Origin of the sequence: Ferrovibrio sp., from assembly GCF_041906005.1 — a bacterium.
Classification (GTDB): Bacteria; Pseudomonadota; Alphaproteobacteria; order Ferrovibrionales; family Ferrovibrionaceae; genus Ferrovibrio.
In genome coordinates, this window is record NZ_JAYRJY010000001.1 from 785,812 (window position 1) to 897,516 (window position 111,705).

107 protein-coding genes and 1 tRNA gene (2 of these 108 cut by a window edge) are annotated in these 111,705 nt (G+C 64.3%); 50 read left to right on the plus strand and 58 right to left on the minus strand.

Annotation, left to right across the window (positions count from 1 at the left end):
• From ACE3OO_RS03870 to ACE3OO_RS03885, 4 genes are all read right to left on the minus strand, one after another.
• A protein-coding gene (locus tag ACE3OO_RS03870) for a thiolase family protein (RefSeq protein WP_374299910.1) crosses the window boundary here: on the minus strand, nucleotides 1-779 show its 5' portion. Its footprint begins 484 nt before the window's first position; 779 of the gene's 1,263 nt are visible here — the first part of the coding sequence; its start codon is at nucleotides 777-779; the stop codon falls past the left edge of the window.
• On the minus strand, nucleotides 769-2,631 hold the full coding sequence (locus tag ACE3OO_RS03875; protein ID WP_374299913.1) for a feruloyl-CoA synthase: 1,863 nt from the start codon (nucleotides 2,629-2,631) through the stop codon (nucleotides 769-771). The genes ACE3OO_RS03870 and ACE3OO_RS03875 overlap by 11 nt, the downstream gene beginning before the upstream one ends.
• Nucleotides 2,632-2,746: 115 nt before the next feature.
• Nucleotides 2,747-3,589 carry a crotonase/enoyl-CoA hydratase family protein gene (locus tag ACE3OO_RS03880; RefSeq protein ID WP_374299915.1) on the minus strand — a complete coding sequence of 281 codons (843 nt, stop codon included), beginning with the start codon at nucleotides 3,587-3,589 and terminating at the stop codon, nucleotides 2,747-2,749.
• 135 nt (nucleotides 3,590-3,724) lie between these two features.
• Nucleotides 3,725-3,811, minus strand: a tRNA-Leu gene (locus tag ACE3OO_RS03885).
• A 262-nt stretch (nucleotides 3,812-4,073) separates the two neighbouring features.
• On the opposite strand from ACE3OO_RS03885, the gene ACE3OO_RS03890 reads away from it, so the two are divergent.
• The 4 genes from ACE3OO_RS03890 (at nucleotide 4,074) to ACE3OO_RS03905 (ending at nucleotide 6,850) form a co-directional block, all read left to right on the plus strand.
• Entirely contained in the window at nucleotides 4,074-5,069 is a 996-nt protein-coding gene (locus ACE3OO_RS03890) for a helix-turn-helix domain-containing protein (RefSeq protein ID WP_374299917.1), read from the plus strand.
• Nucleotides 5,070-5,189: 120 nt separating this feature from the next.
• Nucleotides 5,190-5,771, plus strand: coding sequence for a YqaA family protein (locus ACE3OO_RS03895; RefSeq protein WP_374299919.1), 582 nt, complete (start codon nucleotides 5,190-5,192; stop codon nucleotides 5,769-5,771).
• Nucleotides 5,772-5,786: 15 nt separating this feature from the next.
• Nucleotides 5,787-6,290, plus strand: coding sequence for a disulfide bond formation protein B (locus ACE3OO_RS03900; protein ID WP_374299921.1), 504 nt, complete (start codon nucleotides 5,787-5,789; stop codon nucleotides 6,288-6,290).
• Nucleotides 6,290-6,850: a demethoxyubiquinone hydroxylase family protein gene (locus ACE3OO_RS03905; protein ID WP_374299923.1), complete on the plus strand. Its 561-nt coding sequence runs from the start codon at nucleotides 6,290-6,292 to the stop codon at nucleotides 6,848-6,850. The genes ACE3OO_RS03900 and ACE3OO_RS03905 overlap by 1 nt, the downstream gene beginning before the upstream one ends.
• A 9-nt stretch (nucleotides 6,851-6,859) precedes the next feature.
• On the opposite strand, the gene ACE3OO_RS03910 is transcribed toward ACE3OO_RS03905, so the two are convergent.
• The 3 genes from ACE3OO_RS03910 to ACE3OO_RS03920 all read right to left on the minus strand — a co-directional run bounded on the left by ACE3OO_RS03910 (nucleotide 6,860) and on the right by ACE3OO_RS03920 (nucleotide 8,892).
• Nucleotides 6,860-7,405: an HNH endonuclease gene (locus ACE3OO_RS03910; protein ID WP_374299925.1), complete on the minus strand. Its 546-nt coding sequence runs from the start codon at nucleotides 7,403-7,405 to the stop codon at nucleotides 6,860-6,862.
• A 93-nt stretch (nucleotides 7,406-7,498) separates the two neighbouring features.
• Entirely contained in the window at nucleotides 7,499-8,200 is a 702-nt protein-coding gene (locus tag ACE3OO_RS03915; RefSeq protein ID WP_374299927.1) for an alpha/beta hydrolase, read from the minus strand.
• Entirely contained in the window at nucleotides 8,197-8,892 is a 696-nt protein-coding gene (locus ACE3OO_RS03920; protein ID WP_374299928.1) for a DNA-3-methyladenine glycosylase, read from the minus strand. Before ACE3OO_RS03920 ends, ACE3OO_RS03915 begins: the two co-directional genes overlap by 4 nt.
• Nucleotides 8,893-8,928: 36 nt before the next feature.
• Between ACE3OO_RS03920 and gluQRS the strand changes: the two genes are divergently transcribed.
• On the plus strand, nucleotides 8,929-9,810 hold the full coding sequence (gene gluQRS, locus ACE3OO_RS03925; protein WP_374299930.1) for a tRNA glutamyl-Q(34) synthetase GluQRS: 882 nt from the start codon (nucleotides 8,929-8,931) through the stop codon (nucleotides 9,808-9,810).
• On the opposite strand, the gene ACE3OO_RS03930 is transcribed toward gluQRS, so the two are convergent.
• Nucleotides 9,811-10,638 (minus strand): hypothetical protein, encoded by an 828-nt coding sequence (locus tag ACE3OO_RS03930; protein WP_374299933.1) that lies wholly within the window; start codon nucleotides 10,636-10,638, stop codon nucleotides 9,811-9,813.
• Between the two features lie 68 nt (nucleotides 10,639-10,706).
• Nucleotides 10,707-11,186 (minus strand): acyloxyacyl hydrolase, encoded by a 480-nt coding sequence (locus ACE3OO_RS03935; protein WP_374299935.1) that lies wholly within the window; start codon nucleotides 11,184-11,186, stop codon nucleotides 10,707-10,709.
• A 207-nt stretch (nucleotides 11,187-11,393) separates the two neighbouring features.
• On the opposite strand from ACE3OO_RS03935, the gene ACE3OO_RS03940 reads away from it, so the two are divergent.
• The 4 genes from ACE3OO_RS03940 to ACE3OO_RS03955 all read left to right on the plus strand — a co-directional run bounded on the left by ACE3OO_RS03940 (nucleotide 11,394) and on the right by ACE3OO_RS03955 (nucleotide 15,563).
• Nucleotides 11,394-12,098, plus strand: a complete 705-nt coding sequence (locus tag ACE3OO_RS03940) for a DUF2459 domain-containing protein (protein WP_374299937.1) — start codon at nucleotides 11,394-11,396, stop codon at nucleotides 12,096-12,098.
• A 143-nt stretch (nucleotides 12,099-12,241) separates the two neighbouring features.
• Complete coding sequence (gene gap / locus ACE3OO_RS03945; protein WP_374299939.1) at nucleotides 12,242-13,246, plus strand: type I glyceraldehyde-3-phosphate dehydrogenase; 1,005 nt, start codon at nucleotides 12,242-12,244, stop codon at nucleotides 13,244-13,246.
• A 23-nt stretch (nucleotides 13,247-13,269) separates the two neighbouring features.
• Nucleotides 13,270-14,466 carry a phosphoglycerate kinase gene (pgk, locus tag ACE3OO_RS03950; RefSeq protein ID WP_374299942.1) on the plus strand — a complete coding sequence of 399 codons (1,197 nt, stop codon included), beginning with the start codon at nucleotides 13,270-13,272 and terminating at the stop codon, nucleotides 14,464-14,466.
• Between the two features lie 59 nt (nucleotides 14,467-14,525).
• Complete coding sequence (locus ACE3OO_RS03955) at nucleotides 14,526-15,563, plus strand: class I fructose-bisphosphate aldolase (protein WP_374299944.1); 1,038 nt, start codon at nucleotides 14,526-14,528, stop codon at nucleotides 15,561-15,563.
• Nucleotides 15,564-15,641: 78 nt separating this feature from the next.
• Here the strand turns inward: ACE3OO_RS03955 and ACE3OO_RS03960 are convergent, their stop codons facing one another.
• The 4 genes from ACE3OO_RS03960 to ACE3OO_RS03975 all read right to left on the minus strand — a co-directional run bounded on the left by ACE3OO_RS03960 (nucleotide 15,642) and on the right by ACE3OO_RS03975 (nucleotide 18,484).
• Complete coding sequence (locus ACE3OO_RS03960; RefSeq protein WP_374299946.1) at nucleotides 15,642-16,115, minus strand: Hsp20 family protein; 474 nt, start codon at nucleotides 16,113-16,115, stop codon at nucleotides 15,642-15,644.
• Between the two features lie 153 nt (nucleotides 16,116-16,268).
• Entirely contained in the window at nucleotides 16,269-16,535 is a 267-nt protein-coding gene (locus tag ACE3OO_RS03965; RefSeq protein ID WP_374299949.1) for a hypothetical protein, read from the minus strand.
• A 179-nt stretch (nucleotides 16,536-16,714) separates the two neighbouring features.
• A complete protein-coding gene (gene rpmE, locus ACE3OO_RS03970) occupies nucleotides 16,715-16,942 on the minus strand; it encodes a 50S ribosomal protein L31 (RefSeq protein WP_374299951.1) in 228 nt (75 codons plus the stop codon).
• A gap of 147 nt (nucleotides 16,943-17,089) precedes the next feature.
• Entirely contained in the window at nucleotides 17,090-18,484 is a 1,395-nt protein-coding gene (locus ACE3OO_RS03975; RefSeq protein ID WP_374299953.1) for a S1C family serine protease, read from the minus strand.
• A 235-nt stretch (nucleotides 18,485-18,719) separates the two neighbouring features.
• On the opposite strand from ACE3OO_RS03975, the gene ACE3OO_RS03980 reads away from it, so the two are divergent.
• The gene (locus tag ACE3OO_RS03980; protein WP_374299954.1) at nucleotides 18,720-20,510 is read left to right on the plus strand and encodes an ABC transporter transmembrane domain-containing protein; all 1,791 of its coding nucleotides are present in this window, start codon (nucleotides 18,720-18,722) and stop codon (nucleotides 20,508-20,510) included.
• Nucleotides 20,497-21,615, plus strand: a complete 1,119-nt coding sequence (locus tag ACE3OO_RS03985) for a hypothetical protein (protein WP_374299956.1) — start codon at nucleotides 20,497-20,499, stop codon at nucleotides 21,613-21,615. The genes ACE3OO_RS03980 and ACE3OO_RS03985 overlap by 14 nt, the downstream gene beginning before the upstream one ends.
• A gap of 15 nt (nucleotides 21,616-21,630) precedes the next feature.
• Here ACE3OO_RS03985 and ACE3OO_RS03990 read toward each other — a convergent pair whose 3' ends face one another.
• From ACE3OO_RS03990 to ACE3OO_RS04025, 8 genes are all read right to left on the minus strand, one after another.
• Entirely contained in the window at nucleotides 21,631-22,098 is a 468-nt protein-coding gene (locus tag ACE3OO_RS03990; RefSeq protein ID WP_374299958.1) for a DUF3574 domain-containing protein, read from the minus strand.
• The gene (locus ACE3OO_RS03995) at nucleotides 22,099-23,169 is read right to left on the minus strand and encodes a peptidoglycan -binding protein (RefSeq protein WP_374299960.1); all 1,071 of its coding nucleotides are present in this window, start codon (nucleotides 23,167-23,169) and stop codon (nucleotides 22,099-22,101) included. It abuts the gene before it with no gap.
• A 6-nt stretch (nucleotides 23,170-23,175) separates the two neighbouring features.
• A complete protein-coding gene (locus ACE3OO_RS04000) occupies nucleotides 23,176-24,327 on the minus strand; it encodes a flagellar motor protein MotA (RefSeq protein WP_374299961.1) in 1,152 nt (383 codons plus the stop codon).
• Between the two features lie 148 nt (nucleotides 24,328-24,475).
• Nucleotides 24,476-25,486, minus strand: coding sequence for an OmpA family protein (locus ACE3OO_RS04005; RefSeq protein WP_374299964.1), 1,011 nt, complete (start codon nucleotides 25,484-25,486; stop codon nucleotides 24,476-24,478).
• Nucleotides 25,487-25,607: 121 nt separating this feature from the next.
• Nucleotides 25,608-26,396 carry an inositol monophosphatase gene (locus tag ACE3OO_RS04010; RefSeq protein ID WP_374299966.1) on the minus strand — a complete coding sequence of 263 codons (789 nt, stop codon included), beginning with the start codon at nucleotides 26,394-26,396 and terminating at the stop codon, nucleotides 25,608-25,610.
• 36 nt (nucleotides 26,397-26,432) lie between these two features.
• Complete coding sequence (gene thiE, locus ACE3OO_RS04015; RefSeq protein WP_374299968.1) at nucleotides 26,433-27,089, minus strand: thiamine phosphate synthase; 657 nt, start codon at nucleotides 27,087-27,089, stop codon at nucleotides 26,433-26,435.
• A gap of 3 nt (nucleotides 27,090-27,092) precedes the next feature.
• Nucleotides 27,093-27,887 (minus strand): alpha/beta fold hydrolase, encoded by a 795-nt coding sequence (locus tag ACE3OO_RS04020; protein WP_374299970.1) that lies wholly within the window; start codon nucleotides 27,885-27,887, stop codon nucleotides 27,093-27,095.
• A gap of 20 nt (nucleotides 27,888-27,907) precedes the next feature.
• The gene (locus ACE3OO_RS04025) at nucleotides 27,908-29,224 is read right to left on the minus strand and encodes an O-acetylhomoserine aminocarboxypropyltransferase (RefSeq protein ID WP_374299972.1); all 1,317 of its coding nucleotides are present in this window, start codon (nucleotides 29,222-29,224) and stop codon (nucleotides 27,908-27,910) included.
• 352 nt (nucleotides 29,225-29,576) lie between these two features.
• Between ACE3OO_RS04025 and ACE3OO_RS04030 the strand changes: the two genes are divergently transcribed.
• The gene (locus tag ACE3OO_RS04030) at nucleotides 29,577-30,191 is read left to right on the plus strand and encodes a TetR/AcrR family transcriptional regulator (protein ID WP_374299974.1); all 615 of its coding nucleotides are present in this window, start codon (nucleotides 29,577-29,579) and stop codon (nucleotides 30,189-30,191) included.
• 85 nt (nucleotides 30,192-30,276) lie between these two features.
• Nucleotides 30,277-30,705 carry a hypothetical protein gene (locus tag ACE3OO_RS04035; protein WP_374299976.1) on the plus strand — a complete coding sequence of 143 codons (429 nt, stop codon included), beginning with the start codon at nucleotides 30,277-30,279 and terminating at the stop codon, nucleotides 30,703-30,705.
• On the opposite strand, the gene ACE3OO_RS04040 is transcribed toward ACE3OO_RS04035, so the two are convergent.
• Nucleotides 30,702-31,394 (minus strand): FMN-dependent NADH-azoreductase, encoded by a 693-nt coding sequence (locus ACE3OO_RS04040; RefSeq protein ID WP_374299979.1) that lies wholly within the window; start codon nucleotides 31,392-31,394, stop codon nucleotides 30,702-30,704. The two genes, ACE3OO_RS04035 and ACE3OO_RS04040, sit on opposite strands and share 4 nt — an antisense overlap.
• A gap of 122 nt (nucleotides 31,395-31,516) precedes the next feature.
• Here ACE3OO_RS04040 and gcvA point away from each other — a divergent pair, with 122 nt between their 5' ends.
• Entirely contained in the window at nucleotides 31,517-32,398 is an 882-nt protein-coding gene (gcvA, locus tag ACE3OO_RS04045) for a transcriptional regulator GcvA (RefSeq protein WP_374299980.1), read from the plus strand.
• Between the two features lie 11 nt (nucleotides 32,399-32,409).
• On the opposite strand, the gene ACE3OO_RS04050 is transcribed toward gcvA, so the two are convergent.
• On the minus strand, nucleotides 32,410-32,586 hold the full coding sequence (locus tag ACE3OO_RS04050; protein ID WP_374299981.1) for a DUF1192 family protein: 177 nt from the start codon (nucleotides 32,584-32,586) through the stop codon (nucleotides 32,410-32,412).
• A 146-nt stretch (nucleotides 32,587-32,732) separates the two neighbouring features.
• Here ACE3OO_RS04050 and ACE3OO_RS04055 point away from each other — a divergent pair, with 146 nt between their 5' ends.
• The 6 genes from ACE3OO_RS04055 to ACE3OO_RS04080 all read left to right on the plus strand — a co-directional run bounded on the left by ACE3OO_RS04055 (nucleotide 32,733) and on the right by ACE3OO_RS04080 (nucleotide 38,765).
• Nucleotides 32,733-33,728, plus strand: a complete 996-nt coding sequence (locus ACE3OO_RS04055; RefSeq protein WP_374299983.1) for an NAD(P)H-quinone oxidoreductase — start codon at nucleotides 32,733-32,735, stop codon at nucleotides 33,726-33,728.
• Between the two features lie 132 nt (nucleotides 33,729-33,860).
• Nucleotides 33,861-34,514, plus strand: a complete 654-nt coding sequence (locus ACE3OO_RS04060) for a DUF1013 domain-containing protein (protein WP_374299985.1) — start codon at nucleotides 33,861-33,863, stop codon at nucleotides 34,512-34,514.
• Between the two features lie 355 nt (nucleotides 34,515-34,869).
• Nucleotides 34,870-35,844: an ABC transporter permease gene (locus ACE3OO_RS04065; RefSeq protein ID WP_374299988.1), complete on the plus strand. Its 975-nt coding sequence runs from the start codon at nucleotides 34,870-34,872 to the stop codon at nucleotides 35,842-35,844.
• Nucleotides 35,845-35,859: 15 nt separating this feature from the next.
• Nucleotides 35,860-36,771, plus strand: a complete 912-nt coding sequence (locus tag ACE3OO_RS04070) for an ABC transporter permease (RefSeq protein WP_374299989.1) — start codon at nucleotides 35,860-35,862, stop codon at nucleotides 36,769-36,771.
• 6 nt (nucleotides 36,772-36,777) lie between these two features.
• Nucleotides 36,778-37,773, plus strand: a complete 996-nt coding sequence (locus ACE3OO_RS04075) for an ABC transporter ATP-binding protein (protein ID WP_374299991.1) — start codon at nucleotides 36,778-36,780, stop codon at nucleotides 37,771-37,773.
• A complete protein-coding gene (locus ACE3OO_RS04080; RefSeq protein WP_374299993.1) occupies nucleotides 37,770-38,765 on the plus strand; it encodes an ABC transporter ATP-binding protein in 996 nt (331 codons plus the stop codon). The genes ACE3OO_RS04075 and ACE3OO_RS04080 overlap by 4 nt, the downstream gene beginning before the upstream one ends.
• Before the next feature lie 13 nt (nucleotides 38,766-38,778).
• Here the strand turns inward: ACE3OO_RS04080 and ACE3OO_RS04085 are convergent, their stop codons facing one another.
• From ACE3OO_RS04085 to ACE3OO_RS04100, 4 genes are all read right to left on the minus strand, one after another.
• Entirely contained in the window at nucleotides 38,779-41,862 is a 3,084-nt protein-coding gene (locus ACE3OO_RS04085; protein ID WP_374299996.1) for an efflux RND transporter permease subunit, read from the minus strand.
• On the minus strand, nucleotides 41,859-42,968 hold the full coding sequence (locus ACE3OO_RS04090) for an efflux RND transporter periplasmic adaptor subunit (RefSeq protein WP_374299998.1): 1,110 nt from the start codon (nucleotides 42,966-42,968) through the stop codon (nucleotides 41,859-41,861). The genes ACE3OO_RS04085 and ACE3OO_RS04090 overlap by 4 nt, the downstream gene beginning before the upstream one ends.
• A gap of 78 nt (nucleotides 42,969-43,046) precedes the next feature.
• A complete protein-coding gene (locus ACE3OO_RS04095) occupies nucleotides 43,047-43,319 on the minus strand; it encodes a ribbon-helix-helix domain-containing protein (protein WP_374300000.1) in 273 nt (90 codons plus the stop codon).
• A 107-nt stretch (nucleotides 43,320-43,426) separates the two neighbouring features.
• Nucleotides 43,427-44,629: a pyridoxal phosphate-dependent aminotransferase gene (locus tag ACE3OO_RS04100; RefSeq protein WP_374300002.1), complete on the minus strand. Its 1,203-nt coding sequence runs from the start codon at nucleotides 44,627-44,629 to the stop codon at nucleotides 43,427-43,429.
• 362 nt (nucleotides 44,630-44,991) lie between these two features.
• Between ACE3OO_RS04100 and ACE3OO_RS04105 the strand changes: the two genes are divergently transcribed.
• The 3 genes from ACE3OO_RS04105 to ACE3OO_RS04115 all read left to right on the plus strand — a co-directional run bounded on the left by ACE3OO_RS04105 (nucleotide 44,992) and on the right by ACE3OO_RS04115 (nucleotide 48,265).
• Nucleotides 44,992-46,020, plus strand: coding sequence for an ABC transporter substrate-binding protein (locus ACE3OO_RS04105; RefSeq protein ID WP_374300005.1), 1,029 nt, complete (start codon nucleotides 44,992-44,994; stop codon nucleotides 46,018-46,020).
• 107 nt (nucleotides 46,021-46,127) lie between these two features.
• Nucleotides 46,128-47,366: a CynX/NimT family MFS transporter gene (locus tag ACE3OO_RS04110; RefSeq protein ID WP_374300008.1), complete on the plus strand. Its 1,239-nt coding sequence runs from the start codon at nucleotides 46,128-46,130 to the stop codon at nucleotides 47,364-47,366.
• The gene (locus ACE3OO_RS04115; RefSeq protein ID WP_374300010.1) at nucleotides 47,363-48,265 is read left to right on the plus strand and encodes a DMT family transporter; all 903 of its coding nucleotides are present in this window, start codon (nucleotides 47,363-47,365) and stop codon (nucleotides 48,263-48,265) included. Before ACE3OO_RS04110 ends, ACE3OO_RS04115 begins: the two co-directional genes overlap by 4 nt.
• On the opposite strand, the gene ACE3OO_RS04120 is transcribed toward ACE3OO_RS04115, so the two are convergent.
• From ACE3OO_RS04120 to ACE3OO_RS04130, 3 genes are all read right to left on the minus strand, one after another.
• Entirely contained in the window at nucleotides 48,266-49,834 is a 1,569-nt protein-coding gene (locus ACE3OO_RS04120; protein ID WP_374300013.1) for a methyltransferase domain-containing protein, read from the minus strand. It abuts the gene before it with no gap.
• A gap of 10 nt (nucleotides 49,835-49,844) precedes the next feature.
• Entirely contained in the window at nucleotides 49,845-51,527 is a 1,683-nt protein-coding gene (gene ettA, locus ACE3OO_RS04125) for an energy-dependent translational throttle protein EttA (RefSeq protein ID WP_374300015.1), read from the minus strand.
• A 138-nt stretch (nucleotides 51,528-51,665) separates the two neighbouring features.
• A complete protein-coding gene (locus ACE3OO_RS04130) occupies nucleotides 51,666-52,595 on the minus strand; it encodes a histone deacetylase family protein (protein ID WP_374300018.1) in 930 nt (309 codons plus the stop codon).
• A gap of 273 nt (nucleotides 52,596-52,868) precedes the next feature.
• On the opposite strand from ACE3OO_RS04130, the gene ACE3OO_RS04135 reads away from it, so the two are divergent.
• From ACE3OO_RS04135 to ACE3OO_RS04145, 3 genes are all read left to right on the plus strand, one after another.
• Entirely contained in the window at nucleotides 52,869-53,978 is a 1,110-nt protein-coding gene (locus tag ACE3OO_RS04135; RefSeq protein WP_374300020.1) for an efflux RND transporter periplasmic adaptor subunit, read from the plus strand.
• 25 nt (nucleotides 53,979-54,003) lie between these two features.
• Nucleotides 54,004-57,141: an efflux RND transporter permease subunit gene (locus ACE3OO_RS04140; RefSeq protein WP_374300022.1), complete on the plus strand. Its 3,138-nt coding sequence runs from the start codon at nucleotides 54,004-54,006 to the stop codon at nucleotides 57,139-57,141.
• 100 nt (nucleotides 57,142-57,241) lie between these two features.
• On the plus strand, nucleotides 57,242-57,679 hold the full coding sequence (locus ACE3OO_RS04145; protein WP_374300024.1) for an Hpt domain-containing protein: 438 nt from the start codon (nucleotides 57,242-57,244) through the stop codon (nucleotides 57,677-57,679).
• Between the two features lie 3 nt (nucleotides 57,680-57,682).
• Here the strand turns inward: ACE3OO_RS04145 and ACE3OO_RS04150 are convergent, their stop codons facing one another.
• Nucleotides 57,683-58,225 carry a response regulator gene (locus ACE3OO_RS04150; protein WP_374300026.1) on the minus strand — a complete coding sequence of 181 codons (543 nt, stop codon included), beginning with the start codon at nucleotides 58,223-58,225 and terminating at the stop codon, nucleotides 57,683-57,685.
• Between the two features lie 75 nt (nucleotides 58,226-58,300).
• Between ACE3OO_RS04150 and ACE3OO_RS04155 the strand changes: the two genes are divergently transcribed.
• The 5 genes from ACE3OO_RS04155 to ACE3OO_RS04175 all read left to right on the plus strand — a co-directional run bounded on the left by ACE3OO_RS04155 (nucleotide 58,301) and on the right by ACE3OO_RS04175 (nucleotide 62,376).
• Complete coding sequence (locus tag ACE3OO_RS04155; protein ID WP_374300028.1) at nucleotides 58,301-58,936, plus strand: flavin reductase family protein; 636 nt, start codon at nucleotides 58,301-58,303, stop codon at nucleotides 58,934-58,936.
• A 200-nt stretch (nucleotides 58,937-59,136) separates the two neighbouring features.
• Nucleotides 59,137-60,351, plus strand: a complete 1,215-nt coding sequence (gene hemA, locus ACE3OO_RS04160; protein ID WP_374300030.1) for a 5-aminolevulinate synthase — start codon at nucleotides 59,137-59,139, stop codon at nucleotides 60,349-60,351.
• A gap of 195 nt (nucleotides 60,352-60,546) precedes the next feature.
• Complete coding sequence (locus tag ACE3OO_RS04165; protein ID WP_374300032.1) at nucleotides 60,547-61,038, plus strand: hypothetical protein; 492 nt, start codon at nucleotides 60,547-60,549, stop codon at nucleotides 61,036-61,038.
• 178 nt (nucleotides 61,039-61,216) lie between these two features.
• The gene (locus tag ACE3OO_RS04170) at nucleotides 61,217-61,876 is read left to right on the plus strand and encodes an OmpW family protein (protein ID WP_374300034.1); all 660 of its coding nucleotides are present in this window, start codon (nucleotides 61,217-61,219) and stop codon (nucleotides 61,874-61,876) included.
• Nucleotides 61,877-62,076: 200 nt separating this feature from the next.
• Nucleotides 62,077-62,376: a chorismate mutase gene (locus tag ACE3OO_RS04175; protein ID WP_374300037.1), complete on the plus strand. Its 300-nt coding sequence runs from the start codon at nucleotides 62,077-62,079 to the stop codon at nucleotides 62,374-62,376.
• Nucleotides 62,377-62,385: 9 nt separating this feature from the next.
• On the opposite strand, the gene ACE3OO_RS04180 is transcribed toward ACE3OO_RS04175, so the two are convergent.
• The 5 genes from ACE3OO_RS04180 to ACE3OO_RS04200 all read right to left on the minus strand — a co-directional run bounded on the left by ACE3OO_RS04180 (nucleotide 62,386) and on the right by ACE3OO_RS04200 (nucleotide 66,989).
• Complete coding sequence (locus ACE3OO_RS04180; protein ID WP_374300039.1) at nucleotides 62,386-62,544, minus strand: DUF3309 family protein; 159 nt, start codon at nucleotides 62,542-62,544, stop codon at nucleotides 62,386-62,388.
• An 88-nt stretch (nucleotides 62,545-62,632) separates the two neighbouring features.
• Nucleotides 62,633-62,950 (minus strand): BON domain-containing protein, encoded by a 318-nt coding sequence (locus ACE3OO_RS04185; RefSeq protein WP_374300041.1) that lies wholly within the window; start codon nucleotides 62,948-62,950, stop codon nucleotides 62,633-62,635.
• A 97-nt stretch (nucleotides 62,951-63,047) separates the two neighbouring features.
• On the minus strand, nucleotides 63,048-63,890 hold the full coding sequence (locus ACE3OO_RS04190) for an SDR family oxidoreductase (RefSeq protein WP_374300043.1): 843 nt from the start codon (nucleotides 63,888-63,890) through the stop codon (nucleotides 63,048-63,050).
• 22 nt (nucleotides 63,891-63,912) lie between these two features.
• A complete protein-coding gene (locus ACE3OO_RS04195) occupies nucleotides 63,913-65,037 on the minus strand; it encodes an MBL fold metallo-hydrolase (RefSeq protein ID WP_374300045.1) in 1,125 nt (374 codons plus the stop codon).
• 158 nt (nucleotides 65,038-65,195) lie between these two features.
• A complete protein-coding gene (locus ACE3OO_RS04200; RefSeq protein ID WP_374300048.1) occupies nucleotides 65,196-66,989 on the minus strand; it encodes an acyl-CoA dehydrogenase in 1,794 nt (597 codons plus the stop codon).
• A 99-nt stretch (nucleotides 66,990-67,088) separates the two neighbouring features.
• Between ACE3OO_RS04200 and ACE3OO_RS04205 the strand changes: the two genes are divergently transcribed.
• The 3 genes from ACE3OO_RS04205 to ACE3OO_RS04215 are packed head-to-tail and all read left to right on the plus strand — an operon-like array spanning nucleotide 67,089 to nucleotide 70,004.
• Nucleotides 67,089-68,024 carry an L-threonylcarbamoyladenylate synthase gene (locus tag ACE3OO_RS04205; protein WP_374300050.1) on the plus strand — a complete coding sequence of 312 codons (936 nt, stop codon included), beginning with the start codon at nucleotides 67,089-67,091 and terminating at the stop codon, nucleotides 68,022-68,024.
• 26 nt (nucleotides 68,025-68,050) lie between these two features.
• A complete protein-coding gene (locus ACE3OO_RS04210) occupies nucleotides 68,051-69,475 on the plus strand; it encodes an FAD-binding oxidoreductase (RefSeq protein ID WP_374300052.1) in 1,425 nt (474 codons plus the stop codon).
• Between the two features lies 1 nt (nucleotide 69,476).
• Complete coding sequence (locus tag ACE3OO_RS04215) at nucleotides 69,477-70,004, plus strand: dihydrofolate reductase family protein (protein ID WP_374300054.1); 528 nt, start codon at nucleotides 69,477-69,479, stop codon at nucleotides 70,002-70,004.
• Here ACE3OO_RS04215 and ACE3OO_RS04220 read toward each other — a convergent pair.
• From ACE3OO_RS04220 to ACE3OO_RS04230, 3 genes are all read right to left on the minus strand, one after another.
• Entirely contained in the window at nucleotides 69,999-71,855 is a 1,857-nt protein-coding gene (locus ACE3OO_RS04220) for a TRAP transporter permease (RefSeq protein ID WP_374300056.1), read from the minus strand. The genes ACE3OO_RS04215 and ACE3OO_RS04220 overlap by 6 nt on opposite strands.
• A gap of 100 nt (nucleotides 71,856-71,955) precedes the next feature.
• Nucleotides 71,956-72,921 (minus strand): TAXI family TRAP transporter solute-binding subunit, encoded by a 966-nt coding sequence (locus ACE3OO_RS04225; protein ID WP_374300058.1) that lies wholly within the window; start codon nucleotides 72,919-72,921, stop codon nucleotides 71,956-71,958.
• Between the two features lie 70 nt (nucleotides 72,922-72,991).
• Nucleotides 72,992-73,450 (minus strand): DUF488 family protein, encoded by a 459-nt coding sequence (locus ACE3OO_RS04230; protein WP_374300060.1) that lies wholly within the window; start codon nucleotides 73,448-73,450, stop codon nucleotides 72,992-72,994.
• A 180-nt stretch (nucleotides 73,451-73,630) separates the two neighbouring features.
• On the opposite strand from ACE3OO_RS04230, the gene ACE3OO_RS04235 reads away from it, so the two are divergent.
• The 3 genes from ACE3OO_RS04235 (at nucleotide 73,631) to ACE3OO_RS04245 (ending at nucleotide 79,159) form a co-directional block, all read left to right on the plus strand.
• Nucleotides 73,631-74,755: an efflux RND transporter periplasmic adaptor subunit gene (locus ACE3OO_RS04235; RefSeq protein WP_374300062.1), complete on the plus strand. Its 1,125-nt coding sequence runs from the start codon at nucleotides 73,631-73,633 to the stop codon at nucleotides 74,753-74,755.
• Nucleotides 74,756-74,785: 30 nt separating this feature from the next.
• The gene (locus tag ACE3OO_RS04240) at nucleotides 74,786-77,932 is read left to right on the plus strand and encodes an efflux RND transporter permease subunit (protein WP_374300064.1); all 3,147 of its coding nucleotides are present in this window, start codon (nucleotides 74,786-74,788) and stop codon (nucleotides 77,930-77,932) included.
• A gap of 108 nt (nucleotides 77,933-78,040) precedes the next feature.
• Entirely contained in the window at nucleotides 78,041-79,159 is a 1,119-nt protein-coding gene (locus tag ACE3OO_RS04245) for a DUF2855 family protein (protein WP_374300067.1), read from the plus strand.
• Between the two features lie 83 nt (nucleotides 79,160-79,242).
• Here the strand turns inward: ACE3OO_RS04245 and hemW are convergent, their stop codons facing one another.
• The 3 genes from hemW to rph are packed head-to-tail and all read right to left on the minus strand — an operon-like array spanning nucleotide 79,243 to nucleotide 81,768.
• Complete coding sequence (hemW, locus tag ACE3OO_RS04250; RefSeq protein WP_374300069.1) at nucleotides 79,243-80,430, minus strand: radical SAM family heme chaperone HemW; 1,188 nt, start codon at nucleotides 80,428-80,430, stop codon at nucleotides 79,243-79,245.
• The gene (gene rdgB, locus ACE3OO_RS04255) at nucleotides 80,411-81,034 is read right to left on the minus strand and encodes an RdgB/HAM1 family non-canonical purine NTP pyrophosphatase (RefSeq protein WP_374300071.1); all 624 of its coding nucleotides are present in this window, start codon (nucleotides 81,032-81,034) and stop codon (nucleotides 80,411-80,413) included. Before rdgB ends, hemW begins: the two co-directional genes overlap by 20 nt.
• 5 nt (nucleotides 81,035-81,039) lie before the next feature.
• On the minus strand, nucleotides 81,040-81,768 hold the full coding sequence (gene rph, locus ACE3OO_RS04260) for a ribonuclease PH (RefSeq protein ID WP_374300073.1): 729 nt from the start codon (nucleotides 81,766-81,768) through the stop codon (nucleotides 81,040-81,042).
• Between the two features lie 162 nt (nucleotides 81,769-81,930).
• Here rph and ACE3OO_RS04265 point away from each other — a divergent pair, with 162 nt between their 5' ends.
• Nucleotides 81,931-83,397, plus strand: a complete 1,467-nt coding sequence (locus ACE3OO_RS04265) for an alginate export family protein (RefSeq protein WP_374300075.1) — start codon at nucleotides 81,931-81,933, stop codon at nucleotides 83,395-83,397.
• Here the strand turns inward: ACE3OO_RS04265 and ybaL are convergent.
• The 6 genes from ybaL to ACE3OO_RS04295 form a co-directional block, all read right to left on the minus strand.
• The gene (gene ybaL, locus ACE3OO_RS04270; protein ID WP_374300077.1) at nucleotides 83,394-85,139 is read right to left on the minus strand and encodes a YbaL family putative K(+) efflux transporter; all 1,746 of its coding nucleotides are present in this window, start codon (nucleotides 85,137-85,139) and stop codon (nucleotides 83,394-83,396) included. The genes ACE3OO_RS04265 and ybaL overlap by 4 nt on opposite strands.
• 113 nt (nucleotides 85,140-85,252) lie before the next feature.
• Complete coding sequence (thrS, locus tag ACE3OO_RS04275) at nucleotides 85,253-86,452, minus strand: threonine--tRNA ligase (protein WP_374300080.1); 1,200 nt, start codon at nucleotides 86,450-86,452, stop codon at nucleotides 85,253-85,255.
• Nucleotides 86,453-86,686: 234 nt separating this feature from the next.
• Nucleotides 86,687-88,144, minus strand: coding sequence for an amidase (locus ACE3OO_RS04280; protein WP_374300082.1), 1,458 nt, complete (start codon nucleotides 88,142-88,144; stop codon nucleotides 86,687-86,689).
• Nucleotides 88,145-88,223: 79 nt separating this feature from the next.
• Nucleotides 88,224-88,655 carry a hypothetical protein gene (locus ACE3OO_RS04285; RefSeq protein ID WP_374300084.1) on the minus strand — a complete coding sequence of 144 codons (432 nt, stop codon included), beginning with the start codon at nucleotides 88,653-88,655 and terminating at the stop codon, nucleotides 88,224-88,226.
• A 130-nt stretch (nucleotides 88,656-88,785) separates the two neighbouring features.
• Entirely contained in the window at nucleotides 88,786-89,658 is an 873-nt protein-coding gene (locus tag ACE3OO_RS04290) for a GyrI-like domain-containing protein (RefSeq protein ID WP_374300086.1), read from the minus strand.
• A gap of 267 nt (nucleotides 89,659-89,925) precedes the next feature.
• On the minus strand, nucleotides 89,926-90,960 hold the full coding sequence (locus tag ACE3OO_RS04295) for a polysaccharide deacetylase family protein (RefSeq protein ID WP_374300088.1): 1,035 nt from the start codon (nucleotides 90,958-90,960) through the stop codon (nucleotides 89,926-89,928).
• A 71-nt stretch (nucleotides 90,961-91,031) separates the two neighbouring features.
• On the opposite strand from ACE3OO_RS04295, the gene pyrF reads away from it, so the two are divergent.
• The 6 genes from pyrF to ACE3OO_RS04325 are packed head-to-tail and all read left to right on the plus strand — an operon-like array spanning nucleotide 91,032 to nucleotide 96,728.
• Nucleotides 91,032-91,763, plus strand: coding sequence for an orotidine-5'-phosphate decarboxylase (gene pyrF, locus ACE3OO_RS04300; RefSeq protein WP_374300090.1), 732 nt, complete (start codon nucleotides 91,032-91,034; stop codon nucleotides 91,761-91,763).
• Nucleotides 91,764-91,765: 2 nt separating this feature from the next.
• Nucleotides 91,766-92,407 (plus strand): phosphoribosylanthranilate isomerase, encoded by a 642-nt coding sequence (locus ACE3OO_RS04305; protein WP_374300092.1) that lies wholly within the window; start codon nucleotides 91,766-91,768, stop codon nucleotides 92,405-92,407.
• A 21-nt stretch (nucleotides 92,408-92,428) separates the two neighbouring features.
• Nucleotides 92,429-93,640 (plus strand): tryptophan synthase subunit beta, encoded by a 1,212-nt coding sequence (trpB, locus tag ACE3OO_RS04310; protein WP_374300094.1) that lies wholly within the window; start codon nucleotides 92,429-92,431, stop codon nucleotides 93,638-93,640.
• Entirely contained in the window at nucleotides 93,637-94,458 is an 822-nt protein-coding gene (gene trpA, locus ACE3OO_RS04315) for a tryptophan synthase subunit alpha (RefSeq protein ID WP_374300096.1), read from the plus strand. Before trpB ends, trpA begins: the two co-directional genes overlap by 4 nt.
• A gap of 19 nt (nucleotides 94,459-94,477) precedes the next feature.
• A complete protein-coding gene (gene accD / locus ACE3OO_RS04320) occupies nucleotides 94,478-95,422 on the plus strand; it encodes an acetyl-CoA carboxylase, carboxyltransferase subunit beta (RefSeq protein WP_374300099.1) in 945 nt (314 codons plus the stop codon).
• Nucleotides 95,394-96,728 (plus strand): folylpolyglutamate synthase/dihydrofolate synthase family protein, encoded by a 1,335-nt coding sequence (locus ACE3OO_RS04325; protein WP_374300100.1) that lies wholly within the window; start codon nucleotides 95,394-95,396, stop codon nucleotides 96,726-96,728. The genes accD and ACE3OO_RS04325 overlap by 29 nt, the downstream gene beginning before the upstream one ends.
• Here the strand turns inward: ACE3OO_RS04325 and trxA are convergent.
• On the minus strand, nucleotides 96,725-97,048 hold the full coding sequence (gene trxA, locus ACE3OO_RS04330; RefSeq protein ID WP_300298905.1) for a thioredoxin TrxA: 324 nt from the start codon (nucleotides 97,046-97,048) through the stop codon (nucleotides 96,725-96,727). The genes ACE3OO_RS04325 and trxA overlap by 4 nt on opposite strands.
• 270 nt (nucleotides 97,049-97,318) lie before the next feature.
• Between trxA and ACE3OO_RS04335 the strand changes: the two genes are divergently transcribed.
• Entirely contained in the window at nucleotides 97,319-98,398 is a 1,080-nt protein-coding gene (locus tag ACE3OO_RS04335; RefSeq protein WP_374300103.1) for an alpha/beta hydrolase family protein, read from the plus strand.
• Between the two features lie 109 nt (nucleotides 98,399-98,507).
• On the opposite strand, the gene ACE3OO_RS04340 is transcribed toward ACE3OO_RS04335, so the two are convergent.
• The 8 genes from ACE3OO_RS04340 to ACE3OO_RS04375 form a co-directional block, all read right to left on the minus strand.
• Nucleotides 98,508-99,050: a DUF4167 domain-containing protein gene (locus ACE3OO_RS04340; RefSeq protein WP_374300105.1), complete on the minus strand. Its 543-nt coding sequence runs from the start codon at nucleotides 99,048-99,050 to the stop codon at nucleotides 98,508-98,510.
• A 211-nt stretch (nucleotides 99,051-99,261) separates the two neighbouring features.
• Nucleotides 99,262-100,113 carry a peptide chain release factor N(5)-glutamine methyltransferase gene (prmC, locus tag ACE3OO_RS04345; protein WP_374300107.1) on the minus strand — a complete coding sequence of 284 codons (852 nt, stop codon included), beginning with the start codon at nucleotides 100,111-100,113 and terminating at the stop codon, nucleotides 99,262-99,264.
• The gene (gene prfA, locus ACE3OO_RS04350; RefSeq protein ID WP_374300108.1) at nucleotides 100,106-101,194 is read right to left on the minus strand and encodes a peptide chain release factor 1; all 1,089 of its coding nucleotides are present in this window, start codon (nucleotides 101,192-101,194) and stop codon (nucleotides 100,106-100,108) included. Before prfA ends, prmC begins: the two co-directional genes overlap by 8 nt.
• Nucleotides 101,195-101,198: 4 nt before the next feature.
• On the minus strand, nucleotides 101,199-102,437 hold the full coding sequence (gene hisS / locus ACE3OO_RS04355) for a histidine--tRNA ligase (protein ID WP_374300110.1): 1,239 nt from the start codon (nucleotides 102,435-102,437) through the stop codon (nucleotides 101,199-101,201).
• Between the two features lie 29 nt (nucleotides 102,438-102,466).
• On the minus strand, nucleotides 102,467-103,609 hold the full coding sequence (gene ispG, locus ACE3OO_RS04360) for a flavodoxin-dependent (E)-4-hydroxy-3-methylbut-2-enyl-diphosphate synthase (RefSeq protein ID WP_374300112.1): 1,143 nt from the start codon (nucleotides 103,607-103,609) through the stop codon (nucleotides 102,467-102,469).
• A 116-nt stretch (nucleotides 103,610-103,725) separates the two neighbouring features.
• Complete coding sequence (locus tag ACE3OO_RS04365; protein WP_374300114.1) at nucleotides 103,726-104,814, minus strand: helix-turn-helix domain-containing protein; 1,089 nt, start codon at nucleotides 104,812-104,814, stop codon at nucleotides 103,726-103,728.
• A gap of 66 nt (nucleotides 104,815-104,880) precedes the next feature.
• Nucleotides 104,881-107,148, minus strand: a complete 2,268-nt coding sequence (gene ptsP, locus ACE3OO_RS04370; protein WP_374304657.1) for a phosphoenolpyruvate--protein phosphotransferase — start codon at nucleotides 107,146-107,148, stop codon at nucleotides 104,881-104,883.
• Nucleotides 107,149-107,235: 87 nt separating this feature from the next.
• A complete protein-coding gene (locus ACE3OO_RS04375; protein ID WP_374300116.1) occupies nucleotides 107,236-108,456 on the minus strand; it encodes an aspartate kinase in 1,221 nt (406 codons plus the stop codon).
• A 153-nt stretch (nucleotides 108,457-108,609) separates the two neighbouring features.
• On the opposite strand from ACE3OO_RS04375, the gene ubiG reads away from it, so the two are divergent.
• The gene (gene ubiG, locus ACE3OO_RS04380; protein WP_374300118.1) at nucleotides 108,610-109,347 is read left to right on the plus strand and encodes a bifunctional 2-polyprenyl-6-hydroxyphenol methylase/3-demethylubiquinol 3-O-methyltransferase UbiG; all 738 of its coding nucleotides are present in this window, start codon (nucleotides 108,610-108,612) and stop codon (nucleotides 109,345-109,347) included.
• A 6-nt stretch (nucleotides 109,348-109,353) separates the two neighbouring features.
• Complete coding sequence (locus tag ACE3OO_RS04385) at nucleotides 109,354-109,845, plus strand: hypothetical protein (protein ID WP_374300120.1); 492 nt, start codon at nucleotides 109,354-109,356, stop codon at nucleotides 109,843-109,845.
• 26 nt (nucleotides 109,846-109,871) lie between these two features.
• Here ACE3OO_RS04385 and ACE3OO_RS04390 read toward each other — a convergent pair whose 3' ends face one another.
• Nucleotides 109,872-110,291 (minus strand): DUF1178 family protein, encoded by a 420-nt coding sequence (locus tag ACE3OO_RS04390; protein ID WP_374300122.1) that lies wholly within the window; start codon nucleotides 110,289-110,291, stop codon nucleotides 109,872-109,874.
• A gap of 95 nt (nucleotides 110,292-110,386) precedes the next feature.
• Here ACE3OO_RS04390 and ACE3OO_RS04395 point away from each other — a divergent pair, with 95 nt between their 5' ends.
• From ACE3OO_RS04395 to ACE3OO_RS04405, 3 genes are all read left to right on the plus strand, one after another.
• On the plus strand, nucleotides 110,387-110,917 hold the full coding sequence (locus ACE3OO_RS04395) for a class I SAM-dependent methyltransferase (RefSeq protein ID WP_374300124.1): 531 nt from the start codon (nucleotides 110,387-110,389) through the stop codon (nucleotides 110,915-110,917).
• Nucleotides 110,914-111,471 (plus strand): GNAT family N-acetyltransferase, encoded by a 558-nt coding sequence (locus ACE3OO_RS04400; RefSeq protein WP_374300126.1) that lies wholly within the window; start codon nucleotides 110,914-110,916, stop codon nucleotides 111,469-111,471. Before ACE3OO_RS04395 ends, ACE3OO_RS04400 begins: the two co-directional genes overlap by 4 nt.
• Nucleotides 111,472-111,565: 94 nt before the next feature.
• Nucleotides 111,566-111,705: the start of an inositol monophosphatase gene (locus ACE3OO_RS04405; RefSeq protein WP_374300128.1), read on the plus strand. Its footprint extends 697 nt past the window's final position; only the first 140 of its 837 coding nucleotides appear in the window; it begins with the start codon at nucleotides 111,566-111,568; its stop codon lies beyond the right edge, outside the window.

The window sequence follows — 111,705 nt, forward strand, 5'->3', positions numbered from 1 at the left end:
CCGCCGAAAGCAGGCCGGATTTTGGCCAGCGCCTCGACCGGCGAGGGACGGACATGGGTGTCTTCAGACACCTCCGGCGCCTTGCGGCCCATCTTGATGCCACGGGTATTATAGCCCTTGAGTTCGAATGCCTCGCTGGTCACCGCGGCGATTTCACCGGTGAAGAAACCATCCTTGCGCGCTTTCAATGCGCGGTCGAAACTTTCGGCGGCATAGACATCCACTTCCTCGCGCGTGATCTGGTATTCGCGCGCTAGGTTCTCGGCCGTGTCGCCCATCATGATGCCCGGCGCCGGATCGATCAGCGCCTCCCAGAGGAAATCCTTGAATTCCACCTGGCCCATGCGGAAGCCATTGCGATGCGTATAGGCCGCGACGGGATTGCGGCTCATCGATTCCGCGCCCACCACCAGACCCGTCTGCGTCTGGCCCAGCCTGATCTGGCTGGCCGCCTGAATGATCGCCTCGATGCCGGTGCCGCAGACGCGCTGCACCAGATGCGCCGGCACGCCGACCGGCACGCCCGCATACAGGCCGATATGGCGAGGCAGCATATAGGCGTCATACGAAGCCTGCGCCATGCTGCCGGCCACCACACTGCCGATCTCCTCGGCCGGCACCCCGCTTTTTTTCAGCGCCTCGCGCGCGGCCTTGATACCGAGATCGATCGGCGAGATATCGGCCAGCGGCCCCATGTAATCGGCAAACGGCGTGCGCACGCCATCCACCAGCCAGATATCGTCGAAATCAATGGCAAGAGCGTGCGATTCAGGCGACATGGGCAATTCTTTCCTCTGCGGCGATGACACGGTCGGATGGATGGGGGGCATATAATTCCTCGACCAGCGCGGCACGGTGGCTCAATACGGCGCGCTGGTTGATGGAACCCTTGTCGGTGACCTCGCCAAGATCGAGCGAGGGCGGCGCGTCCAGCAGGATCACCCGGGCGATGCGGCTCGAGCTGCCGGTGGCCTGGGCGGCGAAGCTTTCCAATAGATCGTGGAAGCGCGCCCGCACGCGTGGATCGGCGACAATGGCGGCCAAGGACGCGTCGCCGGGCAGGTCGGGGCAGAGCGCGCGGCAATTGTCCTGGTCAATGACAACAAGTCCGGCCAGATCGTCCCGGTCGTGGCCCGCGATCACCAGGTCGCGCACATAGGGCGCGAAATGGGCGATGAAACGGCCACGCAGCGGACCGACGCTGACCCATGTGCCGCTGGTGAGCTTGAAATCTTCGGAAATGCGGCCGTCGAACAAGAGGCCTTTTTCGGGCCGCTGCGGGTCGATGAATTTCGCCGCATCGCCCAGCATGTAATAGCCGTCTTCATCAAAGGCTTTTGCGCTGAGTTCCGGCATGCGCCAGTAGCCGGGCGTGACATTGGGGCCGCGCAGGCGGATTTCCAGCTTCTGCCCATTCGGCACCAGCTTCACCTCCTGCCCCGGCGCAGGCAGGCCGATGACACCGGACCGATCCACCGGCCAGTTGGCGCAGAGCGAATATGGCGCGGTCTCGGTGGCGCCCAGGCCACTGATGATCGGGATGCGCTCGCCGATGGTGGCAATGGCGAGTTCCTCCAGCGCATCCCACACATGCTGCGGCAGGGCCGCGCCGGCATAAAATATCATCTTCAGCCGGCTGAAGAAGGTTTCCCGCAACGCCGTCTCGGCCCGCAGATAGGGCAGCAGCATCTCGAAACCCTTTGGCACATTGAAATACACCGTGGGCGCAATCTCGCGCAGATTCCGCACACTGCGCTCGATCAATGCGGGAACCGGCTTGCCGTCGTCAATGTAAAGCGACCCGCCGTTATACAGCGTGATGCCAACATTGTGGTTTCCGCCGAAGGTGTGGTTCCACGGCAGCCAGTCGATGAAGACTGGCGGTTCGTCGGCAAAGACCGGCAGAGATTGCACGATCATCTGCTGGTTGCTGCACAGCATGCGCTGGGTGTTGATCACGCCCTTCGGCAGGCCGGTCGAGCCCGAGGTGAACAGGAATTTCGCGATTGTATCCGGCCCCACCGCGGCATGGGCCTGCTCCACGGCCTCGCCCGGCTCGGTGGCCAGCAGATCAGCAAAGATCGTGGCGCGGTTGTCGCCGGGATTCTGCGTCACCACGATTTCCGCATCGGATGCCGCCACCGCCGCCAGCGCCTTGCCGTAGCGCATGCCGTCGGCGGCAAAAATCAGACCGGGCCGCAACACATCCAGCACATGGCGCAGTTTGCCGAAATCGGTGGAGACCAGCGAATAGGCGCTGGAAATCGCCGCCGATGGCACACCCACATGCTGCGCCGCCAATGCCAGCAGGCAATGCTCGATATCGTTGTCGGACAGGATGGCCACGGGACGTTCGGCCGACAGGCCACGATCAAGCAGCGCCTGGCCCAGGCGGCGCACGGCATCCAGCGCCTGGGCATAACCGACATGGCGCCAGTTGCCTGCAGCATCGCGCTGACCGAGAAAAACCCGATCCGGCGCGACCGCAGCCCAATGCACCAGGCGTTCGGTCAGACGATGCGGATAAGGCTCCAGCGGCTCAGGCGAACGCATCAGGATGCTGCCATCCTTCAGATGCGTCAGCTCGGTTTCGGCGCGGCCGAAGCGGACCTGGCGATGCGGGTGCCCCATACTCTGTCGTCTCCTCCCGACGTCACATGCCTGCCATCCGATGGATGGCCGCTTCCGGTGGCCACCCCGACAGGTGCCCGCCGCGTTATGCGCGGTCGGGCCGATTGCCTGGCTATTATTTGCCGACCTTGCCGGCCCGCTTTTCCAGGAAGTCGCGGATACGCGTCTTGGCTTCGATATCGGCCTGGGCGATGGAGGAAATCATGGCCTCCATCATGTAGCCGGCCTCCGGTGCACTGTCGGCGATGCGCGGCAGGGCATGCATCACGGCGAAATTGGTCATTGGCGCGTTGCCGGCAATCTTGGCCGCCAGTTCCAGGGCCTTGGTCATGCCCTCGCCGGCGCCAACCAGATATTGCGACAGGCCAATGGCATGGCCTTCTTCGGCGTTATAGACACGCCCGGTCAGCATCATGTCCATCATGCGGGCAACCCCGATCAGCTTGGGAATCCGCACCGAGCCGCCGCCGCCAACGAAGATGCCGCGCTGCCCTTCCGGCAGTGCGTAGAAAGCCGAAGGCTCGGCGATGCGCACATGGGTCGAGGCCGCCAATTCAAGGCCGCCGCCGATCACCGCACCATGCAGCACCGAGATCACCGGAACACGGCCGAACTGGATATGGCGAAAAGCCTCGTGCCACATCATCGAGTGGCCGACGCCCTCGCTGGCCGAAAGCTCCTGCGTCGCCGACAGGTCGAGACCAGCCGAAAAATGCTCGCCCTCGCCATCCAGCACCACCGCCTTCACACTCTCGGGCACAAGAGTGAAGAACCGCTGCAGGCCCAGCACGGTGGCATTGTCGAGCGCGTTGCGCTTGGCGGCGCGCTTCAGGCGCAGGATGGCAATGTCGCCGCGCAGTTCGACACCCAGGGTCGGCGGCAGCCCCATGCTGACCTCAAGACCCCCGGTTTCCTGACCATTCGGGCTGGTTTTCTTCTCGGCGGCGGTAAGGCGCATGGCGTTTGTTTTTTGGTTGGGTTGAATAATTGTTATGCAATATAACGATTCCTCCCGCCAAGGCAAGCAGGCAGATCGCAGGGAAGCCCACGGCAAAGCCGCGGACCGCAGAATATGCATGTCATTTCAGGAAGGTGGTGCCCCAGGCCGGACTTGAACCAGCACGCCCTTGCGGACAACAGATTTTGAGTCTGTCGCGTCTACCAATTCCACCACTGGGGCCGACAAACCGGTAGCGGTTTGCGGCGCGGATATTACTCAAGCAATCAGCTTAATCAACCGCCGGGACCGAGCGAACCATGACCCAGCCGCCATATCGCGGATAGCTTTTTCGCGGAAATCAGGCGGAAACACTTTTTCCCGGCAAGGGAAAGACCAGCCATTGCGCGCTATTCGCACGAATGTACGGAAAGGGCTTACCCTGCGCTGTGGGTCGGGTTAGATTAATATTGTTGGACATCCAATAAACACCCAGGGAGGGGAAGTGGGCGCGCTCTCGGTCGTCTCGACCGCGGAAGTGGCACCGGCGGAACGGCTGGCGCTGTGGGGCGATTTCGTCTGGCGCCATATCGGCCGCCTGCAATCCGACACGTTCGGCGACAAGCGCTTTGACGGCCGCCTGGAAATCGGCGATCTCGGCGGCCTTAAACTGCTCGACATCGTCGCCAGCCGGCATCGCGTGGTCCGGACCAACACCCTGATCCGCCAGGACGACCGCGGCTATGTGAAGATCGTCGCCCAGGTCGAAGGCTCGGCCTGCTTCGAGCAGAATGGCCGCAAGGTGGTGTTGTCGCCCGGCGAATGGAGCATCTACGACACCACCCGCTCCTATATCGTTTCCAACCCCGAGGCGATCCGCCAGCATGCCGTGCTGCTGCCGCGCGATCGCCTCACCCGCCTTGGCCTCGATCTCGACAATCTGGTGGTGCGACGGTTTTCCGGCCGCAATGGCGTCGGGCGGCTGACCTATGATTTCCTCACCTCCGCCTTCGCCGAGATGCCGGCCGTGACCGCGGGCGGCGGCGGCAACGATCTGGCCGAGACCATGTCACATCTGGTCCGGCTGGCGGCGCTCGACCGGATGGGGACAGACACCGATATCGCCTTGCGCGAGACCACGCGCGACCGCGTGAAAGCCTATATCGATGCCCAATTGCACGACCCGATGCTGTCACTGGACCGCATTGCCGCCGCTATCGGCTGTTCAAAGCGTTATCTGCACAAACTGTTCGCCGACGAGGAAGAAACGCTGAACAGCTATATCTGGCAGGCACGGCTGGAACGTATCCGCCAGGATCTGGCATATCCCGCCTTGCGTGACCGTTCGATCACCGAGATCGCCTTCGCCTGGGGCTTCAATTCCTCCACCCATTTCAGCCGCAGCTTCCGCGAGCGCTATGGCGTCACCCCACGCGGTTACCGCGCCATGGCGCTTGGCGACGGCCATTACTGGCGGCGGCTGGCCGACGCGGCCGAATAACCCCGAAACAGCCGGACACAGGCTTGTCATCACTCCGCTGCGGCGGCGTGCATAGACAAGCCTCCCGTCCTCCGGCATACACAGCGAACCGATTTCCCGCCCCCCGGAGCGTATCAATCCGTGTTTCGCAAGCTGTATGACTGGACCATGCGCCAGGCCGCCCGCCCCAAGGCTGGCCGCGCCCTCGCGGTGGTGTCTTTCCTGGAAAGCTCGATCTTTCCCATCCCGCCCGACGTGATGCTGATTCCGATGTGCCTCGCCAATCGCGAGCGCGCATTCCAGTACGCGCTGATCTGCTCGGTGGCTTCGGTCCTCGGCGGCATCGCCGGCTATGCCATCGGTCATTTCCTGATCGAAACCATGGGCCAGTGGATCATCAACCTCTATGGCTACGCCGACAAATGGCATGCCTTCGAGGCCGCCTATGCCGAATGGGGCGTCTGGATCATCCTGATCAAGGGCCTGACCCCCATTCCCTACAAGCTGGTCACCATCGCCAGCGGTGCCGCCCATTTCAGCCTGACGGTCTTCATCCTGGCTTCGATTGTCACCCGCGGCATCCGGTTCTTCCTGATCGCCGGCCTGCTGTGGAAATTCGGGCCGCCGATCCGCGAGTTCATCGAACGCCGCCTGGCTGTCCTGATGTGGATTTTCTTCATCGGCTTGATTGGCGGCTTTGTCGTCATCAAATATCTGGTCTGACACTCCGGTACCGCCATGCTCCGCACTGTCGCCGACAAGCTCCTTGCCCCCACGCGCTCCGGCCTGCTGATCGCCCTGGCCAGCGCGGCCACTCTCGGCATGGTGTTTATCGCGCAATACGGCTTCGGCCTGGCCCCCTGCCAACTCTGCCTGTGGCAGCGCTGGCCCTATGCGGCAGCGGCCGCATTCGGCATCGCCGCCCTGCTGCTGCCGCGCCAACGGCCGGCCCTGCTGGCCCTGGCCACCTTCAGCTTCCTGATCGGCGGCGGCATCGGCGTCTTTCACCTGGGCGTCGAAGAGAAGTGGTGGCAGGGTCTGACCAGTTGCGGCGGCGGCCCGACGCCCAACAGCATCGATGCCCTGCGCGCCCAGTTGCTGACCGCTCCGGTCGCCCGCTGCGACGAAGTGTCCTTCCGCTTCCTCGGTCTCTCCATGGCCGGCTGGAACGTGTTATGGTCGGCCTGCCTCGTGATCTTTGGTGCCCTGGCGGTGAAACGCGCCGGGCGGGAGAGCAAGTGATGCCGTCGCCCTCACATGCCAAAAAGGCCCGACTCGCCGGCGATCCCGATCCGCGCCAGTTGCTGGAGCGTATCCTGCGTGTCGACCATGCCGGCGAGTATGGCGCCAAGCGCATTTACGAAGGCCAGCTCGCCGTTCTGAAAACGGCACCCTCGACCCCGACCATCCGCCACATGGCCAAGCAGGAGCAGGAGCATCTCGATGCCTTCTCGCGTCTGCTGCCGCAACGCCGGGTACGCCCTACCCTGCTGTCTCCGCTCTGGCATGTCGGCGGGTTCGCCATGGGCGCCGCCACCGCCCTGCTGGGCGAAAAAGCCGCCATGGCTTGCACCGAAGCCGTCGAGGAAGTGATCGACGCCCACTACACGCGGCAGATCGAGGCGCTGGGAGAGTCGGAACCGGAACTGCGCGAACTGATCGAGAAATTCCGCGCGGACGAGATCGAGCATCGTGATACCGCGCGCGCCGAAGGCGCGCATGAGGCGCCGGCCTACGATCTGCTGTCAAAGGGCATCAAGGCCGTCACCCGCGGCGCCATCTGGCTCTCCGAACGGGTCTGAACTGCCGCCTTACGGCTCCAGTTCGCTGTCCCAGTACAGGAAGTCGCGCCAGCTTTCATGCAGGTAGTTGGGTGGGAAAGCGCGGCCGTTGCGCTGCAGTTCCTGCACGCTGGGCACATGAGGCCTGATGCGCGGATGCATGTGGCAGTCTTCCGGCATGCGGCCGCCCTTGGTCAGATTGCAGGGCGCGCAGGCCGCCACCACATTGTCCCAGCGCGTGAGCCCGCCGCGCGAGCGCGGAATGACATGATCGAAGGTCAGCTCATGGCGGCTGCCGCAATACTGGCAGGAGAAGCGATCGCGCAGGAACAGGTTGAACCGCGTGAAGGCGGGCCGGCGGGCTGGCGCGATGTAGCGCTTGAGCGCCACCACGCTGGGCAGCCGCATGCGGAAACTCGGGGAGCGGATTTCCTGGTCGTATTCCGACAGGATCGTGACACGATCCATGCAGACCGCTTTCACTACTTCCTGCCACGGCCAGACCGACAGCGGGAAATAGGAGAGCGGCTGGTAATCCGCATTCAACACTAACGCTGGACAACTCTCAGGGTTCATTGCTTCCCCGGTCCTGGTTGCGTTGCACTGCATTACCATATGCGGGGTTACCGCATCATGACAACTACCTTATTTTGTAAGATCTGCTTGAGCCTATGAACCGTGCGCCAACGCTTCGGCCAGAAAGGCGCCACCAAGCTGCAATCCATCGGGGTCGATGCCATGCCCCAGACCCGGGCAGACATGGAACCGGGCCGGGCAATCGGCATCAGCCAAACCTTGCAGGGCGGCAAACATCGCCTCGATCGGCACGATGTCGTCGGCCTCGCCGTGAACCAGCAGAATCGGCGGCCGGCCGCGGATTTCCTCGCGCAGGCGGTCGCCCAGCAGGGCGCCGGAATAGCCGAGAATCGCAGCTGGCGATGGCACGCGCCGCAGGCCAACATGCAGCGCCATCATGGTGCCCTGGCTGAAACCTACCAATGCCAGCCGGTCGCCGGACAGGTCATGACGCGCAAGTTCGGCATCCAGAAAGACATCCAGCTGCGGCGCCACCTCTTCGGCGGCGGCCTGCATGGCCGCGTATATCTGTGCCGCGTGATGTGGGTCGCGGCGCAGCAGTTCGGGATCGTAACTATCGAGGCCAAACCATTGCCGGCCGCCGCCCAGTCCGGGCGGGAAACCGAAGATACGCCCGGGGGCATGAGGCGCGATAAACGCCGCCTGCGGCAGCAGGCGCTGCCATTGCGCACCGAGTTCGATCAGGTCGTTGCCATCGGCGCCATAGCCATGCAACAGCACGACAAGCTGCCGGGCCCGACCCTGTAGCGGCTTCAGCCTGGGCCCATCGATCATGGCTTGGTTCCGTTTGCCGCCCGATCCGTCGTCAGGCGATTCTGCGTCACGGCATAATAACGCCAGAGCAGACGCGCGGCGACTCCGCGATGCGGACGCCAGGCTTCGGCCATCGCGTCCATTGCCTTCACATCCGGCCGTTCGGGCAAACCAAACAGCCGCTTCACGGCTTCCTGCAAAGCCACATCATGCGCTGGCCAGATATCTTCGCGATCAAGCGCAAACATGAGGAAGATTTCCGCCGTCCAGCGCCCTATGCCCTTCACCTCGGTCAGCATGGCGATGGCGGCGTGATCTTCCAGTTTCGGCAGGACGGCAAGGTCAAGCGCACCCGACTTCACGGCGCGAGCCATATTGCGCAGATAAACGGCTTTTGGCCGGCTGAGACCGCATGCCCGCAGGCGCGGCTCGCTGAGTTTCAGCAAGCGTTCCGGGCTGAACGCCCCATTGGCGCGCCCCTGCACGGTTGCTTCCAGCCGGCCCCAGATCGTATTCGCCGCCGCCACCGATATCTGCTGTTCAACCACGATACGGCAAAGATTGGCGAAATCCGCCGGACGGCGGCGGTCTGACACGAAGCCGACCTGTTCCAATGCCCGGGCGAACCTCGCCTCGCGTGCGCAAAGTTGCGCCAGCGCCAGTTGCGTGCGCTTGCGTTTATCGGGCTTTGTCTTTGACGGCGGCTTTGCCATAACTGTCTCAGCGAATCCTTCTGCATACTTTGGCCGATGCCCTCCCCCGTTGTCACCCGCTGTGCGCCAAGTCCGACCGGCTATCTGCATCTGGGCCATGCCTATGCGGCTGGAATCGCTTTCCTGCGCGCACGCCAGGCCGGCGGCCGCTTCCTGCTGCGGATCGAGGATATCGACCTCACGCGCTGCCGGCCGGAATTCACCGATGCGATCTTCGAGGACCTGGCCTGGCTGGGACTGACCTGGGAACAGCCGGTGCGCCGCCAGTCCGAACATTTCGTCGATTACCGGCAGGCGCTGGATGCCTTGCACGAGCGGGGCCTGCTGTATCCCTGTTTCTGTACCCGCAAGCAGATCACGGCCGAAATCGCCGCGGCCGGTCAGGCGCCGCACGGTTTTGAAGGCGTCGTCTATCCGGGCACCTGCCAGCAACTCGACCATGCCGAGCGCATCGATCGCATGGCCGGCGGAGAGGCTTATGCTCTGCGCCTGAATATGGCGGCAGCTTGCGCGCGGATTCCGACCTGGCCGCTGCATTGGCACGATGAGACCGCCGGCAGACAGACTGTGACACCGGACCTGCTGCTGCAGGGGTTTGGCGATGTGGTGCTGGCGCGCAAGGAAACCCCGGCCAGCTACCATCTCTGCGTCACCCATGATGACGCCCTGCAGGGCATCACGCTGGTCACCCGGGGCAACGACCTGTTCCCCGCCACGCATCTGCATCGCCTGCTGCAGGCTTTGTTCGGCTGGCCGGTACCGGTCTATGCCCATCACCATCTGCTGACGGACGACAGCGGCGAGCGGCTGGCAAAAAGGAAAAATGCGCCATCCCTGCGCGATCTGCGGGATCGCGGCCTGAACCCGTCGGCTATCTGGCAAATGGCCGGGCTGGATCCGAGCCGGATTCTCGACTGATCAGCGCGCGGTCAACCGACGACGGGTTTCCGGATCCAGCCAGTCCAGCATTGGCGCCATCCACGGCCATGACGGGTGCGCCGCGATCAGTCTGTCGATTTCAGCGATGACGCGCTGCCCGCCTGCCGTGCGGTTGCAGGTGATCCCGCCCTCGATCAGGCCGGGAATGCCGGCGATCGACAATCCGGCGATATCAGGTACCGGTGTTTCCTGCCGGGCCTGCTGGGTCGCCTCGAATGGATACAGCACCACCCAGTCCAGGCGTCTGGCTGCCAGCATCGAAACCATGTTGCTGGTTTTCGACAGACGCACCAGCGGCGCATCCTGCAGCATGGCATCCAGGGCCGGGCCATAGGATCGATTGTCGTTGATGCCACCCTTCAGCCTGTCGTGGGCAATCAGGCGCTGCATGTCCACTCCGCCATCGGCCCGGCGGAAACTGGCGAAAGCATCGATGGCATCCGCCCTCACCACCAGGGCGAGGGCCGGCATATGCATGAAATCCCGACTGATCAGAAACTGCCGTTCACGGTTCGGGGTGCGGGCGAGGCCGCTGGCGCAGACCGCGACATCCTGGCGCTCCATGGTTTTGAGCAGGCGCGCCAGGGGCAGATTCTGCATGCTGTGCTGATATCCCGGCAGGCGGCCGATCAGCCAGTCCAGGGCCTGATCGCCAAAGCCGTTGCCCTGGGGGGTGAAAACCGGCGGCCAGTCCGTTTTCAGCCAGACCAGCGCCTCATTGGCCCGCGCCCCGCCAGGCCAAAGCATGAGCAGGCCAAGCAGAAGCACGCATAGCAGACCAGACGAATGGCTGCGGTCAGAACGCATCCGGCCGTGCGTCATTCACGGAAACACAGCCGGCATAAACCGATACCCTGGTTGACCGGCGCCTGCGGTCAGCGACCGCCAAGCGGATGGGAATAGGTTACGAACAGGGTCTCGACGCCAGGATTGCTGTCGTAAATGCTCGCATTCGACATATGGCTGAAACCGATGCCAAGACGGGCGCGATTGTCGAACCGATAGCTGAGTTCGAGCTGGGACTTGAACTCGATGGCGCCACCGAGGTCCTTGCCGTCGCCTTTGCGATACAGGCCCGGAGCAAAGCTGGGCGTCAGCACCCAGCGACGGCCGAGATACACATCGACCAGAACGCCGGCATAGCCGTAGACCGCCTCTTCATGGGTCGCCATGGCGCCGACAAACGGCTTGAATATCCAGAATTTATCGTTGTGCCGATATTCCAGCCGGCCTTCAAAGGCCTCGTTGTCGTCGAGAATGTCGTGATAACCGGCGCTGATCGCCAGGAAGGCCGGATCGTCGCCATTCTTGGTCGTCTGGGCCGCAACGGGGCCGCCGAAAAAAACCGCAGCCATAGCCATAAAGGCCACCGCGGCATTCAAGCACGTGTTGCTACGCATATCTTTTACCCCCCATATCGCGGATGGCTTTGAACCTGTCTCGCGATTCCCCATGGATTCCAAACCGATACTATCCACAGCCGCAATGCCCGCAAGGGTTTACCACGGGTGAAGCCCGCCATCGGCTGGATTCTTGCCACATTTTACCGGCAGAAAGCCGCCATGCGTTTCATCCGTCGTGCCCTTCTGAGCCTGTGCCTGGGGATCCTCGCCCTGCCGCTTGCCTATGGGGCCGCAGCCCTGGCCCTGGGCCTGCTTCCCGCCCCACACCGGGAAGCATTGCCCGAGCAGCCCCGAATCCCGGTCTACCTGATCTCCAATGGCTGGCATGTCTGGTTGGCGCTTCCGCTGGATCAGCAGGCCGGGCAGCCCGGCGGCCAGACCTGGCGGGAATGGCTCGGGCAGGATGCAACCGCCGCACCGCCCGGCGAAATCCAGGCCAGCTATGTCGCCTTTGGCTGGGGAGACCGGGATTTTTACCTTGCCACGCGGCGACCGGCCGACCTGCGCCCGGACCTGGCGATCGCCGCCCTTCTGGGCCGGGGCCCCGCCGCCATGCATGTCATGCACATCCCCCAACCAGACGCAGATTCCCGCCACTCCCGGATTCACCGCCTGGATGTCGATACTCTCCAGTATCACGCCCTGGCAGCCTATATCCGCGAAGGGTTTGAAACCGGCCCGGATGGCACGCCCCGGCGTATCGCCGAAGCCGGGTTCGCCCGGAATGATGCCTTTTACGAAGCCGTCGGCCGCTACAGTCCGATCCGGACCTGCAATGAATGGATCGGCGCCGGCCTGCGCGCCGCCAGCCTGCCCGCGGGCCGGTGGAATCCCTTCCCCTTCGGCCTGATGCGCGGAGGCTGAAAGCCCATGTTTACCGCTAGGAAACGCTCGGGCTCGCCTTGCGACTCAGCCCCAAAGGGGCTAAACCCAGCCCCGAAAAAAGAACGGTCCCGGGCGCCCGGCGCCCACCCGCTCGCCACGCTATCCCATCGGAGAACAAAACCATGACGGTACGGGTTGCGATTAACGGTTTTGGCCGCATCGGCCGCAATGTGCTGCGCGCCATCATCGAGAATGGCCGCACGGACATCGAAGTCGTCGGCATCAACGATCTGGGCCCGGTGGAAACCAACGCCCACCTGTTCCGCTATGACAGCGTGCATGGCCGTTTCAATGGCGAAGTGAAGACCAAGGCCGACGCGATCGATGTGGGTCGCGGCTGGATCAAGGTGACCGCCGAGCGTGACCCGGCCAAGCTGCCGTGGAAGGACCTGAACGTCGATATCGCGATGGAATGCACCGGCATCTTCACCGACAAGGAGAAGGCCGCCCTGCATCTGACCGCCGGCGCCAAGAAGGTGCTGGTTTCCGCGCCGGCCAACAATGCCGACCTGACCGTCGTTTACGGCGTGAACCACGACCAGCTTAAAGCCGAGCATACCGTGGTCTCGAACGCGTCCTGCACCACCAACTGCCTGGCGCCTGTCGCCTATGTCCTCGATGCCGCCGTCGGCATCGAGAAGGGGTACATGACCACGATCCATGCCTATACCGGCGACCAGCCGACGCTGGACACCATGCACAAGGATCTCTATCGGGCCCGCGCCGCGGCCCTTTCCATGATCCCGACCACCACGGGCGCCGCCAAGGCCGTCGGTCTTGTGCTGCCCTCGCTGAAAGGCAAGCTGGATGGTTCGTCGATCCGCGTGCCGACCCCCAACGTGTCGCTGATCGACTTCAAGTTCATCGCCAAGAAGAACACCACGGTCGAAGAGATCAACGAAGCGATGAAGAAGGCTGCGGCCGGCAAGCTGAAGGGCATCCTTGGCATCAACGACCAGCCGCTGGTATCGAGCGACTTCAACCACAATCCGGCCAGCTCGACCTTCGACGTCAAGCAGACGCAGGTGATGGAAGGCAATCTGGTGCGCGTGGTGTCGTGGTACGACAACGAGTGGGGCTTCTCCAATCGCATGTCGGATACCGCGGTGGCGATGGCCAAGCTCTGAGCCAGGCGCCAGGAGCCCGAGCCATGAAGCGTTTCCACACGCTCGATGAGGTCGATGTCGCCGGCAAGACGGTGCTGACCCGCGTCGACCTCAACGTCCCGATGAAGGACGGCCGGATCACCGACGATCTGCGTATCAGCCGCATCCTGCCCACCCTGCACGAATTGTCACGCAAGGGCGCCAAGGTCGTGGTGCTGTCGCATTTCGGCCGACCGGACGGCAAGCCGGTGCCGGAAATGTCGCTCAAGCCGGTGGCCGCTGCCTTGGCCACCGCGCTGGGCGCGCCGGTCGCCTTTGCCGAGGATTGCATCGGCGACAACGCCAAGGCGGCGATCGACAAGCTGAAACCCGGCGGCGTCGTGCTGCTGGAGAATACCCGCTTCCACGCGGCGGAAGAGAAGAACGACAGCGCTTTTGCCAAGTCGATGGCGGCGCTGGGCGACATCTATGTCAACGATGCCTTCTCCTGCGCCCATCGCGCCCATGTCTCGACCGAAGCCCTGGCGCATCTGCTGCCGGCTTATGCCGGCCGCAACATGGAAGTGGAACTCAAGCATCTCGAGGCCGCCCTGGTGGCACCCGAGAAGCCGGTGGCCGCCGTGATCGGCGGCGCCAAGGTGTCGACCAAGCTGGAACTGCTGGGCAACCTGCTGGGCAAGGTCGACAAGATCATCATCGGCGGTGGCATGGCGAACACTTTCCTGTTCGCCCAGGGCCGCGAAGTCGGTAAGAGCCTGTGTGAGAAGAACATGGCCGACACGGCGCGCGACATCCTGCGGGATGCCGTCGCGCGCGGGTGTGCCGTGATCCTACCCGACGATGTGGTGGTGGCCCGCGAATTCAGGGCCGGTGCCCCCAGCAAGGTGGTGGCATCCGACCGCGTGCCGGCCGACCAGATGATTCTGGATATCGGCCCGGTGGCGGCCGCCCGCCTGGGTACCATCCTGGCCGACTGCAGGACGCTGGTGTGGAACGGCCCGCTGGGCGCTTTCGAGACACCGCCCTTCGATGCCGGCACCGTCACCGTGGCGCGCACGGCGGCGGCGCTCACCGCCTCAGGCCGGCTGCTCAGCGTGGCGGGCGGCGGCGACACCGTGGCGGCGCTGCGGCATGCCGGTGTGGCAGAGGAATTCTCCTATGTCTCCACCGCAGGCGGCGCTTTCCTGGAATGGCTGGAAGGCAAGGAACTGCCCGGCGTGGCTGCGCTGGCGGCGAAATAATTGCGTGCTAGAGCCCCCGGCATCCGGGAAATTGAAAGAAGCTTTTGGGAGCTGACGAAATGAACCTCACCGAACTCAACAAGATCGCCAAGGGCATGGTCGCCGCCGGCAAGGGCATCCTGGCCGCCGACGAAAGCACCGGCACCATCGAAAAGCGCTTTGCCAGCATCAACGTGACCTCGACCGAGGAGAACCGCCGCGATTATCGCGAGATGCTGTTCACCGCCGCGGGCGCCGAGCAGTATATCTCCGGCGTCATTCTCTATGACGAGACCCTGCGCCAGAAGGCCAAGGACGGCACCCCGCTGGTCGACATCCTGAACAAGCGCGGCATCATCCCGGGCATCAAGGTCGACAAGGGCGTGCAGACCCTGCCGGGCAGCGACGGCGAAAAGATCACCGAGGGCCTCGATGGCCTGGCCAAGCGCATGGCCGAATACCACCAGCTCGGTGCCCGCTTCGCCAAGTGGCGCGCGGTGCTGAGCATCGATGCCGCCACCGGCAAGCCGAGCCGCCAGTGCCTGGTCGCCAACGCCGAAGCGCTGGCCCGCTATGCCGGCATCTGCCAGGCTGCCAACATCGTGCCGATCGTCGAGCCGGAAATCCTGATGGATGGCGGGCATGACCTGGCCACCAGCTTCGCCGCCACCGAGCGCACTCTGCATACGGTGTTCGAGCAGCTCGCCCTGCATAACGTGGCCTTCGAAGGCATGATCCTGAAGCCCAACATGGTAATCCAGGGTGAACAGGCCAAGGTGCGCGCCAGCGTCGACGAAGTGGCCGATGCCACCGTGAAGGTGCTGCTGCGCTGCGTGCCGGCCGCCGTGCCGGGCATCGCTTTCCTCTCGGGCGGCCAGTCGGACGAGGATGCCTCGGCCCATCTCGGCGCCATGAACGCGCGCCACCCGAACCTGCCGTGGAAGCTGACCTTCTCCTACGGTCGTGCCCTGCAGGCCCTGCCGCTGAAGCTGTGGGGCGGCAAGGCCGCCAACGTGGCGAACGCGCAGAAGGGCTATCTGCATCGCGCCAAGCTGAATGGCCTGGCTGCCGTGGGCAAGTATGACCCGAAACTGGAGCAGGAATTCAAGGCGGCCTGATCCGCGCCCGCGACGGACTGGAAACAAGAACGGCCCCGGCATCGCTGCCGGGGCCGTTTTCTTTTTGGGTGCCGACGATTACGCGGCCTTGGGCTGCGCGTCGATCACGGTGGCGCCAACCGCGGTGGCGTTGATCGGAATCTGGCGCGGCTTCTTGGCTTCCGGCACCTCGCGCTTCAGCGCGATATGCAGCAGGCCGTCATTCAGTTCGGCGCCGACCACCTTGACCGTGTCGGCCAGCTCGAAACGACGCTCGAAGGCGCGGCGGGCAATGCCGCGATGCAGATAGGTCACGTCAGCCTCGGCCGGCTGTTCGGCCGCCTTGCCGGTGATCAGCAGGCTGTTTTCCTTCACTGTCACCTCAAGCTCTTCGGGCCTGAAGCCGGCCACCGCCATGGTGATGCGGTAGGCATCTTCACCGCGTTTCTCGATATTGTAGGGCGGGTAGCCAGGCACGGCCTCATCGGCGCGATTGGCCAGCTCGAAAAGGCGGTTCACATGGTCAAAACCAACACTGGACCGCAGCAGCGGGGCAAAATCAAAAGCACGCATGGTGTCATCCTCCTGAAGCGATGCATCCGGTTCACGATCCGCAACATTGCCGGATCGCCGTGATGCCGGGCCCACATGGGCGCCCGGCGCAGCATGGATGTAGGAACCGGAAAAAGGGGCTTCAAGGGGACCCATGGTCCCGGGCCGCCAGAATCATCCGACCGTAATCGGATACCACTTGAACTCGGTCAGCGCCCGCCCGCGCAAAACATCGACCACATGTTTGGGCCCGACGAATTCGGGCGCTAGGTTGATGCCCTGGGCGGCCAGAACCAGCGTGGAATTCTTGAACAACGGCTTCATCGCCGCCAGGGACCGCGCGGCCATCTCGTCGGTTGCGATGGCAGAATAGGATACGTAAATGACCGTGATGATCTCGTTGCCGAGTTTGATCGAGGCGGATTGATAGACTTGGGCCATCGGCGCGGTTCTCGTTGCCCTTATGCGCGCTGCATCAGCCCAACAGGCATAGCAGCGGCTTCGTTAAGGAAAGATGAGGGCTGTTCCGAGCCAGCGCAATGAAGTCGGGCAACAAAAAAGCGGCCCGGAAGGGCCGCTTTTGCCGCCGGGTCGCGCCCGGCAAATAATCCGTCTGCGGCTTACTTCTTCAGGCCGAAGCTGCCGAACTTCTTCTTGAACTTGGCGACCTGGCCACCCGATTCATTCAGGCGGGCCGGACCACCGGTCCAGGCCGGGTGCGAGCTCGAGTCGATATCGAGCATCATGGTGTCGCCCGGCTTGCCCCAGGTCGAACGGGTCGTATAGACGGTCCCGTCGGTCATCTGGACCTTGATCTCGTGATAATCCGGATGGATATCGGCCTTCATGACTGCTCTCCTGGGCCAGCCTGGGGGATCGCCCGCCAGAAGCCCGAAAAAATCCTCAATGGGCGGGGGTTATAGCCAGAACTGACCTAGCCCGCAAGGGCGAAAGCCCGGCCCCCATCGGCTTTGTTAACCATTTGACGGCAGTGGTTATTCCAGCGCTGCCGTGCGCCGCCAGCGCTCATAGGCGGCCGGGTCGGCCAGTTCCAGGCCCAGTTTGTCCAACCCGTCCAGGATGGGAATAAACAGATTCAGGCCGGCATTCCGCTGCTCCTTGCCCATAGCATAGCCCGCGACGGTGATCCCGACCACATTGCCTTGCCGGTCCAGCAGCGGACCGCCGCTGTTGCCGCCATGGATCGGGACATCGGCCTGGATCATGTCGAGCCGCTCCGGCGGCATGGCCGGGCGATAGGCGCTCACCACGCCGCGCGTCACCGTCCAGGCCAGGGCTGTCATCTGCGGCGCCCCGATGGCATAAACCTCCTCGGCAACCCGCACCGGCGTTTCGCGGATCGGCATCGCCGGATATCCGCGGCCCTCCAGCTTGATCAGCGCGACATCGCGGATGTCCTGCCGCCGTAAAACCTCTCCGATCACGGCACGCCCCGAGACCAGTCTCACCCGGACGAAACGCTGACCCGACACCACGTGCTGGTTGGTGATCACCAACCCGTCCTCCGACACGATAAAGCCCGAGCCATGGCTGGCATCACCAGACTCGATCAGCACAGTGGCGCTGCGCAGACGATCGATATGGGCGTCGATCGCGACCTGCGATAAGGGTTGGCGCGCCAACGGACGGCGGCCATCGGCCGAAACAATGCCTTTCTGCGGCGCCATGTCGCGCAGCGGGCGCTGGCTGACCACTGCGCGAACCGCCGGATCCGCAGCCAGCTTGTTGACGGAATCGGCGAAAGCCGACTGCACCAGCAGAACCGGATCAGCGGGGATCGTTGCCGTGGTCTGATAACGCCCGTCAATCGTGGCCTTGTGCACCACGCGCCGGTTCACCGGATCGAATATCTGCCATTCCACCGAAATCGTGGAATTTCCGGTTATGCCGATGATATGGGCGTCGATGAAATCGCAGACCAGCACCGCTTCGGTACGGGTGGCCCGGATATTGGCGCCGAACAGATACTCGGCATCATCCCGCCCCTGTTCGGAAAACAGGCTGTCGGGAGCGCCGGCGGCGCGATAGCCATGCCCGGTGACGATACGGTGGAAAATATCCTGCCACTCTTTCGAACGGCTCAGGAAGCGCCCTTCATCGTGGAAGATTCGCCCTAGGTTTCCGCCTTCGCAGACGGTGAATGGCAGCTTGCGGATGACGCCGATTTCACTGCCTCGCGGCACATCGAACTGAACGCGCTGCAAACCCACAACCCGCGTTTCCGGACCGGCAGACGTTGGCGTGACCTGCGTACCGTCTGGCAATGCCACGCTCGTGGCCACTATGACAGGCGGGGCCAGCGGCTCTTGATTGACGCAGGCGGCCAGTACCAGGCCGATGCCGACAAAGAGCGAGACAGGCTTCTGCATGGGGAAAATCCTGGAAGAAGGGGCTGCACAATTTGCGTATACTAATAAGAGCAATAAAAAAACATAAAGTGAAATAATAACGATCATTATAAGAACATACACCTGCATGCAGATCGAAGCCCCGCCCCTTCGGCTGGCCACGCCGATCGGGCGAGATTAAATGATGCCCTGTCGCATTGTCGCCCTGGGGAGGCGGGGGCTATAACCGGCCTCTCTTCATTTCTTCGCCGAGACGATGTCCGACACCGCCGCTTCAGACCGTAAACGTCCTTCCCTGGCCTCGCTGCGCCGTATCCTCGGTTTCGTCGCACCCTATCGCTGGATGGCGGCGGGTGCAGCCCTGGCGCTGGTCGTCGCAGCGGGCGCCGTGCTTGGGATCGGCCAGGCGATACGGCGGGTGATTGATGTCGGCTTCGGCGACACCACCGGCGCCTATCTCGACCTTTATTTCGGCGCCCTGTTTGGCGTTGTTGCGGTGCTGGCCGTGGCTACGTTCGCACGCTTTTATTGCGTCACCTGGCTGGGCGAACGCGTGGTGGCCGATATCCGCCGGGGCCTTTACGCCCATGTGCTCAAACTCAGTCCTGCCTTTTTCGAGACCACCCGCACCGGCGAGGTGCTGTCGCGCCTCACCACCGATACCGAACTGATCCAGGCGCTGATCGGCTCCTCGGTATCGGTCGCATTGCGCAATCTGCTGCTGTTCCTCGGCAGCGCCGGGCTGCTGGTGGTCACTTCGCCTCGCCTCACCCTGCTTGTCGCGCTGGTGATTCCATTGGTCGTGCTGCCCATCATCGTGCTGGGGCGGCGTCTGCGGCGATTGTCGCGTGAAAGCCAGGACCGCATCGCCGATCTCTCGGCGCAGGCTGGCGAAACGCTGAATGCCATCACCACCGTACAGGCCTATACCTACGAAACCCACGAAGCCACTCGCTTCGCCGCCAATGCCGAAGCCGCTTTCGGCAGCGCCGTACGCCGCATTCGTGCGCGTGCCTGGCTCACCGCTCTCGTCATGCTGTTGGTTTTTGGGGCGGTCAACGCCGTGATGTGGATCGGGGGCAAGGCGGTATTCGCCGGCGAAATGTCGGCCGGTGAATTGTCGGCTTTCGTCTTCTATGCGGTGATTGGCGCCTCCTCTGTCGGCGCTCTGTCGGAAATCTGGGGTGATGTGCAGCGTGCCGCCGGCGCCGCCGAGCGCCTGATGCAACTGCTGGCGACCGAACCGACCGTGAAGGCTCCGGCCAATCCGGAGCAGCTTGCCAGTCCGCCGTCCGGTCGCCTGCAATTCGATGCGGTGCGGTTCCATTATCCGGCCCGGCCGCAGACACCCGCCCTGGACGGTCTCAGCCTGGATATCGCCGCCGGCGAAACCGTTGCCATTGTCGGCCCCTCCGGCGCCGGCAAGACCACGTTGTTCCAGTTGCTGCTGCGCTTCTACGACCCCGATGCCGGCCGCATCCTGTTTGACGGCATCGACATTGCCCGCCTCGATCCCGTCGCCCTGCGTCGCCACATCGGCCTGGTCGCGCAGGAACCGGCGATCTTTGGCGCCAGCGTCGCCGAGAATATCCGTTACGGCCGGCCCGAAGCGAGTGATGCAGAGATTCGTGTCGCGGCCGAAGCCGCGGCGGCCCATGGTTTCATTCAGGCTCTGCCGGAGGGCTATGACACCTATCTGGGCGAACGCGGCGTGCGCCTATCCGGCGGCCAGCGCCAGCGCATCGCCATAGCCCGCGCCCTGCTGCGCGATCCGCCGGTGCTGCTGCTTGACGAGGCAACCTCCTCGCTTGACGCGGAATCGGAAGGCAAGGTGCAGAACGCGCTGGAGCGCCTGATGCAGGGCCGCACGACACTGGTGATCGCACATCGCCTTGCCACAGTGCAAAAGGCCGACCGCATCCTGGTCATGGATCAGGGCCGGATCGTCGCTGCCGGCCGTCACGACACCCTGATGGCGGAAGACGGCCTCTACGCCCGGTTGGCACGCCTGCAATTCATGTCCGGCCCGGCCAATGCCGCCGCGTAGCCGCCGGTCGGACAAGCCGCTGCAGCGCGGCCTGATGCGATTCTGGTGGCGCTTCATCCTCGTCGCGCTGATCGCCTATGTCGGGTACACGATCTGGCTCGGCGGCGCCTATCGCAACATTGAACCATTCGTGGCCGGTCAGTGCATCGCGGTGGCTTCGCCGCCGGGGCCGGAAGACATGGCGATCCTGCCTGGTGGCCATGCCGCCATTATCGCCAGCCAGGACCGACGCGACCGCGGCGCACAGGGCGGGCTATATCTGTATGACATGACGGCCCGGCCGGGCCGCTTCATGCCGATCGATTTGCCGCCCAGCCTGCCCTTCCATCCCCATGGCATGAGCCTGTTTGCCGCGCCCGACGGCCAGGTCTTCCTGCATGTCATCAACCATCGCAGCGCCGAGCGCCATACCGTAGAGATATTCCTGCTGCAGCTTGCGGCCGACGGCACGCCGACAGTGCGCCATCGCGGCAGCGTCAGCAGTGATCTGTTCGTGCACCCGAACGGCATCGCCGCAGCGGGCCCGGAATCCTTCTACCTCACCAACGATCGCGGCAGCGGACCGCGCTGGATGCATATGGCGGAGAACCTGCTGCAGCTCAGCCGCTCGACCGTGGTGTATCACGACGGCCGTTTCGCGCGCGTGGTGGCGGAAGATATCGCCTTCGCCAACGGCATCGAAGTCTCCGCCGATGGCGGTACGGTGCTGGTGGCGTCCACGCTGTGGCGCATGCTGCTGACCTATGTCCGGGATCCATCCAGCGGCATGCTGCTGCGCACGGGCAGCCTGCCTCTGCCGTTTGGACCAGACAACATCCGGCGCGATGGCAATGGCAGCCTGTGGGTGGCCGGACATCCCAATGCCTTTGCCTTCATCGGCCATGCAATGAACGGGGAAAAGGAGAGCCCCGGCATGGTACTGCGGATCAGCCATGATAACCGCGGCGTCGCCCGGCTACAGGAAGCCTTCGCCGACCCCGGCACCCTGATCTCGGGCACCAGCGTAGCGGTGCAGCATCAGGGCCGCCTGCTGATTGGCGCCGTGTTCCAGCCGACGATGTTGGATTGCCAGCTCGATGCCATGCAGCTCAGGGACATCAACTGAAAACCGCTTAAGGATTCAGAAGCGGTAGCGGGCACATTGGTCGGCGCGCAGCACGCTCTCCTGCCGGAAGCGCATCTTGTAGTCAGCAGCGATGGCATCCAGGGCCTGATCCGCCGCGCCATCCCCCTCATGCAGCACCAGCAGGACATGGCTGTCCTCCCGCACGACCTCGCCGGTCCGGGATGAGCGCCAGGCACCCTGCCCGGCCAGCAATGTAAAGCCGTCGGGAAAGCGCGGCACGATCACCTCGTCGACAAAGCGGTTCCAATCCGCCGCCTCGACCTTGCCCTGTTCGGCAATCGTGGTGCCGAAGAACAGGCTGCTGCTCTGCTGCCGGCATATTGCCAGCGGATTGAGCCAGACATAGACCGCCGCCGCGATCAGCAGCAGAAAAACACCCGCAGCCAGCACCAGCGCGGCCAACACCCGGGTCTGCAGGATTCCAAGCCGTTCACCGACTTTCAGGAAGGCTTCCTCGAACATTCAGCGTTCGGTGAGCTTGAGTTCGATGCGGCGATTGCGGCGATAGGCAATCTGGTCCTCACGGGCATCCAGCGGCTGGAATTCGCCGAAGCCGGTGGCGGCCAGCCGTTCGACAGGCACGCCCTGGCTGGCCAGGAACTTGACCACCGATATGGCGCGCGCGGACGACAGCTCCCAGTTTGACGGGAATTGTGGCGTATTGATCGGCAGCTTGTCGGTATGGCCATCCACACGCAGGACCCAGGGCAGATCCGTCGGAATCTTGCTGCTGATCTCGATCAGGGTCTTGGCCAACTTGGCGATCTGCTCCCGCCCCTCGGGTTTCAGCTCGGCTGAAGCGGAGTCGAACAGGACTTCCGACTGGAATACAAAGCGATCGCCCACGATCTGGATGTCGCGCCGGTTGCCCAGCGCCTGGCGCAGGCGGCCAAAGAACTCGGAACGGTAATTCACCAGTTCGTCCACCTTGCGGGCCAGGGCGGCATTCAGGCGTTTGCCCAAGTCGCTGATCTGCGCCTGGTTGGCTTTGTCCTTGTCTTCGCTTTCCTTCAGGATGCGCTCGATCTGCGCCATCTGTTCACGCAGGGCCATAAGCTGCCGATTGAGCAGATCGACCTGGCTGCGCGCTTCGGCGGTCAACCGCCTTTCCTGCTCCAGCTGGCCGCTGCTGGAAACCAGCTTGCCTTGCAAATCGACGACGATCTGTTGCTGTTCGGCCAGCCGCTTCTCGCTTTCATCGGCGCGGGCCTGACTTTCGGCGAGCACGGCTGCAAGCTGGTCCCGCTCGGCGTTCGCGCTGCTTAATGTGGCCTGCAGATTGGTCAGATCGACACGCAACTGGGCGTTATTGCTTTTTTCCAGCGCCAGCTGATCGACCAGGCCGGCCAGTTCGCTGCGCAGGGCATCGATGGCCTTGTCGCGGCCCGAGATGGCATTGGCGAGAAAGAACTGCACCAGGATAAAGACGGCCAGAACGAAGACGATGACCATCAGCAATGTCGACAACACGTCGACATAGCCGGGCCATGCTCCGGCTGCCTGGTGATCGTTGCGCCGCCGGCTCAGCGCCATGACGGATCAGCCCTGCCGGCGCGGCGCATCCGCCATGGCGGCGATGGTGCGCGACAGCAGCTTGATCTCGGCGCGCATGTCATCGACCAGTTTGGCACGGCCCTGGGCGGCATCGTCGAGCAGGCGGGTAAGCAGAATGTCGATATTGCGCAGGTGGCCGCGGCTGGCGGCATCGAAGCTGCCGCTTTCGGTATTCTGCGCCAGCTTGGCCAGGATCGGCTTCATCTCGATCTGATGTTCGGTCAGTTTCAGCAACAGCCCCTGTTCGGCACGCATCTGCTCGGTCAACAGGCTCAGCTTTTCATTCAATTGCATCAACGCGGCGCCGCTCTGGCTGCGGTTATCCTCGCCGCGCGCCATGGTGCGCTGCAGATTGTCGAGGCTGTCGGCTGTCTGCTCCAGCAGGGCCTGCACATAAGCCGGCACCGACTGGTCGCCATCGACGACGGCACCGCCGCCGACCCGCGTGAATCCCGCCAGCCATTCTTCCAGGTCGTTATAGAACCGGTTCTGCGCCTGACCCGCCTGGAGGTCGAGGAAGCCCAGGATCAACGAACCCGCCAACCCCATCATCGAGGTCGAGAAGGCCAGGCCCATGCCGGCCAGCGGTGTTTCGAGACCGCCCTTCAGTTTCGAGAACAGGACATTGATGTCGTCGTTGGTGTTCAGCGACAGGCCGTTGATGGTATCGCCCACACCATTGATGGTCTCCAGCAGGCCCCAGAAGGTGCCGAGCAGACCGAGGAATACCATCAGGCCGATAAAGTAGCGCGAGATATCGCGGGCCTCGTCGAGCCGCGAACCGACAGAGTCGAGTAGCGCGCGAGTGGCGGCAGCCGACAGCGAACCACGCGGACCACGATTGGCCAGCATGCGGGCCAGCGGGCCGAGCAAGCTCGACGGCTCGCCGGCATTGCCCGCACCGGCGCCGCGCTGCGCCTTCTGCCAGGCCTCGACCCAGTTCGCCTCCTGGCCAATGATCCAGACCTGACGGAAAGCATACAGGATGCCGATCACCAGCACGGCGGCGATCAGGCTGTTCAGCGCCGGATTGGCCATGAAGGCGCGCAGCAAAGTCGCATGCAGCATCGCGATCACGACGCCCACGGCGACGAGAAACGCGATCATGCGAAACAGAAAACGGCCAGGCTTGGTCATGCGGTCCATCCTTCCGTTTCTGCCGTAAGGAGCGAATACGGCAATTTCACGGCACCGGGCCCGTCAGCGCGACAGGCAGACGAATCAATTCCCCCGGCTCCGATGATCGCTTAGGCGACGGAGTGTGATCAACCCGAAGTTCAGACGATCAACGGCCCGGCGGCGCAACTTCGACGCGATCCGGCGCCGTGCCGTCGGTCGGAACGCCAAGGGCGCGGACATCAATCCGGGTCGAACGGATGCCCTTGTCGATCAGGTATTGCCGCACTGCCAAAGCACGGGTGAGCGACAGGCGGCGCGCGCCGCTGCCGCCATCGCCGACGGTATTCGCGGCATAGGCCCGAACCTGCAGGCGCTCCTCGTTGCTGGCAAACTGCTTTACCAGCCCGTCCAGCACGGCCAGGTCGCCAGCCGGCAATTCACCCTGACCGGGTTGAAACGGAATGGTCACGACACCGCCCTGTATGCCAGGAGCAGCCGCCGGTGCTGTGGGGGCCACAAGGGCGCTCTGCTGCGTGGCCGGATTGGCAGCCGGCGCGGCAGGAGCAACCGGAGCGGCAGCGAGCTGCGGAGGAGCTGCCGGCACTGCCGGCGCAGCAGGCGCCGGAGCCGGAACAGGCGCCTCGGCCGCAGGCGCCTTGGCAGCAGAAGCTGGTGCCGCCGGAACGACAGGTTGCGGCGCGCCGGGTGCTGCCGGCGCGGGAATGGCGGCCTGGGCCGGCGGTGATACAGGCGCTGTCTCGGAAGCGGACTGGCCCGGAGCGGAAGCCGCTGGCGCGGTGGCAGCGGAGACGTCGGAAGCGCTTGCCTTAGCGGGCGGTTGCGCCGAAGCCACGGCGGGGCGGGCTGCGGCGCGCGCCTTCGGCTTAGCCGGCGTCGGCCGTGAAAGGCTGGTTTCACCCAATAATGGGGCGGGGCCGGCAACGACTGATGGCTGCGCGGCTTTTGATGCCATGGGACGCCCGGTGGCACCCAGCAGTGGCCCCGGCGTAGGCGTATTCACGCCGAAGGGATTGCCGCCACCCAGTTGGTCGAGTGCCTGCAGATTGACCTGGATATTGCCGCTGCCGATCATGGTCTGGGCATGGACAGCGGGCACGGCAAGGACAAGCGCCAGCGACGCCGCAGCAAACGATAGCGTAAGTGGCCTGGCAGCCATCGATGTTCCCCCTGCCGGTGCGTGATCCCGATCTGGCGCAGACGATACCCGAGGCAGCCGAATCCGACAACCCGGCAGACCGGATATCGGCCGCCGGATTTCAAGCACTTGTGCGGTGCGGCTACTTGGTCAGGAGCTTGCGGAGGGGCGCGTGCAGCACATCGTTGGCGGCCACGATACCGCCGGTCGACAGCATCTGGTCGCCACCGGCCAGATCGGTGACCATGCCGCCGGCCTCGCGCACCAGCACGATACCTGCCGCCATGTCCCAAGGCGACAGACCGGATTCCCAGAAGCCGTCGAACCGACCGGCGGCCACGTAGCACAGGTCGAGCGCGGCCGCGCCCATCCGGCGAATACCCGCCACTTCCGGCATGATGCTGGTCAGGTCTTTGACGAAGGCGGCATGGCCCGGCTTGCCGTGAAACGGAATGCCGGTACCGAATACCGCCTCGGTCAGCTTGCGTCGGGCCGAAACACGCAGGCGCCGCTCGTTCACATAGGCGCCGACACCCTTCTCGGCCCAGAACAATTCATCACGCACCACATCCAGCACGATGCCGGCAACCAGTTCGTCTTCGCGCTGCACGCCAACCGAAATGGCAAAATGCGGAATGCCGTGCAGGAAATTGGTGGTGCCATCCAGCGGATCGATGATCCAGTAGCTCTTGCCGTCCTTCGCCTCGATCCGGCCGCCTTCTTCCATGATGAAGCCGAAATCGGGCCGCAGCTTGGCCAGTTCCTGCTGCAGGATCTTCTCGGCCTTGCGGTCGGCGGCAGAGACGAAATCGGCCGGGCCCTTCTTGGAAACCTGGAGATGTTCGACTTCGTTGAAATCGCGGATCAGGCTGCGCTGCGCTTTACGCGCCGCGTTCGCCATCGCATTGATCAGGGCGGATCGCAGGGCCATTGATTTTTAGCTCGTCTGGAAAGGGGGCGGACCCTATCAGCGCCGGCCATGCTTGGCAATCGCCCGGTTGAAGGCAGCGACAGCCGCCGCCGGTCCTTCCGGGTGGCGCCAGACCCCGGCCGAAACCGCCAGAAAATCGGCCCCGGCCTCGATCAGCGGGGGGCAGTTTTCCACCGTGATCCCGCCGATGGCCACACAGGGCACTTCCATCAATTCCGACCACCAGGCCAGGATTTCCGGCTCGGCCCGGGTCTTGGGCTGTTTGGTGTCGGTCGGGAAAAATGCCCCGAAGGCGACATAATCGGCGCCGGCCTCGGCGGCCTCCATCGCCAGATGGCGGGAGTTGTGACAGGTCACGCCGACGATCCGGTCCGGCCCCAGGATACGGCGCGCCTCCTCGTAGGGCGTGTCTTCCTGCCCCACATGCACGCCATCGGCGCCCAGCTTGATCGCCAGATCCGGCCGGTCGTTGATCAGCAGGGCCACGTCATGCTCGTGGCAGATCGGCAGCAATGCCTCGGCCGCGCGACGGAACGCATTGTCGGACGCCGTGTTCTCGCCATCCTTCAGGCGCAGTTGCACGCAGGCGACATCGCCGCCGCCCAGAGCGGCTTTCAACTCTTCGGCAAATGTCCTGGGTTCGATCGCCGGCGGCGTGATCAGATACAGCCTTTGGTCTGGAGTCTTGTTCATGGATCAACCGGCAATAAAACCCTTCAGCGCGTCGAGCGTCTCGTCCGGGCGTTCGCCCATCATCATGTGGCCGCAAGCCGGTAGCACATCGATGCGGCCATTCTTGAATTCCTTCGCCCAGCCGCGGGCTGCACGCAGCGGCGTCATGATGTCGCGTTCACCAGCCAGGATTTGCACCGGACAGCCAACGGCAGCCACCGCCGCCTTGCCGTTCTGGTAGGCGTTGCACAGCCGGAAGCCCAGCGCCAGGCATTCGCGCGGCGCCTGGTCGACCAGGCGAATGCTTTCGGCCAGCAGATACAGGCCGGGCACGCGGTTGCCGCCGATCTGGTTCTTTTTTGCAATCATCCAGTCGTTCATCAGTTCAACGACCGTATAGGCGCCGCTGTCGGCCAGCGCCTGCAATTCCGGATTCACCGCCATCGGGAAGGCGAAGCCGAGCAGCGACAGTTTCGATACGCGATCGGGATGCCGCGCCGCCGTTTCCAGTCCAATCAGCGCACCCATCGAATGGCCCACCAGCGCTGCCTGTTTCACGCCGGCAGCATCCAGCAGCTTCGGCATCCAGTCGGCGAAAGCCTCGACGCTGTCAGGCATCGGTCCTTCCGAGCGGCCATTGCCCGGCAGGTCCAGCGCCAGCACCGAGAAGCCATGATAGGCGAACCAGCGCGTCTGCAGCGCCCAGACCGTGTGGTCGCAGGCATTGCCGTGGATGAAGACCACGGCCGGTTTGGCCGGATCGAATGGCTTGCCGCCGGTGGCGGCGAAAACGCGTTTGCCCGCTACATCGAGCCACATCGTGACGTTTCCCCTGTTTCTTATTCCGCTGCGGCGGGCTTGGCCGCTTTCTGCGCCGCGCGCAGGGCCTGGTTCAGGTCGTCGAGCAGGTCCTGCGGGTCTTCCAGGCCGATGGACAGCCGCACCAGTTCCTCGCCGATGCCGGCGGCCTTCAGTTCGGCCGCAGACATCTGCTGGTGCGTGGTGCTGGCCGGATGGATCACCAGCGACTTGGCATCGCCCACATTGGCGAGATGGGAAAAAATCTGCAGTGTCTCGATCAGCGCGCGGCCGGCTTCGCGCCCGCCTTTCACGCCGAAGCTGAAGATCGCGCCGGCGCCCTTGGGCAGCAGGCGCTTGGCCAGGTCGTGATCGGGATGTTCGGGCAGGTCGGGATACGACACCCACTCCACGGCGGGATGCGATTTCAGGAAGGCTGCCACCTTGCGCGCATTTTCCACATGGCGCGCCATGCGCAGATGCAGCGTCTCCACGCCCTGCAGCAGATGGAAGGCATTGGTGGGCGACAGGCAGGCACCGAAATCGCGCAGACCCTCGGCGCGCGCCCGCATGATGAAGGCGGCCGGGCCGAATTCCTCGGCGAAATCGAGGCCGTGATAACCCGCGTAAGGCTCGGTCAGCGTCGGGAACTTGCCCGAGGCTTCCCAGTCGAAGCGGCCGGAATCGATCAGCGCGCCACCGATGGCGACACCATGACCGCCGAGAAATTTGGTGGCCGAATGCATCACCAGGTCGGCACCATGTTCGAAGCCGCGGAACAGATAGGGCGTGGCGAAGGTGCAATCCAGCATCAGCGGCAGGCCGGCATCATGGGCGATCTTTGCCACCGCCGGTACATCCATCACCTCGAGGCCGGGATTGCCGAGAATCTCGCCGAAGACCAGCCGCGTTTCCGGCTTGATCGCGGCCTGCCAGGCCTTCAGGTCGCGCGGGTCGACGAAGGTGGTGGTGATGCCGAAGCGCGGCAGGGTGTGGACCAGGATGTTGTAGCTGCCGCCATAGATGTTGCGCGAGGCGACGATATGGCCGCCCTGGCCCATCAGGGTGACAATGGCCAGATGCAGGGCCGCCTGGCCACTGGCAGTGCACACCGCGCCGACGCCGCCTTCCAATGCCGCCAGACGTTCTTCCAGTACCGCCACCGTGGGATTGGAGATGCGCGAATAGATGTGGCCGCCGCGTTCCAGGTTGAACAGGGCCGCCGCATGGTCGGTATCGCGGAAGACATAGGATGTCGTCTGGTAGATCGGCACGGCGCGGGCGCCGGTGGCGGGATCGGGCTGCTGGCCGGCATGCAGACTGAGCGTGTCGAACCGGAAGAATTTCGGCTCCAGCATTGGTTCACTCCCTGACCGTTATCGGCGGCCAGCATAGGGAACCGCAGCGGCCATAAAAAGTGGGCCGCCTCTTCCTTGCGGAGGAGACGACCCGAAAATTTCTGCCTCAAACCTCGAAACTGCGGCGATTAATCCATGTCGCCCGAGTCCGAGTCAAGCAGATGTAACAAACTGTTTCAGCCACGCAAAAAACGGCCGCCGGACAGGCCGGCGGCCGAGGTCGGAAACCAACAGGGAGGAAACTATGACCGTGACCAACTGTAATCGCAGGATCAGCATGGCCGATCTCACTTAAGATTTCGTGAAACCTGCCCGATCCTGTATGGTCGCCGCTATGACAAAATCAGGGTCTATGTCACAAACTGGCGAAACAGGGCCGGATGCCGGCGAAACCGGCACCGTGCAGGACCGCCTGCTGGATGCCGCGCTGGTCTGCTTCCGGCGCATGGGCGGCAAACGCACCCGGATCGAGGATATCGCTGCGGAAGCCGGCCTCGCCCGCACCGCGGTCTACCGCTACTACCCCAACAAACGCGCCATCGTGGCCGCCATGGCCACCCGCTGGCTGGCGCAGGACGAGACCCGGCTGGCGGAGATCGCCCGCGACCATGGCCGCAGCCCGGCCACCCGGCTGCAGGCCTTCCTGCTGGCCGATGCCGATGCCACACGGCGTTATCTGGGTGATCCCTGTCTGGTCGAGGTCCTGGACGAGGTGATCGAGAACCTGAAAGCCATCCTGTTGCAGCATCGCGCCCATGTGCGCCGGCATCTGACCGGCCTGTTGGCCGAGGGCAGCGCCGCCGGGGTTTTCCGGGCCGACCCCGCCGATGCCATGGCGCAGACCATAGACGACCTGACCAGCCGCTTTCATGACCTGCGCCTGGCCGCCGACCTGGACAAGGCCATCTGGCGTGACCGGGCCACGACGGCCATCGAAACCGTGCTGCGGGCCATCCGCAGCCGGTAATGGGTTTGACATTTGACAATTTATGTCATATGTCAAATCCATGTCGCCGCTTCAAAAGACCATCATCCGCCGCTGCATGGCTCTCATGCTCGGCCTGTCCGCTGCCCTCGCGCGGCGCCCGGCTTTGCAGGCCGTGAGCATGTGCTGGTCACGCGCCCTGGCCGGCATCACCATCCGACGCAAAAAAATAACCCCGGTCCGGGATCTGGAGGCGCTGGCCCGCGCCTGGCAAAGCGGTTTCCCCACGGCCAAACAGGTGCCGGTCGAGAGGATCGCCGGAGACACCGTCCATGCCCGGATCGAAACGCCCTGCCCGCTGCGCGGCAGCGGAGCGACGGTGGCCTGCTGGCGCATGATGGAATATGACCGTGCGGTGGTTCGCGCGGCAGGCGGGCAGTTCGTGGTGCTGCAGAGCCAGGCCGAGCCGGGCGTCACAGTCTGTCGCATCGCCCTCCGGCATGCCGATGCGCCGGCGGATGATCTGGTCCCGGCGCATCGGCGGACTCCCGGCTAGGCCGCACGGCCCAAACTCCGTCGTGCGATAAGACGGTCGACAAGGTCATCGGCCGCTTGTTCTGCCTGGGCGATGGATGACATCAGCCGTTCATCGCCGAACTCGTCGTATTCAATCGCCACCGATGCGACATCAGTTATACCGATATAACCGAAAGCAGTGCGAATACTGCTTTCGACATGATTCATCGCCGCAATGCGGCCATCCGGGTCGTAGCCGTAATCGCCGCGCGAACTAAACAAAACCAGGGTTTTGGCCTGTTCCGCCAGCAATGGCCAGTAGGGCTCGCCCTGGCGTGCGCGGTCAAAGCCAAAGGTGCGGCCGACACGCACGATATTGTCGATATAGGCCTTGAATTGTGCGGGTGGCCCGAAATTGTACATCGGTACTCCTGCCACGATGAGGTCCGCAACCAGTACTTCATCGATCAGGCGATCGCTCGGCTTCAGTGCCTCGCGCATCCACGGTTCTCTTTTTTCAGGCGGGGTGAAAGCGGCATGAATCCAGTCAGCATTCACCGGCTGTGGCGGATCACGACCGATGTCGCGATGAATCACGGCATCATCCGGCCGCATGGCCCGCCAACGCGCCAGGAATCGGGCAGTGAGCCGCCGGGTATGCGAACCATGGCGATGGGTCGCTGAGCTGAAGGGCCGGGCGCTGGCGTCAAGCAATAGCAGGGTGGTCACGGACACTCTCCTTGAAGATGAATGAAATAATCTCTTCTATGAGACCCCGATGGATATAATTTTCCATTTCTCCATCAGCAAATTCGAATTGCTCACCACAATAGATGATTTAAAATCATCTTATGCCAGCCCGTCACCTGCCTCCCCTCGGCACCCTGCGCGCCTTCGAAGCGGCAGCCCGGCACCGCAGTTTTAAAGCCGCCGCCACGGAACTGGCGGTGACGCCGACTGCAATCAGCCATCAGATCCGCCAGTTGGAACTCACGCTTGGTATCAGGCTGTTTGAACGGCAGACCCGCAGAGTCAGCCTCACGGATGCTGGTGAATATCTGTTTCCGGTTATTCGCGATGGGCTGGACAACTTCGCCGTTGCACTCGACAGGCTGACGGCGCGACAGCGCCATAGCAGCCTGACCCTATCGGCCACTCCCGCCTTTGTTGCCAAATGGCTGATCCCGCGGCTGAGCACCTGGGATGCCCATCACAAACAAATCGATCTACGGCTGCATGCCTCGGAAGAAGCGATCGACTTTGCATCTGGCGTCGCCGATATCGCCATCCGTTTTGGTCGCGCCCCCTATCCTGGTTTGCACAGCGAATTGCTGTTGACCTGTAATTTTGCCCCGGTGGCCGCCCCGCAACTAAAATTGCGACGCGCGGAAGATTTAAAGCGGCAGACCTTGCTGCATTTCCAATGGCATCGGTCACGCCGCGACACGCCGACCTGGCGCCTGTGGGCAACCCAGGCGGGCCTATCCGATCTTGATACGTCAAAAGGCGTTCGATTCAGCGACGAGGCACACGCGATCCAAGCCGCCATCGCTGGCCAGGGCGTGGCCTTACTCAGCCTGCCTTTGGTTGCCGCCGAATTGTCTAGCGGGGCGCTGGTCCAGCCGTTTGGTCCGATACTTACGGCAGACAGCTACCATCTGGTACTGCCGCCGGAGCAACTAGAACGACCTGAAATCATTGCCCTGCGCGACTGGCTGCATTCAGTCGTCTAGCAATTCAGGCATTATTTCTTGAAAAACGTATCGGCGGCGCCCCGCGCGGCCTGCTTCTGTTTGATCACAGCGCGGATCGCGACGATTTCGTTTTCCAGCAATTCAATCCGCGCCTCGAGATCCTCGATCGACATCACGTCGAATTTCACCGGCTGCGGCTTGCGTGATTCCGCCTCGTCCCAGTCCATGCCGCCCTCCCGTCTCGCTGCCTGTCTCGCTGGGCCGCCATCCTAACCGCAGGCCCCGGACGGAACAATTTGCTTTTGCCTGTGCTTGCCGATGCGGGAACAGACGGCTAGATCAGCAGGACCATTCATGCCTTGAGGGATATCCGATGCTGCCGCAGACCATGACCGTGATCGAGATCAGCCAGCCCGGCGGCCCCGAGGTGCTGAAGCCGGCCGAGCGGCCGCTGCCGCAGCCGGCCGAAGGCGAGGTGCTGATCAAGGTGCATGCTGCCGGCGTGAACCGTCCCGACGTGCTGCAGCGCGCCGGCATGTATCCGCCACCGCCCGGCGCGCCGGATTATCCCGGCCTGGAAGTGGCCGGCGAGATCGTGGCGCTGGGCAAGGATGCTGGCCGCTGGAAGACCGGCGACAAGGTCTGCGCCCTGGTGGCCGGCGGCGGCTATGCCACCTATTGCGTGGCACCGGCCGAGCAATGCCTGCCGGTGCCGCAGGGCCTGGACATGGCGGAAGCCGCCGCCCTGCCGGAGAACTGGTTCACCGTGTGGACCAACATCGCCGACCGCGGCGCGCTGAAAGCCGGCGAAAGCATCCTGATCCATGGCGGCGCCTCGGGCATCGGCGTGGCCGCCATCCAGCTGGCCAAGCTGCTGGGCGCCGGAAAGGTCTACGCCACCGCCGGCACCGAGGAAAAATGCCGCTTCTGCGAAAGCATCGGCGCGACCAAGGCAATCAACTACAAGACCGAGGATTTCGCCGCCCGCATCCAGGAGCTGACCGGCGGCAAGGGCGTCGATGTGATCCTCGACATGGTTGGCGGCAAGTATTTCACGCCCAACGTGAAAAGCCTGGCCGAGGATGGCCGGCTGGTGATCATCGCCGTGCAGGGCGGCCCGAAAGGCGAGGGCGACCTGAGCGTGGTGATGCGCAAGCGCCTGACCGTGACCGGCTCGACCCTGCGGCCCCGTCCGGTAGCCTTCAAGGGAGCGATCGCCCGGGCCCTGGAGGAGAAAGTCTGGCCGGCATTCGCCCGTGGCGAGCTGAAAGCCATCATAGACTCCCGTTTTCCGTTCACCGAGGCCGCTGCCGCCCATGCCCGGATCGACCACGCCGACCATGTTGGCAAGATACTGCTAACCGTTTGAAGAAAAACCAATAACTGTTCAAAGCCGGGGTGGTTGCGCCGGAGGGCCGATCCACTATATTGTCGCGCGATTTTATCTGAGCCCCGCGGGCGGCCCCTGAAGCCGGCCGGCCGCAATAAGAGGATATTGCCCATGGCATTGCCGTTGATGCCGAAAGCTACCGCCGTGTGGCTGATCGACAATACCAAGCTGACCTTCGACCAGATCGCCCGGTTCTGCGGCCTGCATGTGCTCGAGGTGAAGGGCATCGCCGATGGTGAAGTGGCGGTTGGCATCGTCGGACTCGATCCGGTGGCCAATGGCCAGATCGCGCCGGGCGAGATCGAACGCTGCGAAAAGGATCCCGCCGCCGATCTCAAGCTGCTTGAGCCGACCGTGCCGGTGCAGCGCCAGAAAACCAAGGGCGCGAAATACACGCCGCTGTCCAAGCGCCAGGATCGTCCCGATGCCATTGCCTGGCTGCTGAAGTACCATCCGGAAGTGCCGGATGCGCAGGTGCAGAAGCTGCTCGGCACCACCAAGGCCACGATCGATTCCGTGCGCAACCGCACGCATTGGAACCACGTCAACATCAAGCCGCGCGATCCCGTCTCGCTCGGCATCTGCAGCCAGTCCGAACTCGACCGCGTCCTGATCCTTGCCGCCAAGCGCCGCGAGAACAAGGAGAAGCGCGAGGCGCGGGAAGCCCGCGCCCGTGCGCGCGCCGAAGCCGCCACCACGGCCGAGGGGCAGCCCGACATGCCGGCGGACGCCGCGCCCGATACCGCGCTGCCGGACGAAGAATAAGATACCTGCATATCGGCTTCACGCGCCGCCGGTTTCACCACCGGCGGCGTTCGTGTTTTTGAACCAATCCACAATTTGCCCGCCCTGATTTGCAACCGCATTGCCGGATCGACAATCGTGTAGCGTGCTGCCCGCGCGGGATCGGCATGGCGAAGCCATGTCGCCATGTTATCAGGTCATTCTCTCGCATTGCGCCAAACCGCTTAATCGCAAGGCAAAGACGCATCTTTGCAGTCCGGCAATGCAAGAAAGTCTAGGCACTGCAACTCGTTTCCGCTATAGGCTGGTCGGAACCAGCCGGATCAACGACCATCAATTGGCACCGGCGTAACCAGTGTCGGGGCATTTCTAACGCATGCTTGTTTTCATCATCCGACGACTGATGCAGGCCGCCCTCGTGGTGGCTGTCATGTCGGTGCTGGTCTTTGTCGGCATCTACATGATCGGCGATCCGCTGGCCATCCTGGTCAGCCCTGAAGCCACCGAGCTGGATCGCGAGGCCATCGCCCGCTCGCTTGGTCTCGACCGCCCGATGTGGGAGCAGTATTTCGCTTTTGTCGGCTCGGCCCTGCAGGGCGATTTCGGCAAATCCTTCGTCTTCGGCCAGCCCGCCATCGGCCTGATCCTCGAACGCATGCCAGCAACGCTGGAACTGGCGATCATCGCCACCTTCTTTTCAGTACTGATCGGTGTGCCGCTGGGTCTTTATGCCGGCCTGCGTCACGAGACCGTCGCCGCCCGCACCATCATGGCCGGTTCGGTACTGGGTTTCAGCCTGCCGAATTTCTGGGTCGGCCTGATGCTGATCATGGTGTTCGCCGTGCAGCTCGGCTGGCTGCCCGCATCCGGCCGCGGACCCACCGTGGACGTGTTCGGCATCCATCTCAGCTTCCTCACGCTTGAAGGCTGGAAGTACCTGGCCCTGCCGGCGCTCACGCTCGGCCTGTCGAAATGCGCCCTGATCGTGCGCCTGGCCCGCGCCACCGCGCGTGAAGTGATGCTGATGGATTTCGTGAAATTCGCCCGCGCCAAGGGCCTGAACGAAAAGCGCGTGATCGGCGTGCATATCCTGAAGAATATCATGGTGCCGATCACCACCGTCACCGGCCTGGAGCTTGGCACCCTGATCGCCTTTGCCGTGATCACCGAAACGATCTTCTCCTGGCCCGGCATGGGCAAGCTGCTGATCGATTCCATCGTGCATCTCGACCGCCCGGTGGTGGTCGCCTATCTGATCGTCGTCGTTCTGCTGCTGGTGCTGATCAGCCTGATTGTCGACATCCTCTATTCGGTGCTCGATCCGCGCGTGCGGCTCGGCGACGCGAAGTAACGGGAGCGCCGCATCATGACCGACGCAACCCTGCCCGTCGCCGAACTGGCCAAGACGGAATCGCCGTGGAAACGGATTGCCGCCGAGTTTGCCGAGAGCAAGCTGGCCCTGTTTGGCCTGGTGATCCTGGTATTGCTGCTGGTCGCCGCCCTGCTGGCGCCCTGGCTGTCGCCGCAGGACCCATACAATCTCGCCGGACTCGATATCCTCGACGCCCGCCAGCCTCCTGGCGAAATCTCGGGCGAAGGCATTCCCTTCCTGCTCGGCAGCGACGGCCAGGGTCGCGACATGCTCAGCGCCATGCTCTACGGCCTGCGCATCAGCCTGGTGGTCGGCGTCGTCTCGGTGGTCGCCTCGCTGGCGATCGGCGCGGTGGCCGGCATGGCGGCCGCCTATTTCGGCGGCAAAGTCGACGCGCTGATCATGCGTATCGTCGACATCCAGCTCTCCTTCCCGGCCATCCTGGTCGCCCTGATCCTGCTGGCCGTGCTGGGCAACGGCATGGACAAGGTGATCATTGCCCTGATCGCCGTGCAGTGGGCCTATTTCGCCCGTTCGGCCCATGGCGCGGCGCTGGTCGAACGCAACAAGGAATATGTCGAGGCGGCCCGCTGCCTCGGCCTCAGCCGCACCCGCATGCTGCTGCGTCACCTGCTGCCCAACTGCATGCCGCCGCTGATCGTGATCGCCACCATCAATATCGCCCGCGCCATCACGCTGGAAGCCACGCTCAGCTTCCTCGGTCTCGGCGTACCGGTCACCGAACCCTCGCTCGGCATGCTGATCTCGAACGGTTTTGACTACCTGCTCAGCGGCGTCTACTGGATTTCGCTGTTCCCTGGCCTGCTGCTCACCATCGTCATCATCGCGATCAATCTGGTTGGCGACCAGTTGCGCGACGTGCTCAACCCCCGTCTCAAGCGCTAAAGCCCCATGGTCGCGACGCTCCAGGTCGAGAATCTCGAAACCCATTTCCCTAGCCGCGACGGCATCGTGCGCGCCGTCGACGGCGTCAGCTTTGCCATCGAGCCCGGCGAAATCCTTGGTCTGGTCGGCGAGTCCGGCTCGGGCAAGTCGATCACCGGCTTCTCCATTCTGGGCCTGATCGATCCGCCCGGCCACATCGCCGCCGGCAGCATCAGGTTCAAGGGCGAGGAACTGACCACGGCCAGCCCGGAACGCCTGCGCCAGTTGCGCGGCGCGCGCATCGCCATGATCTTCCAGGATCCGATGATGACGCTGAACCCGGTTCTGCGCATCGATACCCAGATGATCGAAACCGTGCAGGCGCATGAGAAGGTGAGCGAGGCCGCCGCCCGGGCCCGTTGCGTCGAGACCCTGAAGGCCGTCGGCATCGCCGCGCCGGAAGAACGCCTGAAATCCTATCCGCACCAGTTTTCAGGCGGCATGCGCCAGCGCATCGCCATTGCCACGGCCCTGCTGCACAAACCCGATCTGATCATCGCCGACGAGCCGACCACGGCGCTCGACGTGACCATCCAGGGCCAGATCCTGTACGAGATGCGCAAACTCTGCCGGGATACCGGCACATCCCTGGTCTGGATCACCCATGATCTTTCGGTCGTGGCCGGCTTGGCCGACCGCATCATGGTGATGTATGCCGGCCGGATCGTGGAGACCGGCCCGATCGCAACGGTGATCGAGCGGCCGCAGCATCCCTATACCCGTGGCCTGATCGGCTCGGTGCCCGGCGCCCTGCCGCGCGGCAAGCGGCTGTTCCAGATTCCGGGCATGACGCCAGCTCTGGTCAACCTGCCGCCGGGCTGCCGTTTCAAGAACCGTTGTGCCCGCGCCGACGCCGCCTGCGATGCCATGCCCGACCTGGCCGAATTGCAGCCCGGCCATGGCGTGCGCTGCCATCACCCGTTCGGCGCCGAGCCGCTGACCCTCGCCGAGGCCCGGTCATGACCGCTTTTCTCGAACTGAAGGACATTTCCAAGCGTTTCGTCTGGCGCCTGGATATCGCCTCGAAGATCGCCAACCTGTTCGGCGCCGGCCTGAAGGAACGTGCCGTCCATGCGGTGAACCATGTCGATCTCGCCATCCAGGAAGGCGAAGTGGTGGGCCTGGTGGGCGAGTCCGGCTGTGGCAAGTCGACCCTGGGCCGGATCGTGGCCGGCATCATGAATGCCAGTGGCGGCACCATCAGTTTCCGCGGCAAGGCCCTGGCCGAGATGAACCCGGCCGAGCAGCGCGACTACAAGCTGGCCGTGCAGATGATCTTCCAGGATCCGTATGCCTCGCTGAACCCGCGCATGCGCGTGGAAGACATCATCGGCGAGGCGCCGGTGGCCCATGGCTTGATCAAGCGCAGCCAGATGGGCTCCTATGTCGAGCAGGTCATGGCCCAGGTCGGCCTCGATCCGCGTTATCGCCGCCGCTATCCGCACCAGTTCTCCGGCGGCCAGCGCCAGCGCATCGGCATCGCCCGCGCCCTCGCGGTGAAACCGCGCTTCATCGTCTGCGACGAGGCGGTGGCGGCACTCGACGTCTCGATCCAGGCCCAGGTGCTGAACCTGTTCATGGACCTGCGCGAGCAGCTCGGCCTGACCTATCTATTCATCAGCCACAACCTCTCGGTCGTGGAGCACATCTCCGATCGCGTGGTGATCATGTATCTGGGTCGCGTGGTGGAAAGCGCCCCGACCGAAGAACTGTTCGCCAGCCCGAACCATCCCTATACCCAGGCCCTGCTGGCCGAGGCGCCGAAGCTGGTCGCCACGCGGCGGGATTACACGCCAATCAAGGGCGAGATCCCCTCGCCGCTGAACCCGCCGCCGGGCTGTCACTTCCATCCGCGCTGCCCCAGGGCTTTCGCGCGCTGCAAGGCCGAAGCGCCGGCGCTGAAGGAAATCGCGCCGGGCCGCCTGTCGGCCTGCCACCTGAACGACGCGGCCTGAAAGACGCGGCCCGTCAGGCCGCGCGTTTGACCCGGAACCAGGCGGCGTAAAGCGCCGGCAGGAACAGCACGGTCAGCAGTGTCGCCACCAGCAAGCCGCCGATGATGGTGAATGCCATCGGCCCCCAGAAATTGCTGGTGGACAGCGGGATCATGCCGAGGATGGCGGCCAGCGCCGTCAGGATGATCGGGCGGAACCGGCGCAAGGTGGCGTTCACGATGGCATCCCAGGGCTGTTCGCCATGCCCGATATCCTGTTCGATCTGGTCGACCAGAATCACCGAGTTGCGCATGATCATCCCGGCGAGCGCGATGGCCCCCAGCATGGCGACGAAGCCAAAGGGCACGTGGAAGAGCAGAAGACCCAGCGTCACGCCGATCAGGCCCAGCGGCGCGGTCAGCAGTACCAGCAGCATGCGCGACACCGATTGCAGCTGGACCATCAGCAGCGTGACCATGATCCCGATCATCACCGGCACCACGGCGCCGATCGAGGCATTGGCCTTGGCGCTTTCCTCGATCGCGCCACCCATCACGATACGATAATTCGGCGGCAGCTGCTTGCGCAGGGCATCCAGCTTCGGCTGGATCTGCATCGACACCACCGGAGCCTGGATGCCATCGATGATATCGGCGCGCACCGTGATCACCGGCTGGCGGTCGCGCCGCCAGATGATGCCCTCCTCCAGGCCATAGCTGACCTCAGCCACCTGGCTGAGCGGAACCGGACGGCTGCTGCCGGAGCCGGCCACGTTGATATCCTTCAGCCCATTCAGGCTCAGACGTTCGCTAGCCTCGGCACGGGCCACCACATCGATCAGTTCGCGGCCCTCGCGGTATTGCGTGACCGTGATACCCGAGACGATGGAGTTGAGCGTGACCGCCAGGTCCTGCGAGGAGATGCCGAGCAACCGCGCCTTGGCCTGGTCCACATCCAGCTTCACCACCTTGCTCAGCTCGTTCCAATCCAGGTTGACGTCGCGCGTATTCGGATTGGCGCGCATCACGTCGGCGACCTGGAAGGCGATGCGGCGCACCTGCAGCGGGTCGGGACCGCTGACCCGGAACTGCACCGGGAAGCCCACCGGGGGGCCGTTTTCCAGCCGGTTGACGCGCCCGCGCAGCAACACGAAATCCTCCTGGAACGCCTTGATCAGGCGGTCGCGCACCCGCTCCCGCTCCGGATCGCCGCCGGTCAGCACCACGACCTGGGCGAAATTGTCGTTGGGCAACTGGATATCGAGCGGCAGATAAAAGCGCGGCGAACCGCTGCCGACATAGGTGGCGTAATTCACGATATCGGGATCGTTCTTCAGCAGCGCTTCCAGTTTCAGGGCTTCGGCTTCGGTGGCTTCGATCGACGCGCCCTGCGGCAGTCGCAGATCGACCATCAGCTCCGGCCGGTTCGAGGCCGGAAAGAACTGCTGCTGCACCAAGCCAAATCCCAGCACGCTCAACACGAAGATGCCGATGGTGGAGCCGATCACGATCCAGCGCCGGCGCACGCACCACTCCACCACGGGGCGGACATAACGATAGATGCCGCGCTGATAGATCTCGTCACCATGCTCATGGCCCTGCTTGGGCGCGGGTAACAGCTTGTAGCCGATAAACGGCGTGAAGATCACCGCCACCACCCATGAAACCAGCAGGGAGATGGTGACCACGGCGAAGATCGAGAACGTGTATTCACCGGCCGAGGATTTGGCGAATCCGACCGGCACGAAGCCCGCGGCCGTGATCAGCGTGCCGGTCAGCATCGGGAAGGCCGTGGAGGTATAAGCAAAGCTGGCGGCCCGGAAACGGTCGAAGCCCTGCTCCATCTTCACCTGCATCATTTCCACCGCGATGATCGCGTCATCCACCAGCAGGCCCAGCGATATGATCAGCGCGCCCAGCGAGATGCGGTGGAAATCGATGCCGAAAATCTGCATGCACACGAAAGTGATAGCCAGCACCAGCGGGATACACAGCATCACCACCACGCCGCTGCGCAGGCCGAGGCTGAGAAAACTGACGGCCAGAACGATGACCACCGCCTCGAGCAACACCTGCATGAATTCGGAGATCGAGCGCTGCACCACCGTCGGCTGGTCGGCTACCTTCTTCACCTCGATGCCGATCGGCATGTCGGCCTTCAGCCGCGCCATGGTGGCATCCAGCGCCTTGCCCAGCTCGATCATGTTGCCGCCCTTGGCCATCGAAATGGCGAGACCGATGGAATCTTCGCCATTGAAGCGCAGCCGCGGACTGGGCGGATCGGCATAGTCGCGGCGAATATCCGCAATGTCGCCCAGCCTGATCAGGCGGCCGTTGGCCTCGATCGACAATTCCTGCAGGGCCCGGGCAGTTTCGATATCGCCGCTGACCCGCGTGGCAATGCGGTCGGACGAGGTCTGGATCACGCCAGACGCCGTCTGGTCGTTCTGCTGCTGGATGACCTCGATGATCTGCTGCGGATTCAGGCCCAGATTGGCCAGCTTCTTGTTCGAGAACTCGATGTAGATCCGTTCCGGCTGCACGCCCAGCAGGTCGGCCTTGCCCACACTCCGGATGCGCAGCAGCTCTTCGCGCACATCTTCCACGTAATCCTTCAGCTCGCGATGCGTGAAGCCATCGGCGGTGAAAGCGTAGATGGTGCCGAAGGTGTCGCCGAATTCGTCGTTGAAGAACGGTCCCTGCACGCCCTGCGGCAGGGTCTGGCGCATGTCGCCCACCTTTTTGCGCACCTGGTACCAGATATCCGAGACCTGCTTGGGCGGCGTGTCGTCACGCAGCATCACATAAACGGTGGACTCGGCGGGCTTGGAATAGCTGCGGACGTTGTCGAGGTAGGGCGTCTCCTGCAGTTTTTTCTCGATCTTGTCAGTGACCTGCTGCTCCACCTCTCGTGCGGTGGCACCCGGCCAGTTGGTCCGCACGATCATCATCTTGAAGGTGAAATCCGGATCTTCCGCACGGCCGAGCTGCACATAGGACAGCGCACCGGCCGCCAGCAGCAACACGATCAGGAAACCGATCAGGGAAGGATGGCGCAGGGCCCAGGCCGACAGGTTGAACCGGTCGGCGCCGTCACCGGCGGGGAACGAATTGCTCACGGCTTGCCTCCGGCCACTTCCGGCAACAGGCGCACGGTCTGGCCCGGGATCAGCTTATGCACTCCCGCCGTCACCACCTTTTCACCCTGTTTCAGGCCATCGGCAATCAGGACGGCTTTCTCGATATAGGCTGCCACCTGCACGGGGCGCAGCTCGACCTTGCCTTCGCCATCGGTTCCGCTGAACACCCAGACGGCCGGCTTGTCGTCCTTCTGATACAGGGCCGCCAGCGGCAGGGCGATCACGTTGGCATCGCTGCGCCGCAGAATGGTGACGCTGGCCGTCATGCCCAGCCGCATGCTGGCGGGCGCGTTCTGCACGCTGACCTTCACGGCATAGGTGCGGGTCGCCGGATCGGCGCCCGGCGCGATCTCGCGCACCACGCCGCTATATTCCGTTTCCGGCTGGGCCCACAGGCTGATGGCGATGCCGGTGGCGTTACGCAATTCGTCGAGGCGGTTTTCCGCCACGTTGAACACGACTTCCTTCTCTTCCGGGCGCGCCAGCTTCATCACCGTCTGGCCCGACGCCACCACCTGCCCGGCTTCGGCGCTGATCGCGGTGATCACGCCATCGGCATCGGCATGCAGCTCGGTATAATCCATCTGGTTCTGCGCCACGCGCAGTTGCGAACGCACGCTTTCCAGCTGGGCCTCGGCGGTATTGTAGGTGTTCTGGCGGCGATCCAGCTCGGCCTGGCTCACCACCTTGCTCTCGAACAGCTTGCGATAGCGGTTCAGCTCGGTCTGCGCCTGGTTGAAATTGGCCTGGGCCGCGTTGAGCTGCGCCCGCGCGTTCTGGATCTGCAGCCGGGTATCGTCGGGATCGAGACGGCCCAGCAAGGCGCCCTTCTTCACTTCCGAACCGATCTCGACATAGCGGGCAACAAGCTTGCCGCCGATGCGGAAGGCCAGGTTGGTTTCGTAGCGGGCGCGAACCTCGCCGGTATAGCTGGAGCGGCTTTCGAAAGCCTGCGGCGTGACGGTGGCGACGCGCACCGGCCGGACCGGCTCGGGTGGCGGGGCCGGACGATCACAGGCCGCCACAACCACAACAAGGGCAGCCGCCAGGGCCGCCCTGCTGAACGTCTCACGCATCGCAAACATCGCCGTCTCTCCTGTCGGACGGCCGCGCGGGAGCGCATTGCTACGGAATGTTACTGACGTCCCCCGACGTGCCGCACGCTACTCTTCTTGCTTCCCTGCCGAATTCGCCGCTCTGCTGGCGGTTTCCTCCGGCTGCAGCCTGCCCTGCCGCGCCTGTTCCAGGACCCAGACCCGGATGGCACTCGACAGGTTGCCCGTGCGTGCAGCGTCGATGTCACTGACCATCTGGTTGATGGTCTTGTCTTGTTGGGCGGCCAGAGTCTGCAGCGCGCCCCAGAACGCTTGCTCCAGGGAAATGCTGGTCCGGTGGCCACCAACCACAACGGAACGCTTTTTAACCGTTGTAGGCATCGTCACCCTGCCCGGCCGGGCGGCCGCGACAGAGGCTGCTTAGCATTCGCGGATTTCCGCGCCAAGACAGCCTCCCTCTCCGGCGTGACGGCCGTCACCAGTTACCATCAGGAAAGTTCGGCGCAGAATTCCTGGATGCGCGCGCAGGCATCCTTCAGCGCTTCGGTTGACGTAGCGTAAGAGATGCGGAAATGCGGGCTGAGGCCGAAAGCCTCGCCAAACACCACGGCAACACCCTTTTCCTCCAGCAGCGCGTTGCAGAAGTCCTGGTCGTTGACGATCTTCACGCCACCCTTCGAGGTCTTGCCGATGGTGCCGGCACAGCTCGGATACACATAGAAGGCGCCTTCCGGCTTCGGGCAATGGATGCCCTTGGCCTGGTTCAGCATCGACACGACCAGATCGCGACGCTGCTTGAACACGGCATTGTTCTTCGGAATGAAATCCTGCGGACCGTTCAGCGCCTCGACGGCGGCAGCCTGGCTGATGGACGACGGATTCGAGGTCGACTGCGACTGCAGGCCGCCCATCGCCTTGATCAGCTGCACCGGGCCGCCGGCATAGCCGATGCGCCAGCCGGTCATGCAATAGGCCTTCGACACGCCGTTCATGGTCAGCGTGCGCTCATACAGCGCGGGCTCCACCTGGGCCGGCGTGGTGAACACGAAGTTGTCGTAGGTCAGGTGTTCGTACATGTCGTCGGTCAGGATCCAGACATGCGGATGGCGCAGCAGCACATCGGTCAGCGCCTTCAGCTCGTCGCGGGTATAGGCCGCGCCGGACGGATTCGACGGCGAGTTGAGGATCACCCACTTGGTCTTGGGGGTGATCGCCTTTTCCAGCGCGTCGGCACGCAGCTTGAAGCCGTCCTCGGCCTTGCCGGTGACAAAAACCGGGGTGCCGCCGGCGAAATTCACGATGTCGGGATAGCTGACCCAATACGGCGCCGGGATGATCACCTCATCGCCCGGATTCACCGTCGCCAGCAGGGCGTTGAACAGCACCTGCTTGCCGCCGGTGCCCACGCTGATCTGCTCCGGCTTGTAGGTCAGGCCATTCTCGCGCTTGAACTTGTCGACAATCGCCTGCTTCAGCGCCGGCGTGCCGTCCACGTCGGTATAACGGGTCTCACCGCGATCGATGGCGGCCTTGGCGGCCTCGCGAATATTGGCCGGAGTCTCGAAATCGGGCTCCCCCGCGCCCAGGCCGATCACGTCGCGGCCGGCGGCTTTCAGGGCGCGGGCCTTCTGGGTGGCAGCGATGGTGGCAGAGGGCTTGATGCGACCGAGAGCATCGGACAGGAACGGCATGGGATCTGCGACTCCTAGCGCGGACGGGAATTAAAAAAGCGGGCGAACCATACGTCTGCCGTCAGGGCAGCGCAACCGGGCATCCACGGCATTTCCGCCCGCTTCTGCCGGAAAAGCAGGCAGCCCGGCCGATCCGTGGGCAGCCCTGGCAGAGCACGGCCGATCATGGCCGGATTCCGCCCTGCGGTGCGCCGGCCGGCCGATCCGGGGAAATTGGTCCCGGAATTGCATACAGTTTGCCCCGGACCTGTGTTCGATTCGCCCTTGGCGGCCGTGCAAGCCCCGGCATAGACTTGCCGGCCTGCGCCGAGCCGACCGAGCAAACAATCGGCCAGGATGACGCTTACGGGGAGACCTCTGACATGACGTTCGTTCGTTCCATCGCCTATGCCGCTGCCGGCCTGGCGCTCGTGGCCGGTTTTGGCGCCGCCGGCCCCGCCGCCGCGCAGACCAAGCTGAAATTCACCCTCGACTGGGCCTTCCAGGGGCCGACCTCCGCTTTCCTGCTGGCCGAGCAGAAGGGCTATTACAAGGCCGAGGGCCTCGACATCACCATCGATGCCGGCCAGGGCTCGGCCGGCGCGCTGCAGCGCGTGGCCACCGGCGCCTATGAGATGGGCTATGCCGACATCAACGCCCTGATCGAATACAACGTGAAGAATCCCGACAGCCAGGTGAAGGCTGTGATGATGGGCTACGACGCCGCACCGTTCGGCGTCTACGCCCTGAAATCCTCGGGCATCAAGACCCCGAAGGATCTGGAAGGCAAGAAGCTGGGCGCGCCGGTGTTCGATGCCTCGTTCAAGCTGTTCCCCGCCTATGCCGCCAAGGTCGGCATCGACAAGAGCAAGGTCACCCATATCAACCTGCAGCCGCCCCTGCGCGAACCCAGCCTGAAGAATGGCAGCGTTGATTTCATCAGCGGCCATTATTTCTCCTCGATGCTGGACCTGGAGAAGATCGGCGTGAAGGCCGATGAAGTGGTGGCCTTCCCCTATGCCGATGCCGGCATGGATTTCTACGGCAATGCCATCATTGCCTCGCCGAAGTTCATCAAGGAGAACCCGGCGGCCGTGAAGGCGGTGGTGAAAGCCACCATCAAGGCGTGGAAGGAAATCGCCGCCAATCCCGAGCTTGGCATCAAGGCGACCAAGACCCGTGATGGCCTGACTGACGAGGCGCTGGAAATGAAGCGCCTCAAGATGTCGCTGGAGCGCAACGTGCTGACCAAGTGGGTCAAGGAGAACGGCTTCGGCGGTGTCGACATGGCCCGCCTGCAGCGCTCCTCGGATGCCGTGGCATCTGCCGTCGGCCTGCCGCGCGCGCCGGCCGCCGCGGAACTGTTCGAGGAAGGCTTCCTGCCGCCCAAGGCCGAGCGCATGATGCCGTGATCGACGGCTGAAAACCTGCTATCAGGAAGGCGGCGGGGCAACCCGCCGCCTTTTCTGTTTCCCCAGCTGCCCTGTTCCCCAGTCCGCCGTCGCGCCAACACAGAACAATGACCGTTCCGCAAACCAGCCGTATCTCCCCGGCACAGATCCAGGCCGGGTCCGGTGCCATTCCGGCCCGCACCGATTGGCTGGCCGTGGCCGCCGTACTGGCGGCCGGCGTGATCATTTCGATGCAGATCGGCAAGCTGCCGCCGCTGCTCAACGCCCTGCGCGCCGAATTCGGGCTCGATCTGGTGTCAGGCGGACTGCTGGCCTCTTCAGTCAGCCTGCTGGGTGGCATGGTCGGCATCGCCGCCGGCTTCGTGTCCGATCGCATCGGCGGACGCCGCAGCCTGGCACTGGGGCTTGCCATCGGCGCCATCGGCAGTATGGCCGGCGCTTTCAGCACGTCGGTTGTTCCGCTGCTCGCCGCGCGCCTGCTGGAAGGTCTGGGCTTCGTGATCACCGTCGTTTCCGGGCCCAGCCTGATCACCATGGCGAGCCGCCCCAACCACCGCCACCTGGCGCTCGGATTCTGGAGCAGCTACATGCCGCTGGGCGTCACCTTCGGCATGCTGGGAGCCCTGCTGGTCGGCAGCCTGTTCGACTGGCGCGGCCTGTGGCTTGTCATGGCCGGACTGCTGCTGATGGCCGCCATCGTGCTGTATCGCCTGACCGACGGCATCGCCCAGCCGCGCGCGCGCCGTTTCAGCGCGGCGGCTCTGCGGCGCCCGGGCCCCTGGCTGCTCGCCGGATGTTTCGCCTGCTATACGACGCAATGGTTTTCCATCGTCACCTGGATGCCGACCTACCTGCACCAGGCCGGCCCCCTGAACGACACCGCCATTGCCCTGGGCACTGGCGCGGTGGTGCTGGTCAACGCTGTTGGCACCACGGCGGCAGCCGGCTTGATGCATCGCGGCCTGCCGCGCTGGCTGCTGATCGCCACGGCCGGCATGGTGATGGCGGTGTTCGGCCTGCTCAGCTTCGCCCCCGATATGCCGGTGGCAGGCAAGATCGCCTGCGCCATGGCGGCCAGCGGCTTCGGCGGCATGCTGCCGTCTGCCGTGCTTGCCAGCGTGCCGGCTGAAGCGCGCGACCCGGGCGAGATCGCCACGGTCAACGGCGTGGTGATCCAGCTGCTCAATATCGGCTCTTTCGCCGGGCCGCCGGCGCTGGCCGCCCTGGTCACCTGGTTCGGCGGCTGGGAAAATGGCCGCTGGCTGTTGCTGGCCGCCGGCCTCCTCAGCATGACGCTGGCCCTGGGCTTGCGCGCGGTGGAACGGCGCCGGAGGCATGCGGCATGAAATTCGGCAAGAACGGCTTTGACAGGGGCGACGCCTATCTGCTGCTTACCGTCATCATCTGGGGCAACACCTTCCCCACGGCGAAATATGTCCTGGGTGTGATGCCGCCCAATGTTTATGCCTCGCTGCGCTACCTGCTTGCGGCCGTTACCCTGATGGTGGTGCTGGCCTGGCGCGAGGGGCTGCGGCTGCCGCGCAGGCAGGACCTGCTGCCCCTGATCGGTTTCGGCCTGCTCGGCATCACGCTGATGCAGTTGCTGTGGACCAATGCCCTGTCGCTGACGGCTGCCTCGAAAGGCGCGATCCTGGTGGCGGTATCGCCGATCTGGGCCATGCTGATCTCCACCTTGCGCGGCCAGCGTCCCTCCGTCTTTGCCTGGGCCGGCATCCTGATCTCGTTCGGCGGCGTATTCCTCGTCATCAACAACAGCATTACCGCCATCACGGTGGGCGGCGGCTCGCTGCTGGGCGATCTGCTGTTCCTGAGCGTGGCTTTCTTCTGGGCCTGCTATTCGGTTTTTGCACCGCCCTACCTGGCGCGACTGGGGGCATTGTATGTCTCGGCCTGGTCGATGCTGTTCGGCGCGCTCGCGCTCAGCCCGGCCATGCTGTTCGGCATTACGGAGATTGACTGGACCGCCATGACCGCCCTGCACTGGGCCGGCTTCCTGTTCACCGCAATCTTCGCCGGCGCATTGGGTTATCTGTTCTGGTACGAGGGCATCGCGCGCCTGGGTGTGGCGCGTTCGGTGATCTATTCCTACCTGATCCCGGTTTTCGCCTTGCTGTCGGCTGTCAGCTTCCTGGGTGAGCATGTCTCGGCCATCCAGTTGGCCGGTGCCGCCGTGGTGATCGGCGGCCTTGTGCTGACCCGCATCAGCAGCGGCAGGAAATCCTGATCAGCTCTCGACGATCAGGCACAAAGCCGGCGCGCCGTCTGGCAGATTGACCGGCTCGACGGCGATCACCACCAGCCCCTCAGCCTTGGCCATCTCGCGCAGTTCATCCTCGCCATGCATGCGGGTGACGGCAATGAACACGCCAGCCAGGGCCAGGGCGATTTTCACGGCCGAGAACACCGCCGGCAGGTCGCGCTCGCGGTCCAGAAGGTCCGATGCCAGCATGAGATCGTAATGATCCGGCCGCGCTTCCAGGAAGGGGATGATCGCGTCGGTATCGCAATCGTCATAAACACCCGCCTCGAATGCGCGACGACTGAGTTCGGGGTCATCGGAGACCATATCCAGATGCTGCGCCAGGCGGCGCAGCTCAGCGGTATGCCGGCCCATGCCGCCACCGATATCCACAGCCCAGCCCACGGCGAAATCGCTGCCGATCATGCGTTCGGCAGCCTGCAACAGAATGGCAGCCGCCGGGGCATCAAGCCCGCCCAGCAATTCGTCGGTGGATAGCGCGACAAGCGGATCGACCGGCGCCGGCGGCAGCAGTCGCAGGGCGAAGGCATAACCGCGCACCGGTCGACCCTCTTCCTGCCGCAGATCCACATCTTCCAGCGCGACCACATCGAAACCGGCTTCGGCAGCCCGCTTGCGCAGATAGGTTTCGCCATGCTGGTAACGGCCGGTCTTCGACGCCGTGTAGCGGGCCTCGGCCCCCTTCTCCACCGTGGCGATGAACAAGCCACCGGGCTGCAGGCAATCATGCACAGCGATCAACAGCGAACGCAAATCGCCGAAATAGGACAGCACATCGGCGGCAAGTACGAGATCGTAGGCTGCCGGACGCTTGAGCAATGCGGCAACGATCTCGCCAACGATCAGCTCATCATACACGCCGCGCTGGTGCGCCTTGTCGACCATCCGCGGCGACAGATCGATGCCATCCAGGCGACGCACAAGCTTCTGCACCTCGGGACCCAGCAGGCCAGTGCCGCAACCCAGGTCGATGGCCCGCGTTGCCAGCCGCCCCTCCAGCAATCTGGCGGCAATGCTGGCCACCTGCTGCGGCGCCTTGTAGTCGAGCCAGCCGACCAGCTTCTCGTCGAAACTATCGGCAAAGGCGTCGAACAGGCCGGCGATGTAATCGGCATTCGCCTTCTCCGGCGCCTCGCCGGCCAGCACGGCCGCCATATGGCGCGCCTCGGCATGATCGGGACGCAGGCTGAGCAGGCGACGATAGGTCAGCAGGGCATCGGCGCGGCGATCGAGCCGGGTCTGCAACCGCGCCACCTGATGCAGCAGGTTTTCCGAATCAGGGTTTGCGTTCAGGGCCTGCTGCAACCGGGCCAGATTGTTGGCCAGGGATTCCGTCAGGCGCAGTTGCGCCAGGGCGGAATGGACACGGTCGATCTGTTCGGGCTGCGGCGCCGTCACCGGCAGAGCGGTTTTCACACCCCCCAGGCCCAGCAGCATGTCGGAAACCGAAACCGGGCGGACGGCAGGCGCAGCCGGCCTGCGCGGACCAGCCCCGCCGCCTTTTTTCTGCGCGCGCCGTTCCCGCCGGTTCATGACGCCATGATCAGCCGCGGGTCAGCGGCTTGTAGCGGATGCGATGCGGCTGATCGGCATCGGCACCCAGACGGCGCTTCTTGTCGGCCTCGTAGTCCTGGAAATTGCCCTCGAACCATTCCACATGGCTGTCGCCTTCGAAGGCCATGATATGGGTGGCGATGCGGTCAAGGAACCAGCGATCGTGGCTGATCACGATGGCGCAGCCGGCGAAATTCAGCAGCGCCTCTTCCAGCGCGCGCATGGTGTCGACATCCAGGTCGTTGGTCGGTTCGTCGAGCAGCAGCACGTTGGCGCCGGATTTCAGCATCTTGGCCAGATGCAGGCGGTTGCGTTCACCGCCCGAGAGCATGCCGACCTTCTTCTGCTGGTCGGCACCCTTGAAGTTGAACCACGAGCAATAGGCGCGGCTCGGCACCTCGCGCTTGCCCAGCAGGATCATGTCGTCGCCGTTGGAGAGTTCCTCCCACACGGTCTTCTTGTCGTTCAGGCTGTCGCGGCTCTGGTCGACATATCCCATCTTGACGCTGTCGCCGACGCGCAGCGTGCCGCCATCGGGCTGCTCGCCGCCGGTGAGCATGCGGAACAGGGTGGTCTTGCCGGCGCCGTTGGGGCCGATGATACCGACGATGCCGCCGGGCGGCAGCTTGAACGACAGGTCATCGATCAGCAGGCGGTCGCCAAAACCCTTGCTCAGATGCTCGGCCTCGATCACCACGTTGCCCAGCCGCGGACCGGGCGGAATGGTGATCGACACCTGGTCGGCCACCTTCTCGCTCTGCTGCGCCAACATCTCCTCATAAGCCTTGAGGCGGGCCTTGGATTTGGCCTGGCGCGCGCGGGGGCTCTGGCGCACCCATTCCAGTTCCTGGGCCAGGGACTTGCGCCGTGAATCCTCTTCCTTGCCTTCCTGGGCCAGGCGTTTTTCCTTCTGCTCCAGCCAGGACGAGTAGTTGCCCTCCCACGGAATGCCCGAACCGCGATCCAGTTCAAGGATCCAGCCCGCGACATTGTCGAGGAAATAGCGATCATGGGTGATCGCGACAACGGTGCCTTCGTATTCGTGCAGGAAGCGCTCGAGCCAGGCCACCGATTCCGCATCCAGGTGGTTGGTCGGCTCGTCGAGCAGCAGCATGTCGGGCTTGGACAGCAGCAGGCGGCACAAGGCCACGCGGCGCTTCTCGCCGCCCGAAAGCTTGGTCACATCGGCATCGCCCGCCGGGCAGCGCAGCGCGTCCATGGCGATCTCGACGTTGCGCTGCAGATCCCAGGCATTGGCGGCGTCGATTTTTTCCTGCAGCTCCGCCTGCTCAGCGATCAGCGCATTCATCTCGTCGTCGTCGGTGACTTCGGCGAACTTGTTGGAGACTTCCTCGAAACGATCGAGCAGGGCCTTGGTCTCGCCCACGCCTTCCATCACGTTGCCCAGCACATCCTTGCTCGGATCGAGCTGCGGCTCCTGCGGCAGGTAGCCGACCTTGACGCCCTCGGCCGCCCAGGCCTCGCCGGTGAAATCCTTGTCCAGGCCGGCCATGATCTTCAGCAGCGTGGATTTGCCGGCGCCGTTCAGGCCAAGCACGCCGATCTTGGCGCCAGGCAGGAAGCTGAGCCAGATATCCTTCAGGACCTGCTTGCCGCCCGGATAGGTCTTGCCCAGGCCCTTCATCACGTAGATGTACTGATAACTCGCCATGTCACGCTCCGGCGGTGAAAGTCCGCGAAAAAATCCGGCCGAGTTGTATAGAAACGAGGGCTTCCGCGCAATGCGGGGCGCCATTCCGGGCCTGCGGGGAAAGCCGGAAACAGCGGGCTTTCCGGCGCTTTTCTGGCCTCAGGCCACCATCAGGGCCCGGACATGGGCGGCGGACGCGCTGGCCAGGGCATTCAGGTCATACCCACCCTCCAGGGCAGAGACGACCCGACCGGAAGCAGTTTTCGCCGCCACTTTCAGCAGTTGCTCGGTGATCCAGTAATAATCCTGGTCCAGCAACTGCATCTGGGCCAGCGGATCGCTCATATGGGCGTCGAACCCGGCCGAAATCAGCACGAGTTCAGGTGCAAATCCTTCCAGTTTGGGCAATAGCACCTTTTCCACGGCGTTGCGGAAATCCGCCGAACCGGCGAAGGCACGCAACGGTACATTCACGATATTCCCGGCTACGCCTTTCTCATGCGCCGCGCCGGTGCCGGGATAAAGCGGATATTGATGGGTGGAGGCGTAAAACAGGTCCGCGTCGGCGGCAAAGGCAGCCTGCGTGCCGTTGCCGTGATGCACGTCGAAATCGATCACCGCAACGCGTCGCAGCCCCCATTGCGCCCGGGCATGCTGGGCGCCGATGGCAATGTTATTGAACAGGCAGAACCCCATCGCCTGGTCGGGTTCGGCGTGATGGCCGGGCGGCCGCACGGCGCAAAAGGCATTGCGCAGGTCTCCCTGCATGACGGCATCCACCGCCGCACAGACCGCACCCGCCGCCCGCAGGGCCGCCTCGCCCGACCCGGGAGACACCACGGTGTCGCCGTCGACATAACGCAGGCCATTGGTGGGGATCGACCGCAGCACCCGATCGACGAAATCGCCCGGGTGAACGCGGGCAATCTGCTCGGCCGTGGCCCGGGGGGCCTCGCGGCGGTCCAGATACAGGAATTCCTCAGCCTCCAGCCGGGCCAGCACGGCCCGCAGCCTTTCCGGGCATTCCGGATGCCCCTCTCCCGTATCGTGGGCAAAGCAGGCGGAATGGGAAAACAGCCCGGTTACCATTCGAGCATCCTGACCATTCTTTGGGCCTCCTCCCGGCCTGCCTGATATTACAAATTTGACAGGACCTTGCTCCATCAGGCGTATACAATAGATCATGTTACTGACGATCCCGGCAATGCCCTCGCCATAAAGTGCCATCCGGCCGGACCATCGGCGAACCGCATGTCGCCGGTGGCACCATGGTTTGGGGTGCATGCGCGGAATCGTGGGGGGAGTCAGCCGACCGGCAAAGCCGTTGGGCGAGGGATACTGCAATAAGGGTGGCGTGACGACATGAAGCTTTGGGGTCAGGTGCTTGTGGTGGGTACGGTTGCGATTGCAGCCGCTCTGGCATTCATATACCGCGACAGTCTGCCGCTGATTGGCAAGTCGGAAACCGTAACCGCCAGCCGGCAGGCTGGCCCGCCGCCGCTGCCGGTCGATATCGTGCCGATCAAACGCATGGATATCACCCGCACGATCGAAGCGGTTGGCACCGCGCAGGCCAACGAAGCCGTGACCATCACCGCCAAGTCCAGCGGCCTGGTGGAGCGCATCAACTTCCAGGAAGGCCAGCAGGTGAAAACCGGCAGCATCCTGGTTGAACTGGATGCCGCGGAAAGCTCGGCCAACATCTCGGCCCTGCGCGCGGCGCGCGATGCCGCCAGGCTGGCCTACGACCGCGCCAAGCAGCTGATCGAGACCAAGGCCGTCGCCCAGGCCCGCGTCGACGAACTGAGCAAAGCCTACGAAGCCGCCGATGGCCGCCTGCGCGCCGAACAGGCGAAATTCTCCGACAGCGTGATCCGCGCGCCGTTCGCGGGCAAACTCGGCCTGCGCAAGGTCAGCCTCGGCGCCCTGGTGCGACCCGGCGATGTGATCACCACGCTGGACGACACCACCGTCATCAAGCTGGAATTCGAAATCCCGGAAACCGTGCTGAGCGGCGTGGCCGTGGGCAACACCGTGACCGCGATGGCCGGCGCCCTGCCGAACCGCGTATTCGAGGGCACGGTTTCCACCATCGACAGCCGCATCGATCCTGCCACCCGCGCCGTGCGCGTGCGCGCGACGATCGCCAATCCCGAAGATGTGATCAAACCCGGCATGTTCATGACCGTGGCGCTGAGCATCGGCCGGGTGCCGGATGCCATCATGGTGCCCGAAGAGGCCCTGCTGGCCCAGGGCGGCGAGCAATTCGTATTCGTGATCCGCGACGGCAAGGCGACCCGCACCCGCGTCACGGTCGGTCAGCGCCTGCCCGGTCTGGCGCAGATCACCAACGGCCTGCATGGCGACGATCAGGTGGCCATCACCGGCCTGCAGCAGCTGCGCGACGGCGCCCGCGTCCGGCCCGCCACGCCGCCGATGTCGGGCAATCCCACGCCGAAGCCGGCATCCTGAAGCCGCCGCATACGGAGCGCACGCCATGGTTCTCTCCGATCTTTCGATCAAGCGCCCGGTCTTCGCCACCGTCATGGCGCTGATCCTGATCATCTTCGGGCTGTTCGCGCTGCGCGGCATGGCCGTGCGCGAATATCCCGACATCGATCCGCCCGCCGTCAGCGTCACCACCATCTATCGCGGTGCATCGGCGGAAATCATCGAGAGCAAGATCACCCAGATCATCGAGGACTCGGTCGCCGGCATCGAGGGCATCCGCTCGATCACCTCGGCCAGCCGCGAGGAATCCAGCTCGATCAGCATCGAGTTCAATCTGAACCGTGACGTCGACTCGGCAGCCAACGACGTGCGCGACAAGGTCTCCCGTGTGCTCACCAAGCTGCCGGCCGAAGCCGACCAGCCGGTGATCGCCAAGACCGAGGCCGATGCCCGCCCGATCATCTACATCTCGATGTTCAGCGACCGGCTCAGCCTGCTGGAACTGACCGACTATGCCGACCGCTATCTGGTGGACCAGCTTTCCATCATCGACGGCGTGGCCTCGGTGAATATCTATGGCGCCCGGCGCTATTCCATGCGCGTCTATCTCGACCGCATGGCCATGGCGGCCCGCAATGTTACCGTGCAGGACGTCGAGGAGGCGATCCGTCGCCAGAATGTCGAGTTGCCGTCCGGACGCGTGGAAAGCAGCATGCGCGAATTCACCGTGCGCGCCGAATCCGGGCTGCGCACGGCGCAGCAGTTCCGCAACATCGTGTTGCGCGAGCAGGATGGTTACCTGCTGCGCCTGGGCGAGGTGGCGAAGATCGAACTCGGCGCCGAGGACGACCGCACCGAGCAGCGCGTCAATGGCACCACGGCTATCGGCCTGGGCATCATCCGCCAGTCCAAGGCCAACGCCATGGACATTTCCAATGGCGTGAACCGGGCGGTCGAACGCCTGCAGGGCAGCCTGCCCTCCGGCGTGCGCATGGAGATCAGCTACGACCAGTCGAAATTCATCAGCCAGTCGATCTACGAGGTATTCCATGCCTTGATGGTGGCCCTGGGTCTGGTGATCGGCGTGATCTTCCTGTTCCTGCGCTCCTGGCGTGCCACCCTGATTCCCGCCGTGGCGATCCCGGTATCGGTGATCGGTTCCTTCATCATCATTGGCGCGTTGGGTTATTCCATAAACGTGCTGACCCTGCTGGCGCTGGTGCTGGCCATCGGCCTGGTGGTCGATGACGCCATCGTGGTGCTGGAAAACATCCATCGCCGCATCGAACTGGGCGAGCCGCCTCTGCTGGCATCGTTGCGCGGCGCGCGCCAGATCGGCTTCGCCGTCATCGCCACCACGGTCGTGCTGATCGCCGTGTTCGTGCCGATCTCGCTGATGGAAGGCAATACCGGCCGCCTGTTCCGCGAATTCGGCATTTCGGTGGCCGCTTCAGTGCTGTTCTCCGGCTTCGTCGCCCTGACGCTGACACCGATGATGTGCTCGAAACTGCTGCACGAGGCAAAGGACGAGGGCTGGTTCTATCACGTCACCGAGAAGTTCTTCGTTGGCATGTCCAACAGCTACGGCTGGCTGCTGCGCCGCGCGCTCGGCGCCCCGGTACTGGTGCTGGTGCTCGGCGGCGTGGTGTCGGTCGCCGCTTACCTGATGTTCCTCGCCCTGCCGCGCGAATTTGCGCCCACCGAGGATCGCGGCGTTTTCTTCGTCTCGGTCACCGGTCCCGAGGGTTCCAGTTACGAATACACGCGCAACAACATCATCAAGGTCGAGGAAGTCCTGCGTCCGTACGTCGAGCGCGGCGACGCCTCCGTGGTTCAGTCCTTTATCGCGCCCGCCTGGGGCGGCCGCCCCTCACCGGTCAACTCGGCCTTCATGGTGGTCCGGCTCAAGGACTGGTCCGACCGTAACGTGAAACAGCAGGAACTGGTGAAGGAGGTATTCCCAAAGCTGCTGTCGATTACTGGCGTCCGCGCCTTTGCCATCAACCCACCCAGCCTCGGCCTGCCCGGCAGCCAGGCGCCAGTTCAGTTCGTGATCGGTGGCCCGACCTATCCGGTGCTGGATGAGTGGGCCGAACGCGTACTGGAACGCGCTTTGCAGAACCCCAGCCTGCTGAACGTCGACAAGAGCTACAAGCCGAGCCGGCCGGAAATCCAGGTCAACATCAACCGCGACCGCGCCGCCGACCTCGGCGTGCCGGTGGAGACGATCGGCCGTACGCTGGAAACCATGCTGGGCTCGCGCGAGGTCACCAATTTCCAGCGTGAAGGCAAGCAGTACAAGGTGCTGGTACAGGCCCCCGTCGAGCAACGCGTCACGCCCAGCGACCTGAACAACATTTATGTCCGCGCCGGCGGCGCGAACGGCAAGCTGGTGCCGCTCGCCAGCCTGGTCACCATCAAGGAAGGGGCCAATGCGCGCGAACTGAACCGCACCGACCGCCTGCGCTCGGTCACCATCACGGCCTCGCTGGCTCCAGGCTATACCCTCGGCCAGGCCCTGGAATTCCTCGACCGGACAGCGGCCGAGGTCCTGCCGCCCGAGGCGCGCATCTCCTATGCCGGTCAAAGCCGCGAGTTCAAGGATTCATCGGCCGCGATCTACCTTACTTTCGCCCTCGCGCTGATCGTGGTGTTCCTGGTGCTGGCCGCGCAGTTCGAAAGCTGGATCCATCCCACCATCATCATCTTCTCGGTGCCGCTGGCGGTGACCGGCGCCCTCGGGGCCTTGCTGCTGGCCGGGCAGACGCTGAATGTCTACAGCCAGATCGGCATTATCATGCTGATCGGCCTGATCGCAAAGAATGCAATCCTGATCGTCGAGTTCGCCAATCAGTTGCGCGATGAAGGTCAAAGCATCTTTGATGCCGTCACCAACGCATCCACCGTCCGGTTGCGCCCCATCCTGATGACCACCATCGCCACCATTTTCGGCGCCGTGCCGCTGGCTGCGGCCAGCGGGGCCGGCGCCGAGTCGCGTTCGGCGCTGGGCTGGGTGATCGTCGGCGGCATGACATTCGCCACCCTGCTCAGCCTGTTCGTTGTGCCGGTGCTGTATATCCTGCTGGCCCGGTTCACCAAGCCTGCCGGCTTCATCGCCCGCAAGCTGAGCGAACTGGAAAAGCGACCCGATGTGGATGTCGGCAAACCGGATGCCGCCGAGTAGCCGCCGGCCCCGAGGTTACCGCTTGATAACCTAGACGCAGCCCTGCCCGGCAGGATCAAATGGGCGTTGGCCCATTCTTTTCTGCCGTGCAGACACCGTCATGACCAAAGACAACCCTGAGACCTCCGAGTCGATCGCTTTCGGCACGGCCGTTGCCAATGCACAGGCGGCCGTGGCCGGCCTGTCGGAACAATATATCGGCTGGGTCAATGACGACCTGAAACGCCTCGATGCCGCTATCGCCGCCATTGGCGACGACAAGGATGCGGGGAAGTGGCGTGCCGTCTATGACGTGGCGCATGACATCAAGGGACAGGGCAGCACCTTTGGGTATCAGCTGGTAACCGATATCGGGCAGCTTCTGTGCCGCTATGTCGATGAGGCGAGCAAGCGCAAGGCGGTCGATCTTGAAATCATCGCCGCCCATGTTGCCGCCCTGCGCACCGTGGTCGACAATCGCATCCAGGGTCAGGCCGGCGAGATCGGCGCGGAAATCCTCGACGCATTGCGTTCGGCGGCGGCCAAAAGCCTCGCCTGAGGCTCAGCGCTTCCTTTTGTCATCGCCGCGACGGAACGGTCCGGCATAGTCGCCGCGCACCTGACGCCGCCGGTCGGGTCCGAAATAGTTTTCGCCCCGCACGAATTTCCGTGGCCGCTCGATGATTTCACGCAGCCGCGCCTCCAGCGCCTTGGCCGAGGGTGGCAGCACCAGAATTTCGTTCACGCCGGCATCCAGCGCCGCTCGCACCCGTTCGCGCGTCACCGTGGACGTGGCGACGATGATCGGCAGGAACGGGTTCGGCGAAGCCGGGTCCTGCCGTATTCTGCGTGCAAGGGCGATACCGCCATCCCCGCCGTCCCCATCCGGCCCCGGTAATTCCCACCGGCAGATCAGGGCATCGATTTTGTTGCCTGTTGACGTTTCCGCGGGACGATCCGCCAGCGCAGCCCAGGCCTGCGCAATGCCGGGCACGCAAGTCGGCGGCCGTATGCCAAGGCTGCCGAACAGGCTGCGCCAGGTGGCCTGCATGCTGGAATCCGCTTCAACAAGCAGCAGATCCAGGCGGCTCAGATCGTAGGGCATCGCATATCTCCGCACCGCAGCCTTTACAGTGCGGCAACTTCGCCCTTTGTTACTACAGGTCAGCGGAGCAGGAAAATGCCCTCAACGAATCTCGACGATGTCCATTATTACGAACCGGCGCACGGCCACGGCCTGGCCCATGACCCGTTCAAGGCCATCGTCGGGCCACGGCCGATCGGCTGGATATCATCCTGCGACCGCGACGGGCGGGTGAATCTTGCCCCTTACAGCTACTTCAACGCCTTTCACGACAAGCCGCCGATCATCGCCTTTGGCAGCAGCGACTGGAAAGACAGCATCGCCAATATCGAGGCGACCGGCGAATTCGCCACCAGTCTCGCAACGCGGCCTTTGGCCGAGGCAATGAACCGCACTTCGGCTCCGGTGGCCCGAGGCATCGACGAATTCGAACTGGCCGGCCTGACGCCGGCACCCTGCCGGCAAATCCGGCCGCCACGCGTTGCCGGCAGTCCTGCCGCCCTGGAATGCAGGTTGCTGCAGATCCTGCGCCAGCATGACCTGCAGGGCCGCGCCCTGGATGCCTGGATGGTGATCGGTCAGGTGGTTGGCGTGCATATCGCACGAGCCTTCATCCGCGATGGCCTGTTCGATACGGCCGCCGCGCGGCCGATCATGCGGGGTGGATATATGGCCGATTATTTCGAGGCCACGCCGGAAACCCTGTTCCGCATGCGCCGCCCAACGGCCTGAATGGCCAACGCTGCATTGCAGCATCCACCCGCATAAAGGGCTGGTCCGGACGGCAAACGGCCCTGCGACCCCTCGTCGCGGCCAGGGCACACGTGCCCCTCTAGCCAGCCCGGCGCCGGGGGCGCTAATATCCGGCACCAGCACAGGATTTTCACGCCGGAGGCAAATTGCCGACCGGCCCGACCAGGCAGTACAGCCCCATGGATTACGAAGCCCTCTTCGGCCAGGCGGTCGACAAGTTGCGCGCGGAAAAGCGCTATCGGGTATTCACGGAACTGGCTCGCAATTGCGGCAGCTTTCCGGTTGCCGACAATTTCAGCGGCATCGGCCCCGCCAAGCTCACCATCTGGTGCTCAAACGACTATCTCGGCATGGGCCAGCACCCGGCCGTGATCCAGGCGATGCAACAAGCCGCCGCCCAGTTCGGCGCCGGCGCCGGCGGCACCCGCAATATTTCCGGCAACAGCCACGCCGTGGTCGAACTGGAAGCTGAACTGGCCGACCTGCACGGCAAGCAGGCCGCGCTGGCTTTCATGTCGGGCTACATCGCCAACCAGACCTCGCTGTCCACGCTGGCCAAGCTGCTGCCTGACTGCATCATCCTTTCGGATGCCGACAACCACAATTCGATGATCGAGGGCATCCGGCAGTCCGGCTGCGAGCGTCACATCTTCCGCCATAACGACGTGGCTCACCTGGAAGAGTTGCTCAAGGGCCTGCCGCCGGATCGGCCGAAGCTGATCGCCTTCGAAAGCGTTTATTCGATGGATGGCGACATCGCGCCGATCCATGCCATTTGCGACCTGGCCGACAAATACGGCGCCATGACCTATCTGGACGAGGTGCATGCTGTCGGCCTGTATGGCAACCGTGGTGGCGGCATCGCCGACCGTGACGATGCCATGCATCGCCTGCACATCATCCAGGGCACCCTGGGCAAGGCATTCGGTGTGGTCGGCGGCTATATCGCCGGCTCAAAGACCATGATCGACGCCGTGCGCTCCTATGCACCGGCCTTCATCTTCTCCACCGCCATGCCGCCGGCGATCGCCGCCGCCGCGAGCGCCAGCGTGCGCCATCTCAAACAGAGCCAGGTCGAGCGCACCCGCCACCAGGAACGCGCGGCCACATTGCGCCGGATGCTGCTGAACGCCGGCCTGCCAGTGCTGGTGAACCAGAGCCATATCGTGCCGGTCATGGTCGGCGATCCCGCCCTGTGCAAGGCTGCCTCGGATATGCTGCTGGCCGATCACGGCATCTACATCCAGCCGATCAATTATCCGACGGTGCCGCGCGGCACCGAGCGGCTGCGCATCACGCCCACCCCGGTGCATACCGATGCGATGATGCAGGCCCTGACCGCCGCCCTGCTGGATGTCTGGCAGCGCCTGGGTCTCAGCCGGAAGGCGGCCTGAGGAATTCGAAAAACCGGCCGCCGTCTCGCGCCAGCCCGCCTGGCTGCCGCCTGAGGAAGGCGGCCTTGTATATTTCCCGTTCTGTTTCCAATTTTTTATCTGTTTGCGGCATTTCTGTATGGCATGAACGATGGATGCCCGATAACTACTTGTAGTAGTTTTTAGATCATTCCAATCCTCTGCCATCAGGCCGCGATGTCGCAACAGATTTTCCGCTCGCTCACGGATTTCGGCTTTTCCGCCCCCCAGCTCCAGATCCTGCGGGAACGGCTGGCTGTGCCGCAATTCGTTTACTTCTCCGGCCCGGCCGGTGGCGGCAAGACCAAGGCTGCCCTGATGGTGGCCTGGACCTATTTCCAGGCTCTGAACCGCCCTCTGCGCATCGATGGCCAGGACATGACCACCGATCAGATTCGCCAGGCCGCCAAGGAGCATAACGCCGGCATCCTGTTCAACGACATGGCATCGGTGCACGATTACATGAAAGCTGGCTATTGCCTGGATTGTCGCATGATCGCCCTGGGAATCGCCTTCGACGGACCGGCCATCGCGGCCCAGGCCCATGCCTATCTGCTGGCCTATTTGCCCGGCCTGGCGATCCGCAACGACGTCACGGTGATTGCCGTCGGCCCGGGCAACGAAGAGACCGGCTTTTCCGCCTACAGCGTCGATTTCTACGTCGGCTGAATGCCCGCGTATGCCTGTGCCAAGTTGCCGCAGGCATTGATCTTAAGGCGGATTCGTTTGATCTCGATCAACGCCGGCTGACCCTCGATTGTCATGATGCGGCCGCGATGTCCCTCCCCGGACGCGCAGGACAAGTACCGTCCGGGTATGGCGGTGCGGACAAATGACAATGGAGCGCATGATGCGTATCGGAAACACTTTCGCAGCGGCAGCAGGCGCAGCCCTTCTGCTGTTCGGCATGATCCCCACGGAAGCTTTCGCCCAGGACGGCAAGTCCGCCGGCGACATCATGGTGCGCGGCCGCATCATCGGCCTGCTGCCCGATGAAGATTCCACGGTGACCGTCATCGGCGGCAGCGTCGATGCCAGCAACGCCTTCACCGGCGAATTGGATTTCTCGTATTTCTTCACCGACAATATCGCGGCCGAACTGATCGCCGCCACCACCAAGCACAAGATGCAGGTCGATCACGGCAGCAGCGGCGATGTGGGCCTGGGCAATGTGTGGCTGCTGCCGCCGACGCTCACCCTGCAGTATCACTTCATGCCGAAGCAGGCCTTCAGCCCCTATATCGGCGCCGGCGCCACCTATGCGGTCTTCTACAACGAGAAGGTTGCCAGCGGTCTGCGCAGCGTCGATTACGACAATGCCTGGGGCGTCGCCCTGCAGGCGGGCTTCGACTACAAGATCGCCGGCAACTGGTACTTCAATGCCGACGTGAAGAAAATCTTCCTGAACACCGACGTCAAGGTGGTCACCAATGCCGGCACCGTGATCAACGCGGATGTCGATCTCGACCCCTGGGTGGTCGGCGTCGGCGTCGGCTACAAGTTCTGATCAGGCATCCGGGCCCGAGCGATCGGGCCCGGTCCGCCCTCGGGCCGTATCCGGCGGTTCATCCACCCTCGCCGTCCGGACTGCGCCCCGCCGCCTCCGCCTCCTGGCGGGGGCGTTTTTTTGCCTGCCGGCCCGCTTGACCCTCCCGGCCCGGTCCGCATCATGGGCGGCCCGAATTCGCCCAGCCGGCAGGATCAGCCATGACCATCCATCCCGAATTGCAGCGCCTGCGCGACAGCATCGACAATATCGATGCCGCCCTGATCCATTTGCTGGCCGAGCGTTTCAAATGCACCCAGGCGGTGGGGCGATTGAAGGCGGCCGAGAAACTGCCCCCGGCCGACCCCGCCCGCGAGGCGCGCCAGATCGCCCGTCTGCGCCAACTGGCCGAAACCGCCAAGCTGGACCCGGATTTTGCGGAAAAATTCCTCGCCTTCATCGTGCGCGAGGTGATCCATCATCACGAGGCCATTGCCGAACAGGCAAAGGCGGCGCGCTAGACGGCCGGCCTATATCCGGCCCATGAGCAATAGAACGATCACGATGATCAGCAGGATGCCGATGCCGCCGCTGGGGTAATAGCCCCAGCCGCTGCTATATGGCCAGGTCGGCGCCGCGCCGATCAGCAGGATGATCAGGATGATCAGGAGTATGGTGCCAAGACCCATGCCTCGATCCTTTCGGATTTGAGAGTGACAGGCACAGCCGGCGGGTTTATTGCCCGCCGGCCGCTCCCGGTTTCACGCGCGGCGGTTTCTACTTCACCACAAGGTCGTTGCGCACGCTGCGCACGCCCTGCACGTTGCGGGCGATCTGCTCGGCCCGCGTCTTGGCCTGGGCGGTATCGACGAAGCCGCTGAGCTGCACGACATCCCGGAAGGTCTCGACGCTGATCTGGCCGGCCTTGGTGACCGGATCCTTGATCAGCTCGGCTTTCACCTTCGTGGTGATGGCGGCCGAGTCGATATACTCGCCGGTCGATTCCCGGGTCGACGTGGACGAACAGGCCGCAACGGCCCCGCCCAGCATCATCACCACAACGGCACTACGGGCGATGGTGGAAAATGTAGTCATGTTTATAACCCTCGTTCCTGTCTGCGCGTTCCCTGCGGAACGCCGTCAGAACCAGAAACGCGGGCAGCCGGAGTTGGTTCCCGGCCCCAGTCGCCGATCAGACGAAGAAGTCGGGGATCAGGTCGGTTTCCGAGGTGCCCGGGTGGCGATAGCGGGCGAGATCCGTCAGCCCGGCACCGCGCAAAACCTCGTCATCGATGAAGAAATTGCCGGTGCAGTCACGCGACGGGCGGGTCAGGATCACATGGGCAGCATCGGCCATGATCTCGACCTTGCGGCATTTCTTGCGCAGTTCCGGCCCGGTGATCACGTTCATCGCATCGGTATCGATGGCGGTGCGCGGCCACAGCGCGTTCACCGCCACGCCCTTTTTGCGGAATTCGCCGGCCATGCCCAGCACACACATGCTCATGCCGAACTTGGCCATCGTGTAGGCGACATGCGGACTGAACCAGCGTTCTTCCATGTTCAGCGGCGGCGACAGGTTCAGGATATGCGGGTTCTCCGCCTTCAGTAAATACGGCAGGCATTTCTGGCTGCACAGATAGGTGCCGCGCGTGTTGATCTGGTGCATCAGGTCGTAACGCTTCATCGGCGTTTCCAGCGTGCCGGTCAGCAAGATGGCCGAAGCATTGTTGACCAGGATGTCGAGGCCGCCGAAAGTCTCGACGGTTTTCTGCACGGCAGCTTCCACCACCGCTTCCTCGCGCACATCGACCACGATGGGCAGCGCCCGGCCGCCGGCCTGCTCGATGGCTTCGGCCGCCGTGTAGATCGTGCCGGCCAGCTTGGGATGCGGCTCGGTGGTCTTGGCGGCGATGGCGATGTTGGCACCGTCCTTGGCGGCACGCAGCGCGATCGCCAGTCCGATGCCGCGGCTGGCGCCGGTGATGAACAGGGTCTTGCCCTTCAGCGACCCGGTCTTGATGACTTCGGTCATGATGCCCTCCCGTTTTTCTTGTTTATTGCGCCGCCTGATCCACGCTGTCGCAACGCTGGAACTCGTATACGCCTTGCGCATTCAGCCGCCGTAGCACCAGGCCCTCGCGCATCAGGTGATGCAGATGCGCCAGGGCCTCGCCGGCGGCGAGCGTCATGTGATCGCTGATGTCGCGCCGGAACAGCAGCGGCAGGGTCTCGATCACCGTATGCGGCCGCTCCAGCGCATTCAGCAGGGCATCCAGCCGCGTGGCGTGATGCCGCTGCAGCATGGCGATGCGCTGATGCAGGCCGATGAACGGATCGCCATGGGCCGGCAGCACCAGGATGTCGCGCGGCAGGTGGCTGAATTTGGCAAACGAGTCGAGATACTGCGTCAGGGGCCCAGCCTCCGGTTCGCCGGGATAGACCCCGATATGCGGCGAGATGCGCGGCAGCACCTGGTCGCCGGAAATCAGCACGTCCAGCGATGGGCAATACAGGCAGGCATGTTCCGGCGAATGGCCGCTGCCGACGATCACCTGCCAGTCATGGGCGCCGATGCGGACGATGTCGCCCTCGGCTATGCGATGGAAACCACGCGGAATCGGCGTCACGGCCTTGGCGAAATTGCCAAAGCCGCGCGCCCTGATCGCGTCCAGCTGCACCGCATTGAACCCAAGCCGTTCGTAGAAGGCGATCACCTCGGCCGGCACCTCGGGCAGCCGTTCCAGCTCCAGCATGCGGCCGAAGCTCCATTCCCCCAGCGTCATCCACAGCGGCGCGGCGAATTTCTGCTGCAGCCAGCCGGCTAACCCGAGGTGATCGGGATGGAAATGGGTGCACAGGATGCGGGTGATCGGCTTGCCGTTGAGGTGCCTGGCGAATACGTCTTCCCAGATCGCCTGCAGCTTGGACGACCGAACGCCGGTATCCACCAGCGTCCAGCCCTCGCCGTCTTCCAGCAGCCACAGATTGATGTAGTCCAGGCCCGGGATCGGAATCGGCATGCGCAGCCACAACACGCCCGGCCGCATCTGCATCACCGCGCCATCATCCGGCCGGCCGCCATTCGGTTCCTTGGCAAAAGGATATTTCAGGCTGGCGCCGCTATCTGGGGTCGGCGTGCCATCGATCATCGGAATGGAATCGTCTGCGGGATCTGCCAAGGTTGGCCTGCGGGGCTGGAGTTTTTGTTATGTGGGATAACTGTAGTTTCCCGTTGACGTAAGCGTCAATCCGGCGAAGTCCAGCATGTTGGCATGAAAAAGGCCGGCACCTTGCGGCTCCGGCCTTAATCCCCGCCTGACGCAGCGGAAGTTGCGGTTTAGGCGCGCAGCAATTCCGGCGTCACTTCGGCCAGCGCCACACTGCCTTCGGTGGCGGAGCGGCACAGGCCATCCACCGTGGACAGCACCTGTTCGGCAAACAGCCGCGCCGACACGATCTTGGCGGTGAAATACGGATCGGTGGAGCCACCCGCGATCTCGGCCTTCGCCGCCAGCGCCTGCCGCGCCAGCAGCCAGCCGCCCACCGTGGTGGCAAAGCCGCGCAGGAAGGGCGTGGCGCCAGCCAGCGCCGCATTGGGATCCTTGGCCAGTTGCTGGCCCATCCACAGCGAAGCCTTGCCCAGCGACTTCAATGCCGCATCCAGGTTGGCCTGGATGCTGACAAAACCTTCCCCGGCCTTGGCCAACTCGGCCACCGTGCCGCCGATTTCGGCGAACAATGCCTTCACCGTCTCGCCGCCATTCAGCGGCAGTTTGCGCGTAACCAGGTCGATGGCCTGGATGCCGTTGGTGCCTTCGTAGATCGGCAGGATGCGGGCATCGCGGTAATGCTGGGCGGCGCCGGTTTCCTCGATGAAGCCCATGCCGCCATGCAGCTGCACGCCCATGGATGCCACTTCGCAGCCAACATCCGTGGCCCAGGCCTTCGACAGCGGCGTGAACAATTCCACCATTGCCTTCCAGTGCTTGCGCTGCGCATCGTCGGGGTGATGGTGCGCGCGGTCGATGGCGGCGGCATTCAGGTAGATCAGGCCGCGGCAGGCTTCGGTCAGGCTGCGCATCAGCATCAGCGTGCGGCGCACATCCGGATGCTCGATGATCGCCACATGCTGCTCGGCATTCATGCCGGGATGGCGGCCCTGACGGCGCTGCTCGGCGTAATCCAGCGCCTGCTGATAGGCGCGTTCGGCGATCGCCAGGCCCTGGCAGCCCACGGACAGGCGCGCATTGTTCATCATGGTGAACATGCAGCGCATGCCCTGGTTCTCGGCACCCAGCAGCCAGCCGACGCACTCGTCATTGTCGCCATAGCTCATCACGCAGGTCGGGCTGGCATGGATGCCCAGCTTGTGTTCCAGCGACACGACGCGCAGATCGTTGCGCTTGCCCGGGTTGCCGTTGGCGTCGGGAATGAATTTCGGCACGATGAACAGCGAGATGCCCTTGGTGCCAGCCGGCGCATCGGGCAGGCGGGCTAGCACGAGATGCACGATGTTCTCGGCCATGTCGTGTTCGCCATAGGTGATGAAGATCTTCATCCCCTTGATCTTGTAGGTGCCGTCGCCCACCGGTACGGCCTTGGATTTCAGCGCGCCCACATCCGAACCCGCCTGCGGCTCGGTCAGGTTCATCGAGCCGGTCCACTGGCCCGACACCATCTTGGGCAGGTACAGCGCCTTCTGCTCATCGGTGCCATGCGCCATGATCGCGTCGATGGCGCCCTGGGTCAGCAAAGGGCAGAGCGAAAACGAAAGATTGGCCGCCTGCACCATTTCCTGCGCCGCCATGGTCAGCGCCCAGGGCATGCCGCCGCCGCCGAGTTCCTCGGAGAACGGCATGCCGTTCCAGCCGCCATCGACGAATTTCTTGTAGGCATCGGCAAAACCCGGCGCGGTGCGCACCACGCCGTTATCCAGCTTGGCGCCTTCCTTGTCGCCGCCGCGGTTGAGCGGGGAGAGCACGCCGGCAGCGAATTTCGCCGCCTCTTCCAGTACGGCGCCAGCGGTTTCGCCCTCGGCATTCTCCAGGCCGGGCAGGGTGGCCAGTTCGGCCAGACCGGCAATCTGCTCCAGGGTGAAACGCATATCCTTGAGGGGGGCGGCGTATTCCATCTCGGTCTCCCTTGAACCGCGCGACTATACAGTGACGCGCTGCATAATATGGTCTGGAACGCCTAGCAAGGCCAATGCCCGCCGGCGTAAACTTGGGCCATGGTTGACGTAACGATTTCAGAGGCCGCCGAGAAGTTGAAATCCGGCGAGGTGGTCGCTTTCGCCACCGAAACCGTCTACGGGCTGGGCGCCGACGCCACCAACCCGGCGGCAGTGGCGAAAATCTATGCTGCCAAGGGCCGGCCGGATTTCAATCCATTGATCTGCCACATCGCCGACCTGTCGCAACTGGACGGGCTGGTGACGGTCGATGCCCGCGCGCGCCGGCTGGCCGAGGCCTTCTGGCCGGGCGCATTGACGCTGGTTCTGCCTCGCCGTCCCGATTGCCCGGTGGCGCCCGCCGTCTCCGCCGGCCTGCCATCGCTGGCGCTGCGCATGCCTGCCCATCCCCAGGCGCGCGAATTGCTGCGCCTGGTCGGCCGGCCGGTCGCGGCACCCTCGGCCAACCGTTCGGGCCATGTCTCGCCCACCACGGCACAGCATGTCCGCGACAGCCTGGGAGCTGAGATCGCCGTGCTGGATGGCGGCCCCTGCCCCGTCGGCCTGGAATCCACCGTGATCGGCCTGGTCGGCCCGGAGCCGACCCTGCTGCGGCCCGGTGGCCTGGCGGCCGAGGAGATCGAGCGCGTGCTGGGCAAGCCCTTGGCCCGGCCCAAGGATGCGAAACTGGAATCGCCCGGCATGCTGCTGAAGCATTACGCACCACGCCTGCCGGTGCGGCTGGAGGCTGCCGCGCCGCTGCCGGGCAAACAGGAAGGGCTGCTCAGTTTCGGCCCGCCGCTGCCCGGCTTCGCGCGCGTTGTGCCGCTCAGCACGTCGGCCGATCTGGCCGAGGCCGCGGCCAATCTCTATGCCGGGCTGCACGCCCTCGATCATGAAACCGGCCTTGATGGCATCGCGGTGATGCCGATTCCCGGTCACGGCCTGGGCCAGGCCATCAACGACAGACTTACGCGCGCGGCGCGCGGACGCTAGAATCGCCGCCTCAATTGGGTGACTGAATGAACGCTCTCGCTCCCGATCTGCTCGATCGCTTCCGCGCCATCGTTGGCCCCAAGGGCTGGACCTCGGATCCCGACGCGCTTTCCCTCCACGTGCGCGAATGGCGCGACCTCTATGCCGGCACGACGCCGCTGGTGCTCAAGCCGGCCAACACGGCGGAAGTGGCCGCTATCGTGAAACTGGCAAACGAGACGAAGACCAAACTGGTGCCGCAGGGCGGTAATACCGGCCTGGTCGGCGGCGGCATCCCCTTTGATCGCGGCGACGAGATCGTCCTGTCGCTGCAGCGCATGAACAAAATCCGCGCCCTCGATCCATTGAACGACACCATCACGGTGGAAGCCGGCTGCATCCTGCAGAATGTGCAGCAGGCCGCGCGCGAGGCCGGGCGGCTGTTTCCGCTGTCCATCGGTTCGGAAGGCAGCTGCACCATCGGCGGCAATCTGTCCACCAATGCCGGCGGCAATGCCGTGCTGCGCTATGGCAATACCCGCGAACTGGCGATGGGCCTGGAAGTGGTGCTGGCCGACGGCCAGGTGTGGGACGGACTGCGCGGACTGCGCAAGGACAACACCGGCTATGACCTGCGCGACCTGTTCATCGGCGGCGAGGGCACATTGGGCATCATCACGGCCGCCGTGCTGAAACTGCATCCGCTGCCCAAGGCAATGGCCACCGCCTTCACGGCCATAGCCAGTCCACAGGCGGCCATCGAGTTGCTGGCCCTGGCCAAGGCCGCCACCGGCGGACAGGTGACAGGCTGCGAGATCATGCCGCGCATCGGCCTGGATTACGTGCTGCGCCACACGCCGGCCACCAGCGACCCCATCGCCGAACGCCATCCCTGGTACCTGATCCTGGAATTCTCGTCGGGCCGCGACGACGGCGCCATCGCCGAAACCATGGAGGCCGTACTGGCGGAGGGTTTCGAGAAGGGCCTGGTGCTGGATGCCGTCATCGCGCAGTCGGATGCGCAACGCGCCGCTTTCTGGAAAATCCGCGAAGCGATGTCCAGTTCGCAGAAGCCTGAAGGCGGCAGCATCAAATGCGACATCTCGGTACCGGTTTCGCAGATGCCGCTGTTCATCGAACGCGCCAGCAAGGCGGTGGAAGACCTGATCCCCGGCGTGCGCATCGTCGCCTTTGGCCATATCGGTGACGGCAACGTGCATTTCAATCCGTCCCAGCCGGTGGGCTGGAAGCCGGAAGACTTCATGGCCTACTGGGACCGGGTGCACCAGATCGTGCACGACATCGCCCACGAGATGAAGGGATCGATCTCGGCCGAACATGGCGTCGGCCGCATGAAGATCGATGAGATCACGCAATACAAGCCCGCCATCGAGATCGAGATGATGCGTCGGATCAAGCGCGCCTTCGATCCGAACAATATCCTCAACCCCGGCAAGGTCGTGCGGCCCTGACATGACCGTTCTGTTTCGCGCCTACCTGGCGATCAGCGCCGATGGATTCATTGCCCGACCTGATGGCAGCGTGGATTGGCTGCACGACTATGATCCCGCTGAATTCGGCTTTGAGAGTTTCATGGCCGGAATCGGCGGCATCGTGATGGGACGTGCCTCCTATGAAATGAGCCGCAGCTTCGGCGACGCCTGGCCCTATGCCGGCAAGGCCGTCTATGTGGTGACCGCGCAGGATTTGTCGAACCTGCCGGATGGCGCGCAAACGCGGCGGGCCGATTTTTCCGCACTGGCTAATGAACTGCGACAGACCTCGAACGGCGATGTTTGGCTGTTCGGCGGCCCGCAGCTCTGGGCCGGTTTCCTCGACATCGGCGCCATCGACCGCTTCGAGCTCTATGTCATCCCGCACATGATCGGCGAGGGCCTGCCCCTGCTGCCGCCGGGTCGGCGCGACCTGCGCCTCGAACTGGTCGAGTCCGAGGCGCTGTCCCGCGGCGTGATGAAACTGGTCTACAAGCCGCGATTATGACGCCTTGCCCAGCTGCGGATCGCGGGCGATCGCCTTTTGGGCGATGAACACCACCACGATCAACCCGATGCCGATCAGGTCGGTGATCAGGCCCGGTTTGATCAGGCAGAGCGCCGCCGCCACCAGCAAGGCCCGTTCCCACATCAATGCCGGCCGGATCAGGTAGCCATACAGGCCGGCCGCAAGGGTCAGGCAGCCGATGGATGCACTGACAGCGGCATGCAGGATGTCGGGCCAGTCCCCGATCGCCAGCAGGGCCGGCTCGTAGACGAACATGAACGGCACGATGAAGCCGGCCGCGCCGGTGCGCACTGCCGCCCAGCCCGCTTCCCATATATTCGCTTTTGCCAGACTGGCCGCGGCATACACCGCCAGAGCCACTGGTGGCGTGATCGCCGACAGGATGGCGAAATAGAAGGCGAACATATGCGCGGCGGACTCGATCACGCCCAGCTTCATGATCGCCGGCACCATCAGCGACACCATGACGATATAGGCCGGTGTCGTCGGCATGCCCATGCCAAGGATGATGCCGGCGATGGCGGTCAGCACCAGCGCCAGCAACAGGCTGTTCTGCGACAGGCCAACCACCCAGTTGGTGAAAGTGATGCCAAGGCCGGTCAACGTGATCGAACCGATCACTAGGCCGGCGCAGGCGCAGGCCAGCGCCACCGCCAGCGTGTTGCGCGCCCCATCCTGCAGGGCATCCCACACCATCTCCAGCCGCAACCCCTGCCGCGTATTGGCGCGCAGCATGGCAACCGGGAAACAGGCCAGCGTGCCGGCCAGGGCGCAGAGCGGCGCGGAATAGCCCATGAACATGCCACCCAGGATCACCGCCACCGGGATGAACAGATGGCCGCGCTCCTTCAGCACGCCGGCCATACGCGGCACTTCATGCGCCGGCAGGCCATGCAGGCCGCGCCGCTTGGCCTCGAAATGCACCGCGCCGAAACAGGCCAGGTAATAGAGCAGCGAGGGGATCAGCGCCCAGACCACCACGGTCGCGTAGGAGACCGCGAGGAACTCCGCCATCACGAAGGCCGCCGCACCCATGATCGGCGGCATGATCTGGCCGCCGGTGGAGGCAACCGATTCCACCGCCGCCGCGAAGGATGGCTTGAAACCGCTGCGTTTCATCAGTGGAATCGTGATCGGTCCATCCACCATCACATTGGCCACCGCCGAGCCGGAAATGGTGCCGAACAGCGACGACGACACCACCGCCACCTTGCCCGGACCGCCGGCCTGCCGGCCGGTCAGGGCCAGCGCGAAATCCATGAACAGCTTGCCGGTGCCGGTGCGTTCCATGAAGGCGCCGAACAGCACGAAGATCATCACATAGGCAGCCGAGACGCCGAGCGTCGATCCGAAAATGCCCTCGGTGGTCATATAGAGCTGGTCGAGCAATGTGAACGGGTCGACCTGCGTGACGAATAGGGCGTGGCCCATGAAGACCAGCGCCGTGATCGGCAGCGCCCAGCCGATCACCCGGCGCGTGCAATCCAGCACGATGACGACCAATGCGACACCGGCAACGACATCGAGCGGCTTGAGGTCATCGATATAGATGATGCGGTTGATGAAATAATCGAGATTGACGAACAGGTGGCCGAGCGCCAGCGCCCCGCCGGCGAACAGCAGGGCATCCAGCCAGACGAAGCGGCGGCGACCGGTGGCATCCTGCGCGAAAGGATAGAGCAGCAGCACGAGGGCAAGCGCGAAAGCCAGATGGATGCCGCGAAAGACCAGCGCCTGCGGCGGGCCCATGGCAATGACCCACATGTGATACAGCGCCATTGCCACGCCGATCGGGACCACCACGCGCCCCACCAATGTTCTGCTTTCCATGCTTCGCCCCCGAGCCGATCACGCCCCTCTGCGGGGGCTGCGAAAAAAAGGACCGGCGTCGCCCGTCCAAAAGCGACGCCGGCCAGTACGCCTCAAGCGTTTACTTCAGAGCGCCGACTTCGCGGTAGTATTTCGCCGCGCCCGGATGGAAGGGCACGCCGATATCCTCGGCCATGTCCTTCGCCGTCATCTTGGCCATCGCCTTGTTCACCGCGGCCAGATCGGCGATATGCGTCGCCATGGCCTTGGTGATCTCATAGACATGCGCCTCTGGCAGTTTGCAGGACGCGATGAAATGCGCCGAATAGGCGATCACCGGCACATCCTTGTCCTGCTTGGGGTAGGTGTTGGCCGGCACGACGCCCTTCACGTAGCCCTTGTTGATCTTCTTCATCTCGGCCACGTCGGCATCCGTCGCCGGCAGCAGCTTGATGTCGCGGGCAGTGGCCAGATCCATGATCGAGGCGGCCGGGATGGTGGTGCCCAGCGTGAAGACCTGGGCATGACCGTCCTTCAGCAGGGCGGCGGCATCATTGTACGAGGCCATGAAGTTGACCTTGCCCATGTCGTTATACGACAGCTTGTTGGCTTTCAGCATGTCGGCCGAGATGGCTTCCGCCGTATTGCCCTTGGTCTGCACCGCGATCGACTTGCCCTTCATGTCGGGAACCTTTTCGATCTTGGAATCCGTGGTCACCACGACCTGGAAATACTGCGGATACAGGTTGGCGACCTGGCAGACATTGGCGGCCTTTTTCTCAAACGGCGGATTGCCGTTGATCGCATCGACCGTGGAGATCGAGTTGCCAAAGCCGAAATCGGCCTTGCTTTCCTCAACACCCTTCACGTTGGCGATGCCGGCGCCCGGCAGGGTCTGGATGGTGACGCCCGTCACCGCCTTTTCGAACATTGCTTTCATGGTGCCGCCCATCGGCACCCAGACGCCGCCCTGCGGGCCGGTCATCAACTTGTAGGTCTGCGCCTGCGCGCCAGTGGAAACGAAGCCGGCAATGCCAAGGCTGAAGGCCGCAATGAACACGGCGCGGCCGATGCTGCTGTGACGCATGTTATCCTCCCGTTTATTTTTGTGGGCGGAAGTGTGCGCAGCCGATGCCGCGACGTCAAGCAAAGATCAGTCAACTGAACAGATCGAGCTGCGGTCGCGCCGCGATTTTTTCGTGTTGCAGCGCGTCATGCGGCAGCAATGCGCCATCGGCCTGGATATGAACCACACTTACACCGCGCAGCAGCAGGGCGGGCGTCACCAGATGCGTGCGATGGCAGTGTCGCGGATCGGCCTCGGCACACATCATCGCCGTTGGCCCCTGAGCGGCCCAGTCGATCAGCGCGGTAATGCCGTGCTGGAAATCCGGCTCGACGGCGCGCGGTTTGCCGCCCAGGCTTTCGCCGAACCAGCGATAGTCGATTCCCGCCCGGTCCAGCAGGGCCTGCAGCGCCGCCCGGTTGAACTGCGGCACGTAACGCGACGCCGGTTTCGAACGCAGATCGGCCAGCTGCCGGATCCCGTGCCGCCGCAGCAGATCGGCGAACCGCTCCGCCGGATGATTGGAATGGCCGATACTGTATATCTGCATCCTCTGGCCCAATTGCCCCGCCACGCCTCAGGCCGGCCAGCCTCATAAGGGCCTGGCCGGGTTTTGTGACTGCTATCACAGTTACCGGCTGGTAACCCACGCAGGATGGACGGATTTCCAGCGTATCTATATATACAGCGCGGCCGGGGAAATACGGCCCGGGCGGGGGAATATCGTGCCATGAAACGTGTAGCCAAGATCGGTCTGGCCCTGCTTGCCCTGGCGGTTGTCGCCAGCGGCGGGCTGTATCTGGCGAAAGGCCGCCAGCCCGTGAAGGCGGTCAGCACCGCCGAGCCGGCCCGTTTCGAGGGCATCGAATTCTCACCCGCCGACCTGACGGAAGCCAGAATTGCCGATTTGCGCCAGGTGGTGCGGATGAGCGGCAGCCTGCAGCCGCTGAACCAGAGCCAGGTGCGTGCCGAGGTGGCCGCCGTGGTGCAGGACGTGACCGTTCGCCGCGGCGAAAGCGTGAAGAGGGGCCAGCTTCTGGCCCGGCTGGACACCGCCGACCTGGGTGCCCGCCTGCGCGAGAAGCAGAGCAACCTGGAAAGCGCGCGCTCCGCCCTCACCCTGGCCCAGACCAACCGCGAAAAGGCCGTGACGCTGACCCAGCGCGGCGTGAAATCGCAGACCGCGCTGGACGAGGCCGAAAACAGCTGGCGCAACGCCCGCGCCAATGTGGCCGCGCTGGAACAGCAGGTCACCATGGCGCGCAAGGCGCTGAACGATGCCGCCATCTATGCCCCGCTGGACGGCCTGGTGGCCGAACGCTTCGTCAATCCGGGCGAACGCGTGGCGGTGGATGCCAAGCTGTTCGTCATCGCCGACCTCGACGTGATGGAAGTCGAGGCCCTGGTGCCGGCCCGCGACGTACCGCAGCTGAAAACCGGCCAGAAGGTGCTGCTGCATGTGGAAGGCTTCGGCGACCGCGCTTTCGACGGGCATATCGAACGCATCAACCCCACGGCGCAGAGCGGTTCGCGTTCGATCCCGGTTTACATCCTGCTCAAGAATCCTGATCTGGTGCTGCGCGGCGGCATGTTCGGCAGCGGCGAAGCCATACTGGCCGAACAGCGCAACGCCGTCGCCATCCCGGTCGAGGCCGTACGGCGCGAGAAGGATGCCGACGTCGTCTATGTGCTGAAGGACAACCGCCTGGAACGCCGCGCCGTGCAGGTGGCATTGTCAGGCACGCCCGATGGCCGCGTGGCGATTGCCGGCGGCATCTCGGCTGGCGAGACCGTTGTCGCCACCCCCGGCCTGCGCCTGGGCGACGGGCTGCCCGCCCGCATCGCCGGCCGCTGATCCGCGGCGCAGAGGGGGAGAAAACCGGCCATGTGGCTCACCCGTATCAGCGTCAACAATCCGGTCTTCGCCACCATGATGATGGCGTCGCTGCTGGTGGTGGGCCTGTTCGCCTATTTCAAGCTCAGCATCGAGCAGTTCCCCGATGTGGAATTCCCCATCGTGGTGGTCGGCACCGCCTATCCCGGCGCCACGCCGGAAAGCGTGGAAAGCGAAGTCACCCGCCCGATCGAGGATGCGGTCAATACCATCAGCGGCGTGCGCTCGCTCACCTCGCGCTCGCTGGAAGGTCGCTCGACGGTGATCATCGAATTCGAGCTGACCGTCGATGCCGTGGAAGCCGTGCAGGACGTGCGCGAAAAGATCGCGCAGGTGACGCCGAAATTCCGCGACGAGATCAAGACGCCGGAAATCACCCGTTTTTCGCCCGACAGCCAGCCGATCGCCTCGATCGCCGTGCGCACCGAGCGCCGCGACCTGCGCGAGCTGACCACGCTGGCCGACCAGGTGATCCTCAAACGCCTGCAGACCGTGCGCGGCGTCGGCCAGGCCTACATCGTCGGCGGCGTGAAGCGCCGCATCAACATCCTGCCGAATCCGGAAAAGATGCAGGCCTACGGCATCGGCATGGATCAGTTGATCAACGTGCTGAAAAGCGAGAACCAGCAGCTTCCCGTCGGCACGCTGACCCGGCCGCAGACCGAATTCGTGGTGCAGATCGAGGGTCGCGTCACCGATCCGCGCAACCTGGCCCAACTGGTGCTGGCGCGGCGCGGCGGCGCTTCGGTCACGCTGGGCGATGTCGCCACGGTGGAGGACGGCACCGAGGAGAAGGATGCCGTCGCCCTGTTCGATGGCGACCGCCTGCTGGCGATCAGCTTCATCAAGGTCCAGGGCTCGAACACGCTGGAAGTCATCACCGGCCTGAAGCAGGCCGTTAAGGATCTGCAGGCCGACCTGCCCTCCGATATCACCCTGCAGTTCATGCGCGACGACAGCCGCGCCATCCTCATCTCGGTCAACGGCGTGCAGCGCACCCTGATCGAAGGCGCCATCCTCACCGTGCTGATCGTCTTCCTGTTCCTCAATTCCTGGCGCAGCACCATCATCACCGGACTTACGCTGCCCATCGCAGTGATCGGCACGCTGGCGGCGGTTTATGCCGCCGGCTTCACGCTGAACAAGCTCACCCTCATGGCGCTGTCGCTCGCCATTGGCATCCTGATCGACGATGCCATCGTGGTACGCGAGAACATCACCCGCCATGTCGCCATGGGCAAGAGCCACCGCCAGGCGGCGCTGGACGGCACCAACGAGATCGGCCTGGCCGTGCTGGCCACCACCTTCTCCATTGTCGCCGTCTTCCTGCCGGTCGCCTTCATGGGCGGCATCATCGGGCGCTTCTTTCTGCAGTTCGGCATCACCGTCACGGTGGCGGTGCTGATCTCATTGTTCGTCAGCTTCACGCTCGACCCTATGCTGTCCAGCGTCTGGCACGATCCCGACAGCCTGCCCAACGCCAAGCGCGGACCGATCGGCCGCGCCGTGGCACAGGTCGACAGGATCATGGAACGGCTGGGCCGGATCTATCGCCATATCCTGCGCTGGAGTCTGCGCCGGCGGTGGGTTGTTCTGCTGATCGCCGTGCTCAGCCTGGTCGGCAGCGTCATGCTGGTCGGCCGGCTGGGCACCGAATTCGTGCCGGAACCCGACCTGTCGGAAATCCTGGTCGAGATCACCACCCCGCCCGGTTCGGCCATCGATTACACCGAGGCCAAGATCCGTCAGGTGCAGGATGCCCTGAAGGAATTCCCCGAGGTCGAATATTCTTTCGCCTCGATCAACGCCGGCGCCTTCGCGCGGCGCAATGTCGGCACGCTGTATGTGCGTTTCGTGCCGCTGGAGCAGCGCAAGCGTACGCCGCAGCAGATGACGCAGCCCTTCCGCGACCGCCTGGGCCAGATCGCCGGCGTCGATAACATCAACATCGGTCTGCCCAACCTGGGCGGCGGCCTGAACAAGCCGATCATGATCGCCCTGAAGGGTCAGGATATCGCCGAGCTTGACCGCCTGTCGCAGGAAGCCATGGCGATCATCCGCACCGTGCCCGGCGTGGTGGACCTTGAGTCCAGCCTGAAGGCCAACAAGCCCACCGTGGCACTGGATGTCGACCGCGCCCTGGCTGCCGATCTGGGCGTCAGCGTTGCCTCGATTGCCGCGACCTTGCGGCCGTTGCTGGCTGGCGAGGAAGCCGGCACCTGGAAGGCGCCGGATGACGAGGACTACGATGTCTTCGTACGCCTGCCGCGCGATGACCGGACCGGCCTGCCCGACCTGGAACGCATCTATGTCGCCTCCAACCAGATGAATGCCGACGGCAATCCGAAGATGATCGCCCTGGCCCAGGTGGTGCAGATCAAGCCCTCGGCCGGTTCGACGCAGATCAACCGCCGCGACCTGGCACGCGAAGTGCTGCTCACCGCCTCCACCTATAATCGCCCGGTGGGCGAGGCTGGCCGCGAGATCCAAGCAAAACTCGAACAGATGAAATTGCCGCCCGGCTACCGCTTCTGGTTCGGCGGCGCCTCGAAAGACATGAAGGAATCCGCCGGCTTCGCCGCCGCCGCCCTGCTGTTGGCCATCATCTTCATCTACCTGATCCTGGCCTCGCAATTCGGCAGCTTCCTGCAACCTTTCGCCATCATGGCTTCGCTGCCGCTGTCGCTGATCGGTGTGATCATCGGCCTGTGGCTGTGGGGATCGACGCTCAATATCTTCTCGATCATCGGCTTCATCATGCTGATGGGCCTGGTGACCAAAAACGCCATCCTGCTGATCGATTTCGTCAACCATGCCCGTCGCAGCGGCCTGGATCGCCTTGAGGCAATCCTGGAAGCCGGCGAAATCCGGCTGCGCCCGATCATGATGACCACGCTGGCGATGATCTTCGGCATGATGCCGCTGGCCCTGGCCCTGGGTGAAGGCGCCAAACAGACCTCGGCCATGGCCCATGCGGTGATCGGCGGCCTGATCTCGTCCACCATTCTCACCCTGATCGTGACTCCGGTGATCTTCACCTATCTCGACGATCTGGGTGCCTGGGTCAGCCGCCGGCTTCCGAAGGCGCCGGATCACGGACATGACGTGGCGTCAGCCGAGAAACATCCGGCCGAATAACAGCTAGATACCGCTAAATCAGGCGGCCGCCGGTTCTAAACTTGTCATATCGGTGTCTGTGCTGCTGCCCTAGATTACAGGCAGAACGCCTTATGACAGGGAGGGCTCATGTCGCAGATTCTGACCGCCACCGCCAAGGACCAGCTGACCATCCGCAGTTTCCTGGTGCGCAAGGACGACCTGCGCCAGACGCAATTCATCGACACGTCCTTCGAGCAGAACAGTCTGCAGCCGGGCCAGCTTCTGCTCAAGGTCGATAGTTTTGCCTTCACGGCCAACAACATCACCTATGCCGAACTGGGCGACCGGCTGGCCTATTGGCAATTCTATCCGGCAGCCGATCCGGCTTTCGGAATCATTCCGGTCTGGGGTTTTGCCGAGGTGATCGCCTCACGCCACCCGACCATCGCGGTGGATGAGCGCATCTTCGGCTTTCTGCCGATGGCGAGCCATGTGGTGCTGCAACCGGGCAAGGTGAGCGACGACGCCTTCACCGATGCCACGCCGCATCGCACCAGTCTGCCGCCGGCCTATAATCGGTATGGCCGCGTCACCGGCGATCCCGATTACGCGCCGGATTTCGAGGCCATGCAGTCGCTGCTGCGGCCGCTGTTCATCACGTCGTTCCTGATCGACGATTTCCTGGCCGATGAACACTTCTTCGGCGCCCAGGCGGTGATCCTGTCCTCCGCCTCGTCGAAAACCGCCTTTGCACTGGCGCACCAGTTGCACAAACGCAAGGCCGTGACGGTGATCGGCCTCACCTCGGCCGGCAATCGTACCTTTGTCGAGGGCCTGGGCTGCTACGATCAAGTTGTCACATATGGTGCCATCGCCGGCCTGCCACGACAGCCAGCGGTATATGTCGACTTCGCCGGCAGTGCCGATATCCGCCGCAGCATTCATGAGCATTTCGGCGATGATCTGAAATATTCCTGTGCCGTCGGCCTGTCACATCGCGAGATGAACCCGCCCGGCAAGGGCCTGCCCGGACCGAAGCCGGTCTTTTTCTTCGCCCCCGACCGCATCGTGAAACGCAACAAGGATTGGGGCCCCGGCGGCTTTGATCTGCGCCTGGTGGCGGCCTGGCGCGATTTCATGGGCACGGCCAAGGGCTGGCTGACGGTGCAGGCCGGTGGCCGCAGGGACGTGGAAGCCGTCTATCGCGCGACACTGGACGGCAAGGTGAAACCCCGCGAGGGGCATATCCTCAGCCTGTGGGATTGAAGAACCTGATTCCCGGGTCAGGTCCGGGCATGACGACCAGTATTTTGATGTCATGACCGGACGTGTCCCGGCCATCCATGCCTTTATGCCAGCAGTTTCGCCAGCAGGCCGTCCAGCACCGCACGGCCCTCTTTCGTCGCCACGATCTTTTCCGGCGTACGGATCAGCAGGCCCGCTTCTTCCAGCGGCGCACTGCGTTCGGGCGGCACCACGGTATCGAGATCGAGGCCACAGGCAGCGCGGAAGTTTTCCGCGTAAACCCCTTCGGTCAGGCGCAGGCCCATCATCAGCGCCTCTTCCGCGCGCTCCTGCGCCGAAACCACCGTCAAGCTGTCGCGGCCCTCGCCCTGCCGCTCCACCTGCTCCAGCCAGGCTTCCGGCTTGCGCCGGTTTTGGATCGCCTGCCAACCCTCACGGCCCCGCAGCCGCGCATGGGCACCCGGGCCAAGGCCGAGATACTGCCCGCTGCGCCAGTAGACCAGGTTGTGCCGGCTTTCCCCACCGGGGCGGGCATGATTGGAAATCTCGTAGGCCGGCAGGCCGGCCTGCTCCATGATCTCCTGCGTCAGGTCATAGAGTGCGGCCTGCGCGTCATTATCCATCGGCTTCAGCGCACCACGCGCAACCGCACCGGCGAAGCCGGTATTGGGTTCGATGGTCAGCGTGTAAAGCGAAAGATGATCGCCGGCCAAAGCCAGCGCCTCGTCCAGTTCCGCACGCCAGCTCTCTGCTGTCTGGCCCGGACGGGCATAGATGAGGTCGAAGGAATAACGCGGCACCGCTTTCCGCGCGACTTCGATGGCCCTGCGCGCTTCGCCTGCATCATGGGCGCGCCCGAGGAATTTCAGCGCGGCCTCGTCAAAGCTCTGCACGCCGATGGACAGACGGTTGATGCCGGCGGCCGCGAAATCGGCGAATTTACCGGCCTCGGCCGAATTCGGATTGGCTTCCAGCGTGATCTCGACATCCTCGGCAAAGCCCCAGTGCCAGCGCGCCGCGTCGAGAATGCCGGCAACCGTCTCCGGCGGCATCAGCGACGGCGTGCCACCGCCGAAGAAGACCGAAGTGATCTTCTCGCCGGCGCCAACCCCGGCAGCGGCGTAATGCGCCAGCTCGGCCTGATACGCGACATGCCAGCGCGCGGTGTCGATCGTCTCGCGCACATGGGAATTGAAATCGCAATAGGGACATTTCGAGACGCAGAACGGCCAATGCACGTACAGGCCGAAGCCGCGTCGCGGAGTGCCGCTGTCAGTGCCGGAAGCACGCATCGATCAATTGCCTGAAAGCCAGCGCGCGGTGGCTGATCGCATGCTTTTCCTCGGGCGGCATCTCGCCGAAGCTGCGATTGCCGAAGCCAACCTCGCTCTCTGGCAGGAACATCGGATCGTAACCGAAGCCGTAGCTGCCACGCGGCGGCCAGATCAGCCGGCCATGCACCACGCCTTCGAAGCTCTCCACATGGCCATCGGGCCAGGCGAGCGACAGCGCACAAACGAACTGGGCGCGGAAGGGCGGCTCGATGCCCTTCTCCTGCACGGCGCGCCACACCTTGTCCATGGCGTAATTGAAGTCCTTCTTCGGCCCGGCCCAGCGCGCCGAGTAAATGCCGGGTGCGCCATCCAGCGCATCGACGCTCATGCCGGAATCATCGGCCAGCGCCGGCAGGCCCGCACCACGCGCCGAGGCCAGGGCCTTCAGTTCGGCATTCGCCACGAAGGTCTCACCGGTTTCTTCCGGCTCGGGCAGACCAAGCTCGCCGGCCGACACCGCCTGCACGGCAAATGGCGCCAGCAGGTCGGCGATCTCGCGCAGCTTGCCGGCATTATGGCTGGCGATCACCAGCCGGCCGCCGTCGAAAGGACGCCGAGCCATGGCGCTTACTTTCCCAGGGTTTGGCCCAGGGCCTGACGCTGCAGGGCCATCAATTCGGTGATGCCGCTTTTGGCCAGCTTGAGCATTGCCGCGAACTGGTCTTCCGAAAAGGGATCCTTCTCGGCCGTGCCCTGCACTTCCACGATCGCTCCGGTATCGGTCAGCACGAAATTGGCATCGGCCTGCGCGGTGGAATCTTCCGCGTAATCAAGATCGAGCACCGGCTGGCCGTCGCACAGGCCGCAGCTCACCGCGCCGACCTGCCCCACCAGCGGGATCTGCGCGATGGCGCCATCCTTCACCAGCTTGGCAAAGGCGTAATGCAATGCGACCCAGGAACCGGTGATCGCCGCCGTGCGCGTACCGCCATCGGCCTGCAGCACGTCGCAATCCAGGCGAATCTGCCGTTCGCCGAAGCCAGACAGGTTGGTGACCGCGCGCAGGCTGCGGCCGACCAGACGCTGGATTTCCTGGGTGCGGCCCGACTGCTTGCCGCGCGAAGCCTCGCGTTCGGTGCGCGAATGGGTCGAGCGCGGCAGCATGCCGTATTCCGCCGTCACCCAGCCACGGCCGGTATTGCGCAGGAAGGGCGGCACCTTTTCTTCCACCGTGGCGGCGCAGAGGACATGGGTCTCGCCGAATTTCACCAGACAGGACCCTTCGGCGTATTTGGCAAAGCCCGGCTCCAGACGGATCGGACGCAACTGGTCGGCTTTGCGGCCGCTCGGACGCATGGGTATCTCCTCGCGAATAAGTCTGAAAATCGAGGGTTGTTCTAGTCGATCCGGCCAGCAGGAACAAGCCATGCTTGACAGGCCATCCCCGCAGACTAGAAGCAATCTAGCCTTTTGCACTCCAGTCGACCAGCCGCCGCCAGAAAAGCCCGGAGTAATGCGATGTCCCGCCGCCTGTTTTTGCCATCTGCCCTGCTTGCCGTCTGCTGCGTGGCCCTGCCCGCCATGGCGGCAGACGACGATCATGAGGCCCGCGGCCTCACCCATTCGATCGGCGAGCTCGACCTGACCCTGACGCTGGATGCCGGCTTCGGCCTGTTCAGCGTCGCCAATGCCCAGCACGGCCTGGGCAGCCAGGCCCTTGGCAGCAGCGAACGGGCCGGCGGCCGCGCCATGAGCGAAGGCTATCTCGCACCGGGCCTTGCCGCTGACTGGCATCTGGGCGACAGCAGCCTGTATGGCGGTTTCAAACTGGTGGGCAGCGCCACCCGCGGGCAGGGCGATGCGCAGCGCAACTCTTCCACCAGCGACCGGCCCGAAGCGCTGGACATCGAGGATGCCTACCTGGGTTGGAAATCCGGCATCACCTTCGCGCGCCTGGGCGAGGATGCCGTCGATCTCTCGCTCGGCCGCCAGCCGTTTTCCGTGGGCGACGGCTTCCTGCTGATGGATGGCACGGCGGAAGGCCAGCGCCGCGCTGCCTATGTGCTGGGACCGCGCTCCAGCTTCGATCGCACCGCCATCGTCCGGCTCAATACCGAGCCGGTACGCGCCGATATTTTCCACCTGGAGGGCAATGTCGACCAGGATTTCATGCGCGCGGGCGATGCCGCCGCCACCAGCCTGTATGGCGGCAACATCGAATGGTTCGCCTCCGGCCACAAGGATCACGGCCGTTTCGAGTATGAAGAGCGCCTGTGGTATGTCGGCCTCACCGCGCTTACGGTCTACGAGGCCGATACCGGCGTTTCCGCCAACCGCAAGGGCCTGGATGTCTATGCCCTGCGCAGCGGCGGCGCCTTGCTCAGCGGGCTGGGCGAGGGCTGGCAGGATTTCGCGCTGTATTCCGAACTGGGCCTGCAGCGGAACGGCGATACCGGTCGCAAGAGCCGTGCCCATGCCTGGTATGTCGAGCCGCAATATACACTCTCGGCCCTGCCCTGGACGCCACGCATCAGCTACCGCTATGCCCATTTCAGCGGCGATAATAATTCCAATGACGGTCGCAACACCGCCTGGGACTCGCTCTTTACCGGTGGCGGCCCCCGCGGTTTCGGCACCTGGGACCTGGGCGAGATCTACACGCGCTACACGCCCAACGGCAATTCCAACCTGAACAGCCACATGCTGCATGTGAAGCTGCAGCCCCTGGAGGAGCTTGGCCTCGGTGCGGTGCTGTACCGGCATTTCTTCGACAAGCCCGACACCGCCAACGGCGTCACCTCGGACGATCTGCTCACCGAGCTGAACGTCTATGCCGAATGGGCAACCCCCGTGAAAGGCTTGAGCGTCACCGGCCTGCTGGGCGCGGCCAAGGCCGGCGACGGCCGCCGCCAGCAACTCGGGACCTCAGACGCCACTGACCGCACCACGTATCTGGGCCAGGTGGTGTTCGGTTACTCGTTCTAGGCTGCGGCCGGTCCCGAATCCGGCGACGCGGCGGCAGGGAACCGCTCGATCATGGCGCGTGCGATCTCGCGCTCGCCCATGATTACTGTCGTCGCGCCATGGCCCGTGAGGTGATCGACTTCGGCATCGGCATGGGCACGGGCGATGATATCCAGCGCCGGATTGATCCCGCGCGCCACCTGCACCACGGCACCAGCCTCGAACACATTCGGGATGGCGAGGATCAGCTGCCGCGCCTGCGCCAGATTCGCAGCGGCCAGCACATCCGCGCGGGTGGCGTTGCCGGCCAGCACTTCAACGCCCTGCTCACGTAAATCCTTCACCCGCTTGTCGACATCCTCGATGACGAGGAATGGAATTCCACGGTCGCGCAGAGCCGTGCCGACCAGGCTACCGACCCGGCCGTAACCGATCAGCACCACATGGTCGCGCAGCGCGGTAGGCTGCGGGGTGGTCTCGGGATCGGGCACGGCGGCGGAAGCCTGTCCGCTGGGCTCAGGCACGGCCTGCCCGGCATCCTGCCCGCTCAGCCGCCGCTCCAGCCGCGGTTTCAGCCATTCAATGCCGGCGAAGGCCAGCGGGTTAAGCAGGATCGACAGGATGGCGCCGACCAGGATCAGGTCGCGGCCTTCCGGAGGCAGCAGTTTCATTTCCACGCCCAGCGCGGCGAGGATGAAGGAGAATTCGCCAATCTGCGCCAGGCTGGCCGAGATCAGCAGCGCGGTGTTCAGCGGGTGGCGGAAGGCCAGCACGATCAGGAAGGCGGCCAGAGACTTGCCGATCACGATGATGAACACCGTGGCCAGCACCGGCAGCGGATCGCGCAGCAGGATCGCCGGATCGAACAGCATGCCGACCGAGACGAAGAACAACACGGCGAAGGCGTCGCGCAGCGGCAGCGATTCATTGGCCGCTTCGTGGCTGAGCGGGGATTCGCTCATCACCATGCCGGCGAAGAAGGCGCCCAGCGCAAACGACACGCCAAACAGCTTGGCCGCGCCGAAGGCCACGCCGAGTGCGATCGCCAGCACGGCCAGCCGGAACAGCTCGCGCGAGCCGGTATGCACCACGTAATGCAGCACCCAGGGAATCAGCCGCCGGCCAACCACCAGCATCAGCGCCACGAAAGCCACCACCTTGCCCAGGGTGATCGCCAGCGTGATCAGGATTTCCCGGCTGGGCAGCCCGCCCTGCAGCGACGGGTCCTCGCCCTGCCCCACCACGCCGCCCAGCGCCGGCAGCAGCACCAGCGCCAGCACCATGGCAAGATCCTCCACGATCAGCCAGCCGACGGCGATGCGGCCGCGCTCGGTTTCGATCAGGCGGCGTTCCTGCAGGGCACGCAGCAGCACGACCGTCGAGGCAACCGACAGGGCCAGACCAAAGATGAAGCCGCCACCCAGCGGCCAGCCCATCGCCCATGAAAGGCCCAGTCCCATCAGGGTTGCCACCGCGATCTGGCCCACCGCGCCGGGGATGGCGATGGCCTTCACCGACAGCAGGTCCTTCAGCGAGAAATGCAGCCCGACGCCGAACATCAGCAGGATCACGCCGATCTCGGCCAGCTCGTTGGCCAGCGCCTGGTCGGCGACGAAGCCGGGGGTGAACGGCCCGACCAGCACGCCGGCCAGCAGATAACCCACCAGCGGAGATACCCGCAGCCGATTGGCAACCGCGCCAAAAACAAACGCGAGCACAAGGCCCATGACGATGGTGGCAATCAGCGGCGTCTGATGGGGCATCCGTCGGGGTATCCTCTCGGTGTTTGATTTTTGGGATCCTTCCTAAATAGGGTTCCGGTCCTCCTGCTTCAATTAAAAATCGCGGATCGGCGCGGAAAAGCTCCGCGCTTCTCTCAGCGAAAGGCTTCATGCCGCAATTGCCGCGCGGCTTCGGCGATCGGCAGCTCCACCTGCCGGCCGCTGCGCCAGCGCAAACTGAGCGAACCGCGCTCCGCCTCGCGCTCGCCGGCCACGGCCACCAGCGGCACGCCCTGGTCATGCGCCTCGGCGATCTTGCGGCTCAGGCGTTCCGGCCGGCTGTCGACCGCCACGCGATACCCCTCGCGGCCCAGCGCGGCGGCGGCCTTGCGCGCATAGCCCGCATGGGCATCGGTCACGTTGGCCACCACGAGCTGCTCGGGCGCCAGCCACAGCGGCAACGCGCCGCGGTAATGCTCCAGCAGCATGCCGATGAACCGCTCCAGGCTGCCCAGCACGGCGTGATGGATCAGCACCGGCCGCGCGCGCCCATTGTCGCTGCCGACATACTCCACGCCCAGCCGCTCGGGCAGCACGAAATCGAGCTGCACAGTGCCGCATTGCCAGCTTCGGCCATGGCTGTCACGCAGGTGGAATTCCAGCTTCGGACCGTAGAAGGCACCCTCGCCGTTGCGGATGGCGAAATCCAGCCCGGCCTTGCGCGCCGCCATCACAAGGGCTGCTTCGGCACGGTCCCAGGTGGCGTCGTCGCCGGCACGCTTGGCCGGCCTTGTCGCGAAGAAAACCAGCGGCGCGCCGAAGCCGAAATCGGCATAGATGCTGCGCAGCAATTCGCAGAAGCGCTGCACTTCCTGCTCGATCTGCGCCTCCGTGCAGAAGATATGCGCATCGTCCTGCACGAAGCTGCGCGTGCGCATCAGGCCCTGCAGCGCGCCCGAGGGTTCGTCGCGGTGGCATGCGCCGAATTCGCAATAGCGCAACGGCAACTCATGCACCGAACGCAGCGTCTTGTTGAATACCTGCACATGGCCCGGGCAGCTCATCGGCTTCAGCGCGAAAGGCCGGTTGCCGGAATTCAGCCGATACATTTCGTTGGCGAACTTCTCGGCATGGCCGCTCTGCTCCCACAGGGAATAGCTGAGCAGTTGCGGCGTGCGGATTTCCAGGAAGCCGGCCTCACGCATGCGGCGGCGGATATAATCCTCCACCACGCGATACAGCGCGAAACCGCGCGGGTGCCAGAACACCATGCCCGGCCCCTCCTCCTGCTGGTGGAACAGGTCGAGCTTCGTGCCCAGCACCCGGTGATCGTAGGCGTCCATACTCTGATTCACGGCGAAAACTCCTTGTTGTGCGGAGCGTGCCGGAAGCGGACAGGACCCTGAAACGACCGGGGCCCCGTCCGTTTCCGGCGGGGCCCCTGGGTGGATGCGATGCGTTATCTGCTCACGCGTGACACCAGGGCTCCCCGCCGGTGGCGGTAACCTTAATGGTGACGACGGTGAGAATAATGCTCTGCATGGTGGGCGCGACGGTAAGCGCCGCGCACGGATGCGTCAAGCGGGAATTTATTGCCGCATCGCCGGCGGCGGCGCGAAGCCGCCGAAAGCCTGCTCGACCAGATGCGCGAACTGAATCGATGTGCGGTCTTCCAGGAACGGCCCGATCGCCTGCAGGCCCACGGGCAGGCCATTCTGCGACAACCCCGCCGGCATGGCCGTCGCCGGCAAACCGCAGAGCGTGGCGATGCCCGGCCAGATGAACTGGTCGCCGTAGCGCACCGGACGGCCATCGACCGTGATGCTGCGTTCTTCCCATGCCCGCGCGTCATGCGGAAAGGCGGCCGTCGGCGTCACCGGGCAAAGCAGGATATCCCAGTCGCGGAAAAAGCCGCGCCACTGATGCGACAGGCCGGTACGGACGAAGTCGGCCTGCATCCAGTCGCGATGGCTGGCCACGCGGCTGCGCAGCGACAGGCTGCGCAGGTCGGCCGCCGCCTCGGGAATGCCTGCGGCCTGCGATACGGCTGTTTTATAATCGGGCTCCGGCATGGTGCCGCCCATGAAAGCCATCACCAGCCGCATATATGTGCTGGTGATCAGCGACAGATCAGGCAGGGCGGCACTGACGCGACCGACGCGGCAGCCGGCCTGCTCAAGTTTTGCCGCCAGCGCCTCGACGGCCTCGCGGACGGCCGCATCCGTGGGCACCAGCGGATGCTGATCCAGAACCAGCACGCGATAATCCTTCAGCGCATCATGGCGCGGTGCCGGCAGTTCCAGCCGGTAGGCAATGGCGCGCGCTTCGTCTGGCCCGGCCAGCACATCGAGCGCCAGCATCAGGTCGGCAGCCGAACGCGCCATCGGACCGATCACCGGCAAATCATGCTGCGGCACCACCGACAGGACCGGCAGGCCCGGCGGCGTATGACCATGTGTGGGCAGCAGGTCGAGCGACGGCTTATGCGCATAGACGCCGCAGAAATGCGCCGGGATGCGCAGCGAACCGCCCAGGTCGGAGCCCAGCTCCAGCGCCACATACCCCGCCGCTAGGGCAGCGGCCGCGCCGCCCGACGAGCCGCCTGGTGTGCGGTTCACGTCCCAGGGATTGTTCGTGGTGCCATAGACCGGATTGCTGGCCTGCCAGTCGGCCAGCACCATGGAGATGTTGCTCTTGCCCAGCACTACCGCGCCGGCGGCCTTCAGCCGCGCCACCGCAACGGCGTCCTGCGTCACCGGGATCGTTGCCGTGTTCGGAATGCCCCAGGTGGTGGGCAGACCGGCGACGTTGAAGCTCTCCTTCACCGTCATCGGCAATCCAAGCAGCGCGCCGCCCTCGCCTTTCGCCAGCGCGGCATCGGCGGCTTTCGCGGCCTCACGGGCGCGCGCGAAATCGCGCACCGGGATGGCGTTCAGCCGGCCATCCACACTCTCGATGCAGGCGATGGCCTGCTCGGTCAGCTCGAGGGCGGAAACCTGTCGCGCGCGCAAGGCGGCAACGAGTTCACTTGCCGTGCGGAACTCCATACGACTCTCCGGGATTGATGTATGGGATATGATGCATGTATGCGAGGCGACGCCGCCTGGAGCGGCGGGGCTGCCGGCACTATAGCGCGCCGGATGGCCGTGCTGGCAAGCCCTCTGCGCGCCGCCGCGCGCGCATGAAGGCCACGGCAGGGGCAGGCAGTTTCTTCAGCGTGGGCGATGCATCGTCCAGCACGCGCCAGACCGGCGTCAGATCGGCCGGCTTCGCGCCGGCGTTATGCATCTCCCAGGCGGCCTCGGCCACGATGCGCAGATGGAAACCCATGGTGATCGGACAGGTCACCTCGGCGCGATGGCGCCGCGCCATGGCCTGGCGCAATTCCGGCAGCGTCATGGCATGACCTTCCGGCAGGCGGCGGATGAAGGCATCCACCAGCTGCGGCGAAGGCACCAGCATCACCTGCCCGGCCTTCATGCCGGCGATATCGATCGGCACGGGCTTCACCTGATGGCGCCGGCCGTTCCGCAGTTTGTCGGTCCAGGATGTTGGCATGGTTCTCACTCTCCTGACGTCATGCCGGCCCCGGAGAGTTTCCCGGGCCGGCATCCCATTTCATTGACCACGTTTCTCAATGGGACCCCGGGTCAAATGCCCGGGGTGACGATTGCCTCAAGGGCAATCGTCACTTCAGCGGCAGGCAGATGTCGGTCAGCAGCTCGGTGGGCGGCACTTCGCGCGGGTTGTTGAGGTAGTCCTCGAACACCGGCGCATCGGCGGCCTCGCGGCCCGACTGCACCAGCCATTCGCCATACAGCCAGTCGTAAGCCGCCTTCATGTCGGAATACGGTCCCTTGTGGCGCAGCACGGCATACTCCCCGCCACGCAGCTCGGCGCGCTGCAGCGGCGCTTCAATCGGAAAGGATGCATCGGGCACCATGATGCCAGCGGCCGATTGCAATTCCGCCTCGGGCACCGAGGTTGGATCGGAGTAGAATATACCCTTCATGCACAGGCCCGGCCGCAGCAGGTTGCGCGCGCCCAACGTGCCGAACAGCGTCTCGAAGGCTTTGCCGATTTCCATATACGAACCCTTGTGCGGCACCACGGCCAGCGATACGGGCGGCAGCTTGCGGATGGCGACATCGTGCATGGGAGAAAATCCTTTCGGGGCGTTGAGCATGGCAAAGCGGGTATGGCTGCCCGCTTTGCGGAATTCCGCCGGCGGCATGCCATAGGCATCGCGGAAGGCGCGGGTGAAGGCGGCCAGGCTGCCATAGCCGGCACGCGGCCAGATGGCCTCCAGCGCCATGTCGGTATGGGTCAGGTCGGCGGCGGCGCGCTGCAGCCGCAGGCGTTTCACCGTGTTGACGACGGACTCGCCGTAAACCGCCTGCCAGGTGCGATGCCAGTGCCAGGGCGACAGCGCCGCCACATCGGCCAGGGTGTTGAGATCAGGCGCCTCGTCCAGATGGGCGTAGATGTATTCCACCACGCGGGTGAAGCGGCGGACATAACCGGCCTGGCTGGCGGACTCGGATGGCGGGGATACGGACATGAAAGCCTCAATGGGTATCGACTGAGGCAGACGCTAGCAGAGGCCGGTTTGATAAATCTTGCGGAGTGCAGGCTGCCTCGTCTCCGTCCGCGCCTCCTTGTCAGCTTGCCAAAAGTTCACTATATGTTCTTATATTCTGTTAGGTCAATTAAAATCAGTACAAATACTATTTATGGAAACTCGGGTCGCCGCACCGAAGGCCGGCCACCGCAATTATGCAATTTCAACAACTTAACGCATCAAAACATGCGCAAAGCGATGCAAAACCTACTTCGTCACCGTGAACTGGATGCCGAACCAGCGAAACCGGCCCTGCTCGGCCGAGGGCAAAGTACAACTGATGCGATCACGCGGCGGGGTGAAAGCCTCGGGCGGTTTCAGCTCGTAGCGCCGCTCGGCGATGGCCCTGGGCTGGATCGATTTGCCCTGGCCGGTATAGCAGACCATCTGGTTCAGCCGCTCGATGCCCGGCGCCACGGTGAAGCGGAGCGTCGGCGGATTGGGGCTCTGGCCCAGCTTCACCAGCACGTCGGCCGGCTCCACCTCGCTCACCGGCAGCGGCAGGGCGTTCAGCGCCTGGCGCACACGCTCCACGCTGCCGAAGCTTTCGTTCATCGGAAACCGGGGCAGCCAGAACATGTCGTGTTTTGCGTGGGCGACACCGGAATGCTGGCCGAAGGCAACGCTGTAGCCCATGTCCTTCACCAGCTTCAGCGACATGGCATCCCATTCGCCGAAGGGATAGGCGAACAGGTCGGGCTTTTCGCCCAGCTCCTGCTCGAACAGCTTCATCGAGGTTTCCAGGTCCTCGCGGGCCTTTTCCGGGCTTAAGCCCGGCAGCGAGGGATGGCGGTGGCTGTGGGCGCCAATGGTGACGCCCTCTTTCTTGAGCTGCCGGATCTGGTCCCAGGTCAGGTAGCCGCGCAGTTTTGAGGTCACCGGCTCGGTGGCAACGAACAGCGTGAAGGGCAGGCCGGCTTTCTTCAGGCGCGGCCAGCCCTCGGTGAAGGCCGAGATATAGGCGTCGTCGGCGGTGATCGCGACCGCGCGGTCGGGCAGCGCCTGACCGGCTTTCAGCTTCGCCACGATCTCGGGCAGCGGCAGCACGGTATATCGGCCCGAGGTCAGCTCGGCGATATGGGCGTCGAACTGTTCCAGCCGGATGTTGGTGCTGGGCACGCTGTTCTCGCCGAAGCGGTGGTACATCAGGATGCTGGCATGATCCGCCGCCATGGCCGGGACGGCACAGGCCAGGATCGCGGTCAGCCCCATGGCGGAAAGGGTAAATTTCGGGGTTTTCATGGCCGCCAGCATAGCCGGCCAGCCCGGCAAAGGGGAGACTTGGGCGGCACTTTCCGCTATAAGCCCGGCCCATGCCTCAGACCGCCAATCCGGGCCGCATCGCCCCCGTCTTCTGCGCCATCGACACCATCGAACTGGCCTTTGCCGGCCGCTGCGCCCGCGCCGCCGCCGCCGCCGGTTTCGGGGTCAAGCTGGGCAAGGAATTCTTCACCGCCCACGGCCCGGCCGAAGTCCGCGCCATCCTGCCCCAGGGCACGCCGCTGTTCCTGGACCTGAAATTCCACGACATCCCCAACACCGTGGCCGGCGCGGTGCGGTCCGCCGCCGCCGCCATGGGGCCGATGATGCTGACCATCCACGCCTCGGGCGGGCCGGCGATGATCCGCGCCGCGGTGGACGCCGCCCATTCGGCCAAGCAGAAACCCTGGATCCTGGCCGTCACCGCCCTGACCTCGCTGGATACAGCCGACCTGCGCGCCGTGGGCGTGAATGAAGACGTCAGCGCCTATGTGGTGCGTCTGGCCAAGCTGGCGCAGGAGAACGGCGCCGATGGCGTGATCTGCGCCGCCACCGAGATCGAGATGCTGCGCAAGGCCTGCGGCCCCGATTTCAAGCTGGTCGTGCCGGGCATCCGCCCGAAAGGTTCGGCGGCCGGCGACCAGAAGCGCGTGATGACGCCGGGTGAGGCCTTCAGGCTCGGCGCCGACCATCTGGTGATCGGCCGCCCGATCACCGAGGCCGACAGCCCCGAGGCCAGCGCCCGGGCCATCGCGCAGGAACTGCGCGAAACGGCGGCCGCGTAACCATGCCCGTGCTGGCCAAGATCTGCGGCCTGACCGACGATGCCGCCGTGGAGGCTGCCGTGCAGCATGGCGCCGACATGCTGGGCTTCGTGTTCTTCCCCGCCTCGCCGCGCAACCTGTCGGCCGAACAGGCCGAGGCTTTGCTGCGCGAGGTACCCTCGGGCATCGACCGCGTCGGCGTCTTCGTCGATCCGGAAACCGATTTCCTCGACAGGATACTGGCCAAGGCGCGGCTCGACCTGCTGCAGCTCCATGGCGACGAAACGCCGGAACGCTGCCGTGCCATCAGCATCTATTTCGGCCTGCCGATCATCAAGGCGATCAAGGTATCCTCGAAGGCCGACCTCAAGGCCGCGAAAGCCTACGAGGATGCCGTCGACTGGCTGATGTTCGACGCCGCGCCACCGAAGGACGCCACCCGGCCGGGCGGCAACGCCGCCAGCTTCGACTGGAGCATCATGCAGGGCGCGAAGTTCAACCGACCCTGGCTGCTCTCGGGCGGCCTGATGCCGGAGAATCTTTCTTTGGCCGTCCAGCAATCCGGTGCCAGTGCCGTTGACGTATCATCGGGGGTGGAAAGCGCCCCGGGGAAAAAGGATCCGGCCAGGATCCGCGCCTTCCTCGACGCCGCCCGCCGCCTGTAATGCTGTTTTAGGACCAGACCGATGACCATGCTGAATTCCTACCGCTCCGGACCCGACGAGAAAGGCCATTTCGGCAAATTCGGCGGCCGGTTCGTGGCCGAGACGCTGATGCCGCTGATCCTCGACCTGGAAAAGCATTATGCGGCAGCCAAGAGCGACCCGGCCTTCAAAGCCGAGATGGATTACCTGCTGAAGGATTATGTCGGCCGGCCGAGCCCGCTCTATTTTGCCGAACGCCTGACCGAGCATTGCGGCGGCGCCAAGATCTACCTCAAGCGCGAAGAGCTGAACCATACCGGCGCGCACAAGATCAACAACTGCATCGGCCAGATCCTGCTGGCCAAGCGGATGGGCAAGAAGCGCATCATCGCCGAAACCGGCGCCGGCCAGCATGGCGTGGCGACTGCCACCGTGGCGGCCCGCTTCGGCCTGCCCTGCGTGATCTACATGGGCGAGGTCGATATCGAACGGCAGCAGCCCAACGTGTTCCGCATGAAGCTGCTCGGTGCCGAGGTGCGTCCGGTGAAATCCGGCTCGCGCACCCTGAAGGATGCGATGAACGAGGCCCTGCGCGACTGGGTCACCAACGTGCACGACACCTTCTACATCATCGGCACCGTGGCCGGCCCGCATCCCTATCCGATGCTGGTGCGCGACTTCCAGTCGGTAATCGGCGTGGAAACCCGCGCCCAGATGCTGGAAAAGGAAGGCCGCATCCCCGACAGCCTGGTCGCCTGCATCGGCGGCGGCTCGAATGCCATGGGCCTGTTCCATCCCTTCCTCGACGACAAGGATGTCGACATCTATGCCGTCGAGGCCGCCGGCGAAGGACTGGAGACCGACCGCCACGCCGCCTCGCTGGCCAAGGGGGTGCCCGGCGTGCTGCATGGCAACCGTACCTTCCTGCTGCAGGACGAAAACGGCCAGATCCTTGAGGCGCATACCATCTCGGCCGGCCTGGATTATCCCGGCATCGGACCCGAACATGCCTGGCTGCATGATGTGGGCCGCGTGAATTACGTCTCGGCCACCGACAAGGAAGCGCTGGATGCCTTCCAGCTGCTGTCGCGCATCGAGGGCATCATCCCGGCGCTGGAATCGAGCCACGCGCTGGCCCATGTCGCCAAGCTCGCGCCGAAGCTGCCGAAGGATCATCTGATGGCGGTCTGCCTGTCGGGCCGCGGTGACAAGGATATCTATACGGTGGCGAAAGCGCTGGGAGTGAAGCTGTGAGCCGCATCGACAAACGCTTTGCCGACCTGAAGGCCGCCGGTCGCGCCGGCCTCGTCACCTTCATCACCGCGGGCGACCCGGATCACGACACCTGCGCCCGCCTGCTGGCCGGGCTGCCGGCGGCTGGCGCTGACCTGATCGAACTGGGCGTGCCCTTCACCGACCCGATGGCCGATGGCCCCTCCATCGAGGCTGCCAACCTGCGCGCGCTCGCCAAGGGTGCCTCCTTGCGCAAGACGCTGGATCTGGTGCGCGGCTTCCGCAAGGCCGACGACGCCACGCCGATCGTGCTGATGGGGTATTTCAACCCGATCTCGGCTTACGGCGTCGACGCTTTCCTGAGTGACGCCAAGACTGCCGGCGTGGATGGCCTGATCGTGGTCGATCTGCCGCCGGAAGAAGACGACGAGCTCTGCATTCCCGCCATCAAAGCCGGCCTGCATTTCATCCGTCTCGCCACCCCCACCACCGACGACGCCCGCCTGCCCGCCGTGCTGAACAATACGTCGGGTTTCCTGTATTATGTGTCGATTGCCGGCATCACCGGTGCGGCGGCGGCCGATCCGAATGCTGTCGGCAAGGCGGTGACCCGGATCAAGCTGAAGACGAAACTGCCGGTGGCCGTCGGTTTCGGCATCCGCGACGGCAAGCGCGCGGCCGAGATCGCCGCCGTGGCCGATGCCGCCGTGGTAGGCTCGGCCCTTGTGGATCGCGTCGCCGAGGCCCAGGTGAAGGGGATCGACCCGGCCGATCACGTGCTGGCGCTGGTGCGCGAGCTGAGCAAGGCCATCCGCGGCGTCGCCAAGGCGGCAGCCTGAAGCTTTAAGGAGTATCGCCATGAACTGGTTGACCCGCACCGTCCTGCCCAAGATCCGCGAGTTCACGACCAAGAAGGACACGCCGGACAATCTGTGGAAGAAATGCCCCAATTGCGGACAGATGATCTATGCCAAGGAGCTGGAAGAGAACCAGCATGTCTGCCCGAAATGCGACCACCACATGCGCGTCGGGCCGAAACAGCGCTTTGCCGCCCTGTTCGACAAGGGCGAATACCAGACCATCGAACTGCCCGATGTGTTGCAGGACCCGCTGCATTTCCGCGATTCCAAGAAATACCCCGACCGCCTGAAGGATGCCCGCTCCAAGACCGGCCAGCGTGATGCCTTCGCCGTTGCCCATGGCACGCTGCATGAGCAGGACGTGGTGATCGCGGTGCAGAATTTCGCCTTCATGGGCGGCTCGATGGGCATGGCCACCGGCGAGGCGCTGATCGCCGCCGCCAACCTGGCTGTCACCCAGCGCGCGGCCCTGATCCTGTTTGCGGCCGCCGGCGGCGCGCGCATGCAGGAAGGCATCCTCAGCCTGATGCAGATGCCGCGCACCGTGATCGCGGTGCAGCGTCTGCGCGAGGCGCATCTGCCCTTCATCGTGGTGCTGACCGATCCCACCACCGGCGGCGTCACGGCGTCTTACGCCATGCTGGGCGACATCCAGATCGCCGAGCCGGGCGCGCTGATCGGCTTTGCCGGCCCGCGCGTGATCGAACAGACCATCCGCGAAACCCTGCCGCAGGGCTTCCAGCGCGCCGAATACCTGCTGGAGCACGGCATGCTGGACATGGTGGTGCATCGCCGCGAGCTGCGCGATACGCTGGGCCGCATCGTCAGCCTGCTGCTCGATCCCGCGCCAAAGGCCGATGTGGTGTCGCTGCCGCGTCCGGGCCTGGAAATCCCGCCGACCGGTGAGATTCCCCATGGCGCCCCCGCCCCCCGCGGCCGCTGAACCCAATAAGGATCATCTTGGGATCATCCTGCAGCGCCTGATGGCGCTGCATCCCAAGGCGATCGACCTTTCGCTGGAGCGCATCCGCGCCCTGCTGGCAAAGCTGGGCGATCCGCATCTGGCCCTGCCGCCGGTCTTCCATGTGGCCGGCAGCAAGGGCAAGGGCTCGACCACGGCCTTCCTGCGCGCCATGGCAGAAGTCGCCGGTTATCGCGTGCATGCCTATACCTCGCCGCATCTGGTGCGCTTCAACGAGCGCATCCGTCTGGCCGGCAGGTTGATCGACGATGAAAAGCTGATCGCCCTGCTGGAGCATTGCGAACGCATCAATGCCGGCCAGCCGATCACCTTTTTCGAGATCACCACCGCAGCCGCCTATCTGGCATTTGCTGAAATTCCGGCCGATCTGGTTTTGCTGGAAACCGGCCTGGGCGGCGTCGCCGACACGACCAACGTGATCCCACAGCCACGCCTCACGGCTATCACGCCGATCGGCATCGACCATGTTGCCTTCCTGGGCGACACCATCGCGAAAATCGCCGCAGCCAAGGCCGGCATCATCAAACCGGGCGTGCCCTGCGTGGTAGGACCCCAGCCTGACGAAGCAATGGCCGTGATCGCAGCCCAGGCGGCGGCCTGCCGCGCACCGCTGATCCGCCACGGCCGGGAGTGGACTGTGCGCGAAACCGCCGACGGCATGCTTTGGCGACAGGGCGAACAGGACATCAGACTGCCCCGCCCCGCCCTGCTGGGTGAGCATCAGATCGTCAATGCCGGAACGGCCGTGACCTGCGCGCGCAACCTGGCCGGTTTCGATATCCCGCCAGATGCCATCGCGCACGGCCTGCGCGGCGTGGACTGGCCGGCGCGCATGCAGCGCCTGAATAAAGGCCCGCTGGTGGATATCCTGCCGCCGGGCACCGAACTCTGGCTCGACGGCGCGCACAATGCCATGGCCGGCGTGGCACTGGCCGAGACGCTGAAGATCCTGCCGCCAAAGCCGACCTGGCTGCTGGCCGGCATGCTGAACACCAAGGATGCCGCCGGCCTGCTGCGACCGCTGGCACCGTTGATGCGCGGCGCCCGCTGCATCAGCATTCCGGGTGAGATCAATTCCCTGTCGGCCGAAGACCTGACTGCGGCAGCCCGCAACGTGGGGCTGGCGGCGGCACCGGCGGAAAATGCCCAGGCTGCTATGCGGCAGATCGCCGAAACGATACGGGCCGAAGCAGCATCTGCCCCGGCCCGCGTGGTCATAACCGGCTCGCTGTATCTGGCGGGCCGGATCCTGGCGGAGAATTCCTAGATCGCCGAGTTGATCCACTCCAGGATGCGGCTCTTGGGCATCGAGCCGACCTTGGTGGAAACCGGCTTGCCGTCCTTGAACAGGATCAGGGTCGGGATGCCGCGCACGCCGAACTTCGATGGCGTCATCGGGTTCTCGTCGATATTGACCTTGGCAATGGTCAGCTTGCCGGCCATCTCGCCGGCAATCTCGTCCAGCGCCGGGGCGATCTGCTTGCAGGGGCCACACCACTCGGCCCAGAAGTCGACCAGCACGGCATTGGAGGACTTGAGGACGTCGCTTTCGAAGGAGGCATCGGTAACTTTGGTGGGCGCGGACATGCGGAAATCCTCGTTGGGCTGGGGGGTGCCGGCACAGCCCGTCCAAACAAGGCCGGCGGGCGATTCCGACGTGGTGGCTAAAGGTAAGAAGCTGCCCCCAGAGCGTCAAGCGGGCGGGAAAATTGTAACAACCCTATGATTTTCCTGAAAAACCAGGAATCAGCCCAACGAATCAAGGGTGGACAAGCCCCGCCGGGCCTTGTTACAACTCGTAACAGCTCGGCGGGGCACACCCGCCAAAAGGTTCAACAAAGGCTTAACGGGGGATCGATGGCCGGGGGCAACGCCACGACACTGCTGGATGCCAAGACGCTGGTGAAGACCAGGGCGCTGATGGGCAATGCCCTGCGGCAGATTTGCCGCGTTTCTGCGCTTGCGTTGATTCTGGGCAGCATGGCGATGGTTCCCGTCACCGTTCAGGCCCAGCCGCGCGCCGGCCATGCCAAGGCCGCCGTCGCACCTAAGCCCGATGCCAAGCCGGCGAAAGCCAGCCCGCGCCGCCAGAAATCCGCCGAAGGTGCGCGCCGCGCTGCGGAAGCCGAGAACACCAATGGTTTCAATATCGACGGCCGCCGGGTGCGCGTCGATGTGGTCAAAGCCGAAACCGACATGTTGGGTCCCGATGGCCGCGCGCCGGCCGTGCTGATCCTGCATGGCGCCCATGGCCTGGGTGACGGCTCGTTGTTCTACCCGCAGGCCAAGGCCCTGGCCGAGCGCGGCATCACCGCCTTTGTGGTCCATTATTTCGACGGCATCCCGCAGGCCCGCAAAGCGGCGCCGACGCTGCATGACGAGCGTGAGCGCGTGATTGCCGAGGCCGTCTCGTATGTTTCCAAGCAAGCCTATGTCGATGCCGAGCGTATCGGCGTCTTTGGCCTGTCGCTGGGCGGCTTCCATGCCTTGAGCCTGGGCAGCCGCGATCAGCGCATCCAGGCCGTGGTGAACGTGGTAGGCGCGATGCCATCCGAGGTGCAGCGCAGGGGCGTGCACCGCATGCCGCCAACCCTGGTGATGCATGGCGACCGGGACGCCACCGTGCCGGTGCGTCGCGCCTATGAGCTGGCCAGCCTGCTGGGCGAAATCGGCGCCGAGCATGAAGTGAAGATCTACAAGGGTGAAGGCCATACCTTCCGTGGCGATGCCAAGGAAGACAGCATCACCCGCACCGTCGATTTCTTCGAACGCCATCTGGGCGGCGATCGCGGCCTGCTGGACAAGGAACTGGAGATCGACATTGCCTTGGCCCCGGTGGTGCCGGAGACCGAGATGCTGCCGATCCGCGAGCTCACCATCGCCGACGAAGCCCTCTGGGCCATGGCCGAACAGGGCAATTCGCAGCCGGGTAACTGATCTTCGTCCACGGCGGACAGCACGGACAAAACAGACAAACAAAAAAGGCCGCCGGTCGTACCGGCGGCCTTTTTGCTGGATAAGAGCGCGGCGCGCGTGGCAGCCCCGATCAGGCTGCGGTGGCCTCGTCGCGTTCGCCCGGCTGCGCTTCGGCATTGGGATCAAGAGCAGCCTCGAGTTCCATTTCCAGGCTCGGCTGCTCCCCATCGACGACGGGCGCCTGCTGGGGTTGCGGGGACTGAGGCTGGTTGCCGCCCTGCTGTGCCTGCGGCTGTTGCTGGCTGCCCTGCTGCTGGCGTTGCATTGGCGTCACGCCCTGGGCCAGCATGATGCGGTAATAGTGTTCGGCATGCTGCAGATAATTCTCTGCCGCGATCCGGTCGCCCGAGGCATTGGCATCGCGGGCCAACTGGCAATACCGCTCGAAGATGGTATTGGCCGTGCCGCGGATTTTGACGTCGGGGCCGTTGGAGTCGAAATTGCGGTGGGAATTGTTCATCCCGCCGCCACCGCCGCCGCCACCACCATGCGGCCTACGGCCCTGGGGCCGGCCACCACGTTGACGATTCTTGTTGTTCACAGGTTCATCTCGCTTGTTTTCAGCAAATCGCGCATCAGGCTGGTTGCGCACCGTATCGCGTGGCTCAAACATCCGCGCGTAATACGGTCGGCCTCTCGATCGGATCCAAACCCGGTTTCAGTCGAAGAGGCGATGACGCTGCCTGCCTTATCCGCCCCCGGCCAACTCACCCCTTTGATCAAAGCCTGATCAATGCCTTGGGCGTGCTTCCTTGGGACCGCGTCATCCCGAATCCCAAGATAAGGGGGGCGGCTGCGGCTGCCAACCCCTTTTTGCTCGGAATTTACCGGGATTTCCGCCCGGTAACGACGCGGCCCACGCCCGCCAGGTCAGGTAACACGACAATACCGGCAAATCCGGCCCCGGCCAGCAGGGCCGAGACTGCGGCATCTTGCCCCAGGCCGATTTCCAGCGCGGCAAAAGCACCCGGCGCCGCCAGACGGGCCATATGCGGCACCAGCCGCCGATAGGCATCCAGCCCATCCGCCCCGCCATCCAGCGCCAGACGCGGCTCGTGCCGGGCCACTTCGGGCGCCAGTTCAGGCACCACGGCGCTTTCGATATAGGGCGGGTTCGAGATCAGGATATCGAACGGCCCCTCGAGGCCAGTGCCCCAGTCGCCTTGTCGAAAATCCACCCGGCTGGCTAAACCGAGCTGTTCAGCGTTGCCGCGCGCAATCTCCAGCGCGGCCGGCGAGGCATCAACACCAAGGCCGGTTGCATTGGGCAGTTCATGCAGCAGACTGAGCAGCAGGCAGCCCGAGCCGGTGCCGAAATCCACGATCCGCCAGGCTGCACCGCGATCCGAAATCGCGGCCAGCGCGCCGGCAACCAGGGTTTCGGAATCCGGCCGCGGATCCAGCACATCGCGGGTGACATGGAAATCAAGTCCCCAGAATTCGCGGCGGCCGAGTATCTGCGAGACCGGCTCGCGAGCCAGCCGACGCTGCATCAGCGCCTCGAACCGCGCCGCGATATCCGGCGCCAGGGCCGTTTCAGGCTGCAGGCGCACGCGGTCGGGGCTCAGTCCCGCAGCCTCGCTCAGCAGCAGCACCGCATCCTGGCGCGGGCCTTCAATACCGGCCTCTTTCAGGCGGCGTGTGGCATCAAGCAGCAGGCCGGCAATATCAGGCATTCAATTCGGCCAGGCGACTGGCCTGATCCTCGGCGATCAGCGCCTCGATCACCTCGTCCAGCGCCTCGCCGGTCATCACCTGCTCGATCTTGTAGAGCGTCAGGTTGATCCGGTGATCGGTGACGCGGCCCTGCGGGAAATTGTAGGTGCGGATCCGCTCCGACCGGTCGCCGGAACCAACCTGCCCCTTGCGGTCAGCCGCCCGCGCCGAAGCCAGCTTCTCGCGCTCTGCTTCATAAAGCTTGGCGCGCAGCAGCTTCATCGCCTTGGCCTTGTTCTTGTGCTGCGAGCGTTCGGTCTGCTGAGCGACCACGATGCCGGACGGAATATGGGTGATGCGCACAGCGGAATCGGTCGTGTTCACATGCTGGCCGCCAGCGCCCGAAGACCGATACACGTCGATGCGCAGATCATTCTCGTTGATGTCGATATCAACATCCTCGGCCTCGGGCAGCACCGCCACGGTGGCCGCCGAGGTATGGATGCGCCCTTGCGTCTCGGTATCGGGCACCCGCTGCACGCGATGCACGCCGGATTCGAATTTCAGCCGGGCGAAGACGCTGCGGCCCGAGATGGTGGCAATGGCCTCGCGGAAACCGCCAAGCTCGGTGTCGGAAATACTCTCCACCTCGAAACGCCAGCCATGCTTGGCGGCATAGCCGCGATACATCTCGAACAGGTCGCGGGCAAACAATGCCGCCTCGTCGCCGCCGGTGCCGGCGCGCACTTCCAGGATGGCATTTTTCTCGTCGGCCTCGTCCTTGGGCAGCAGCATGATCAGCACGCGGCGCTCGGCTTCGGGCAGCGCAGCCTGGGCCTGCTTCCATTCTGCCTCGGCCAGGTTGCGCATCTCCGGATCGGAAGCCGGATCATCCCGCATGGCTGCCAGATCGGCGACCTCGCGGCGCAGCCGGCGCCAATCGTTGATGCCCTGCACCAGCGGCTCGATCTCGGCATATTCCTTCGACAGTTTGACGAAGGCCTCGGCGGCGAGGCCGCCGGCCGACATTTGGGCCTGCAGCATCTCGTAACGCTCGATCACCTTGTCGAGCTTGGCCTCGGGCAGGCCGGCGACATCCATGGCGTTAGGCTTTCACTTTCGCCAGCAGATCGCCGCGCGGCAGTGCCATCTCCTCGCCGCTTTTCAGATCCTTCAGCTTGACGATACCTTTCGCCAGCTCGTCGTCGCCGATCACGATGGCGGCGAAGCAGCCCAGCCGATCAGCACGCTTGAAACGCTTGCCGGCGTTGCCGCCATAAGCCAGCTCCACTGCCACATCGGCGCGGCGCAACTCGGTCGCCAGCTTTGCAGCTTCGGCTTCGGCGGCAGCGCCGATCGGAATGATGGCGACGCTGCGCGGCGGCACCGGCTGCGGATCGGAGAGCAGCACCAGGCGCTCGATGCCGCCGGCCCAGCCGATGCCGGGCGTAGGCTTGCCGCCGAGTTGTTCGATCAGGCCGTCGTAACGGCCACCGGCCAGCACGGTGCCCTGGGCGCCCAGCATGTCGGTGGTGAATTCGAAGGCCGTGTGGGTGTAGTAATCCAGGCCACGCACCAGGCGCGGGCTGACCTTGAACGGCACACCGGCGATGCCCAGCCCATCCTGCAGGGCCGCGAAGAAATCGCGTGCCGCCGGCGTCAGGTATTCCTGGATCAGCGGTGCATCGGCTACCAGCCTGCGGTCGCCCTCATCCTTGGAATCCAGGATGCGCAGCGGATTTTTTTCCAGCCGCTTGCGGCTGTCTTCCGACAGCTTGTCGACATGGCCGGAGAAATACTTCACCAGCGCCTCGCGATAGCCCACGCGGCTTTCCGGATCGCCGAGCGTGTTCAGTTCCAGCACGCATTTGTCGAGGATACCCAATCGGCGCAGGATTTCGGCCGCCACCGAGATCACCTCGACATCGGCCTGCGGCTCGGGCGCACCGATCACTTCCACGTCGATCTGATGGAACTGGCGCTGGCGCCCCTTTTGCGGCCGTTCGAAGCGGAACATCGGGCCCCAGCCGAACGCCTTGAAGGGCACATGCTGCAGCAGGCCGTTGGAAATGAAGGCGCGGCAGATACCGGCGGTGTATTCCGGACGCAGGGTCAGCCCTTCGCCGCCCTTGTCGGTGAAGGAATACATCTCCTTGGAAACGACATCGGACGTTTCGCCCATCGAACGGGCAAAGACCTCGGTGAATTCGAAAATCGGCGTCGCCATTTCACGATAGCCGAACAAAAGCGCGGTCTGGCGGGCGATCTCCACCACATGGCGGAACCGCGCATAATCGTCAGGCAGAATGTCATGCGTGCCGCGCACGGGCTGCAACTGGGCCACGGCGTGTCTCCGTCGTTGAAAGGTGGAAGCTAGGAAGCGGCGTCGGCCGCTTCGCCGGAATGCTGGGTGTTCTTTTGGGCGGCTTCGATCTCGCGCGCCTTGTCTTCGACCAGCTTGACCAGATGCGCGACGATATCCTCGTTCTGCAAACGGTGCGCCGGCTGGCCTGCCAGATAGACCTGATGCGAGCCCTTGCCGCCGCCGGTGAAGCCGATATCGGTCTCGCGCGCTTCGCCCGGACCGTTCACCACGCAACCGATCACGCTGAGCGTCATCGGCGTGGTGATGTGGGCCAAGCGTTTTTCCAGTACCTCGACGGTCTTGATCACATCGAACTGCTGGCGGGCGCAGGACGGGCAGGAAATCACGTTCACGCCGCGATGGCGCAGATTCATCGACTTCAGAATATCAAAGCCGACACGCACTTCTTCCTCCGGCGGGGCTGACAGCGAGACACGCAACGTGTCGCCGATGCCCGACCACAGCAGCATGCCAAGGCCGATGGAGGATTTCACCGTGCCAATACGCTGGCCGCCAGCCTCGGTGATGCCGATATGCAGTGGATAATCGCAGGCCTCGGCCAGACCCTGATAGGCGGCGACGGCGAGAAAGACATCCGATGCCTTCACGCTGATCTTGAATTCGCGGAAGTCATGATCTTCCAGGATGCGCGCATGGTCCAGCGCGCTTTCTACCATGGCCTCGGGACAGGGCTCGCCGTATTTCTCCAGCAGATGCTTTTCCAGCGAACCGGCATTCACGCCGATGCGCATCGAGCAGCCATGATCCTTGGCTGCCTTCACCACCTCGCGCACGCGCTCGGCGCTGCCGATATTGCCCGGATTGATGCGCAGGCAGGCGGCGCCGGCCTCGGCCGCCTCGATGGCGCGTTTGTAGTGGAAATGAATGTCAGCCACGATCGGCACGCGGGCGGCGCGCACGATCTCCTTCAGGGCCTTCGTCGAATCTTCATCCGGACAGGACACACGGATGATATCGGCGCCCGCCTCCTCGCAGCGGCGAATCTGGTCGATCGTGGCCGCCGCATCCGAGGTCAGCGTGTTCGTCATGGTCTGCACGGTGATCGGCGCGTCGCCGCCCACCGGCACCTTGCCGACGAAAATCTGCCGCGATTTGCGGCGCTGGATATCGCGATACGGTCGGATGCTCATTGCTGCTGCCTGAAGCCACCGTCCCGCTCATGTGCCGGGCGGGGGCGGATGCGGCGTAACATGGCGTCTTTACCCCGCCATGACAAGCCAGCGGGCCGGTAATGAGAGGCGGAAAACTAGCCCTGGCCGCCGGTTTTCAGCCGCTCGGGGTCGAGGGGAATGCCGCGCTTGACCTCGCCCTCGCCGCCAAACGGCGGCAATGGCTGACCATCGACAACAATACGCACCGCGCCGGCATTGCCGGTCAGCAGGGTCAGTCCCTCGCGATCCGGCACCACATAACGCTCGCCGGCATTCAGCAGGCGGGTGAAAACCTGTTCGTTATTCGGACCACGCACCTGGATCCAGGCCGGACCGGTCGCTTCGACACGGATCCGGCTCTTTTCGGCATCGGCGGCGCCAAAGCTGGCATTGGCCGAGGTTGCGGCCGCGGGTGCGGGGGTTGGGACCGCTGGCGTCGGCGCAGGTATTGCCGGAGCTGCGGCAATGGCAGCCGGAGTTTCGGGCGCAGAAGCCGCGGCAACGGGTGCGGGGGGCGGAGCAATGGGCGCAGCGGCCGGCGCCGGAGCAACGGCGGCGACCGGCGATGCAGCTGGTGCCGGAGCAGCGGCGACTGGGGGCGATGACGGCAGCGGCGCCGGCACGGCAGTGGTGGACGGTGACGGTGCGGCGGCGGTCGACGGCGGCGGCGGGATTACGGCGGGGGCGATCGGCTGCGGACTGGGCACCAGATCGGCCAATCGTGCCGGCACGGCCTGGATCAGGTCCTGCCCCACGCGCAGCGTTTCCTGGTGACGATACCACAGCACATAGATGATGCCGGCGACGACCAGCGCACCCACCACCAGCCACAGGCGCGGCGTGCGTTCTTCCGGACGCGGCAGCGGGAAATTCAGCACCACACGCTGAACCTGGCCGTCGGCTTCGGACTGGTAGGTTTTCAGAACCTGATCCGGCTCGAGACCAAGGAATTCGGCATATTGGCGTAGGAAGCCGCTGACATAGACGGCGCCGGGCAATTCGCTGAAACGGCCGGCTTCGATGGCTTCAAGATAGGGGCGACGGATGCGCAGGCGCGCGGATACATCCGCGAGGGTGAGGCCACGCCGCTCGCGTACCACTTTCAGGCTATGGCCGACGCCGTCGTAGCCATTCGCTACGGTTGTTGCCGCCGAAGCCGCCTGTTCGCCGGATTGGGCATTCATCCTGGATTGCCTACCCTTGTTCGCGCCTGGTCATATTACGGCAAATGGCCGGCAAGGCCAGCTATTTCAAACAATTACCCCGTTTTCCCGGGCGAATTCTTCTAGTTGGGCGCGTATGCTGTGATCGGGCGAGGCATACAGCTTAGACATAAAATCAGCCAAACGGGGAACATCCAGGCTACGGAGCATTTCCTTGACCGGCCCCACCGCGCTGGCCGGCATGGACAGGCGGCGGAAACCCAGCCCCAGCAGGGCCATGGCCTCCAGCGGACGGCTGCCCATCTCGCCGCACATGGTGATCGGCTTGGAGGCCGCATGGCATTGCTGCACCACCCAGTGCAGGAAACTCAGCATCGCCGGACTCATGGGGTCGTAACGGTCGGCCAGCTTGGGATTGCCGCGATCGGCCGCGAACATGAACTGCATCAGGTCGTTCGAGCCGACCGAAATGAAATCGACCAGCGGCAGCAGGGCGGGCAGCTGCCAGGCGAGCGCCGGCACCTCCAGCATCGTGCCCACCGCGATTTTCAGCGGCACCGGCTTGCGCAGGGAGACCAGCCGCTGCACCTCGCGGTCAAGCAGCCGGCGGGCGCGGCGGAATTCATCCACCTCGGCGATCATCGGGAACATCAGGTGCAGCGAACGGCCGGCCGCCGCTTCCAGCATGGCGCGCAGCTGCACCTTCAGCAAAGCCGGCCGATCCAGCGCCAGGCGGATGGCACGCCAGCCCATGGCCGGGTTCTCTTCCGGATATTTCACAAGATAGGGCAGCACCTTGTCGCCGCCGATATCCAGTGTGCGGAACACCACCGGCCGTTCGCCGGCATGTTCGATCACGCGGCGGTAGATCGCGGTCTGCGCCTCTGCCTTCGGCATGGTCGGCCGCACCATGAACTGCAGTTCGGTGCGATACAGGCCGATGCCGTCGGCATTGGTCTCATCCAGATGGGCCAGATCGATCAGCAGGCCGGCATTGACCAGCAGGGCGATGCGCTGGCCATCGCGGGTCATCGGCGGGTCATCGCGCTGCGCGGCGTATTTCGCCAGCCGCGCCTTGCGCAGGGAAACGCCCTGATGGAAGGCAGACACCACATCCGGCGCCGGCCGCACGAAAACCTGGGCATGGTCGCCATCGACCACCACGGTATCGCCCGGCTCGACCTTGGCGATCACGCCCTCGACGCCGCCGATCACGGGAATGGAGAGCGCACGCGCCACGATGGCGACATGGCTGACGCTGGAGCCTTCCTCCAGCACCACGCCCTGCAGTTTGCGGCGGTCGTAATCCAGCAATTCGGCCGGCCCCATGCTGCGCGCCAGCAGGATGGCGTTATCAGGCAGGTTTTCGGCTGCCGAATGATAGGGCTTGCCGGCCAGATGCAGCAGCAGACGGTTGGCCAGATCGTCCAGATCCGCCAGGCGCTCGCGCAGATACGGATCGGTGATCGCCTGCATGCGGTGGCGCGTGTCGCCCTGCACGCGCATCACGGCGGCTTCCGCCGTCAGGCCGGATTCGACCGCCTGGTGCAGCTTGGCCAGCCAGCCGGTATCGTGGGCAAACATCTTGTAGGTTTCCAGCACGTCGCGGCTTTCGCCGACGATGTCGCTGTCAGGCGCTTCCAGCATCTTGTTGACCTGGTCGCGCATCGAGGCGACGGCGGCATCCAGCCGCTGCTTCTCGAAGGGGATGTCGTCGGCGATGGTCTTCTCGACATGGATGCGCGGCTCGTGCAGCACGGCCACGCCGATCGCCAGACCTTCCGACAGCAGCCGGCCATCGGCGCGGAACGGCATGGTCGACGCCCGGTTGACCGCCGCCAGATCCTCGCCGCCGCTGAGCTGGCCCGAGGCCACCATCTCGGCCAGCACCATGGCGATGGTTTCCAGCGCCTCGACCTCTTCCTCGGCATATTGGCGGCGGGTCTGGTTCTGCACGACCAGAACGCCGATCACGCGGTTGTCGCGCAGGATCGGCACGCCGAGCAGCGAGTGATAGATTTCTTCGCCGGTTTCCGGCTTGTAGGCGAATTGCGGATGGGTCTGCGCATCGGCCAGCATCAGGGGCCGGGCATTGGCGGCGATGTCGCCGACCAGACCCTCACCCACTTTCAGCCGCGTCTTGTGCACGGCTTCGGGGTTCAGACCCTCGGTGGCGTAGAGTTCGAGTTCGTCGTTGCGCAGCAGATAGACGGAGCAGACTTCCGCCACCATGTTGGCGGCGATGTTGCGCACGACGCGGCCAAGGCGCTCGTCGACGGTGCCGGCTTCCGCCATCACCTCGCGGAGACGGCGCAGCAGGCCGCGCGGCCCGGGCGGCGGCGCCCGACCCGGCATCACAGCCGGTCTCCGCTAACGATTACCGGAGCGGCTGGTGTGGCGCGCCCTCCCCGCATCGGCCCTCCGTGTTCATGCGGCCCGTCTTCATTCGGCATCCAGCCCAAAGGCCGTGTGCAGGGCGCGCACCGCGAGTTCGGTGTAATCGGCGCTGATCAGCACGCTGACCTTGATCTCGGAGGTGGTGATGGCGAGGATATTGATGTTCTTCTCAGCCAGCGCCTTGAACATGGTGTGCGCCACGCCGGCATGGCTGCGCATGCCGACGCCGACAACCGAGACCTTGATCACGTTCTTGTCCGGCACCAGCTTGGCCCAGCCCAGGCTGCTCTTCTGCTTTTCCAGGATCTGCACGGCGCGGTCGAGATCACCGCGGCCCATCGTGAAGGTCAGGTCGGTCTTCTTGCCGTCCTCGGAGATGTTCTGGACGATCATGTCGACATTGATACCGGCATCCGACAGCGGCCCGAAGATGTTGGCCGCGATACCGGGACGGTCGGCCACACCGATCAGGGTGACTTTCGCCTCATCGGCCGAATAGGTGACGCCGGAAACAATCTGCTTTTCCACGATCTCATCCTCATCGACTACGAGCGTGCCGGGAAGGTCGGCAAAGCTCGACAGAACCTGGGTCCGCACCCGGTGGTTCATCGCCATTTCCACCGAGCGGGTCTGCAGCACCTTGGCCCCGAGGGAGGCCAGTTCCAGCATCTCCTCGTAGGTGATCTTATCCAGCTTGCGGGCTTTTTTCACGATGCGCGGATCGGCGGTGTATACACCGTCCACGTCCGTATAGATGTCGCAGCGGTCGGCCTTCAGGGCTGCGGCCAGCGCCACCGCCGAGGTGTCCGAGCCGCCACGGCCCAAAGTGGCGATGCGCTGGTTCGGGCCGACGCCCTGGAACCCCGCCACCACCGGCACCACGCCGGCCTCCATGTCCCGGATCATGGCCGAGCCGTCGATTTCCTCGATGCGGGCCTTGCCATGCATGTCGTTGGTGCGGATCGGCACCTGCCAGCCCTGCCAGGAGCGGGCCTTCACGCCGGCGGCCTGCAGGGCGATGGAGACCAGGCCGGTGGTGACCTGCTCGCCCGAGGCGACGACGGTGTCGTATTCGCGCTGGTCATGCACCGGATCGATCTGCTTGCACAAATCCACCAGGCGGTTGGTCTCGCCCGACATCGCCGAGACGACCACGGCAACCTGGTTGCCGGCCTCGACCTCGCGCTTCACCTTAGCCGCGACATTCTTGATCCGGTCGACCGAGCCGACCGATGTGCCGCCGAATTTCATCACCAAGCGCGCCATGCCGCTCGATCCCGTTTCCCGATCCGTTGTCGATAATTGGCCGGCGGAACTTGCCGGTTTAAAGGCGGGTACTTAATACTCTTGGGACCCTCCCCAGGCAAGCCGACCGGGGGGAAAAATACCCGTTTCCAACCAAGCCTTTGCCGGGAAGTCATGAGCCAGACCGCCGCCAGCGTCGACCCCGCCGAAATCGAGCGTTTTTCCGCCATGGCAGCGGAATGGTGGGACCCGCAGGGCAAGTTTCGCCCCCTGCACAAATTCAATCCGGTACGACTCGGTTTCATCCGCGACCGGATCGCTGCCCATTTCGGCCGCGACGTCACGGCCCAGGCCCCGCTATCGGGCCTGCGGCTGCTGGATATCGGCTGCGGCGGCGGCCTGGTGGCCGAGCCGATGGCCCGGCTGGGCGCCAGCGTGCTGGGGGCTGACGCGGCGGAACGCAATATCGGCGTGGCCCGGGCCCACGCCGCCGAATCCGGGCTGGGGATCGATTACCGCTGCACCAGCGCCGAGGCCCTGGCGGCGGGCGGCGAACGCTTCGACGTCGTCCTGACGCTGGAAGTCGTGGAGCATGTGGCCGACCTGAACGGTTTCCTGGCCTGCTGCGGCCAGATGGTGAAGCCCGGCGGGCTGCTGATCGCCGCCACCCTGAACCGCACACTGAAAGCCTATGCGCTGGCCATCGTGGGCGCGGAATACATCCTCGGCTGGCTGCCGCGCGGCACCCATGACTGGAAGAAATTCGTGCAGCCGCACGAGCTGGCCCAGGGCCTGCGCCAGGCCGGCCTGACCATGCAGGATGTGACCGGCGTCAGCTACGACCCGCTGGCCGACCGCTGGCGCATCAGCGGCGATACCGATGTGAATTACATGATGGTGGCGGTGAAGTAGACGTCGATGCCGTATCAGCTCGTCTACGAATTTGCTGACTTCGACGATCTGCTCGAATTGATTTCCGGGTTGGTTACAACGGTTGCTACAGGCTGTTTTGTGATTCTCGTGGTCCAGGGGAAGGGTTGGATAACGGACGCAATTTCAGGACACTATTTGAGGCGACCCGATAAAGGGCTACTTCAACTGGGGATTTTCCTGGCCTTATTCTTGTGTGCCTTCCCGACGCTCGATTTTGGGTTCATGCTGTACGTCACCCGCTATCACGCCTCCAACACCACAGAAGGGCACATACAATCAATAGAGGATGGAACCCGAGGTGCCTTCCCAGTGTCGTTTAGCATAGAGGGGGCGCATTTCAGACTGCCACGTCGAGGTTTCGGATTCGACGCGAGTTCGATCGATAGTCATCCCCTGAATGCAGGCGACTACGTCAGGATTTCTTACACAACCCTACTGGGAAGACACAGGATCGTTCGCATCGAAAAGAAAATTTGATGCGAGAGCCGCAGGTGCCCTCGGGACTAAGCGTCCCCGCGCGGCACCCAGGGGATCATCGCCACGTCGATCCCCTCCTCGGTCAGCTCCCTGGCTTCTTCCTTGGTCGCTTCGCCGTAGATGTTGCGCTTGTCGGCTTCGCCGTAATGGATCTTGCGCGCTTCCTCGGCGAACTGGTCGCCGACGTAATCGGCGTTTTTCTCCACATGGTCGCGCAACTCGCGCAGGGCCTTCATGGCGACGGCCACTTCCTTGGCCTCAGCGGCGGCGACTTCGCCCTTCGACTTGCCGATGCGCGGCGCCATCGGCGCCTTGGTGATCTTGCGCGAATTGCAGACCGGGCACACGATCTTGCCGCCCGCCGCCTGCTTGTCGTAGGTGGCGCTGTCATAAAACCACGCCTCGAAGACGTGGTCCTTGCGGCATTTGAGTTCGTACTTGATCATGGGCGTCCGGTCGATTCGGCTACAGCACAAGTCCTTCATAAGAGGCAGTGATTTATACATGGTGCCGTCACAATGGCGCAACAAGGGGGTAATGGATGGGCCAGAGCGTTCCTGACCGCCCGCCGCCGTCGCCATGGATTCAACGGTTCGCACCTCTGGTTGCAGCCGATGCCGGCGCCGTGCTGGATCTGGCCTGCGGCAGCGGACGCCATGGCCGGCTGTTCCTGCTGGCCGGGCACAAGACCCTGTTCCTCGACCGCGACCTGAGCGGCGTGACCGACCTGCAGGGCTCGGCCGGCGCCGAGTTGCTGCAGGCCGATATCGAAAATGCTCCCTGGCCGCTGGACGGTCGTCGTTTTGCCGCCATCGTGGTGACCAATTATCTCTGGCGGCCGCTGTTTCCGCAGATCATCGCCGCGCTGCAGCCCGGCGGCCTGCTGCTCTACGAGACCTTCATGCGCGGCAACGAGCGCTTCGGCAAACCCGCCAGCCCGGATTTCCTGCTGGCCGAAAACGAACTGTTCGACCGCTGCCGCGACGCCTTCGACATCCGGGCTTTCGAACAGGGCGAAGACAACCTGCCCAAACCCGCCATGCGCCAGCGTATCTGCGCGATCAAGCGATGAGCGGACAGCGGATCGAGACCGAGCGCCTGGTGCTGCGGCGCTTCGCCGGCGCCGACTGGGAAACCCTGGCGCGTTTCTATGGCGACGATACGGTGATGCGCCACATGCTGCCCGGCCGTGGCCTGCCGCGCGCCGAGGCCGCCGAACGCGCCAAGAGCAACATCCACAATTTCAACGACCACTGGGAACGACGCGGTTATGGCGTCTGGGCGGTGGAAGATCGCGCCAGCGGCCGACTGCTGGGCCAATGCGGCCTGCGCTGGATCGCCGAGGCCGAGCAGACCGAGCTGCTGTATCTGTTCAGCAAGACTGTCTGGGGCCGCGGGCTGGCCACCGAAGCCGGCCGTGCCGCGTTGCAATACGCCTTCGAGGCGCATGGGCTGGACAAGCTGATCGCCCTGACCGCACCCGGCAACAAGGCGTCGCAGCGCGTGCTGGGAAAACTGGGATTCCGGTACGATGGCGAGGCGCCACTGTGGGAGCGGATCGTGAGCTGGTTCGCCCTGCCGCGTGAGGCTTGGCAGGCTGATCCGCCCATCATATCGGCGAAATGAAATATCGCAAATTTGCTGTTGGGCCCGCGCCGGGGTTGGCGTTACCATCGCCCCGCACCGTCCGTTCCGGCAGCAACGCAGCACAGGTACGGCCATGATCGATCTCGAACACCGACTGACCCACGCCGCCCAGGTGATCCGCGAAGGCGGCAGGCTGGCGCGCGGCTTTTACGACAATCGCGGCGAGTTGGTCGTGAAGCTGAAGGGCGTGCAGGATTTCGTCAGCCAGGCGGA

Bases quoted from the DNA above. Each gene is read 5' to 3' on its own strand.
- ACE3OO_RS04220 (WP_374300056.1), bottom strand. From the start codon at position 71,855: ATGGAAAGCAGAACATTGGTGGGGCGCGTGGTGGTCCCGATCGGCGTG.
- gluQRS (WP_374299930.1), top strand. From the start codon at position 8,929: ATGCCCTCCCCCGTTGTCACCCGCTGTGCGCCAAGTCCGACCGGCTAT.
- ACE3OO_RS03990 (WP_374299958.1), bottom strand. From the start codon at position 22,098: ATGTTCGAGGAAGCCTTCCTGAAAGTCGGTGAACGGCTTGGAATCCTG.
- ACE3OO_RS04205 (WP_374300050.1), top strand. From the start codon at position 67,089: ATGGTTGACGTAACGATTTCAGAGGCCGCCGAGAAGTTGAAATCCGGC.
- ACE3OO_RS04135 (WP_374300020.1), top strand. From the start codon at position 52,869: ATGAAGCTTTGGGGTCAGGTGCTTGTGGTGGGTACGGTTGCGATTGCA.
- ACE3OO_RS04050 (WP_374299981.1), bottom strand. From the start codon at position 32,586: ATGGACTGGGACGAGGCGGAATCACGCAAGCCGCAGCCGGTGAAATTC.
- ACE3OO_RS04150 (WP_374300026.1), bottom strand. From the start codon at position 58,225: ATGCCCTACGATCTGAGCCGCCTGGATCTGCTGCTTGTTGAAGCGGAT.
- ACE3OO_RS04375 (WP_374300116.1), bottom strand. From the start codon at position 108,456: ATGGCGCGCTTGGTGATGAAATTCGGCGGCACATCGGTCGGCTCGGTC.
- ACE3OO_RS04235 (WP_374300062.1), top strand. From the start codon at position 73,631: ATGAAACGTGTAGCCAAGATCGGTCTGGCCCTGCTTGCCCTGGCGGTT.
- ACE3OO_RS03880 (WP_374299915.1), bottom strand. From the start codon at position 3,589: ATGCGCCTTACCGCCGCCGAGAAGAAAACCAGCCCGAATGGTCAGGAA.
- ACE3OO_RS04155 (WP_374300028.1), top strand. From the start codon at position 58,301: ATGCCCTCAACGAATCTCGACGATGTCCATTATTACGAACCGGCGCAC.
- ACE3OO_RS04030 (WP_374299974.1), top strand. From the start codon at position 29,577: ATGTCACAAACTGGCGAAACAGGGCCGGATGCCGGCGAAACCGGCACC.
- ptsP (WP_374304657.1), bottom strand. From the start codon at position 107,148: ATGCCGGGTCGGGCGCCGCCGCCCGGGCCGCGCGGCCTGCTGCGCCGT.
- ispG (WP_374300112.1), bottom strand. From the start codon at position 103,609: ATGAGCATCCGACCGTATCGCGATATCCAGCGCCGCAAATCGCGGCAG.
- ACE3OO_RS03960 (WP_374299946.1), bottom strand. From the start codon at position 16,115: ATGCGTGCTTTTGATTTTGCCCCGCTGCTGCGGTCCAGTGTTGGTTTT.
- ACE3OO_RS04065 (WP_374299988.1), top strand. From the start codon at position 34,870: ATGCTTGTTTTCATCATCCGACGACTGATGCAGGCCGCCCTCGTGGTG.
- ACE3OO_RS04215 (WP_374300054.1), top strand. From the start codon at position 69,477: ATGACCGTTCTGTTTCGCGCCTACCTGGCGATCAGCGCCGATGGATTC.
- rpmE (WP_374299951.1), bottom strand. From the start codon at position 16,942: ATGAAGGCCGATATCCATCCGGATTATCACGAGATCAAGGTCCAGATG.
- ACE3OO_RS04000 (WP_374299961.1), bottom strand. From the start codon at position 24,327: ATGACCAAGCCTGGCCGTTTTCTGTTTCGCATGATCGCGTTTCTCGTC.
- ACE3OO_RS04090 (WP_374299998.1), bottom strand. From the start codon at position 42,968: ATGTTTGCGATGCGTGAGACGTTCAGCAGGGCGGCCCTGGCGGCTGCC.
- ACE3OO_RS03955 (WP_374299944.1), top strand. From the start codon at position 14,526: ATGAACCTCACCGAACTCAACAAGATCGCCAAGGGCATGGTCGCCGCC.
- ACE3OO_RS03940 (WP_374299937.1), top strand. From the start codon at position 11,394: ATGCGTTTCATCCGTCGTGCCCTTCTGAGCCTGTGCCTGGGGATCCTC.
- ACE3OO_RS03995 (WP_374299960.1), bottom strand. From the start codon at position 23,169: ATGGCGCTGAGCCGGCGGCGCAACGATCACCAGGCAGCCGGAGCATGG.
- ACE3OO_RS03900 (WP_374299921.1), top strand. From the start codon at position 5,787: ATGCTCCGCACTGTCGCCGACAAGCTCCTTGCCCCCACGCGCTCCGGC.
- ACE3OO_RS04180 (WP_374300039.1), bottom strand. From the start codon at position 62,544: ATGGGTCTTGGCACCATACTCCTGATCATCCTGATCATCCTGCTGATC.
- ACE3OO_RS04280 (WP_374300082.1), bottom strand. From the start codon at position 88,144: ATGGAGTTCCGCACGGCAAGTGAACTCGTTGCCGCCTTGCGCGCGCGA.
- ACE3OO_RS04245 (WP_374300067.1), top strand. From the start codon at position 78,041: ATGTCGCAGATTCTGACCGCCACCGCCAAGGACCAGCTGACCATCCGC.
- ACE3OO_RS04170 (WP_374300034.1), top strand. From the start codon at position 61,217: ATGATGCGTATCGGAAACACTTTCGCAGCGGCAGCAGGCGCAGCCCTT.
- ACE3OO_RS04025 (WP_374299972.1), bottom strand. From the start codon at position 29,224: ATGCTGGAGCCGAAATTCTTCCGGTTCGACACGCTCAGTCTGCATGCC.
- ACE3OO_RS04290 (WP_374300086.1), bottom strand. From the start codon at position 89,658: ATGTCCGTATCCCCGCCATCCGAGTCCGCCAGCCAGGCCGGTTATGTC.
- ACE3OO_RS04225 (WP_374300058.1), bottom strand. From the start codon at position 72,921: ATGCGTCACAGCAGCATCGGCCGCGCCGTGTTCATTGCGGCCTTCAGC.
- ACE3OO_RS04095 (WP_374300000.1), bottom strand. From the start codon at position 43,319: ATGCCTACAACGGTTAAAAAGCGTTCCGTTGTGGTTGGTGGCCACCGG.
- trpB (WP_374300094.1), top strand. From the start codon at position 92,429: ATGACCATGCTGAATTCCTACCGCTCCGGACCCGACGAGAAAGGCCAT.
- ACE3OO_RS04230 (WP_374300060.1), bottom strand. From the start codon at position 73,450: ATGCAGATATACAGTATCGGCCATTCCAATCATCCGGCGGAGCGGTTC.
- ACE3OO_RS04020 (WP_374299970.1), bottom strand. From the start codon at position 27,887: ATGTGGCTCGATGTAGCGGGCAAACGCGTTTTCGCCGCCACCGGCGGC.
- ACE3OO_RS04240 (WP_374300064.1), top strand. From the start codon at position 74,786: ATGTGGCTCACCCGTATCAGCGTCAACAATCCGGTCTTCGCCACCATG.
- ACE3OO_RS03910 (WP_374299925.1), bottom strand. From the start codon at position 7,405: ATGAACCCTGAGAGTTGTCCAGCGTTAGTGTTGAATGCGGATTACCAG.
- ACE3OO_RS04080 (WP_374299993.1), top strand. From the start codon at position 37,770: ATGACCGCTTTTCTCGAACTGAAGGACATTTCCAAGCGTTTCGTCTGG.
- ACE3OO_RS04210 (WP_374300052.1), top strand. From the start codon at position 68,051: ATGAACGCTCTCGCTCCCGATCTGCTCGATCGCTTCCGCGCCATCGTT.
- hemA (WP_374300030.1), top strand. From the start codon at position 59,137: ATGGATTACGAAGCCCTCTTCGGCCAGGCGGTCGACAAGTTGCGCGCG.
- hemW (WP_374300069.1), bottom strand. From the start codon at position 80,430: ATGCGTGCTTCCGGCACTGACAGCGGCACTCCGCGACGCGGCTTCGGC.
- ACE3OO_RS03965 (WP_374299949.1), bottom strand. From the start codon at position 16,535: ATGGCCCAAGTCTATCAATCCGCCTCGATCAAACTCGGCAACGAGATC.
- ACE3OO_RS04145 (WP_374300024.1), top strand. From the start codon at position 57,242: ATGACCAAAGACAACCCTGAGACCTCCGAGTCGATCGCTTTCGGCACG.
- pgk (WP_374299942.1), top strand. From the start codon at position 13,270: ATGAAGCGTTTCCACACGCTCGATGAGGTCGATGTCGCCGGCAAGACG.
- ettA (WP_374300015.1), bottom strand. From the start codon at position 51,527: ATGGCGAGTTATCAGTACATCTACGTGATGAAGGGCCTGGGCAAGACC.
- ACE3OO_RS04400 (WP_374300126.1), top strand. From the start codon at position 110,914: ATGAGCGGACAGCGGATCGAGACCGAGCGCCTGGTGCTGCGGCGCTTC.
- ACE3OO_RS03935 (WP_374299935.1), bottom strand. From the start codon at position 11,186: ATGGCTGCGGTTTTTTTCGGCGGCCCCGTTGCGGCCCAGACGACCAAG.
- accD (WP_374300099.1), top strand. From the start codon at position 94,478: ATGAACTGGTTGACCCGCACCGTCCTGCCCAAGATCCGCGAGTTCACG.
- ACE3OO_RS04395 (WP_374300124.1), top strand. From the start codon at position 110,387: ATGGGCCAGAGCGTTCCTGACCGCCCGCCGCCGTCGCCATGGATTCAA.
- ACE3OO_RS03905 (WP_374299923.1), top strand. From the start codon at position 6,290: ATGCCGTCGCCCTCACATGCCAAAAAGGCCCGACTCGCCGGCGATCCC.
- ACE3OO_RS03980 (WP_374299954.1), top strand. From the start codon at position 18,720: ATGTCCGACACCGCCGCTTCAGACCGTAAACGTCCTTCCCTGGCCTCG.
- ACE3OO_RS04010 (WP_374299966.1), bottom strand. From the start codon at position 26,396: ATGGCCCTGCGATCCGCCCTGATCAATGCGATGGCGAACGCGGCGCGT.
- ACE3OO_RS04100 (WP_374300002.1), bottom strand. From the start codon at position 44,629: ATGCCGTTCCTGTCCGATGCTCTCGGTCGCATCAAGCCCTCTGCCACC.
- gcvA (WP_374299980.1), top strand. From the start codon at position 31,517: ATGCCAGCCCGTCACCTGCCTCCCCTCGGCACCCTGCGCGCCTTCGAA.
- ACE3OO_RS03915 (WP_374299927.1), bottom strand. From the start codon at position 8,200: ATGATCGATGGGCCCAGGCTGAAGCCGCTACAGGGTCGGGCCCGGCAG.
- ACE3OO_RS04035 (WP_374299976.1), top strand. From the start codon at position 30,277: ATGCTCGGCCTGTCCGCTGCCCTCGCGCGGCGCCCGGCTTTGCAGGCC.
- ACE3OO_RS04105 (WP_374300005.1), top strand. From the start codon at position 44,992: ATGACGTTCGTTCGTTCCATCGCCTATGCCGCTGCCGGCCTGGCGCTC.
- ACE3OO_RS04390 (WP_374300122.1), bottom strand. From the start codon at position 110,291: ATGATCAAGTACGAACTCAAATGCCGCAAGGACCACGTCTTCGAGGCG.
- ACE3OO_RS04305 (WP_374300092.1), top strand. From the start codon at position 91,766: ATGCCCGTGCTGGCCAAGATCTGCGGCCTGACCGACGATGCCGCCGTG.
- ACE3OO_RS03920 (WP_374299928.1), bottom strand. From the start codon at position 8,892: ATGGCAAAGCCGCCGTCAAAGACAAAGCCCGATAAACGCAAGCGCACG.
- ACE3OO_RS04110 (WP_374300008.1), top strand. From the start codon at position 46,128: ATGACCGTTCCGCAAACCAGCCGTATCTCCCCGGCACAGATCCAGGCC.
- ACE3OO_RS04340 (WP_374300105.1), bottom strand. From the start codon at position 99,050: ATGTTTGAGCCACGCGATACGGTGCGCAACCAGCCTGATGCGCGATTT.
- ACE3OO_RS04060 (WP_374299985.1), top strand. From the start codon at position 33,861: ATGGCATTGCCGTTGATGCCGAAAGCTACCGCCGTGTGGCTGATCGAC.
- ACE3OO_RS04285 (WP_374300084.1), bottom strand. From the start codon at position 88,655: ATGCCAACATCCTGGACCGACAAACTGCGGAACGGCCGGCGCCATCAG.
- ACE3OO_RS04055 (WP_374299983.1), top strand. From the start codon at position 32,733: ATGCTGCCGCAGACCATGACCGTGATCGAGATCAGCCAGCCCGGCGGC.
- thiE (WP_374299968.1), bottom strand. From the start codon at position 27,089: ATGAACAAGACTCCAGACCAAAGGCTGTATCTGATCACGCCGCCGGCG.
- pyrF (WP_374300090.1), top strand. From the start codon at position 91,032: ATGCCTCAGACCGCCAATCCGGGCCGCATCGCCCCCGTCTTCTGCGCC.
- gap (WP_374299939.1), top strand. From the start codon at position 12,242: ATGACGGTACGGGTTGCGATTAACGGTTTTGGCCGCATCGGCCGCAAT.
- ACE3OO_RS04265 (WP_374300075.1), top strand. From the start codon at position 81,931: ATGTCCCGCCGCCTGTTTTTGCCATCTGCCCTGCTTGCCGTCTGCTGC.
- ACE3OO_RS04325 (WP_374300100.1), top strand. From the start codon at position 95,394: ATGGCGCCCCCGCCCCCCGCGGCCGCTGAACCCAATAAGGATCATCTT.
- ACE3OO_RS04005 (WP_374299964.1), bottom strand. From the start codon at position 25,486: ATGGCTGCCAGGCCACTTACGCTATCGTTTGCTGCGGCGTCGCTGGCG.
- ACE3OO_RS04075 (WP_374299991.1), top strand. From the start codon at position 36,778: ATGGTCGCGACGCTCCAGGTCGAGAATCTCGAAACCCATTTCCCTAGC.
- prmC (WP_374300107.1), bottom strand. From the start codon at position 100,113: ATGCCTGATATTGCCGGCCTGCTGCTTGATGCCACACGCCGCCTGAAA.
- ACE3OO_RS04295 (WP_374300088.1), bottom strand. From the start codon at position 90,960: ATGAAAACCCCGAAATTTACCCTTTCCGCCATGGGGCTGACCGCGATC.
- ACE3OO_RS03875 (WP_374299913.1), bottom strand. From the start codon at position 2,631: ATGGGGCACCCGCATCGCCAGGTCCGCTTCGGCCGCGCCGAAACCGAG.
- ACE3OO_RS04165 (WP_374300032.1), top strand. From the start codon at position 60,547: ATGTCGCAACAGATTTTCCGCTCGCTCACGGATTTCGGCTTTTCCGCC.
- ACE3OO_RS03985 (WP_374299956.1), top strand. From the start codon at position 20,497: ATGCCGCCGCGTAGCCGCCGGTCGGACAAGCCGCTGCAGCGCGGCCTG.
- ACE3OO_RS04120 (WP_374300013.1), bottom strand. From the start codon at position 49,834: ATGAACCGGCGGGAACGGCGCGCGCAGAAAAAAGGCGGCGGGGCTGGT.
- ACE3OO_RS04115 (WP_374300010.1), top strand. From the start codon at position 47,363: ATGAAATTCGGCAAGAACGGCTTTGACAGGGGCGACGCCTATCTGCTG.
- ACE3OO_RS04200 (WP_374300048.1), bottom strand. From the start codon at position 66,989: ATGGAATACGCCGCCCCCCTCAAGGATATGCGTTTCACCCTGGAGCAG.
- ACE3OO_RS04185 (WP_374300041.1), bottom strand. From the start codon at position 62,950: ATGACTACATTTTCCACCATCGCCCGTAGTGCCGTTGTGGTGATGATG.
- trxA (WP_300298905.1), bottom strand. From the start codon at position 97,048: ATGTCCGCGCCCACCAAAGTTACCGATGCCTCCTTCGAAAGCGACGTC.
- ACE3OO_RS03930 (WP_374299933.1), bottom strand. From the start codon at position 10,638: ATGCGTTCTGACCGCAGCCATTCGTCTGGTCTGCTATGCGTGCTTCTG.
- ACE3OO_RS04335 (WP_374300103.1), top strand. From the start codon at position 97,319: ATGGCCGGGGGCAACGCCACGACACTGCTGGATGCCAAGACGCTGGTG.
- rdgB (WP_374300071.1), bottom strand. From the start codon at position 81,034: ATGGCTCGGCGTCCTTTCGACGGCGGCCGGCTGGTGATCGCCAGCCAT.
- ybaL (WP_374300077.1), bottom strand. From the start codon at position 85,139: ATGCCCCATCAGACGCCGCTGATTGCCACCATCGTCATGGGCCTTGTG.
- ACE3OO_RS04365 (WP_374300114.1), bottom strand. From the start codon at position 104,814: ATGAATGCCCAATCCGGCGAACAGGCGGCTTCGGCGGCAACAACCGTA.
- ACE3OO_RS04140 (WP_374300022.1), top strand. From the start codon at position 54,004: ATGGTTCTCTCCGATCTTTCGATCAAGCGCCCGGTCTTCGCCACCGTC.
- prfA (WP_374300108.1), bottom strand. From the start codon at position 101,194: ATGGATGTCGCCGGCCTGCCCGAGGCCAAGCTCGACAAGGTGATCGAG.
- ACE3OO_RS04130 (WP_374300018.1), bottom strand. From the start codon at position 52,595: ATGGTAACCGGGCTGTTTTCCCATTCCGCCTGCTTTGCCCACGATACG.
- rph (WP_374300073.1), bottom strand. From the start codon at position 81,768: ATGCGTCCGAGCGGCCGCAAAGCCGACCAGTTGCGTCCGATCCGTCTG.
- ACE3OO_RS04385 (WP_374300120.1), top strand. From the start codon at position 109,354: ATGCCGTATCAGCTCGTCTACGAATTTGCTGACTTCGACGATCTGCTC.
- ACE3OO_RS04190 (WP_374300043.1), bottom strand. From the start codon at position 63,890: ATGACCGAAGTCATCAAGACCGGGTCGCTGAAGGGCAAGACCCTGTTC.
- ACE3OO_RS03975 (WP_374299953.1), bottom strand. From the start codon at position 18,484: ATGCAGAAGCCTGTCTCGCTCTTTGTCGGCATCGGCCTGGTACTGGCC.
- ACE3OO_RS04070 (WP_374299989.1), top strand. From the start codon at position 35,860: ATGACCGACGCAACCCTGCCCGTCGCCGAACTGGCCAAGACGGAATCG.
- ubiG (WP_374300118.1), top strand. From the start codon at position 108,610: ATGAGCCAGACCGCCGCCAGCGTCGACCCCGCCGAAATCGAGCGTTTT.
- ACE3OO_RS04175 (WP_374300037.1), top strand. From the start codon at position 62,077: ATGACCATCCATCCCGAATTGCAGCGCCTGCGCGACAGCATCGACAAT.